Source organism: Mesorhizobium sp. M1D.F.Ca.ET.231.01.1.1 (assembly GCF_003999155.2).
Lineage (GTDB): Bacteria > Pseudomonadota > Alphaproteobacteria > Rhizobiales > Rhizobiaceae > Mesorhizobium.
Genome location: NZ_RZOZ02000001.1, coordinates 1 through 114007, shown reverse-complemented (window position 1 = coordinate 114007; position 114007 = coordinate 1). Strand labels below are relative to the sequence as shown.

The following is a 114007-nucleotide window of genomic DNA, read 5'->3' as shown; positions in this document are numbered from 1 at the left end:
CGCGCGGGCATCCCGGCCGAAGATGCGCGTCGTCACCAGATGTCCGGCCGCCCAGGTGACGGCGACCGCCGCGAAATAGGCGCCCCACAGCGACCACGGCGCCACGCCGTGGAAATCGGACTTCACCATGGTCTGGAAGAGCAGCAGCGGCATGGCCACGTTGACGGCGAATTCGGATATGCCTTCCCCGCTTGCCGGTTTCAGATAGCCGGTGAACCCGGCGAGATAGCCGAGCGCAACGAGGCTGAAGACGAAGAGGACGGTTGCAACAAGCGGGGACATCTTTCCCGTGATAGGCGAGCCCCGACCGTAGTGCAATCGACCAGCCGAGCCGCTCACCGACCATCCGACGGGTCCTCCGCTTGTTTTTCAGCCGGCTTTGCGGTCCCTATATGCCTCTTGGCCCCGGCCTCCCCGGCCGCCACAAGGACTTCTCATGCTGCGACTCGCCCTGGCGCTTTTCCTGCTTGCCATTCCGACCTTCGCCCACGCGACCGACGCGGGCTGGGCGCTGCTGCGCGACGGCGCCCATATCGTGCTGCTTCGCCACTCCTTCGTCACCGGAACCACCGACCCGGCGAATTTCGACATCGGCGATTGCGCCACCCAACTCAACCTGTCGGAGCGTGGCAAGCAGCAGGCGAGTCGCATCGGCGCACTGTTCGCGGCGCGCGCAGCGCCCATCGAGCGCGTCCTCTCCAGCCGTTACTGCCGCTGCCTCGATACCGCCCGCATCGCCTTCGAGGCCGAGCCGGAGCCCTTCGCGCCGCTCGACCTCCTGAAGGCCGATCCCGCCGGGAAGGCCGCCCAGCTCGCCGCGACGCTGAAGGAAATCCGCGGCTATTCCGGTTCCGACAATCTGGTGCTGGTCACCCATCTGGAGAACATCGTGGCGCTGACCGGCGTCGCACCGCGCGAAGGTGAAGCGGTGGTGGTCGAGCCGCAGGGCGACGGCCTCAAGGTGCTTGGCCGCGTCACTTTCTGACGGCTGCGAGTTTTGTGCAGGCGACGGTTGCAACTGTTGCCGAAATGCCACGGCTGCAAGAAGCCCCAAATCCGCCGCGACAATGCCGCTTGCGACAACCCGTCGCAGGGTCTATAGGCGCGCTCCCGGTCACGAAAACCGAAGCGAGCACAACGGTTGGAGCTTTCGTCTCCGCCCGCGCAGCCGGCTTTGCCGCGCTGTGTACGGCGCCGTTTCGGGGATTGGGATCGCGGATGTAGCTCAGCGGAAGAGCGCCGGATTTGGATCCGGAGGTCGCAGGTTCGACTCCTGCTGTCTGCACCACGGATAGCTCAGTTGGGTAGAGCATCAGACTCATAATCTGACGGTCGAAGGTTCGAATCCTTCTCCATTGGCCTTCCAAGCCAAGCCACCCTGTCACGGTGTTATCTGGAAAATCGGTCCGGGGACCGGAATGCGAAGGCTTCAAAGGACGGCACGGCTTCGGCCCCACCGGCCCGCGATGTCCTGCGCCATCGCCTCGCGGCCAGGCCCGCGGTGACGATCAAGGCGCGACAGTGCCGGCAACGGAGCCTTCGGGCTCCAGCGCCCGCTTTGCCGCCCCGCGATCCGCTCCCGAAGGCCCGCTGCGGATTGATGCCACCGGTCTCCGGATCATTCGTGCCCGGAACTGTGAACAGACGATGTGAAACGAGAAACGAAAGGACGATCGACGCATGACGTGACGCCTCGCATGGGGCCATGCCCGACGGGAGTAAAGACAATGAAGACCATTCTCGAAAAGCTTCTTGGACGCCAGCGCGTCCTCGTGAAGGAAAATGAGCGTGCCGTCGCCCTCTACAAGGGCGAGATCCAGGCTGTCCTGATGCCGGGCGAGCATTGGCTCGCCAACCGGCGCGGCAACCTGGAAGTCTCCAGGCACGACCTGAAGAACCCGGAATTCGTTTCGGCTTACGAGAAGGCGTTGTTCGACAAGCTCCCGGATGTGGCCGCGCGTCATTTCACCGTCGTTCGCACCGGGCGCACCGACATTGCAGTCATCGAGCGCGACGGCGCCCTCCATGCCGTTCTCACTCCGGACCGCAAGCTCGTGCTGTGGACGGATGCCGGCCCGTGGAAGGTGACGTCCGTCGACACGGCGGCCGATCTGGCCGTCGATCCGGCGTTGATACGCCGGATCGGGCAGGCCCGGAAGACGGAACACACGTTCCTGCATCCGGTCGTGGACGGCCAGGTCGGGCTGCTGTTCGTGGACGGCGTCTACACCCGCACGCTGGCCGCGGGCGTGCACGCCTTCTGGAGCGTCGGCCGCATGGTCCAGGTGAAGGTCGTCGACCTCAAGCGCCAGTCGCTCGATGTCGCCGGGCAGGAAATGCTGACCAGGGATCGCGTGACCATCCGGGTCAATATCGCCGCCGAATACCGGGTCGTCGATCCGGTGACGGCGGTGAGCACGGTGAAGGACTTCGCGGAAGCCCTCTACCGCGCCCTGCAGTACGCCTTCCGCAAGACGCTTGGCGCGCTCACGCTCGACCAGATCCTCGACAAGAAGGTCACGGTCGACGAGGAGGCGGCCGCCAAGGTGCGAGCCGATATGGCAGCGATCGGCCTCGAGGTCAGCGATATCGCGCTCAAGGATGTCATCCTGCCGGGCGAGATGCGCGAGATCCTCAACCAGGTGGTTTCGGCCGAGAAGCAGGCCGAGGCCAACGTCATCCGCCGCCGCGAGGAGACGAACGCCACGCGTTCGCTGCTCAACACGGCCAAGGTGATGGCCGAGAACCCGGTGATGCTGCGGCTGAAGGAGCTCGAGGCTCTCGAAGCCATCGCCGGCAAGGTCGAGCGACTCACCGTCCATAACGGGACGGGCGGGCTGCTGAACGACCTGGTCAAGCTCCGCGAGAGCTGAGCTGACTTAAGGTTAACGGGAAGGGCCGCCGGGCCGACCGGCGGCCCTTCTTGCGTTTCACGCGGCCCCTACCCATTTGCGCCCGGCGCAACAGGCCTTTTCCTGCCGGGAAAAACCGATTAGACAGCGCCCAAACAAGATGCGGACAGATTCCGCCCGCAACCCGAAGGAAGAGCCCTTGTCCACCACGTTCGAGAAAGTCGCCAAGATCATTGCCGACACCAGCGAGATCGATATCGACACCATCACACCCGAAAGCCACACCATCGACGATCTCGGCATCGACAGCCTCGATTTCCTCGACATCGTCTTTGCCATCGACAAGGAATTCGGCATCAAGGTGCCGCTGGAGAAGTGGACGCAGGAGGTCAATGACGGCAAGGCCTCGACCGACGACTACTTCGTCATGAAGAACCTGTGCGCCAAGATCGACGCGCTGGTCGCGGCCAAGGCCGCCTGACGAGCGCGATCGTGACCAGCCTCCAGCTCGACCCACAAAGCCGCTCATGAGCAGCCCGCGCGACGTCGTCATCACCGGCATCGGCCTCGTCTCCTCGCTGGGAGAAGGACCGGACGCGCATTGGCAGAAGCTGACCCGCCCGGGTGTTGAGCCGGTTCTCGATGCGACGCGCTTTGCGCCCTACACCATCCATCCGCTGCCCGAGATCGACTGGAACCTGCAGATCGCCAAGCGCGGCGACCAGCGCCAGATGGAAACCTGGCAGCGGCTCGGCACCTATGTTGCCGGCCTGGCGTTGGACGACGCCGGCATCAAGGGCAATGACGAGCTCTGCGCCACCATGGACATGGTGGTGGCGGCCGGCGGCGGCGAGCGCGACGAGGCTGTCGACAGCGCGATCCTTGCTGCCTCCGAGAGCCGTAACGACCGCGACGTCCTGCTCAACGAGAAGCTGACCACGGAACTGCGGCCGACGCTGTTCCTCGCCCAGCTTTCCAACCTGCTCGCCGGCAACATCTCCATCGTCCACAAGGTCACCGGGTCCTCCCGCACCTTCATGGGCGAGGAAGGCGCCGGCGTCTCCGCCGTCGAGACGGCGGCCGCGCGCATCCGTTCGGGCCAGTCGACCCATGTGCTGGTCGGCGGCGCGTTCCAGACCGAGCATTCCGATATGCTGCTGGGCTATGAGCTCGCCGGTTATCTGCATCGCGGCCCCTGGCGGCCGGTCTGGCAGCGGCAGGGCGCCGAAGGCGGCGGCGTGGTGACGGGCTCTGGCGGCGCCTTCCTGGTGCTGGAGCAGCGCGAGCACGCGGTGAGCCGCGGCCGCAAGATATATGCGGAGCTCGGTCCCGTGGTTTCCGGCCGGGCCAGGCGTCGGCGCGGCGAGTTGAACACCGAGATCGCCAAGCTGCTGAAGCAAGCGGCGCTGCCTGACGGGGAGTTGCTGACCATTTCCGGTGCGTCGGGCGCGCATGCCGCCACCGCGGCCGAGAAGGAAGTGCTCGACGCCAACCCGGCGCTTACCGTGCGCGCGTTCTCGACGCTCACCGGCCATATGAAGGAAGCGCAATTCCCCTTCGCGGTGGCGCTTGCGGCACTGGCCGTCGACCGCAAGGCCGGTTACCCTGTCTTCGATGCCACAGTGGAGCGGCCATTCGATGGCGCTCCCGCACCGGTCCTTGCAACGGCCATCGGCTATCACCAATTCGAAGGCCTTGGGCTGATCAAAGCCGCTTGAGGCGAAGGCAAATGAAAAGCATGGCCAATCTCCGCGATCACATGGGCAGGCCGGTCGTCGCCGTGACCGGCATCGGCGTGGTGACCTCGCTGGGCGTCGGCAAGGCAGACAACTGGGCGGCGCTGACCTCCGGCAAATCCGGCATCCATCCGATCACCCGCTTTCCGGTCGATCACCTCAACACCCGCATATCCGGAATGGTCGATTTCCTGCCGTCGAGCTCCAAGGGTGCCAGCCCGCTCACCTATGAACTGGCCGAGACGGCCGCCCAAGAGGCGGTCTCGGAAGCAGGCCTCGATTCCGGCGATTTCGGCGGGCCGCTGTTTCTTGCTTCGCCGCCGGTCGAGCTCGACTGGGCCGACCGTTTCTCGCTCTACAATTCCGACAAGAAGGACAACGGCGCCGAAAGGCTGCTGCGGGTGGCGCGCGGGCTGAAGGAGCTCGACATCTTCGAGACCACACAGTTCGGTTCGATCGCCGATCGCCTCGCCGACCGCTTCGGCACTCGCGGCCTGCCGATCACGTTGTCCACCGCCTGCGCCTCCGGCGCCACGGCCATCCAGCTCGGCGTCGAGGCGATCCGCCGCGGCGAATGCGACAAGGCTCTGTCGATCGGCGCGGACGGATCCGCGACGGCCGAAGCGCTGATCCGCTTTTCGCTGCTTTCGGCGCTCTCCACCCACAACGACATCCCGGAAAAGGCGTCAAAACCCTTTTCCAAGGATCGCGACGGCTTCGTCCTTGCCGAAGGTTCCGGCGCGCTGGTGCTGGAATCGCTGGAGGCGGCACTTGCCCGCGGCGCGACCATACTCGGCATCATGCGCGGCTGCGGCGAGCGCGCCGACGACTTCCACCGCACCCGCTCCAAGCCCGATGCCTCGCCGGCGATCGCCACGGTGCGCGCCGCCCTTGTCGATGCGGGCCTCGGCGAAGACGAGATCGACTACGTCAACGCGCACGGCACCTCGACGCCGGAAAACGACAAGATGGAGCACCTGTCGTTATCGACCGTGTTCGGCGAGCGGGTCGGCTCGATGCCGATCTCCTCCAACAAGTCGATGATCGGCCACACGCTGTCGGCCGCGGGCGCCGTCGAGGCCGCATTCTCGCTGATGACCATGCGCGAAAGCGTCATTCCGCCGACCATCAACTATGACAATCCCGATCCTGCGATCGTGCTCGACGTGGTGCCCAACAAGAAGCGCAATGCCGAGGTCGGCACGGTTCTGTCGAATTCCTTCGGCTTCGGCGGCCAGAACACCTGCCTTGTCATGGCGCGGGAACCGGTCTAAGCGGACGTTTTTCCGCTTCCACAGCACCGACAGGCCAAATGCGCGCATTGCAACTTATAGAGGACCGCCGCCTTGAAACGGTGGATCTGCCGCCTCCCCCACCGCCTTCGCTCGGCGAAGTGACGCTCCGCATCAAGGCGGTGGCGCTGAACCATATCGACGTCTGGGGCTGGCGCGGCATGGCCTTCGCCAAGCGCAAACTGCCGCTGGTCGTCGGCGCCGAAGCCTCCGGCGAGGTCGAGGCGGTCGGGCCTGGCGTCTCCAACCTCCTGCCGGGCCAGCTGGTGTCGATCTACGGCGCGCGCACCTGCGGGCTTTGCCGCGCCTGCCGCGAAGGCCGCGACAATCTCTGCGAGCATGTCTCCGGCGTCCACGGTTTTCATCTCGACGGCTTCGCGCAGGAGATGATCAACCTGCCGGCCCGCCTGCTGGTGCCCGCGCCACCCGGCGTCACGGAAATCGGCGCAGCCGTCGCGCCCGTCACCTTCGGCACGGTCGAGCATATGCTGTTCGACAACGCGAAGCTGGAACCCGGCGAGACCATCCTCGTCCATGCCGGCGGCTCCGGCATCGGCACTGCCGCGATCCAGCTGGCCAAGAAGATGGGTTGCACCGTCATCACCACGGTCGGCTCGAACGACAAGATCGACAAGGCGAAGGCTCTTGGCGCCGACCATGTCATCAACTACCGCGAGGACCGTTTCGAAGGCGTCGTGCGCAAGCTGACGAGGAAGAAGGGCGTCGACGTCGTCTTCGAGCATGTCGGCGCTGACACCTTTGCCGGCTCGATGCTCTCCTTGAAGCGCGGCGGCCGTCTTGTCACCTGCGGCTCGACCTCCGGCGTGTCGACGCAGGTGAATCTGATGCAGCTTTTCCAGCAGCAGTTGAAGCTGCTCGGTTCCTTCGGTTGCCGCATGGAAAACATGGCCAACGCCATGCAGAAGATGGCGGCCGGCCTTGTCGCCCCGGTCGTCGATACCGAGGTCGGCTTCGACGACATCGACGCGGCGCTGAAGCGCATGGAAGGCCGCGACGTCTTCGGCAAGATCATCCTGCGTGTTTCCTGAGGCATATGGTCGGCAAGGTGCTCAAGAAAGCCCGCCGGGACTTCATGTTCCGCTATGGCCGGCGGCTGCGCCAGATGGAGCATTGGCTGGTCGCGCGGCTTGCCATGGCGATGATCGGGCTGCTGCGCCTTTTGCCGCCGGACAGCGCGCTCAACTTCGCCGACCGCGTCGCCCGCCGCATCGGGCCGATGGTCGGGCGGCATAGGGTAGCCGTCAACAATCTGCGCCTCGCCTATCCGGAAAAGAGCGATGCCGAGATCGAGGCCATCGCGTCCGACATGTGGGGCAACATGGCCCGGCTTGCCGCCGAATACATTTTCCTTGATGCCCTCTTCGACGTCGACCCGAATGCCGCCGAGCCGGGCCGGGTCGAGGTCCGCGGCGTCGACCATTTCGTCGAGATCGCCGGCGAGAAGAGGCCGCATATCCTGTTCACTGGCCACCTCGGCAATTTCGAACTTTTGCCGGTCGCCGCCGCCACCTTCGGCATGAACATCACGGCGCTGTTCCGCCCGCCCAACAACCCCTACCTCGCCGACTATATTCACTCGACGCGCCGCTCGACGATGGGAGGCTTGCTGCCGTCTTCCACCGGCGCGTCATTCGCGCTCGCCGCCATCCTGGAAAACGGCGGCAATATCGGCGTTCTTGTCGACCAGAAATTCACCAACGGCGTCGAGACGACCTTCTTCGGCCGCCCCTGCCAGAGCAATCCGGTGCTGGGCATGCTCGCCCGCCACTATGACTGCGATGTCTATCCGGCGCGCTGCGTCAGGCTGCCGGGAAACCGCTTCCGCCTCGAAATCGAGAACAAGCTGATCTTGCCGCGCACCAAAGGCGGCAGCGTCGATGTCCACGCCACCACCCAGCTACTCGCCGACGTTGTCGAGCGTTGGGTGCGCGAGGATCCCGGACAGTGGATGTGGTTCCACAAGCGCTGGGAGATGAGCGGCCGCCGCCGCAATCGGCGTGGGCTGGCCAAAGAGGCCGGCTGAGCCTCCGGGCCGTATCTCAGAAATCGCTCAGCGCGGTTCTCCGGCTCGATCACTCAGCCCGAGCGCAAGTGCCTGCGCAAGGAAAAGCCGCGAAGATCGCTCTTCGCGGCTCTGATTTCAGGCGACCTGAACTGGCAGAGTAGTTCCTAGAGGAACGGTATCGTGAAGTTGGGTCGATACGTATCCATGGTGGCGCCATTGCGGTCTTCGGAGAGCAATGTATCCGAGCCGAAGCTCGCCCGTAGGCCAATTACATACTTGTGAACGTTCACGCTGCCCGAAGCTTCGGAAAAAGTCAGGTGATCCAGCTGGTAGCGCCCGAACACGGACCAAGGCGTGCCGGAAAACCGGTAGGTTGCCTGCAATGCCGCCGAGACCGTATCGAAGTGCGCACCAAAACCCGACAGCCGCGAGAAGCCGAGTTCACCGTCGAAGCGCAAATCGTCCTGCGCGAAATACCGCACGACGCCACGGCCGCCCCAATTGTCGAAATGTTCGGACTCGCCGCTGGCCCGCAGCTGGCCATAATAGATCTGCCCGTAAACCGTCACGTTGCCGAAATAGGCCTGCGCCTCTGGGCCCACGGTGAAAGTGTACAGATCCGCATCGCTAACAAACTCGTCGCCGCCATATCCGTTGATCGTGGCAAAGCCGCCGAGCGCATACGAGCTCGGATCGCGCCAGTAGCCATGGATCGCGCCGCCATAGCTGTAGATGTTCGTGCCTTCGATCCAGAGCGAATCGATCACCGCATCGGTCTGGATGTTCCAGCGGGCGTCGATCGGGAAATTGATTCGAGCGGCGCCACCGGCAGTCGTGCCGTCTGCATCGTCCCCGGGAGTTGCGAAATAGAGACCGCCGAGATAAACTTCGCCATAACCTGATATATGCGGCTGGGCCAGTTCCTGGTCTAGAACAACCGGCGCGTCCGCGGCGAAAGCCGAAGTTGCCGTCGCCGCGATCGCAGCGCTCAAAAGAAATCGATACATCATAGTCCCCAAGCGTGAGAATTAACGCCTCGCATTTACCACCGCTCTATGACACGGACCAGCTTTCGCAACTATTGGGGGCAGCGTAAGCCGTTGCTTTTCGAGACATGTGAGGCATTACTGCAACGCTCCGAAAAAGGGGGCAGGCAGCAATTGCTCCCGACGACTTCGGCACCCCGGTCCGTTTTCAGTCAGTGACGACGATCCGCGTGTTGCCGTAGCCGGCTTCCCTCACCATCGAATAGAAAGTCGCGGCATTGGCCGTATGCAAGCGCACGCAGCCATGCGAGGCCGGACGCCCAAGATACTTCACGGCGCCGGTGCCATGGATGGCGTAGCCGCCGCGGAAGAATACCGAATACGGCATCGGCGAATTGTCGTACTTGCGCGAGTACCACATCCGCGCGGTCCATTGCGGCCGGTAGCTGCCGCGCGGCGTGAAGTAGCCCCTGCGCGCCGTCGACACGTTCCAGCGGTAAAGCACCTGGCCGTATTTGCTGACGGTCATCGTCTGCGATGACACATCGATGTTGGCGACCAGCGCGGCCGCGCGACTTGCGATCGACGTGCCGAGCAACGCTGTTGTCAGCACGGCTGCCATGAGAACGAACTTTTTCATGCGATCAAACCCCTTCGATTGCCCCCTGCCATCACATGATTTTTTTCCATCATTTTGCCGGCAGGTGCGTTAAGTACCACACACTTGTTGACGAAACCGCCAATCCGATGCGGCGAATTTGAACGATTTTCCCGCCATAGTTGCTGGCCCGCCACGCACCCTCGACGGTTTAACCTGAGAGCCTGCCTCGATCATTGTCTGGCGACCGGCGAAAGGCTGCTTGCAAAAGCGCTGCGTTGCTTCTTCAATCCGCCGATGAACGAACAACTCCTTCGGGCCGTCGATGACCGCGTCGACGACCTGGTCGCGCTGACCGCCGACCTGATCCGCTTTCCCACCGTCAATCCGCCCGGCGAGGCCTACCGGTCATGCGCCGAATATCTCGGCGCGCGGCTGGAAAAGCTCGGCTTCGAGACCAAGTTCATCCGCGCCGAAGGCACGCCCGGCGACACCGACCGCTATCCGCGTGTCAACGTCGTGGCCCGATTCGACGGCCGCTCGCCCGGCGCCTGCGTGCATTTCAATTCGCATATCGACGTGGTCGAGGCCGGCGACGGCTGGACCGTCGACCCCTTCGCCGGCGAGGTAAAGGACGGCCGGGTATATGGCCGCGGCGCCTGCGACATGAAAGGCGGGCTGGCCGCCTCGGTCATCGCCGCGGAAGCTTTCATGGAGGTCTATCCCGACTTTCCCGGCGCCATCGAGATTTCAGGCACGGTCGACGAGGAATCCGGCGGCTTCGGCGGCGTCGCGCATCTGGCGCAGCTCGGCTATTTCTCCAGTCCGAAGGTCGACCACGTCATCATCCCAGAGCCGCTCAACAAGGACCGCATCTGTCTCGGCCATCGCGGCGTCTGGTGGGCAGAGATCGAGACCAAGGGCGAGATCGCGCATGGCTCGATGCCATTCCTCGGCGACAATGCGGTGCGCCACATGGGCGCCGTGCTGCAGGCCTTCGAGGACGATCTGTTTCCGGCGCTCGACCGCAAGGTGACGCGGATGCCGGTGGTGCCTGAGGGCGCCCGGCGCTCGACCATGAACATCAATTCCATCCATGGCGGCCAGACCGAGGACTTCCGTCCCGGACTGCCATCGCCCAACGTGCCGGATTCCTGCCGGCTGACCATCGATCGCCGCTTCCTGCTCGAGGAGGACCTCGCCACCGTCAAGGGCGAAGTCACCGGCATACTCGAACGGCTGAAGCGCGAACGGAAGAAGTTCGACTACGAGATCCGCGACCTGATGGAGGTCCTGCCGCTGATGACCGGGCGCGACGCGCCGGTCGTGAAAGCCGTCGCGAAGGGCATCATGGAGGTCTTCGACCGCGAACCGGACTATGTGATCTCGCCCGGCACCTACGACCAGAAACATGTCGCCCGCATCGGCCATATCTACGACTGCATCGCCTATGGCCCCGGCATCCTCGATCTCGCCCATCGGCCGGACGAGTGGGTGGGCATCGCCGACATGGTGGAATCGGCCAAGGTGATGGCGATCGGTCTTAACGTGCTGCTGCGCGGCACGACGGCCTGATCCGGAAAAACATTTCCCCTGGCGCTGCCCGGCAGCACGAAACGCAATTTACTCACAGGCCAAATCACGCTTCTATCCGCTGGCTTGAGCATGTTTTGAGCAAATGGGAGTTCAGCGATGAAATTGTGGAAGACCATTTTCGCCGCGGCCGTGCTGACATTCGCCGCCGCCGCCTCGGCGTTTGCGGCGCGTGCCGACCTCGTCATCGGCATTCCGCTCGAACCCCCTCATCTCGACCCGACCGCGGGCGCCGCCGCCGCGATCGACGAGGTGCTCTACGCCAACGTCTTCGAAGGTCTCACCCGCATCGGCCCGAACGGCGAGGTGCTGCCCGACCTTGCCGAAAGCTGGGCGATCTCGGATGACGGCAAGACTTACACCTTCAAGCTGCATGCCGGCGTGAAATTCCACGACGGCAGCGACTTCGGCGCCGACGACGTGAAATTCTCGCTCGACCGCGCCCGCGCCGACAATTCGGTCAACGCGCAAAAGGGCCTGTTCGCGCAGATCGACAAGGTCGACGTCGTCGATCCGGCGACCGTGAAGGTTACGCTGAAGAACCCGCAAGGCTCCTTCCTCTACAATATGGGCTGGGGCGACGCGGTGATGGTGTCGCCGAAATCGGCCGATACCAACAAGGAAAAACCGATCGGCACCGGTCCCTTCAAATTCCAGAGTTGGGCCAAGGGTTCGTCGATCAGCTTGGTGAAATCGGACAATTACTGGGGCGCGCCTGTCTTTCTCGACAAGGTCGAGTTCCGCATCGTGCCTGATGCCGCGGCCGCCGTGCCGGCACTGCTTTCCGGCGACATCCAGGCCTTCCCCTTCTTCGATCCCGACAGCGTCTCCCAGGTCAAGGACGATCCGCGCTTCCATGTGGTGATCGGCTCGACCGAGGGCGAGACCATCCTGGCGATCAACAACAAGAAGCCGCCCTTCGACAAGCTCCAGGTCAGGCAGGCGATCTCCTTCGCGCTCGACCGCAAGGCGATCATCGACGGCGCCTCGGCGGGCCTCGGCGTGCCGATCGGCTCGCATATGTCGCCCGCCCACAAGGATTATGTCGACCTCACCGGCCTCTATCCACACAATGTCGACAAGGCGAAGGAACTGCTGAAGGAGGCAGGTCTCGAGAAAGGCTTCAAGGCGACGCTGAAGCTGCCGCCGCCTTCCTACGCGCGGCTTGGCGGCGAGATCATCGCCTCCGAGCTTCGCGAGATCGGCATCGACCTGGAGATCGTGCCGGTGGAATGGGCCCAATGGCTGGATCAGGTCTTCACCAAGAAAGACTATGATCTCACCATCGTCTCCCATACCGAGCCCAACGACATCGATATCTATTCGCGCAAGGACTACTACTTCAATTACGACAACCCGGCCTTCGACGCCATCATCGCCAAGCTCAACCTGGCCTCGGACGAGGCGAAGCGGAAAGAGCTGCTGGGAGAGGCGCAGAAGATCCTCGCCGACGATGCCGTGGTCGGCTTCCTCTACGAACTGCCGAAGGTCGGGGTCTGGGACGCCAAGCTGCAGGGCCTGTGGGAGAACGCGCCGATCCAGGCCAACGACCTTACCAAGGTGAAGTGGACAGATTGACAGCCGCCGCGATCGCCTGATCGCCTCCCATGACCGCCTATCTCCTCAAGCGCTTCATCATTGCGGCCATCACGCTCGTGCTGGCCTCGATGGTGGTGTTTGCGGTGATGGAGATCCTGCCCGGCGACCCGGCGCGCCTGATGCTCGGCTTCAACGCCAGCGCCGACCAGGTCGAGCTCCTGCGCGACCAGATGGGGCTGAACGCGCCGCTTGCCCTGCGCTACCTGCATTGGGCTGGCGGGCTGCTCAGTCTCGATTTCGGCCGCTCCTACACTTACTCGGTTCCCGTCATCGATCTCGTGCGTGAGCGCGTCGTGGTTTCCCTGCCGCTGGCGCTTATCGCGCTGGCGCTGTCGACGGCAATCGCCATTCCGGTCGGCCTTTTCTCCGCCAGCCGGCAAGGCCGTGCCGGCGACGCGCTTGCCATGGGCGCCGCCCAGCTCGGCGTCGCCGTGCCGAACTTCTGGTTCGCGCTGATGCTGATCTACCTCTTCGCCGTCTGGCTGCGGCTGGTGCCGGCCGGCGGATTTCCCGGCTGGGGAGCCGGAGCCTGGCCGGCGGTGAAGTCGCTGCTGCTGCCGGCCGTCGCGCTGGCGCTGCCGCAAGCGGCAATCCTGGCGCGCGTCGCCCGCTCGGCGCTGATCGAGGTGCTCAACGAGGATTATATCCGCACCGCCCGCGCCAAGGGCCTGCCCTACCGCGCCGTGCTCTGGCGTCATGCATTGCGCAACGCCATGATCCCAGTGCTGACCATCCTCGGCCTGCAATTCGCCTTCCTGCTTGCCGGCACCATCATCATCGAGAATGTCTTCTACCTGCCCGGCCTCGGCCGGCTGGTGTTCCAGGCCATCACTCAGCGCGACCTGATCGTCGTCGAAAGCGTCGTGATGCTCCTGGTCGCCGCCGTGATCGCCGTCAATCTGCTTGTCGACTTCTCCTATGCGGTCGTCGATCCGCGACTGAGGGGCCGGCAATGACAATGCGCATCGACCTGCCCGAGGAAACGCTTGCCGGGGTTCTGGCCAAGGCCTTCGGCAACCGCTCGTTCCTGATCGGCTTCGCCATCACGCTGCTGGTGGCTGCGGTCGCGCTGCTCTCCTTTGTTTGGACGCCCTACGACGTCACCAAGCTGGTGATCGCCGACAAGACACAGGCGCCCTCGTGGACGCATTGGTTCGGCACCGACCATTTCGGCCGCGACATCCTGTCGATGATCATGGTCGGCGCGCGCAACTCGATCGCCGTGGCGCTGGTCGCGGTCGGCATCGGCATGGGCATCGGCGTGCCGCTCGGCGCCTTGGCTGCGGCGCGCGGCGGCATGGCCGACGAGGCGCTGATGCGCGTCAACGATCTCGTCTTCGCCTTTCCGGCGCTGCTTTCGGCGATCATGATCACCGCCATCTTCGGCCCGGGCGCCATCAACGCCATCATCGCCATCGGCATCTTCAACGTACCGGTCTTCGCGCGCGTTGCCCGCGCCGGCGCTTTAGCGATCTGGCCGCGCGAATTCATCCTTGCCGCGCGCGCCGCCGGCAAGGGCATGACCGAGATCACCATCGAGCACATCCTGCCTAACATCGCCACGCTGCTGCTCGTGCAGGGCACGATCCAGTTCGCGCTTGGCATCCTCGCCGAGGCCGGACTTTCCTATGTGGGCCTCGGCGCGCAGCCGCCTATGCCGAGCTGGGGCCGCATGCTGTTCGACGCCCAGACGCGCATGGTGACGGCGCCCTGGATGGCGATCTTTCCCGGCATGGCGATCGTCGTCACCGTGCTCGGGCTCAACCTGCTCGGCGACGGCATCGCCGACATCCTCGATCCGAAATCGCGGCGGCAGCGATGAGCCTGCTCGAGATCGAGAACCTGTCGCTCGCGATTGGCAACACGCCGATCCTCAAAGACGTCGACCTCGCGATCGCACCCGGCGAGGTGGTCGGCCTGGTCGGCGAATCCGGCTCCGGCAAGTCGATGACGGCGCTGACCGTGATGCGGCTGCTGCCGCATCTGGCGCGCGCCGATGGGCGCGTCGCCTTTGACGGCATCGACATCCTCGGCGCGAGCGAAGATCAGATGTGCGCGATGCGCGGCGACGACATCGGCATGGTTTTCCAGGAGCCGATGACGGCGCTCAATCCGGTCAAGACGATTGGCGAGCAGGTGGCCGAAGGCATTCGCTGGCACACCAAGGCTGGCCGCGCCGAGGCCGAGGAGCGCGCGCGAAAAATGCTCGACCGCGTCGGCCTGCCGGAAGCGAGATTCCCGCTGTCGCGCTACCCGCACGAACTGTCCGGCGGCCAGCGCCAACGGGTCGTCATCGCCATCGCTTGCGCGCTGAAGCCGAAGCTCCTGATCGCCGACGAGCCGACGACGGCGCTCGACGTGGTTCTGCAGGCGCAGATCCTCGACCTGCTGCGCGATCTCGTCAGCGAGAACCGCATGGGCCTGCTGCTCATCTCGCACGACCTCGCGGTGGTGACCGAAATGGCCGATCGCCTGACCATCCTGCGCCGTGGCGAGGTGATGGAGGCCGGCGACACCGCACGCACGCTGTCGGAGCAGTCGCATCCCTACACGCGTGAGCTGGCGCTGGCTTCCATGCATGTGCCAGCCCGGCCAAAGACGCACCTTGCCGGCTCGGCAAAACCCTTGCTCGAGGTCGAAAGCGTCAGCCGGGACTATCCCGGCCGGCGCAAATCCTTGTTCAGACCGGCAGACCCGATCCGCGCCGTCGACGACGTCTCGCTGACCATCGAGCCGGCCCAGTCGGTGGCCCTCGTCGGCCGTTCCGGCTGCGGCAAGTCCACCCTTGCCCGGATGATCCTGGCGCTGGACAAGCCGACAGCCGGCGCGATCCGGTTTCGCGGCGAGACCATCACCGGCAAGGCGGAGACTGAGCTCAAGCCGGCCCGGCGTGACATGCAGGTGGTATTCCAGGACCCCTACGGCTCCTTCGACCCGCGCCAGAGGGTCGAGAGCCTGGTGGCCGAGCCGCTGCATCTTCTGGAGAAGCGACCGGCCAGGATCGAGCGCCGCGAGATGGTCGCGCATGCGCTCGACGAAGTCGGGCTCGGCCCGCGCGACATGGACAAATACCCGCATGAATTCTCCGGCGGCCAGCGCCAGCGCCTGTCGATCGCCCGCGCCATCATCACCCGCCCGAAGCTGGTCGTGGCCGACGAGCCGGTCTCGGCGCTGGATGTCTCGATCCGCGCCCAGATCCTCGACCTCTTCGCCGAGCTCAATCAGAAACTCGGCATAGCCTACCTCTTCATCACGCACGACCTGACCGTTGCCCGCGCCATGTCCGACGAGGTGCTGGTCATGCATGAAGGCAAGATCGTCGAGCGAGGCAGGACGGCCGAGGTGCTCGATCATCCGCGCTCGGAGGCCGCAAAGGCGCTGGTCGCGGCTGCGCCCGACCTTCACCGCGCGATCGCGCGGCGCATGCAGGAACAGGGGTGAGCGGCGCGCCTTTCAACTCTCCGGCTTGACGACATCGACGGGGCTGATGTCGAGCAGGTCGAGCGTGCGGCGCAGCAGCTTCACTTCGCTCTCGGCCAGCTTTGAATCTGCCTTGGCAATCTCCGCCATATGGCGCGCAAGCAGCTTGCGCCGCTCGACATCGAGATCGCGAAACAGTGCGATCGCCTGCGAGCCGTTGGTCTCGTAGCCGTAGTCGTTGAGATATTCGATGACGCTGTCGATCGAAGCTTCGGGAATGCCGAAGGCTTCCTTGCAGATGCGCCGGAAGGCGACCATCTCGCTCTCCGAGACCGAGCCGTCGGCCAGGATCATGCGAAACAGCATCAAAAGCTCTGCCGACAGCACCGGATCGTCCGCCACCTTGCGGACGCCCGGGTCACCGTCGAAGATCGAGCGTATCTGGTCGAGCAGCGCCATCGCCAAAAGCCTCCCCTTGCGATTCCGGTCTGATTGTTAGAGCAATTCCAGGAAAAGTGCGAAACGGTTTTCCGTTCAAATTTGCATCAAAACGAAGGATAGAGCGGTTCTGAGTTTCCGTGAAACGGTGAACCGATCCAGCGCGGAATCGATCTTGCGCAAACTGGGCGGGCATGATGGAAGCAGCCGTCCCCCTCGCCTTGATCCACAGCCCGATGATCGACCTTACCCTGCAGACTGCCCTGATGCTCACTGCTGCCGCCTTCGCGGCCGGCTTCGTCGATTCGATCGCCGGCGGCGGCGGCCTGATCACCATCCCGGCGCTGCTCCTGGCGGGCTTCTCGCCGGTCGCAGCGCTCGGCACCAACAAGCTGCAGGGCATGTTCGGCTCCGGCTCGGCCACGATCCACTATGCCGCGAACGGCCAGGTCGACTTGCATCGACAGCTGCCTTCCGCGCTGCTGGCGCTCGTCGGCGGCGCCATCGGCGCGCTGCTGGCGACGGTCGTGCCCGGCGATTTCCTGCGCGCCCTCTTGCCGGTTCTCCTGATCGCGATCGCTCTCTATTTCGCGTTCAAGCCCAACATGAACGACGTCGACCGCGCAGAACGCCTGTCTCCGCTTGTGTTCGGGCTCACGGTCGTGCCTGCCGTCGGCCTGTACGATGGTCTGTTCGGCCCAGGCACGGGCTCATTCCTTATGCTCGCCTTCGTTGCGCTCGCCGGCTACGGCGTGCTGAAGGCGACGGCGCACACCAAGCTGCTCAACTTCGCCTCCAACATCGGCGGCTTCGTCGTCTTCGCCGCCGTCGGCGTCATCGACTGGAAGATCGGTCTGGTGATGGGCGTGGCGCAATTCCTCGGTGCCCGCATAGGCGCGAGCCTTGCCATCCGGGTTGGCGCCCGGCTCATCAAACCGCTGCTGGTCGTCGTGTGCGTGGCGCTGGCGGTCAAGCTCCTGGCCGATCCGGCCAATCCCCTGCGCCAGCTAATTGGTGTGTGACGCCCCTGCTGGTAGAATTCGGGTGTTGCGAATCATGTTGGAGGGACCAGACATGAATCTCAGTGCACCCACCCAGGTCGTGTTCATTATCTCGTTGGTCATCGCCATCATCGGCCTTCTTGCCGCTCTTGGCCTTCTTGCGTTCATTCCTCTTGCGTCGGTGTGGATCATGCTCATCGCCTATATCGTGCTTGCCGCCGGTTGCCTTATGCGCGGCGCATAAAGACTCGCAGATCTCTTGCAACTCGAAGCGCCCGGCCCTGCCGGGCGCTTTTGATTTGGGAGCATGGTCTGCTACATTTTGGCGATGTCCGACGAGACTGAGCGCCATCGACAGGACAATCGGTCTCCCGCCCTCCGTTTCGAGACGGTCCGGCGCCAGCCTGCGGCTGCGCTTGCGGGCATCGTCACCGATATCTGCGGCTATCGCGAGATTTGCCCCGGCCATTTCCGTGTCGTCGAATATGCCTCCCTGACCGTGCCGCTGGTGATTAGCTTCGCCGATGCCTTCGCCATCGGGCTTGGCCGCGACCCGGGCGACAACGACCGCTTCGCCAGCTTTGCAGCCGGCCTCTACGCCGGTCCTGTCGTGATCGAATCCTTCGGCGGCTCCTGCTGCGTTCAGGTCAATTTCACGCCGCTCGGCGCCAGACAATTCTTCGGCCTGCCGATGAGCGAGCTGCGGCATCGCATGGTTGGGCTCGACGATGCGCTGGGCTTCGAGGGCATTGCATTGCGAGAACGGCTTGGCGAAGCATCGGATTGGGAGACGCGCTTTGCCATTGCCGAGGGCTTCATCGCCAATCGGCTTGCCGAGGCGAATGCGCTTTCGCCCGAAATCGCCTGGGCCTACAGGACACTCGTCGCGTCGGGCGGCCGCACCCGCATTTCGGCGCTTGCCGGAGAGATAGGCTGGAGCCGCAAGCATCTCGCGGCAAAATTTTCCGACGCGATCGGCATCGGGCCGAAGACACTGTCCCGCATCGTGCGCTTCAACCGCGCGCTTTCGCTATCGAAGCAGCAAGAGGACGACTGGGCCGGCATCGCCGCCGACTGCGGCTATGCCGACCAGGCGCATCTGGTGCGCGAATTCCGCCAGCTCGCCGGCGAAACGCCGACCGCGCTCGCCGCGCTGATGTAGACCTCAGGCGAGGTAACATTTCTTCAAGACGCCGGACCGTTTTTGCCCGAGGCTGACTTCCATCAAATCACCAGGGAGTTTGTCATGCCCACGGCAACGGAAGCACCGCGTATTTATCCCGCATTGCGCTATAGGAACGCCGCCAGGATGATCGACTGGCTATGCGCTGCCTTCAGCTTCGAGGTGCGTGCCCGCTATGGCGAAGGCGATATCGTCCATCACGCCGAACTCACCTTCGGTTCCTCGATGATCATGCTGGGCACCGCACGCGATGACGACTACGGCAAGATGGTCGGCGAGCCGGGCGGTGGTGGCGGCAAGTCGATCTACATCGCCGTCGACGATGCCGACGCTGCCTATGCGCGTGCCAGGAAGGCGGGCGCTACAATCGTCCAGGAAATGGTCGACCGCGATTACGGTAGCCGCGAGTTCATCTGCCGCGACCCGGAAGGCAACGTCTGGTCCTTCGGCACCTACTGGCCGAAGGCGAGCGAGAAGGCGTAGTTTCTATCGGCGCCGGCATTTGCGGCTGGCGAAAACGCCTGAACTTCGTCATCCACGGGCGGAGCGGGAGCGAAGCGGACGCGAAGACCCGAGGATGACGATGCGACGGAAGCTTTCGCTAATGGCAAGCGTATGCGCATCGACGGGAGGACCTACCTCGCCAGCGCGAAAATCGCATCGCAGTCGAGATGCCTCTCCAGCTCGGCGGCGACCTCGTCCAGCGCCTTCTCGACGTCGGCGCGATAGTCGACGCCGCCGCCGCTGACGCCCAGGCTCTCAAGATACGCGGCGCGGAAGGCATCCGCCGAAAACAGCCCGTGCAGATAGGTGCCGATCACCTTGCCGTCGACCGACACCGCGCCATCCTCGACGCCGTTGATGATCGCCGACGGTCGCGCCGTATCCGGACCGGTGGTGCGGCCGAGATGTATCTCATAACCCTCGAGCGGCAGGCCGAACTGCACCGAACGGGCGCTTGAATTGCGCACCGTCTTTTCCGGCTCCATCACCGTTTCGATGTCGAGCAGGCCGAGGCCTTCCGCTTCGGTGACGCGACCTTCGATGCCGTCGGGGTCACGCACCATGCGACCCAGCATCTGATAGCCGCCGCAGATGCCGACGACATGGCCGCCGCGCTTGCGGTGGGCCACGAGGTCGCGATCCCAGCCGTTCTCGCGGAATTTCATCAGATCGCCGATGGTCGATTTTGAGCCCGGGATGATCACCAGCCCGGCATCCTCGGGCAGTTTCTTGCCCGGTGGCACGAACACCACCTCGACCTGGGGCTCGGCCTTGAGCGGGTCGAGGTCGTCGAAATTGGCGATGCGGGCCAGCATCGGCACCGCCACCTTCAGCGCCCGCTTCTCGCCGGAGGCGAGACGCTCGAGCACGACCGAATCCTCGGACGGCAACCGGGCGGCCGCCTTCAGCCACGGCACGACGCCGAAGCAGCGCCAGCCGGTGAATTTCTCGATCGCGCTTATGCCATCGTCGAACAGCGAGACATCGCCGCGGAACTTGTTGATGAGATAGCCGGCGATCATGCGCCGGTCTTCCTCCGGCAGGATCAGATGGGTGCCGGCGACCGAGGCGATGACGCCGCCGCGATCGATGTCGCCGACGAGCACCACCGGCACGTTAACGTGCGTCGCAAAGCCCATATTGGCGATGTCGCGGCTGCGGAGATTGATCTCGGCCGGCGAGCCGGCGCCTTCGACAATCACGAGGTCGGCGCCCTCCCCGACCTTCGCCCAGGAATCGAGCACCGCGTCCATCAACCTGGCCTTCATCGCCTGGTAGTCGCGCGCCCGCGCCTCGCCGAACACCTTGCCCTGCACCACCACCTGCGAGCCGATATCGCTCTGCGGCTTGAGCAGCACCGGGTTCATGTGCACGGTCGGCCTGACCCCGCAGGCCAGCGCCTGCAGCCATTGCCCGCGGCCGATCTCACCGCCGCCCGCTCTGTTGTCGCCGGGAATATCGGCGACGGCCGCGTTGTTCGACATGTTCTGCGGCTTGAACGGCCTGACCTTCAACCCGCGTTTTCTCGCCACCCGGCACAGCCCCGCCACCAGCACGGTCTTGCCGACGTCCGAGCCGGTTCCCTGCAGCATGATCGCCTTGGCCATCAGTTCCTGCCCTCCGAGCCGATGGTCGATTTCTGCGCCAGCGGTCCGCCGCGCCAGATATAGAGCGCCATCAACGGTTCCTTGCCCGTGCGCATGGCGTGACTGACGTTGGACGCGTGGTGGATAACCTCTCCGGCTTCGCGAACGTGAAAGCCGCCTTCGCCCATACGCCACTCCGTGCCGCCGGTCAGCGGAACATAGATCTCCTCGGCGATGTGATGATGGTCTGGGTAGACGATGTCAGGCCCCAGGATCAGCAGGCCGGCCGCGACATCGTCATTGACGAAATGCCCGCGCGTGCCGAACACCTCCAGCCAGCCGTAATTGTCGATAAAGGCCCGGTCAAAGTCGGACGCCGTATAGGTCTGCCCCCAGCGCAGCTCATCCCGGTAGTCGGCCACGAATCGCGCCAGCGGCCTGACGTCTTGCGGCGCAAGTTCGGCGATGCGGTCGAGATGGCGGAGACAATCAAGCCAACTCGGATCGAGCGAACGGACCGGCATATCCCAGTCGATGCGAGCGACCGCGTCCGAAACCAGGTCGCTGTCGACGCCTGCGAGACAGCCATGGAAGCGGTCCAGCAACTGATCGAAAACTGTCGACACGCAAGGCTCCGTTGATCAATCCATGCACAGCCGGTCCGCGGAGGCCCGGGTTGCGCGGCGGCATCATTGGTCTAGATTGATCATTGCGCAAAGCCAAAAACGACAGGCCACAAGGCCTGAAACGACAGGGAGCACGCCATGGACGCGGCAGTCGATGCGGGCACTGGCCAATTCGAACTCACCGAGGAACAGCGCGCCATACAGGAGATGGCGGAGGCTTTCGCGGCCGACCGTGTGGCGCCGAACGCGCTCGACTGGGACCGGGCCAAGCACTTCCCCGCCGATGTGATCCGCGAGACCGGGCCGCTCGGGCTCGGCGGTATCTATGTCAAGGACGATGTCGGCGGTTCGGCTCTCGGCCGCCTCGATGCGGTGCTGATCTTCGAGGCGCTCGCCCGCGCCGACCCGGCCTTCTCCTCCTTCATCTCGATTCACAACATGGCGGCCTCGATGATCGACCGCTTCGGCAGCGACGAGCAGCGCCAGCGCTTCCTGCCGAAGCTGACCTCGATGGATTGGCTGGCGAGCTATTGCCTGACCGAGCCAGGCTCAGGCTCGGATGCCGCGGCGCTGAAGACGCGGGCGGTGAAGACGGGCGACGACTATGTCTTGAACGGCGCGAAGCAGTTCATCTCCGGCGCCGGCGACAGCGATCTCTATGTCGTGATGGCGCGCACCGGTGGCGACGGACCGAAGGGCATCTCGACCCTCGTCGTGCCCAAGGATGCGCCCGGCCTTTCCTTCGGCGCCAACGAACACAAGATGGGCTGGCACATGCAGTCGACCCGCCAGGTGATCTTCGAGGATTGCAAGGTGCCGGCCGAGAACCTGCTTGCGACCGAAGGCGCAGGCTTCGGCATCGCCATGGCCGGGCTCGACGGCGGCCGGCTCAACATTGCCGCCTGCTCGCTGGGCGGCGCGCAGTCGGCGCTCGACAAGGCGCTCGCCTATACCGCCGAGCGCAAGGCCTTCGGCTCCAAGATCAACCAGTTCCAGGCGCTGCAGTTCAGGTTGGCCGACATGGAGACCGAGCTGCAGGCGGCCCGCATCTTCCTCTACGCCGCCGCCTCGAAGCTCGACCGCAACGCGGCGGATGCCAGCAAATGGTCGGCGATGGCCAAGCGCTTCGTTACCGATGTCGGCTTCGAGGTCGCCAACGAGGCGCTGCAGCTGCATGGCGGCTATGGCTATCTGCACGACTACGGCATCGAGAAGCTGGTGCGGGACCTTCGCGTCCACCAGATCCTCGAAGGCACCAACGAGATCATGCGCGTCATTATCGCCCGCACGCTGATTGGGCGAGGGGAAAAGTAGTGAGTACTGACTACTGACTACTGACTACTGACCATTCACCATTCACCACCAACCGCACGGAGCGCCGCTATGACCACTATCGCCTTCATCGGCCTCGGCAATATGGGCAACCCGATGGCCGCCAACCTGGTCAAAGCAGGCCATGCTGTGCTGGGATTCGATCTCGTTCCCGAGAACCTGACTATTGCGAAAGAACACGGCGTTACCGTAATGGCCAATGCCGTCGCCGCCGTAAAAGACGCCGATGTGGTGATCACCATGCTGCCTGCCGGCAAGCATGTGCTGTCGGTCTATGAGGACATCGCGCCCAAGGCGAAGAAAGGCGCGCTGCTCATCGACTCGTCGACCATCGATGTCGAATCGGCGCGCAAGGCGCACGCCATTGCCGCCAGGCACGGTCTGCCCTCGATCGACGCGCCGGTTTCCGGCGGCACGGGCGGCGCCGCGGCAGGCACGCTCACCTTCATGGCCGGCGGCTCGGACGCGGCCTTTGCTGCCGCCGAGACGATCCTGAAGCCGATGGCCGGCCGCATCGTCCACTGCGGCGGCGACGGCGCCGGCCAGGCCGCCAAGATCTGCAACAACATGATCCTCGGCATCTCGATGATCGGCGTCTCCGAAGCCTTCGTGCTGGCCGAAAAGCTCGGCCTGTCGCATCAGGCGCTGTTCGACGTCGCCTCCACCTCCTCCGGCCAGTGCTGGTCGCTCACCGCCTACTGCCCGGTGCCAGGCCCTGTTCCGGCATCGCCCGCCAACCGCGACTATAATCCGGGTTTTGCCGCGGCGCTGATGCTGAAGGACCTGAAGCTGTCGCAGGAAGCCGCGCAAAGTGCCGGCGCGGTCACGCCTCTGGGCGCGGAAGCGACGCAGCTCTACGCGCTGTTCAACGCGCAGGGGAACGCCGGCGTCGATTTTTCCGGCATCATTAATTTCTTGCGCGGCGATAAAAACTAAACGCCTGCTTTCAAAGGGTTATTAGCGGATTTTTTCGACGCAAAGCCGGCAAATTTAGATTTGCTTAAGCTCTCGATAACCCACCGGTAACGATGTGCCTTTAAAACGGACTGCGAGGCGGACATCGCAACCGCCCGGCGCTCCGGATCAGGTCTCGCGTACCGGAGCCCGTAAGTTTCGCAAGTCTCTCGTAGCGAAGCGCCATGCGTATCTGGCAAAGCCGCGTTCCCTTTTGGGGCGCGGTTTTTGCGTTTCGGAATGGCTTCGCTGCACTCCGAATACTTCGAATCGCCGGGCGCCCCTCCCGCGAAGGGCGCCCGAGCGCGTTTCCTACCGCTTCCGCAGATCCGCCTCGGCGAGGTCGAGCGCCTTGGCGATGCGTTGGCAGGCCATGTCGATGGTGTCGCGCGTCCAGATCAGCGGCGGCGACAGGATCATCGTGTCGCCGGTGGCGCGCAGCATCATGCCTTGCGAGATCGCGTGGTCACGCACGACGACGGCAGCGCTGCCTGACGGCAGGTAGCGTTCCTTGGTCGCCTTGTCCTTGACGATCTCGATCGCGCCCATCAGGCCGATCGAGCGCACCTCGCCGACGAGCCTGTGACCGGCGATGCGCTCCTGCAGCGCCTGCGCGAAATAGGGACCGGTGTCGGTCCTGACGCGATCGACCAGGCCCTCCCGTTCGATGATCTCGAGGTTCTTCAATGCCACCGCACAGGCCACCGGATGACCCGAATAAGTGTAGCCGTGATAGAACTCGCCGCCTTTCTCGACCAGCGTCCTGCTGATGCGGTCACCGACCAGCAGCGCCGACAGCGGCTGGTAGCCGGAAGTCAGCGCCTTGGCGGTGGTGATGGTGTCCGGCTCGACGTCGAAGGTCTGCGCCGCGAACCATTCTCCGGTGCGGCCATAGCCGGTGATCACCTCGTCCAGCATCAACAGCACATCGTATTTGCGGCAGATGCGCTGCACTTCCGGCCAGTAGCTCATTGGCGGGATCTTCACCCCGCCCGCGCCCATCACCGGCTCGCCGATGAAGGCGGCGACCTTGTCGGCGCCCGCTTCAAGGATGGCGTCCTCGACCGCCTTGGCCGCGCGGATGCCGAAATCATGGTCGCTTTCGCCGGGCAAAGCGAGCTCATAGGCATAGGGCATCATCACATGGACGATGTTGGGCACCGCGCCGCCAAGCTGTTTGTGCATCTGCTCCATGCCGCCGAGCGAGGTGCCCGCGATGGTCGAGCCGTGGTAGCCCATCTTGCGCGAGATGATGCGGTTCTTCTCCGGCTTGCCTTCGAGCGCCCAGTAGTGGCGCACGAGCCGCAGCGCCGTGTCGTTGGCCTCGGAGCCTGACGAGCCGTAGAAGACCTGGCTGACATGCTTGGGCGCCAGTTCCGCCAGCTTCTTCGACAACAGCACCGGCGTCGGCGTCGAGCATTTGAAGAAGGAGTTGTAGTAAGGCAGTTCCTTCATCTGCGCATAAGCGGCGTCCGCCAGCTCGTCGCGGCCATAGCCGACATTGACGCACCAGAGGCCCGCCATGCCGTCGAGGATTTCCGTGCCGTCGGCATCATAGATGAACGGGCCATTGGCATGGGTGATGATGCGCGAGCCTGCTTCGCGCAGTTCCTTGTGGTCGGTGAAGGGATGAAGGTGATGCGCGGCATCGATCTGCTGAAGCTGCTTCAGCGAATAGTTCTGATAGGTCATGGATTTGATCTTTCCTCTTGAATCAATCCGGCAACGGCCGGGGCGGATTCGTCAGAGGAAACGGGGCGGCGAATAGCCGATGCGGGCGCAAAGCCGCAAAAGCTCGGCGCGCAGCGTGCGCGGTGACGGCGTCACCGCGACCCCGAAGGCGCCTGATGTGCTGATGCGGACCATGGCGGCACCTTAAGCCGCCAACGGCCACGAATTCAAGCTTCACCGCGCTTTTCAGTCGAGCATCGGGTTGTCCGATAGCCGGCTTCCACTTTCCGGTCCGATGCTCAGCGCCTGCTGCAGAAAGACATAGCGCATTGCCGTCTGCGCCGCCTGCGGCCGACGGTCGCCGCGCCCGCCATGGCCGCCTTCGGTCTCCTCGAAGAACAGCGTCTTGCCGCGACCAGCGCCCTGCAGCCGCGCCGCCATCTTGCGCGCATGTCCCGGATGGACACGGTCGTCGGCGGTCGAGGTCATCAGCAGCACCGGCGGATAGGCAACCCCCGCCGCGACATGCTGATAGGGCGAATAGGCGCCAAGCCATGCCGCGTCCTCCGGCTTCGAGGGATCGCCATATTCCGCGATCCAGGACGCGCCCGGCGGCAGTTCGGTGTAGCGCAGCATGTCGAGCAGCGGCACGTCGATGATGACGGCGCCGAACAGCTCCGGCCGCTGCGTCAGCGACACGCCGGTAAGCAGGCCGCCGTTCGAGCCTCCCTGGATGCCGAGCTGGGCAGCCGTCGTGATGCCGCGCTTGACCACATCCTCCGCCACCGCCGCGAAATCGTCGAAGGCCTTCTGGCGCTTGCCCTTGAGAGCCGCCTGGTGCCAGGCCGGGCCGAATTCGCCGCCGCCGCGGATGTTGGCCTGCACATAGGCGTTGCCTTTGTCCAGCCAAAGCCTGCCGCGGATGCCGGCATAGCCTGGCAAGAGCGGCACTTCGAAGCCGCCATAGCCATAGAGCAGCGCCGGCGCCGCCCCTTTCTGATCCCGCCGGCGGACGACGAAATAAGGGATCATCGTGCCGTCCTTCGAGCGCGCCTCGAACTGCTCGGAAACATAGGGCGAGGCATCGAAGCGCGCCGGCTGCGATTTCACCGTCTGCAGCGTCTCGCCATCATCGTCCGACCAGATGATCGAGCTCGGCGTCAGGAAGTCGGTGAAGGAGAAGGAGACGCTGGAGCCGAAATGGTCGGCATGGCTGATGCCGACATTGCCGTTGTCGGGCAGGCCGACCGGCTTCAGCGACCAATGATTCTCGGTTCGATCGCAAACGACGACCTTGCCGCGCACATTGTCCATCAGGTTGATGAACAGCCGGTCCTGTGTCCTGGCGAGGCCGGCGATGGAGACGCGGTGCGCCGGCTCGAGCACGGTTTCGAAAGGTCCGAACGTGCCGGTGTCGATCCAGCGGTCGAAATCCACCGAGTAGAGCCCATCGGGCAGGCAGCTTGTGCCGTCAGGGGCCGTCCACGAGCTCCGCACGCCGAAGACGAGCTGGCCCTTGAAGATCGCCGTGTCGGTGGCGTCGTCGGGCAGCGGGACGCGCCTGGTCTCGCCCGAGGCCAGCCGCAGGAAGCTGTGCGAAGTGAAGAAGTCGATTGTTCTGCCAAGCAGCACATGCCGCTTGTCGCCGTCGAACTCCACGCCGCCGCCGACCGCGAGATGCTGCTTCTCGCCCTCGAAGATCGGCGTTGCGTCTTCCAGTTTCGTGCCGCGCCGCCAGAGCTTGATCACGCGCGGATAGCCGGACTGGGTCTTGTCTTCTTCCTCGAACGCCGCCGAGACGATCACCGTGTCCTTGTCCAGCCAGGAAAAGCCCGACTTCGAGGCAGGAGCGCGAAAACCGTCCGCGACGAACGACTTCGTCGCGATGTCGAACTCGCGCATCTCGCTGGCGTCGCCGCCGTCCGGCGACATGTAGAGCAGGCAGCGGTCGAAATCCGGATAGAGCCGGCTCGCCCCGCCGAACACCCATTTGACGCCCTCCTTGGCGGAGAGCTGGTCGAAATCGATGATCGTTTCCCAGTCCGGCTTGTCGGTCTTGTAGGACGCGACCGGCGCCCGGCGCCAGAGGCCCAGCGCATTGGTCTTGTCCTGCCAGAAATTGTAGACGTGGCCGGCAAGCGCCGCCCCGACCGCGATATTGTCCTCGGCCGTCATCAGGTCGAGCGCGGTCTCGAATGCCGCCCGGTAGGAGGGATCGCCCTGCAATTCGGCCACCGTCACCGCATTCTGGCGATGAACCCAGTCGAGCGCTTCCTTGCCGTTGCGATCTTCCAGCCACAGGAAGGGGTCCTCGGCCGCCAACTCGGGTTGGGGTTTGGTCATTGTGCTGGTCATGCGGTTCTCCGGGATGTCGTCTGGCTGGCCCTGCCTACATCGCGTTCGCGGCACGAACATTCAAGAGCGCCGCCGCCCGAACCTGGTTGGCAGACCAGGGCCAGCCTGCTGCCGTTTCGTCATGTCGCTTCCCTCGCCCTAGTGGTCGCCGCCTCCTTACCGGCGAGATTGCCGCCGGTCCATTATGCCGGCCACTTTCGCATTCGCACGAGGCTTCTCATGACTGCCGCCCTTCATCCCGCCGAACCGGCATTGGCAACAGATCGCGCTCGCCGCGGCGGCCGTGCTGGAAAGCGCGCCGGCGGATCGGCTGCCTTCGAGCAGCCGCCTTTCCGGCAGTTGAAGAATCCACTGACGCCGACCCGACTTGTTTCCGACGACGAGCTGGAATCGATCCATCTCGCCTCGCTGCGGGTGCTGAAGGAGATCGGCGTCGACGTGCTGCACGAGGAAGCCCGCCGCATCATGAAGGCGCATGGCGCCGACGTCAGCGAAGGCAGCGAGCGCGTGCGCTTCGACAGCGATCTGATCCTCGAACTGATTTCGCACTGCCCCTCGGAATTCACGCTCCATGCCCGCAACCCGGCGCACAATCTGCGCTTCGGCGGCAACAACGTCATCCTGTCGATGATGGCCTCGGCGCCCAATTGCTCCGACCTCGATCGCGGCCGGCGGCCCGGCAACCAGGCTGACTATCGCAACTTCCTGCGTCTGGCCCAGATGCACAACATCCTGCAGTGCACCGGCGGCTATCCGGTCGAGCCGATCGACATCCATCCCTCGGTCCGGCACCTCGAATGCATCCGCGACCTTGCCACGCTGACCGACAAGGTCTTCCACATCTATTCGCTCGGCAAGGAGCGCAATGTCGATGGCATCGAGATCGCCCGCATCGCCCGCGGCGTCAGCCGCGAGCAGCTGATGCAGGAGCCGTCGGTCTTCACCATCATCAACACCAATTCGCCGCTCAAGCTCGACGTGCCGATGATGGAAGGCATTATCCAGATGGCGAGCATGGGCCAGGTCGTGATCGTGACCCCATTCACGCTCTCAGGCGCCATGGCCCCCGTCACCATCGCCGGCGCGCTGGTGCAGCAGAATGCCGAGGCGCTGTCCGGCATCGCCTTCGCGCAGATGGTGAAGAAGGGCGCGCCGGTCGGCTATGGCGGCTTCACCTCCAACGTCGACATGAAATCCGGCGCGCCGGCCTTCGGCACGCCTGAATACATGAAGGCGCAGCTCGTCGGCGGCCAGCTCGCCCGCCGCTATAACATCCCCTATCGCACCTCCAACACCTGCGCCGCCAACACTGTCGACGCGCAGGCCGCCTACGAGAGCGTGTTCTCGCTCTGGGGCGCCATCCAGGGCGGCGGCAATCTGATGATGCACGGGGCCGGCTGGCTGGAAGGCGGCCTGCGCTGCTCCTACGAAAAGACCATTCTCGACATCGACCTCCTGCAGATGGTGGCCGAGTTCCTCACCCCGCTCGACCTCTCCGAGGATGCGCTCGGCTTCAACGCCATACAGTCGGTCGGCCCGGGCGGCCATTTCTTCGGCACCCAGCACACGCAGGAACGCTACAAGACCGCCTTCTACTCGCCGATCGTTTCCGACTGGCGCAATTTCGAGACCTGGGCCGAAGCCGGCTCGCCGACGGCGCTGGAACGGACCAACAAGATCTGGAAAGAACGTCTTGCCGCCTACGAGGAGCCCTATATGGATCCGGCCATCCGCGAGGAGCTCAACGATTTCGTCGACAAGCGCCGCGCCGAAGGCGGCGCGCCGACGGATTTTTAGTCGTCAATATTGGTTTGATGCGTAGTCGACCCCTTCTCCGTCGAGCTTCGCTCGACACCTCTCTGCCGATCAACGGGGGAGAGGAAAGGCGCGAATCGATCCCAGCCGACACCTTTCCTCTCCCTCTGCAGGGAAGACCTCGCTCACTCAACTCAGCCCCTACAAAAACGGACCTATCTGTATGAAATCTCATGTGAAAGCGGTGGTCATCGGTGGCGGCGTCGTCGGCTGCTCGGTGCTCTATCATCTGGCCAAAGCCGGCTGGACCGACATCATGCTGATCGAGCGTTCGGAATTGACCTCCGGCTCGTCCTGGCACGCGGCGGGCGGCTTCCATACGCTGAACGGCGATCCGAACGTTGCCAAGCTGCAGGCTTATACCGTCCAGCTCTACAAGGAGATCGAGGAGCTTTCCGGCCAGTCCTGCTCGCTGCATCTGACCGGCGGCGTGATGATGGCCGATACGCCGGAGCGCATGGACTTCCTGCGCCTTGCCCACGCCAAGGGCCGCTATCTCGGCATGGACACCGAACTGATCACGCCCTCGGAAGCGAAGGCAATGTTCCCGCTGATGGACGAAAAGAATTTCGTCGGCGCCATGTGGGACCCGGTCGAAGGCCATCTTGATCCCTCAGGCACGACCATTGCCTATTCCAAGGCAGCGAAAAAACTCGGCGCCGAGATCGTGTTGCGCAACCGCGTCGTCGACCTGACGCAGCAGCCCGACGGCACCTGGAACGTCGTCACCGAGCAGGGCACGGTCCACGCCGAGCATGTCGTCAACTGCGGCGGCCTGTGGGCGCGCGAGATCGGCCGCATGGTCGGCGTCGAATTGCCGGTGTTGGCGATGGAGCATATGTACCTGCTCACCGAGCCGATGCCTGAGGTCGAGGAATTCAACAAGTCGACCGGCCGCGAGATGATCGGCGTGCTCGACTTCAAGGGCGAGATCTACACCCGGCAGGAGCGCAACGGCATCCTGCTCGGCACTTATGAAAAGGCCTGCAAGCCGTGGTCGCCCGTCAACACGCCGTGGGATTTCGGCCATGAACTGCTGCAGCCCGACATCGACCGCATCGCGCCGTCGCTGGAGATCGGCTTCAAGCATTTCCCCGGCATCGAGAAGGCCGGCATCAAACAGATCATCAACGGCCCCTTCACTTTCGCGCTCGACGGCAATCCGCTGGTTGGTCCGGTGCAGGGCCTGACCAATTTCTGGTGCGCCTGCGCCGTCATGGCCGGCTTCAGCCAGGGCGGCGGCGTCGGCCTCGCCCTGTCCAACTGGATGGTCCACGGCGATCCCGGCTTCGACGTCTGGGGCATGGATGTCGCCCGCTTCGGCGAATGGGCCACGCTGCGCTACACCAACGCCAAGGTCCGCGAGAACTACTCGCGCCGCTTCTCGATCCGCTTCCCGAACGAGGAACTGCCTGCCGCCCGGCCGGCGCAGACGACGCCGCTCTACGACACCATGCTCGCCAACAACGCCGTCATGGGCGACTCATGGGGCCTCGAAACCCCGCTCTGGTTCGCGCCCAAGGGCACCGAGCCGAAGGACATCGTCTCCTTCCATCGTTCGAACGATTTCGGCCCGATCGGCGAGGAAGTGCGCGCCACCCGCGAGAAGGTCGGCGTCACCGAGATCGCCAACTTCGCCAAATACGAGGTCTCCGGACCTGCGGCCGAGGATTTCCTCAACCGGCTGATGACCAACCGCATGCCGAAGACCGGCCGCATCGTGCTGACCCCGATGGTCAACGAATTCGGCAAGCTGATAGGCGACTTCACCATCGCCAAGACTGGCGAGGACCGCTTCATGATCTGGGGCTCGTCGGCGGCGCAGAAATATCACATGCGCTGGTTCGAGAAGCACCTGCCGACGGATGGCTCGGTGCGCATCCACCGCTTCGACCAGACACTGGTCGGCCTGTCGATCGCCGGGCCCAAGTCGCGCGACCTGCTGCAGAAGCTGGTCGATGTCGACGTCTCGACCAAGGCCTTCCGCTTCATGGATTTCCGGGAGATGGCGGTGGGCGGCGCTCCCTGCATGGTCAACCGCATCACCTATACCGGCGACTTAGGCTACGAGATCTGGATGGCGCCCGCCTATCAGCGCCTTGTCTATCACGCGATCAAGGAAGCTGGCGAGGAATTCGGCCTCGTCGATTTCGGCATGCGCGCGCTCTTGTCGATGCGCCTCGAAAAGAACTTCCCGACCTGGTTCCGCGAGTTGCGCCCGATCTACGGTCCGTTCGAAGGTTCGATGGACCGCTTCATCAAGCTGGAGAAGAACGACTTCATCGGCCGCGAAGCGTCAGCCAAGGAGCAAGCGCAAGGGCCGACGCTGCGGCGCGTCTCCTTCATCGTCGATGCGGCGGATGCCGATGTGATGGGCGATGAGCCGATCTGGGCCAAGGTCAGCAAGGACTACGGCACGGTGGAAAGGCCGCATGGCTACGGCGCGCCGCGCTTCGATGAGACCGGCAAGGAAGTGCGCGGCTCCAAGGCAGCCGAAGGCGCCTCGGCCGTGCGCGGCATTGTCGACGGCGAATGGCGCGTCGTCGGCTGGGTGACCTCGGGCGGCTATGCGCACTACGTGCAGAAATCGATGGCGCAGGGCTATGTGCCGGCGGCCCTCGCGGAAGACGAGAGCGCCGGCCTGTTCGAGGTCGAGATCCTCGGCCACCGCCGCCCGGCCCGCATCAATGTCGAGCCGCCTTTCGACCCGAGTGGCGAGAAGATGCGCACATAAGAGCCAGTACCGCTTTTGGATCGTGCGGGTGGCCGGCTATATAGCAACGGTCACCAACGCATCAGATGAGAAGACGACACCTTTGCGGCACTTAGAGAAATGGACCGACTGGCTCTGCGATGAACGGGTCGGCCCTTTCAGCGCTGCGGTCGCATTTGTCCTTGTATATTGCCTTGTCCAGATCGTGGTGATGACGTTCTCGTCGCACGTCGCGGGCACCGGTGTTGGCGTCGACGACTCCGAGCAGCTGATGGCGATGCGCTTCCTCGCGGCCGGCTACGGCAGCTCGCAGCCGCCTCTATACACCTGGCTCGGCATCCTCACCGCATCGCTTGTCGGAACCGGCATCTTTGCGCTGAAGATCGTGAAATACACCCTGATGGCCGGCGCGCTGATCGCGTGCTTCGCCGCGGTGCGCCGCCTGGGGTACTCGAACCGGGCGGCGGCCGCCGCAATGTTCGGCCTGCTTCTCTTTCCGCAGATCGTGTGGGAGATGCAGCACGCCCTCACCCACTCAGTCGCCGTCTTTTGCTTTTCGTCGCTGCTGCTCCTGGCGCTGGTCGAGGTACAGAAACGGCGATCCACAGTCGCCTATGCGCTGCTGGGCTTGGTCACGGCGGCGGCGATGCTGTCGAAATACAACATCGTCATCTTCATTGCCGCGCTGTTCATTGCAGCTCTGTCCCTTCGCGAAACGCGCGAGGCGATCTTCGACCGTCGTTTCCTGATCAGCGTGATCGTGGTGATCCTTGCCTGCCTGCCGACATTCTACTGGAGCCTCACGCATCTGGGGGACCTGCTGGCGCATAGCGCCGGCTTAGGCGTTGCCGAGGGCGGCAGCGCGGCGAGGACGGCGTCTCGAGGCATTCTTGGCCTCGGCAATGCAATACTGAATTTCGCCGGGCTGCCGGTGGCGGTCTTTGCCGTTGCGTTTTTCCTGGCACGCAAGAAACCCACACTATCGTCCGGTCTCGGACCCTGGCCCGAAAAACTGCTCTGGCGCGCGATTGGCTTTGCCGTGGTGATCACGTTGGCGGTGGTGCTCGCCGGCGGTATCACGCAGTTTCGCGATCGCTGGATGCTTCCTGTATTTGTGCTGCTGCCGGCTGCCCTTGCCATCCGCCTGGACACGATAGGGGAAAGAGGCAGGAAGACGCAGGCCACGATCGTCTTTGTCGGCGCCGTGATCGCCATCCTGGTGCTGCCGGTGAGCTGGTACATGCATCTCCGTGGCGGCGACAATCGCGGTAGCATCGTGCGGATGGACTACGCTTCGCTCCATCGTCAGTTGGCGGCCGACGGGCCGGTCGGCACAGTGGTTTCGAGCTGGTTCTGGATCGGCAATCTCCGCCTGGTCGATCCCGATCTCGTCGTGCTCGACGACGAGATCCCCGATTTTGCCAGTTCGATCCGCGAGCCAGCGGTGCTTGTCCTGGCGGACGACGAAGAACCAGCTTCGGTCATTTTCGACAGGATCGCCACGGCCGGCTATGTGATGGACACTGTCCATCGCAGCATCGCGGTGCCTGAGCTGCTGGCGAACAAGCCCACGACCCGCCAGGTCACGATCACGAGACTTCACAAGATCGCGGCGCAGTAGCACCCGGGAGACCGCATGGAAAAACTTCGCTTCGGCCGCCATCGCAAGATCATGCCGTTCGAACCGGGCTCGGTCGAAGCCCTGCGCGCGGCTTCCCGCGAGAAGGCTGCCGCGCTCAACCAACATGTGCTGGGCTATGGCGTGCAGGCCGAAGCCGAATGGGCGACGGCAGGCATTGCCGCTCCCGACCTGCCTGCCATGCGCAAATACCGGCTCGAACGCATTCGCGCCGAGCTCGCGCGCCGCGACTATGCCGGCGCCCTGCTCTACGACCCGGTCAACATCCGCTACGCGACGGATTCGACCAACATGCAGCCCTGGGTCGCACACAATCCGACACGCCACTGTTTCGTGGCGACAGACGGTCCGGTGGTGCTGTTCGACTATTTCTCCTGCGAGCATCTATCGGACCACGCCGGCGTCGTCGACGAGGTGCGGCCGGCGGTGTCGTGGATATATCTCTACAGCGGCGAGCTGACCGATAAGAAAGTCCGCCGCTGGGCGGCCGGCATCGCCGAGCTCCTTGCCGAGCACGGCGGCGGCAATCGCCGCATCGCCGTCGATCACATCAATCCGGAAGGCGTAGACGAGCTCGCCCGCCGCGGCATCACCGTCGGCAATGGCGAGGCGGTGATGGAGAATGCGCGCCTCATCAAGTCGCCCGACGAGATCCTTGCCATGCGCCGCGCCATCGTCGCCTGCGAGGCGGCGATGGGCGAGATGGAGGCGGCGCTGAAGCCGGGCATCTCCGAAAACGAACTGTGGGCGGAACTCCATCGCGGCAACATCGCCCGCGGCGGCGAATGGATCGAGACCCGGCTTCTGTCATCGGGTCCGCGCACCAATCCCTGGTTCCAGGAATGCTCATCGCGCGTCATCGAGGACGGCGATCTCGTCGCCTTCGACACCGACCTCATCGGCCCCTACGGCTTCTGCGCCGATCTTTCGCGCACCTGGCTCTGCGGCGACGGCCGGCCGTCGAACGAGCAGCGCGACCTGTTCCGCATCGCCGCCGACCAGATCGCCCACAACACCAGCCTGATGCGGCCGGGTATCTCCTTCCTCGATCTTGTCGAGCGCTCGGCGGTGCCGCCCGGTGACTGTTTCCCGGCGCGCTACGGCGTGCTCTACCACGGCGTCGGACTGGCGGACGAGTATCCGACGCTGCCGCATGCCAGCGACTGGACGGACGACACACCCGACGGCGTGCTCGAACCCGGAATGGTGCTGTGCGTGGAAAGCTATATCGGCCGGTTGGGCGGACGCGAAGGCGTCAAGATCGAGGAGCAGATCCTGATCACCGATACCGGCAACGAAAAGCTGTCAGCCTACGCGCTGGACGAAAGGTTGCTGGGCAACTGAGCCGCCCGGCCCGAGCCCGGCGATCGCTTCGCGCATCGCGTCGATTGTGCTCGCCGGCGTCGTCCTGGCGGTGATGAACGGCAGCCCTTTCCGCCTTGCTGTCCAGCCGACCACCTTCACGTGCCGCGCCGCAGGCTCGAAACGCCGTGCCAATCCCCAGCTCTGGCAGTCGATGGCGGCGATGTCGGCCCTGCCCTCGGCGACGGCTACGATCGACGACCGGTGGCCGCCGCTCTCGCTGCGCGAGCCGAAGATGTCGAGGCTTTCGCCGATCGCCTGCAGGTCGCGCGTCAGCCCGAGCAGCCCGGACATCGAATCCGGATTGTTGAAGACGAAGCGCTTGCCGCGCATGAGATCGAGCGGGATGACCGCCTTGCCATCCGCGGGCGACGTGACCGATGGGCCGCCATCCGAAAACATCACTAGCGCGCTGGAATAGAGCTCGCCCTGCCCGCCCTCGAATCCGTCGTAGTCAGGCTGGGCAACCACCTGCACATGCCGCGCCAACCCGAGTTCCATCGGCCCCCAGCAGGTTTGCCCGAAAAGCAGCGCAGGGCTCAGCCAAAGCTGGCGAAAATCGAACTCGTCCGGCGGCAATGTCGCCGGGTCGGGGGCGATCAGCTTTCCGGCGCCGTCGCGGATGCCGTCGGGTACCGGCGGCAGGTCGCGATTACTGCGCACCATTTTCTCCGGCGCATCGATGCCCTTCTGCCGGAAAGCATCGCGAAGCCGCGCCCATTGCGCGTCGACCTCGCCACGCGCCTCGGGCCAGTCATACATCGGCAAGGCCGCAACCAATTTGCTCATGACGAACAGCTTTCAGAAACAGGCTACCGTCGGTGCCTGCGTCCCGCGGCGAAAAAGCAGTCGCGGAAAGTCGAATTATTCCTTGGGCGGCTCAGCCGGCACGGGAGCCGTTCCAAGGCCGTTCACATTACGCGCTCTGATGCGCGGCTTGAAGGCGCGGCCGGGTTCGGGCGCGCGGCGCAGCACCGGATGCACTACCGGTTCCTTGGCCTTGAAGGCAAAGGATTTGATCAGCGCGAAGTAGTTCGGATAGACATAGCCGTTGTTCATCCGCAGCCATTCTTCGCGGCGATCGCGAAACATCTTCGGCAGTCTGTACCAGGCAACCGTCGGGCTCTTGTGGTGCACGAAATGCAGGTTGTTGTTGAGGAACAGGTAGGAGAGCGGCGACCGCTCGACGATGATCGTGCGGCCTTCCGGATGCTCCGACCATTGGTGCTCGGCATAGGTGCGCACGGAGATCAGCGACTGGCCGAGCCACACCGGCACCAGAATGTAGAGCCAGAGCGGGATGCCGAAGCCGAAGGTCACGATCGGCACGACCACGGCGAGGCCGACGGCATGCAGCAGCCAGCCCTTGCGGATCGCCTTGTCATCCGCAGCCATCTGCCTGGCATCGTCGATGAAGAAGCCGATCGACGACAGCCACGGGCCGAGGATCAAGCGGCCGACCATGGTGTTGTTGATCTTGAGCAGGAACTTCATTGCCGGCGGCATTTCCGCATGCATCCAGAGCGCCTGATAATAGCTTTCCGGATCGTCCAGCGGATCGGTCAGCCGCTCGTCGGCATGATGGCGAAGATGGATCGCCTTGAAGCGGCGGAACGGCCAGACCAGGCCGATCGGCAGGAAGACGAAGGCTTCATTGATCCTGGCGTTGCGGGTCGGGTGCCCGTGCAGCACTTCGTGCATCAGCGAGGATTGCAGGGCCAGTATCAGGGCGAGGATGGCGAGCGCCAGCAGGGGATACGAAGGCCAGAGCAGGAAGCCGGTGGCGAGCCAGGCGCCGTAGCAGAAGAGTGTGAGGAATACCGTCGGCCATTCCACGGCCGGTGTGCTGCTGCGTCTCTTGCTTATGCCACTCATGCTATCGACCACTGCCCTCCAGTCGCCGGAACCAGTTTGATTCCTGACAACATTGTGTCAGGAGCCTGCCGTTGTCGCAACGCGACAAAGCGCACAAACTGTTGCGAATGCGCATTTTTGGCCGCAGATGTTATACTTTGTAAACAAACTTGGGGATTCATTTGCGCCTGAGCAGCCGTCAGAAAGGCCCCAGCGCAAATTTTTCCTCCTCAGCACAGGGAGTGGCGTGATGGATAAGCGAGATCTGTCGACGATCTTCCGGGAGCGTCTGAAATTGCTATTGACACGCTCCGACTTGAACCAGTCGGCCTTCGCGACCGCCGTCGGCATCGACCGATCGGCGCTGTCGCAGCTGCTGTCCGGCGCCTCGACCCGCCTGCCCCGCGCCGAGACGCTTCTCAACATCGCCGCCGAGTTCAAGGTGTCGCTCGACTGGCTGCTGGGCCTGAGCCAGGACGAAGGCGTCACCGGCGAGATCCGCGAGAGCCTGGAGATCGAGGAGGCGCCCGACGGCTTCGACCGCACGCTGCTCGCCAAATGGCACGCCGAGGCGGCCGGCACCAAGATCCGCTACGTGCCTGCGGGCATTCCGGACCTCCTGCGCACCGAGGCGCTGGTCGAGTACGAGGCCGGCATTGCCAACAAGAGCCGCGAGGCGCAGGCCGGCGAAACGCAATACCGTATCGACTACAACAGGCGGCCCGAGACCGATATGGAAGTCTGCATGCCGCGTCATACGCTGGAGATCTTCGCGCGCGGTCTCGGCGTCTGGGATCGTTTCCCGGAAGCCGAGCGCCGCAAGCAATTGCTGCACATGGCAACGCTGCTCGACGACCTTTACCCGACCTTCCGACTGTTCCTTTATGACGGCCGCATGCGCTATTCGATCCCCTACACGATCTTCGGTCCCTACCGCGCCGCGATCTATGTCGGCGACATGTATCTGGTGCTGAACGCCACCCAGCCGGTCCGCACCCTGACCAGCCATTTCGACAATCTGATCCGCGCCGCCGACATCAACGCGCATGAGGCGGCGAGCTTCACGCAAAGGTTGGCCGGCATGTCCTTCCCCTCAGTATCCGTCTGAACGTTTCATCATCGTCGTTGTGCCTTGCGGTCAGCATCCGACCAACGGCGGCCCCTGCATCGAGGTCAAGATCACTCTCAGGCCGGAAAGGCGGTTATCCGGTACACTGTCGCGATCGCAAATTCATTGACTGGACATAAAGACTTCTTTATATCGTTATCCGAATTCAGGATACGAAAGTCAAAGCCATGACCGCGACCAATCCGATCGACGCATTGCTTGCCGAAAAGGGCGTGCTTTTGGCTGACGGCGCCACCGGCACGAATTTGTTCGCCATGGGCCTCGAGGCCGGTGAAGCGCCCGAGCTGCTCAACGAGACGTCGCCCGCCACCATCGCCAGCCTGCATCAGAATTTCGTCGATGCCGGCGCCGACATCATCCTGACCAATTCCTTCGGCGGCACCCGGCACCGGCTGAAGCTGCATCATGCGCAGGACCGCGTTTACGAACTCAACAAGCGCGCCGCCGAAATCGCCCGCTCCGTCGCCGACAAGGCCGGCCGCAAGGTGATTGTCGCCGGCTCGGTCGGCCCGACCGGCGAGTTGCTGGTGCCGCTCGGCGCCATGACCTATGAGGACGCGGTCGATGCCTTTGCCGAGCAGATCGAAGGCTTGAGGGCCGGCGGCGCCGAAGTCGCCTGGATCGAGACCATGTCGGCGCCGGACGAGATCCGCGCCGCGGCCGAAGCGGCGATCCGCGTCGGCCTGCCCTACACCTACACCGGCTCCTTCGACACCGCCGGCCGCACCATGATGGGGCTGCTGCCGAAGGACATCCACGGCGTCGCCGACGGGCTGTCGCAGGCGCCGCTCGGCGTCGGTGCCAATTGCGGCGTCGGTGCCGCCGACATCCTGGCCTCGCTGCTCGACATGACCGACGCGAAGCCGGACGCCACCGTGATCGTCAAGGGCAATTGCGGCATTCCGGAATTCCGCGGCAGCGAGATCCACTATTCCGGCACGCCCGAGCTGATGGCCGACTATGTCCGGCTGGCGGTCGACGCCGGCGCGAAAATCGTCGGCGGCTGCTGCGGCACCTCGTTCGCCCACCTCGCCGCGATGCGCAAGGCGCTCGACGCGCATAAAAAGTCGGCGCGTCCGACCGTCGAGACGATCGTCGAGCGCATCGGTCCGATGCGCAACAAGATCGCCTCAGCCGGTTCGGCCGAGGCCGGTGAAGGTCGTCGCGAGCGCCGGCGCAGCCGCGCCTGAAATTGTTCTGCTTATTCGCTGTTCTCGGCGTAACGCGACAGCGCTGTATTGAGGTCGGTAGCGGCGCTGTTGTTGCTGTCAGCACTCAGCGTCATCAAGGCGTCCGACGCGCGCGGGTCGCTGATCTGTTCCAGCATTACGCGGAAGCGGTCGTTGTTCAGCGCCGAGAGCGCCGTGTTGCGGGCCGCGTCGACATCGTTCCTGATACGCGCGGATTCAGCCGATCGAGCGGACGGTGCTCGCGCCTCAAGGTTTCCCGCGGTCGAAGCCACGTTCCCGGTGATATGCAATTCCATCCCCTCAAAGCCCTCTATCAGCTTTGACTAACAGGAGGGCATTGCGATGAAGTTCCCGAAAAGCCACGCAATTTAACGATCGGAAAAAGACCGGCGGTTTTCCACGCCGGCCCTTTGCTCATAAGACGCCGCACGTCCTATTTGTTGGTTCCCAGCGACGAGGCAAGCCGCACCAGCGACAGGAATTCGGCCCTGTAGCCGAACGGATCGGCGCCGCGGGCGGCGTTGGCGATCTCCAGGATCCGGTCGTAGCCGAAATTGGCCGTCTGATCCTCGTCGCGCAGCTTCTGCCCGAAGGCCGCGACCGCGACCGAGAACCGCTGGTCGCTTCCTGCCTCGTCGAAGGACCGCACCTCGTTGGCGGCGGTCACCGGCGTGGTGATCAGCTTCGAGACATCCTCGTTCGGCAGCTTGTAGCGGATCTTGACGAAGGCATATTCGTCCGCATTGGCCACGCCGCCATTGTCGACCTTCGCCTGGCCGTAACGCAGCGGATCGACCTGCTCGGCGCCGCTGCCCTTGGGCGTGATCTCGTAGATCGCCGACACCGAATGGCCGGAGCCGATATCGCCGGCATCGACGCGGTCGTTGTTGAAATCCTCACGCTTCAAGGCGCGGGTCTCGTAGCCAACCAAGCGGTATTCCGAGACTTTCGCCGGGTTGAACTCGACCTGGATCTTGACGTCCTTGGCGATGGTGAACAGCGTCGAGGATGCGTCCTCGACCAGCACCTTCTCGGCCTCGGCAAGCGTGTCGATATAGGCCGCCGTGCCGTTGCCGTTCTGCGCGATGGTCTGCATCATCTGATCGTTGAGATTGCCGCGGCCGAAACCGAACACCGAGAGGAACACTCCGGTCTTGCGCTCCTTCTCGATGAGGTGCTTGAGGTCATCGTCATCGGTCTGGCCGACGTTGAAGTCGCCGTCCGTGGCCAGCATCACGCGATTGACGCCGTCCTTGACGAAGGACTGCTGCGCGAGCTTGTAGGCTTCCTTGATGCCCGCCTCGCCGGCCGTCGATCCACCAGGCTCCAGATTGTCGATGGCCGAAAGGATCTTCTGCTTTTCCGCAGCCTTCGTCGGCATCAGCACCGTGCCGGCATTGCCGGCATAGGTGACGATGGAGACGGTGTCGTCGGGCTTCAGCTTGCTGACCAGCAGCCGGAAGGCGGACTTCAAGAGCGGCAGCTTGTCCGGCTCGTCCATCGAGCCCGACACGTCGATCAGGAACACCAGGTTGGCCTTGGGCGCCGCGGCCGGCTTCACGTCGAAACCCTTGATCGCGACATGCATCAGCTTGGTGCGCTCGTTCCAGGGCGTAGGCATGACAGTGACGGTCGAGTTAAACGGCGTCGCGGCCGAATCCGGACCCTTCCAGTCATAGGGGAAGTAGTTGATCATCTCCTCGACGCGGACCGTGTCCGGGTCGGGCAGGGCGCCTTCCTTCAGCGAGCGCCGCACGAAGGAATAGGACGCCGTGTCGACATCGATCGAGAAAGTCGAGACCGGATCCTGGGCGGCTTGGTGCACCGGATTGGTCTTGAAGGTCTCGATGCGGTCGCGGTTTTCCTCCTGCGGCTGCATCTGGTCGGACGGCATCGGCGCGGGCTGCACCATCAGCTTGGAATCGGCGACGGCACCAGGCGCGCGTCTCAACTTCGCTGCATCACCCGGGGCCGAAAAGCCCATTCGAACCACCCCGTCGCTCGCCGCAGCTTTGTCGCCAGCTGTCCCAGCCGGCGCCGGCGAAGGCGCCGCCTCGGGCGTCGTTTCCTGTTTGCCAAGGTTGTCGATTTCGGTGGCCGGCTTCGGCGGCGCCGCCGGCGCGATCTCCGCCTCATCCTTGAGACGACCCTCACTTTCGGCGTCGGTCTTCTTCTCCTTGGCGGGTGCAGCCGCCAGCGGCTCGTTGTTCGCCAGCCTGTTGGCCGCGGGCTTCTGCGCCACCGGCTTGTCGGCCAGCGTCTCGGTGATCTTGTCGTTGCCGCCGATGGCAGGCGGCTGCTCCTTCAACATCTCGAAAGCGGCATATCCGGCGATAGGCAGCGCGACCAGCGCGGTGATGGCCGGCGTGGCAATGAGTTTCCGTTGCATGATCTCTCTCCAGAGCTTTCTTGCTCGCTCCGTGAGACGAAGGCCTGCCGCGGTTCCTTGGGAGGCGGTCGAAATTTTTTCTTGGGCCTCGAAGGCGCTCATCGCAGCAGCGAACGCGCGGGCTTTCGCCTCGCCGTCCGGCCCCGGCACCGCGATGTCGCGCAGCCTTTCGAGTTCGTTGTCGTCGACCATGGTCACACTTCCCCGGCTGAACGCATGAGCAGCTTCAGCCGTTTCTTCGCTTCATGGATGTGCCAGGAAACCGTCGTCTCCGAGATTGCCATCACCTCCGCCGCCGCGGCATGGCTCAGCCCTTCGCCATAGACCAGCAGCACCGCGTCGCGCTGCTTGTCCGGCAGCATCCGCACCGCCGCCCACAGCGCCTCGGCCGGGTCATGAGCTTCCGCCGAGCCCTCCCCCGCAATCAGCGTGTAGGTGCCAAAGGCTTCGGTCTTGGCGGTGTCGCGCGCCCGCTTGCGCATCATGTCGCGCGCCGCGTTAAGCGTCATGGCGTAGAGCCATGTCGTGAAGGCGCCGTGGCCCTGATAGTCGCGGATCGCCCGGCCGAGCCGCACGCAGACGTCCTGGGCTATGTCCTCCGCATCGGCCTTGCGGCCGCACCAGCGATAGGCGGCGCGATAGACGAAGATATAGTGCCTTTCGAGCAGTTTGCCGAAAGCCCCCCTGTCTCCGCCCCTCGCCCGCCCGATCAAGTCGGCATCGGAGGCTTCGCTGTCGTCCAGCATCATCGCCGTCATTTGCCCGTTGGACGAAGGCTAATGGCTAATCCTTGGGGCGATGGAAAGATTTTTTTGGGGCGCTGCTTTCCTCCCGTTCACGGGAATGGCCCACGCAGCGGGGCGAAAAGCCAAGTGCTTGACCTTTCGCATGACAAACGCCCGAAGGGAGCGCGGCCTGCGCTGGGCCGAAGCTTCGCCGCGCCGCGCGGGCGAAACCTATCCGAGGGTCTCACCGAAGAACGTGGTCAGCCGCTTCCCAGTGCCGCTCGGCGCCGGCTTTGTCGAAGACGCCATGGTCCGGCACGCACCAGCCATGCGCCATGCCGACATAGTTCTCGATCACGTGGTCGACCTCCGCCACGCGCAAGGCCTCGGCCAGCCGCGCCGACTGCTCCGGCGGAAAGCTGCCGTCGACGCCGGCGACGCCGACATAGACGGGCGCCTTGATCGACGGCGCTTTGAGGTGTGGACTGTCGGGCGCGTCGCTTGCCAGATTGCCGCCATGGAAGCTCGCTGCTGCTGCGATGCGGCCGGGATAAGCCGCCGCAGCGTTCAACGCCCGCGCGCCGCCCATGCAATAGCCGACGACGCCGACAGGTCTGGCAAAACCTTCCGCTGCCAGGGCATCGAGGACGGCCTCGCCGTCACTGATCGTCATGTCCTGCGTCGTCGCATTTCTCAACGCCGTCAGTTCAGCCTTCGTCCTTTCCCCGCCAAAAGCGGTCTTGGGGTCGAATGGCCCGTAGGGCGCTCTGCGGTAGAACAAGTCGGGCACCAGCACGGCATAGCCGTGGCCGGCGAGGCGCTCGGCCATCTGATCAAGCGCCGGGCGCGGGCCGAAAATATCCATGTAGAGGATAACTCCGGCCCTGGCGGGTGAGGCTGGACGAAACAGCCGCGCCTTCGCTGCGCCGTCCTGGGTTTTGATCTCGATCTCTTGCTTCGCCATGATGCTCTCCGTCGGCTGTCGCGCGATAGATATCGGCATCGTCTGCGCCGGCAAGACAATCCCGGAGCCCGCCGTTCAAGGTTTCGTGTGGACGGCCCCGATCCTACAGGCGCGCAAACGCCGCCATGTGAAAGGCCTGAACTTCCGGCGGATAGCGATAGTCCGTGCCATACGGACAGGCATTGCGGTCGAGGCAGCCGCCGGTGCGGCAAGGCCCGCCTCTGGCGCCACGCACATGGCCAAGACAGGCGTCATGGGCAAAACCCTGCTCGGAATAGGCATCGACCGGACAGGATTTCACGCAGGGTTTTTCGGCGCATGTGTCGCAGAGATGAATCGTTTCCTCAGGTTCGGGGAGGAAAATCTCCTGCTCGAACAACAAGGCCCCACGATAGGCATGCCAAAGCCCAAACGTTGGATGCATGAGGATGCCGAGCGGCGACCGCTTCAGACCTTCCGCCCGCATCGCCCATTGCTGGAACGGCAGATAGGGCCGGTCGGAGGGCGATACGGCGCGGGCGCCGAACTGTTGCGCGACCCTGCCGATCACTTCGCGCGACCACGTGTCGAGTGGATTGGCGATGCCCTTCGCCTGCTGCCCGAGCCAGCGCTGGAAATGCGGCCAGGGTGCAGCGCCCGCCTGCCCGACCAGGAGCGCGGACTTGGCTAGCGCACCCGAAAGCCCCGCAGGCACACCTTCATCGCGAGCGAAACGGAAGCCGCCGCGAAGGATCAGGCCATGGGCGGCAAGCGCGGCCGCGACCCCATCAGTCGTGCCGCGCGAAAGAATCATCCCCTCCGGTCCGGGTCGGAGAACGCGCTCCGCCAGACTTCCTTGTGGATGATGTTGGCGACTTTAGCCCGGCCTGACTCGGGCTCCTTTCAAGTGAAGGCGTCGGCCATCGAGGCTTTCTTCTTGGCGATGAAGTCCTTCAGCGCCTCGTCGATCGCCGGATCGAGATGCGGCGCCTCGTAGCTTTCCAGCCAGCGGCGGGCAAGCTCGTTGGCGCGCTGCGGCGCGGTCTTCTCACCCTCGGCCAGCCACTGCTCGTAGGAATTGTTGTCGGCGATGTTGGAGCGGTAGAAGGCCGTCTGGAAATTCGCCTGCGTGTGGTCGCAGCCGAGATAGTGGCTGCCCGGACCGACCTGGCGGATGGCATCCATCGCCTGGCCGTTCTCCGACAGATCGACGCCTTCCGAAAACTTCTGCTGCATGCCGAGCTGATCGATGTCCATCATGAACTTTTCGTAGCAGGATGCGAGGCCGCCCTCGAGCCAGCCGGCCGAATGCAGCACGAAATTGGCGCCGGCAAGGATCGTCGAGTTCAGCGTGTTGGCGCTCTCATAGGCCGCCTGCGCGTCCGGGATCTTCGAGGCGCAGAGCGAGCCGCCGGTGCGGAACGGCAAGCCGAGGCGACGGGCAAGCTGCGCCGCGCCATAGGAGACCAGTGACGGCTCCGGCGTGCCGAAGGTCGGCGCGCCCGACTGCATCGAAATCGACGAGGCGAAGGTGCCGAACAGCACCGGCGCGCCGGGGCGGATGAGCTGCGTGAACGAGGCGCCGGCCAGCACTTCGGCGAGCACCTGTGTCAGCGTGCCGGCGACCGTCACCGGGCTCATCGCGCCGGCCAGGATGAACGGCGTGACGATGCAGGCCTGGTTGTGGCGCGAATAGACTTTCAGCGCGCCGAGCATCGTTTCGTCGAACACCATCGGCGAGTTGGCGTTGATCAGGCTGGTCAGCACCGTGTTGTTCTCGACGAAATCGTCGCCGAACACGAGCTTGGCCATCGCCACCGTGTCTTCCGCGCGCTCCGGCGCGGTGACCGAGCCCATGAACGGTTTGTCCGAATAACGGATGTGCGAGTAGACCATGTCGAGATGGCGCTTGTTGACCGGCACGTCGACCGGCTCGCACACCGTGCCGCCCGAATGGTGGATCGACGGCGCCATATAGGCGAGCTTCACGAAATTCTGGAAATCCTCGATCGTGGCGTAGCGGCGATTGCCGTCGAGATCGCGCACGAAGGGCGGGCCGTAGACCGGGGCGAAGACAGTCGCATTGCCGCCGATCTGCACAGAGCGCTCCGGATTGCGCGCATGCTGGGTGTAGATCGAAGGCGCGGTCTTGAGCAGCGAGCGGCAGAGTCCTTTGGGGAAATGCACGCGCTCGCCCTTGACGTCGGCGCCGGCTTCCTTCCACAGCGCCAGCGCCTCGGCGTCGTCGCGAAAGATGATGCCGATCTCTTCCAGCACCGTGTCGGTGTTCTTCTCGATCAGCGCCAAGCCTTCCTCATTGAGGACCTCATAGACGTTGATCTTGCGCTTGATGTAGGTGAGCTGGGTGCCCGGCCCGCCGCCCGAGCGCGCCGCACGCCGCGCCGCCGCGCCGCTGCTTGCGCCGCGTCCGCGCCGTCCGCCTGTCGGCTCCTGCTCGACTGCCGCGTTCTCGCTCATGATCGTTCTTCCCTGAAACCGTGCTGAATGAATTCGCTCGCGGCCGCATACCGCTGCTTCTCGCCGGATCGTAGCCATGCACCCTATTCGAAACGGCCCGTGAGCGCCAACGGCTGTCGCAAAATCGACAAGAAAAGCGCCAACTTTTCAGTCGCTTTCCTTTTGCGGGAAGTCGCAAATCAGCTATGGCTACCTCGCCCTCGCGGGTTAGGTATTGGCGCATCGATTTTTAGGCTGCCGCAGTCATTCCGAGCAGCAAGGAGCCCGAGAAAAATGTCCGACGACGAGATCATCCTTTCCGAGCTTTCCGACGAGGAGCTTGTGCAGCAGATGCACGACGACCTCTATGACGGGCTTAAGGAAGAGATCGAGGAAGGCACCCATATCCTTCTCGAGCGCAATTGGGCGCCCTACAAGGTGCTGACCGAAGCCCTGGTCGAAGGCATGCGCATCGTCGGCGAGGATTTCCGCGACGGCATCCTGTTCGTGCCGGAAGTTCTGCTCTCGGCCAACGCCATGAAGGCCGGCATGGCCATCCTGCGCCCGCTGCTTGCCGCCACCGGCGCGCCGAAGCAGGGCAAGATGGTGATCGGCACCGTCAAGGGCGACATCCACGACATCGGCAAGAACCTCGTCGGCATGATGATGGAAGGCGCCGGCTTCGACGTCATTGACCTCGGCATCAACAACGCCGTCGAGAAATATCTCGAAGCGATCGAGCAGCACCAGCCCGACATCATCGGCATGTCGGCGCTGCTCACCACCACCATGCCCTACATGAAGGTCGTCATCGACACGATGAAGGAAAAGGGCATCCGCGACGACTATGTCGTGCTGGTCGGTGGCGCGCCGCTCAACGAGGAATTCGGCAAGGCCGTCGGTGCCGACGCCTATTGCCGCGACGCGGCGGTTGCCGTCGAGACCGCCAAGGATTTCATGAAGCGCAAGCACAACGTTCGCGCTACCGCCTGATCCAAGGCATCAGGATGGATCGAAAAAGCCGCGCCTTGCAGCGCGGCTTTTTTGTTCCCAGATGATGGACGAGCGTGAATCAGTTGGCGACAGTGTCTTTGACCGCCCTTGCCGTCGATTTGACGTCCTTGCCGACGCCCCGGATGGTGTTGGCGCAAGCCGTGAGTGCAAGCGCGCAGGCAAGGATGGCCATCGGCGCGATGCGTAGCAGTTTCATGGATGGTGTCTCCCTGGACAGAAATTAGCCCCGCAGCGAAAGCCGGCCCGACTTGGCAAAAACGCAAAAAATGGAACCGAATCAAACAGACAGGCTGCTCGTCATCGCCTGCGGGATGATTGCGCGCGAAGTTTTGGCCGTCAAGCAACAGCTAAAGCTCGACCATCTTGAGCTGACCTGCCTGCCGGCCGAGTTCCATTTCTATCCCGACCGCATCGCGCCGGCGATGGACAAGGCGATCAAGAAAGCGAAGGCGGAAGGCTACCAGCATATCTTCGTCGGCTATGCCGATTGCGGCACCGGCGGCCTGCTCGACCGCGTCATCGAGAAGCACGGCGTCGAGCGCATGGCCGGCCCGCACTGCTTTGCCTTCTACCAGGGCATGGACGTCTATGCGAAGGTCGCCGACGGCGACATGATGTCGTTCTACATGACCGACTTCCTCTGCCGCCAGTTCGACGCCTTCTTCATCAAGCCGCTCGGCTTGGACAGGCATCCGGAGCTGATCAAGGACTATTTCGGCAACTACGAGAAGCTGATCTATCTTGCCCAGACCGACGATCCGGAGCTCGACAAGGTCGCAGAAAAGGCCGCAGCCATGCTCGGCCTCGCCTATGAGCGCCGCTCGACCGGCTATGGCGACCTGACAGGCGAGCTGGCGCGGGCGGCGGCCAGCGCCTGACTACCTTCACGCCTCCGCTTCCAGCGCTGCAAGCACATCAGCAAAACTCGTCTTGCAGACGAAGGCCAGCTTCTCCCTCGCCCGCGACGGGTCGTAGACGCGGTCGATCGAGGAGAACATCGTCCAGCCCTTCCTCGCATAGAGCCTCGGGTAATCCGGGAAATAGCGCGCGACGACGGCTGGCGCGTCGGCGATCAGCTCGGCGCAGTCTTCCGGCCGGAACGGAGTCGGCACCGAGGCGATGAAGAGGTCAAAGCCGAGCTGCGGCGCCTTCTCCAGCGCCAGAACATGCGCCTGGGCCGCGTCCTCGACCGTCAGCCGGCGGAACAGCAATTCATTCGCTTTGGTGTTGGCGTCCGACTGCTCGATGGCGTGCGCCATGTCGTCGGCCTCGGGAAAGAAGCGCGCCGTGCGCAGCACCACCACCGGCAACCCATGCTCGATGTGGTAAAGACGGCAAAGATGCTCCGCCGAAAGCTTGGTCACGCCATAGATGTTGCGCGGCTCGGGCGACATGTCCTCGGTCAACCACGCAGCCTTGCGCGCGCCACCCTGGAAACCGGCGCGAATCGCCTGCGAGATCATCAGCGATGTCGTCGAGGTGAAAACGAAACGGTCGATGCCGCACGCCACCGCTGCGTCGAGCAGGTTCAGCGTCCCTTGCACATTGGTCGCGACGAAGTCCGCATTCTCGTAATGTTCGATGTTCGGTTTGTGCAGCGCGCCGCTGTGAATGACAGCTTCGATGCGGTGCTCGCGGACGGTTCCGAAGACGAGCTCGCGGTCGGCAATCGAGCCGACGACTTGCGTGCGCGCCGAGGCAACAGGATCGAGGCCGATCACCTCATGGCCGAGCGCGTCGAGCCGGGGGCCAAGCGCACTGCCCAGCCAGCCGGACGATCCCGTGAGCAAGATACGCATCGATCAAACCGCCATTTCCGCTCCCAACGCTGTTAAGCATGGATGACAGCAGCCCGCGAACCGGTAAGTTGTACGCCAGAAGACAAAACAACTGTTCCAGCCACCGATCCGGGAAAACGCATCCATGACCCCTCGCCTCCTGCTTGCCGCTCTTTGCCTGATCGGCTTCGCCCTGCCGGCCCATGCCGACGGCGAGGTACAGAAGCTGATCACCGCCGCGGACAAGGCACGGCTCGACAAATATGGCGAGACGCGCAAGGTCGCCCTCGAGGAAGCGAAGGCCGGCGATCCGGCCGAGGTGAAGCAGTTGGACGCGCTGCTCGCCAAGCCGCTGATCGCCTTCTCCGACAAGGATCTGACCGGCAACTGGAAATGCCGCACCATCAAAGCCGGCGGCTTGAGCCCGCTCGTCATCTATGGCTGGTTCAAATGCAAGGTGACCGACGACGGCTCCGGCTGGCGGCTGCAAAAGACCAGCGGCTCGCAGCGCACGATGGGCCGCTTCTTCGACGACGGCGAGAAGCGCGCCATCTATCTCGGCTCGTTCTCGGTCAATGACGACAAAGCCAAGCCTTATGGCAGCGGTCCCGAAAGCGACCAGGTCGGCTACGCCTTCCGCAACAGCACCACCGAATGGCGCATCGAATTCCCCGCGCCCTATTACGAATCGAAGCTCGACATCATGGAATTCAAGCGCTGAGGAGAGCGTCCTGACGGGCTCCTGGCACACCAAGGATTAACCCACCCCGCATAGCATCCGCCCGGTTTTCAGAGCGGGTGCTTGCCATGGCAGCGTTGGAATCCAGTCCTCGACCGATCGTGGTCGTCACCGAAGGCGGCCCCCATATCTGGGCCATCGTGAATGCGCTTGCCGATCGCGCCGGCCCCGTCAGCGTCATCCTCGAAACGCCTGAATCGAAAAAGCGTTTGCTGCTCGGCCGCGCCCGCCGCCAGGGCTGGATCTCGGCCATCGGTCAGCTCGGCACCATGGTGCTGACCAGGCTCGGCAAGCGCTTCCTTGGCGGTCACGCCGCGCGCCTGGTTGCCGAGGAGAAGCTCGAGACCGAGCCTCGCCCCGGCCAGGCGATCGTCCATGTGCCTTCGGCCGACCGACCGGAATGCCTTGAGGCGATCCGGAAGATAAGGCCGGGCGTCGTGCTGCTCGCCGGTTGCCGGCTGCTGTCAAAGGACACGCTGGCAAACATGCCTTGCCCGGTGCTCAACTACCACGCCGGCATCGCGCCCAAATATCGCGGCATGAATGGCGGCTACTGGGCTCTGGCCTCCGGCGACGCTCGGAATTTCGGCACGACCGTGCATCTGGTCGATGCCGGCGTCGACACCGGCGGCGTGCTGAAGCAGGCGCGCGGCGAGCCGAAGCGCGGCGACACCATCGCCAGCTACGCGCTGCGGCAGGCGGCGTTTTCACGCGACATCTGCGCCGAGGCGGTGAGCGACGCGGTGGCTGGAAAGCTTGCGACGATCGATCCCGGCCTGCCGTCGAAGCAATGGTACCACCCGACGATCTGGTTCTATCTCTGGACGGGTCTGACGAAGCGCGTCTGGTAATCAGCCGGCGTCGAATTTCAGCGTTCGCTTTACGTCCTCGGCTGCGTCGCTTTTGAAGGCGCGCGCGTCGTCCCATAACAAGCGGCCTCATGGCGCTTGCGGCAATGCTCGCAGCATCAAGGAGCAAGAGTTTCATGGCCGATCTGATCGTCGTCTATTGGCGCGACATCCCTGCGCAGGTCATCGTCAAGAAGGGCCGGCAGAACGCCAAGCGCGAGCTGCCGCTGCGCTTCACCGAGGCGATCGACATGTGCGCCATGCGCACCGGCGCCGGCGGCACCGACGACTACCTGGCCGAATGGCGCAAGGCCGAGCCGGTTCAGGTCGGCGACGACATCGAAGCCGAGGTCGAGAAGGCGTTCAACGAACTCGACGCGAAATATGACCGCGAGCGGCTGGTCGCTCTGGTCAAGGCTGGCGGGAAAGAAAATGTCTGAGAAGCAGCCGGCGGTTACCCAGGCTACATTGGTCAAGAAGGCAGCGCCGAAGTCCGACTACAAGCCTGCCGACGTGTCGCCGCAGCGGCGCGTCCAGCGCACTTTTGCCGTGCGATTGTGGTCGATCCGGCACTCGCGATTGCTCGAATGGTTCTACAGCAGGTTCGCCGACGTCTTCCTGCTCTTGCATCCCTTGTGGAAAGGCATCGGCTACGGCCGTGTCGAGGTCCCCGTCAAATTCGTCGAGAAACGCGTCAAGGGCTTCATGTTCGACTGCCGCATGTGCGGCCAGTGCATCCTCTCCTCGACCGGCATGTCGTGCCCGATGAACTGCCCGAAGCAATTGCGCAACGGCCCTTGCGGCGGCGTGCGCGCCAACGGCAATTGCGAGGTCGAGCCGGACATGCCCTGCGTCTGGGTCAAGGCCTGGGAAGGCTCCCGCAACATGGTGCATGGCGACAATATCCTCAACGTGCAGAAGCCGGTCGACCAGTCGCTGCGCGAAACCTCGGCCTGGCTCAGGGTAACCGCGCAGGCCGCTGCAGCACGTGAAACCGCCCAGAACCCCCAGAACACCGGAGCTTCGGCATGAGCGCCCGCCAGCGCGACGAGAACCCGGCCGGCATCCACCTGCCGCTCGATCCCCTGCCCGGCCACACCTCGCGCGGCCGGCTGGAGCGCGTGCTGCGCCGCGGCGAGTTCGCGGTGACGACCGAGCTCAACCCGCCCGACAGCGCCGACCCGGAAGACGTCTACAACCGCGCCAAGATCTTCGACGGCTGGGTCGATGCCATCAACGCGGTCGACGCCTCGGGCGCCAACTGCCACATGTCGTCGGTCGGCATCTGCGCCCTGCTCACCCGCATGGGCTATGCCCCGATCATGCAGATCGCCTGCCGCGACAAGAACCGCATCGCCATCCAGGGCGACGTGCTGGGCGGCGCGGCGATGGGCGTCGCCAACATGCTGTGCCTCACCGGCGACGGCGTGCAGGCCGGCGACCAGCCGGGCGCCAAGCCGGTGTTCGACCTCGATTCCATGTCGCTGCTCGAAACCATCCGCATCATGCGCGACAACGGCAAGTTCCTGTCCGGCCGCAAGCTGACCACGCCGCCGCAGGTCTTCCTCGGCGCCGCCGTCAACCCCTTCGCGCCGCCCTTCGATTTCCGCCCGATCCATCTCGGCAAGAAGATCGCCGCCGGCGCGCAGTTCGTGCAGACGCAGTATTGCTTCGACGTGCCGATGTTCAAAACCTTCATGCAGAAGGCGCGGGACTTGGGGCATACGGAAAAGGTCTTCATCCTGTGCGGCGTCGGGCCGCTCGCTTCCGCCAAGACGGCGAAATGGATCCGCTCCAACGTGCCGGGCATCCATATCCCCGAGGCGGTGATCAAGCGGCTCGAAGGCGCGCAGGACCAGAAGAAGGAAGGCAAGCAGCTCTGCATCGACATCATCAACGAGGTGAAGGAAATCCCGGGCGTCGCTGGCGTCCACGTGATGGCCTACCGCCAGGAAGAGTATGTCGCCGAGATCGTCGATGAATCCGGCGTGCTGAAAGGCCGCCGGCCCTGGAAGCGGGAGATCCGCCGCGACGACCAGATCGTCGCCGAGCGGCTCGACCACATCCTGCATGACGAAATTACCGAAACCCAGGTGGATATGGTGAAGACCGCGCATTGATGTATGTCGCCCCAAAAGCGGGAACCGGTTTTGGGACAACGACATAGATTAACTTAGTGTCTGAGGGCGCTGCCTGCACCCTTCCGCTTGAAAGAGATCAGATAACGATATAAAGAAGTCTTTATATCCCGACGGAGAGATCGCATGACCCGTACCATCGTCGCCTCGGCGACCCGAGAAATCGTCATCGGCTTCGACCAGCCCTTCTGCGTGATCGGCGAGCGCATCAACCCGACCGGCCGCAAGAAGCTTGCCGCCGAGATGGTGGCCGGCAATTTCGAGACCGTCATCAAGGATGCGCTGGAACAGGCCGCCTGCGGCGCCACCATGCTCGACGTCAATGCCGGCGTCACCGCCGTCGACCCCAATGCGACCGAGCCGGCGCTCTTGGTGCAGACGCTGGAGATCGTGCAGAACCTGGTCGACCTGCCGCTGTCGATCGACTCTTCGGTGACCGCCGCGATCGAGGCGGCGCTCAAGGTCGCCAAGGGCCGCCCGCTGGTCAACTCCGTCACCGGCGAGGAAGAAAAGCTCGAGGCGATCCTGCCCTTGGTCAAGAAATACAACGTTCCGGTCGTCGCCATCTCCAATGACGAGACCGGCATCTCGATGGATCCGGACGTCCGCTTCGCCGTCGCCAAGAAGATCGTCGAGCGCTGCGCCGATCACGGCATCCCCTCGCACGACGTCGTCGTCGACCCGCTGGTGATGCCGATCGGTGCGCTGGGCGATGCCGGCCGCCAGGTTTTCGCGCTGCTGCGCCGCCTGCGCGAGGAGCTCAAGGTGAACACCACCTGCGGCCTCTCCAACATCTCCTTCGGCCTGCCGCATCGCCACGGCATCAACGCCGCCTTCATCCCGATGGTGATCGGCGCCGGCATGACGAGCGCCATCATGAACCCGGTCCGCCCGCAGGAGATGGAGGCCGTGCGCGGCGCCAACGTGCTGAACGGCACCGACGAGAACTGCACCACCTGGATTCGCACCTACAAGGACTACAAGCCGGCTGAAGGCGGCCATGCGGTCGCGGCTCCGGTTGCGGTCACCGCCCCTGGCGATGGCGCCGCCGCTGCCGGTGGTCGCCGCCGCGGCGGCCGAGAGGCCCGCATGGCGAGGGCATAAGGTAAAGATTGTGACGTTTTCGACAGAGGGAGGTATTCGCATATGAACCCTCCCCCGAACATAACCGACCCGCTCGTGCTGTTCATGCCGTCAGGCAAGCGCGGGCGGTTCCCTATTGGGACGCCGGTGCTCGATGCGGCGCGCCAGCTCGGCGTCTATGTCGAGAGCGTGTGCGGCGGCCGCGCCACCTGCGGGCGCTGCCAGATCGAGGTGCAGGAAGGCAACTTCGCCAAGCACAAGATCGTCTCGTCCAACGATCACATCTCGTCCAAGGGCGCCAAGGAAGAGCGCTACGAGCGCGTCCGCGGCCTGCCCGACCGCCGCCGCCTGTCCTGCTCGGCGCAGATCCTCGGCGACCTCGTCATCGACGTGCCGCAGGACACGGTCATCAATGCCCAGACCATCCGCAAGGATGCTGACACCAGGGTCATCGCCCGCGATACGGCGGTGCGCATCTGCTATGTCGAGATCGAAGAGCCAGACATGCACAAGCCGCTCGGCGATCTCGACCGGCTGAAGATCGCGTTGATGAAGGACTGGGGCTTCAAGAACCTCGAATTCGATTTCTATCTGCTGCCGCAGGTGCAAGGCATCCTGCGCAAGGGCAACTGGACCGCCACCGCCGCCATTCACAAGGATGCCGACAGCGACATTGCGCGCGTCATCGCGCTGTGGCCCGGGCTGAAGAACGAGGCCTATGGCCTCGCTTGCGACATCGGTTCGACCACCATCGCCATGCATCTGGTGTCGCTGCTGTCGGGCCGCGTCGCCGCCTCCTCCGGCACGTCCAATCCGCAGATCCGCTTCGGCGAGGATCTGATGAGCCGCGTATCCTATGTGATGATGAACCCGGACGGCCGCGAAGGCATGACGGTCGCCGTTCGCGAGGCCGTCTCCGGCCTCGTCGACAAGGTCTGCGCGGAAGGCAATGTGCAGCGCAATGACATCCTCGACGCGGTGTTCGTCGGCAATCCGATCATGCATCATCTGTTCCTCGGCATCGATCCGACCGAGCTCGGCGGCGCGCCTTTCGCGCTGGCCGTTTCGGGCGCAGTGCGCATCAAAGCCTCCGACACCGGCCTGAAGCTGAACCAGGGCGCGCGCCTCTATATGCTGCCTTGCATCGCCGGCCATGTCGGCGCCGATGCCGCCGCGGTCACCCTCTCCGAAGGTCCGCATCGGCAGGACGAGATGATGCTGATCGTCGATGTCGGCACCAATGCCGAGATCGTGCTCGGCAACTCCACGCGGGTGGTGGCGGCCTCCTCCCCCACCGGTCCCGCCTTCGAGGGTGCGGAGATATCCGGCGGCCAGCGCGCCGCGCCCGGCGCCATCGAGCGCGTGCGCATCGACCCCGAGACGCTGGAGCCGCGCTACCGCGTCATCGGCTCGGAGCTCTGGTCCGACCAGCCTGGCTTCGCCGAAAGCGTGCAGGCGACCGGCGTCACCGGCATTTGCGGCTCCGGCATCATCGAAGTGATCGCCGAGATGTATCTCGCCGGCATCATCTCGGAAGATGGCGTCGTCGACGGTTCGCTTGGCGCGCGCTCGCCGCGCATCGTCGCCAACGGCCGCACCTTCTCCTACGTGCTGAAGGACGGCGAGCCCAAGATCACCATCACCCAGAACGACGTGCGCGCCATCCAGCTTGCCAAGGCGGCGCTCTATGCCGGCACCAAGCTTTTGATGGAAAAGCAGCAGGCCGACCATGTCGACAGCATCCATTTCGCCGGCGCCTTCGGCTCCTTCATCGATCCGAAATACGCCATGGTGCTGGGACTGATCCCCGACTGCGACTTGGACAAGGTCAAGGCCGTTGGCAACGCCGCCGGTGCCGGCGCGCGTATGGCGCTCCTCAATCGCGGCTACCGCCGTGAGATCGAGGAGACGGTGAGCAGGATCGAGAAGATCGAGACCGCGCTGGAACCAAAATTCCAGGAGCATTTCGTCTACGCCATGGCGCTGCCGAACAAGATCGATCCGTTCCCGAAGCTGGCCGCCGCGGTGAAGCTGCCGCCGCGCAAGGCAACGAGCGAGGATGGCGCGGCGCGCGATGCCACCCCGCGCCGGCGCTCGCGCGAGGAGCGTGCGGCGCGACGCGGCCGCGAATAGGCCGACCTCCCACCGGAACGCATTTCGATTTCATTTGCATGCAAATGTTTCCGGATCGGCCCGATCCGGAAACCGAAATGCTGTTTTGGTGAAATCCGCTGGAAACATGCCGGGCGCATTTAGCCCGCCATCGAAGGGCTGGCGTGAAATGTCTTCGGGCCAGCGCGACCTTCCGGAGGAACCACAATGTCGATGTTCGATAGTCTTGGCCGCTTCGGTGTTGCCATCCGGCACGCCCATGCCCGCAACAAGGCGATCCGCGCGCTCAACGACCTGCCCGCGCATGTCCAGAAGGATCTCGGCTGGCCGGCTTCGCCGCCGAGCGACCCGCAGGCAGCCCTTCACAAGCTGCTGCTGGGCACGCCGCGCTGATGACCTTCGCGGACAAATGCAAGCTGCTCGGCAGGCGCCGGGGCCGGCAAGCGGCCTCGGCGAGCGGCGACAACAAGCTGCGCGCCGCGATGCTGCCGGGGCGACGGTGAGGCGCCCGCCATCGAATCGGGCGTCGCATCACGCCGATGTGGCCGCGGCGCGCCTTGACATTTTTTACCGAGCTACAATCTTCGCATGATGGGGGAATTCTCTTAGTCGGCTCTGCCGAAGTCCGTGTATCCGCATGCCCAGTTTGAAAAGCCACGTCGTCTCGTTCATTCTTAGGCACAGCCGTAAGAAGGCCTTTTCCAGTCCCGAAAATCTGCAGCGCTGGATCGCCTACGCGCGCAAGACCGAGGACTACCATCCACCGGTATTGCTCAAGGCACGGCTGGATATCACCGAGACCAGCGTCGACGGCTTTCCTGTCTATGAGATCGCACCAAGGGCCGGCGAGCGCCGGCGCATCCTTTATATGCATGGCGGTGCGTTCGTCTTCCAGATCACGTCTTATCACTGGGTGCTGATCGCCGAGATGGTGGAGCGACTGGGTTTCGGCGTCACCGTGCCGATCTATCCGATCGCGCCGGAGCACAATTTCCATGACATGTTCGGCATGGTCGGCGACGTCTACCGGCGCATGCTGGAGGAGACCGATGCCGCAGATATCGTCTTCATGGGCGATTCCGCCGGCGGCAACATGGCCGTGGTGCTGACCATGATGGCCGCCGAGGAAGGCCTTCCCGCACCGTCGCGGCACGTGCTGATCTCGCCCGGCCTCGATATGTCGCTGTCCAATCCGGAGGTGTTCGAGGCGGAGCGCAACGATCCCTGGCTCGGCATTTCCGGCGGGCTCGAGGCGATCCGGCTCTACAGCGCCGGCATCGACCGCGCCGACTGGCGCATCAGCCCGCTCTACGGCGATCTCTCCGTGCTGCCGAAAACGCTGTTGCTCACCGGCTCGCGCGACCTGCTCAGCCCCGACAATCTGATCTTCGCCGAACGGGCGCGCGGCGCCGGCGTCGAGGTCGACGTAGTCTACGAAGAAGGCATGTTCCACGTCTGGCCGCTGATCGAGATGCCGGAAGCGCGCCGCGCACGTGACAGCATCGTCAACTTCCTCACCAGCGAGCCGAGATCACGGCGCGCCCGCGCACGGCGCAGGACAAAAGCCGCTATCGCGGCCAGCGCCGCACCGGCGGCCGAATAGCTCAGAACTTGCCGGTTTCGCGGAACAGTTCGAACGTCGCGCGGATGTGGTCGGCGACGGCCTTCACCGGCGCGCTGGCATCGGGCGCCACCACCATGGCGAGATTGTAGGTGCCGATGTCGGGCATGCCGTCCTTCGCGCCAAGCGACACCATCTCGTCGCCGAGGAACGACTTCGGCAGCGGCGCCACGGCAAGGTCGGCCATGATCGCGGCGCGCTGGCCGGCCGTGTGGGCGCTCATATACGCGATTCGGTAGTTGCGGCCCTCGCGCCCGAGCGCTTCCAGGGCGCCGGCCCGCCAGGCGCAGCCCTCTTCCCAAAGCGACACCGGCAGCGGTTCGCGCAGATGCGCGCAGCCGCCCTTGGCGCCGGCCCAGACGATCGGTTCGGTCAAAAGCACCTCGGCGCCGAGCGCGCTGGTCTTGTAGGAATTGGTGAGCAGCGTGATGTCGAGCGCGCGATCGTCCATGCGCCGGCGCAGATTGATGCTTTGGTCGATGGTGACGTCGACCGCGATCGACGGATGCGACTGCGCGAAGCGCTTCAGCACATGCGGCAGCACGCGCTCGCCATAATCGTCAGGAGAGCCGAGCCTGACCACGCCGACGATGTCGGGAATGATGAATTTCGACACCACCTCGCGGTTGATCGACAACAGCCGACGGGCGTAGCCAAGCAGCATCTCGCCATCGGTGGTCAGCGTCACGGAACGCGCGTCGCGCGCGAAAACGGAGCGGCCGAGAATGTCTTCCAGCTTCTTGATCTGCATGGAGACGGCCGAGGGCGTGCGGAACACCGCATTGGCGGCGGTGGTGAAGCTGCCAGTCTCGGCGATCGCCACGAAAGAGCGCAGCACGTCAAGGTCGAGCAGCGGCAGAGGATGGTTGAGCGGGGCGTTCATTGGAGCTTGCCTTCAATTTTTCTGATGCAAACAATCATTCCATTTCGTTTGATTGAACATCACATCGGGCGCATAGTCAACTCGATCGATGCAGGATGCTGCCAAAAGCAGCCATCGAACGACCACGACACAGACCTGCAATCGACATGAAATGAAGCTGAAACAGACCTGACGTAACGCATAGCCGGGCGCCTACCTGCTCGCATAGAGGAGAAAGAAAATGTCCATCCTGTCGTCCATCGGTCGGCTCGCGACCGAATTCAGCGCGGCCCGCGCCCGCTACCAGACCGAACGCGCCATCCATGCGCTGCCGATCGAACTGCAGAAGGATATCGGCTGGCCGGAAGCCGCCGACGCCAAGACCGGTATGCGCTACGGCGTCGGAACCTGGGCCGGAGCCAAGTAGCTAAGTGTGTCTAAAGTGCTGAAGGCCTGCCGTGGCGTCAGACCGGCAGGCCTTTTTGTTTGCACTCAAACGAGTTTTCGAGCCATGCGGCCGCTGCATGACGCATATGAAGCACTCGCATAGCGACACAGTTCCCTATTTAATTCATTGTAAATAATCGCAAATTTCGGGCATCCTGCCCAAAGATGTCGCAATTGATGTCGCTTTTCATATCAAGCGCTTCGCTTTTGCGATTTAGTTTTCGCCAAAGCAAGCCTATATCACTGCCAGCCAACGAGCTGCCCCACTCCATTAAGCGAAGGCGACCCGTCTGAGCAACCAAATGGAGATGATGATGAAGCTCTTTGCCCGCCTGTTCACCCGCCGCGAAATGAACCTGACGACCGCTCTCGAGCGTCAGCGTCTCGCCAAGACCATGCCCGGCCAGACCGGCGCCATGGCTGCCGCTCGCCTCGGCTTCGTCGCTTGAGACACCGGTTTTTCGAACGGCATCTGATTGCCGTCGCATAGAATGGAATTCGACGCCGCCCGGCCTTGCCGCGGCGGCGTTTTCATTTTCATCGGGCTTTCGTTGCATAGGTGGAGGGCCCAGCCTCGGACCAATTGCCCAATTGCGACCCGTGTCGCAAATTTAATCTTCACTTAGCCGCCTACTCGATTGACAAGAATGGTATTTCCTGATGACGCTATGCTGTTCGCGACATTCTGTTCGCGTCATGGCTGCGTGAGGTTTCCCCGTGAATGCAGTAAAGCATCCGATCAAGAGATCGTTTGTATTCTTCCTCATCCCCGATTTCACCATGATCGCCTTTGCGACGGCGCTCGACCCGTTGCGTTCGGCCAACCGGATGCTCGGCTACGAGGCCTATAGCTGGCGGCTGGCCAGCATCGACGGCAAGCCGGTGCGCGCCTCGAACGGTGTCGAATGCGCCGTCAACACCTCGCTCGAGGAAGAGCGCAGGAAGATGGCCGGGTCTGACAGGCCGAACATGGCGATCGTCTGCAGCGGCGTCAATGTCGAGCGCTACCACAACAAGTCCGCTTTCGCCTGGCTGCGCGAGGAATACAACCGCGGCGTCGCCGTGGGCGGCCTGTGCACCGGCGCCCACATCCTCGCCGCCGCAGGTCTGTTGTCCAACAAGCGCTGCGCCATCCATTGGGAGAACCTGCCCGGCTTTTCGGAGGCCTTCCCGAAGGCCAATGTCTTTGCCGACCTCTTTGAGATCGATCAGAACGTCTACACCTGCGCCGGCGGCACCGCGGCGCTCGACATGATGCTGAAGCTGATCGGCGACGATTTCGACGAGAGCCTCGTCAACCGCGTCTGCGAGCAGGTGCTGACCGACCGCGTGCGCAGCCCGACAGATCGCCAGCGCTTGCCGTTGCGCGCCCGCCTGGGCGTGCAGAATTCCAAGGTGCTGACCATCATCGAATTGATGGAGGCGAACCTTTCCGAACCGCTGTCGCTGATCGAGATCGCCGACCATGTCGATCTGTCGCGCCGGCAGATCGAGCGCCTGTTCCGCACCGAGATGGGCCGCTCCCCCGCCCGCTACTATCTGGAGATCCGGCTCGACCGCGCCAGGCACCTGCTCATCCAGTCGTCGATGCCGGTGGTCGAGGTGGCGGTGGCCTGCGGTTTCGTCTCGGCCTCGCACTTCTCCAAATGCTATCGCGAGCTCTATGCCCGCTCGCCGCAGCAGGAACGCGTCGACCGCAAGCAGTTGCTGGCGGCGTAAGCGGTTGGTCTATTGGACTCACTGGCTGGGAAACCGGAGCAGAACTTCTTTCCTTCGATTTTTGCGTCCAGCGCATCACAGAGCCCAAAAGGCTTGTCAATGAAACAGGACCGGTCATGGACGATGGTCTGATCCAGCGCGCGGGACGCCCCCTGGCGAGCCGCGCATGCTCGACCGGTTGCGACCGCTCGCCGGGTTTCGACCGGCTTCAATATCGGTCGCAATAGCATTCCGCGGACGAGATGCGATCGTTCCAGGCGGAGTCTCCGAAATTGCGGACCCTGCGGTTGAGTTCGATCGAGCGGCCGCGCCTTCCTGAATTTTCATAGGCAACGAGCGTACAGCCCGGGCGCACGAGCACTGAGGAAACGCGGTCGTTCCAGAACCCGCCGCGGAAATTGACGGAGTCGTCGGCGCCCATTTCAAGCGAGCGTCCGCGGAAGTTTGCATTCTCGAACAGCACACAGGCCGCCTCGCCGTAGAACTGGGCGCTGGCGCTGCCGGTAAATATTGTCGAGGCAAGAGCCGCCAGGATGACCAAACCCTTCATTGTGACTTCCTCCTTGGTCGCTTCGACCAGTTGCGCCGACCCCATGGCACATTGCCATCGTGCTGCGCACGGAAGCAACCCTGCGTCCGCCAACCCTCGGCGGCAGTTTCCAAACGGAAAGTACCGAGTATTTTTTCCTGGGATTGCTTTTACCGGCTGTCCAGCATCCAGCCGCGGTTGCGCCACATCTTCTCACCGGCCAGGCAATCGGCCGCCGGCTTGTCGTCGGCCAGCACGACCGGCGGATGGGCCGCCTCTTCCGCCGCCCATTGCGGCGAGGCCGGACTGGCAAGCTCGAGCACCAGCTTGCGACGGATCGCTTCCGGGAATTGCGTCCAGTCGTTGACCGGGATCATGAAGGCGCCGGGCCCGCCGATGACGCAGTCGCTGTAGTAGCGGTCGAGATTGTCGACATCGAAGGAGCCGCTGAACCCGCCGCGCGTCATCAGCGGCAGCCCGTTTATGGTGATGCCCTGCCTCACCACCTCGTCGCGCGTGATATCGACCGGCGCGCCTTGGTTGTTGGGTCCGTCGCCCGAAACATCGATGACGCGCTTGGTGCCCTGAAAGCCGCTTTCGGCGAAAAGGTCGCTGCCGAAGGCAAGCGCGCCGGAGATGGAGGTGCGTCGCGCGCTGTCCGGCGGACGCGCGTTCATCTGCGCGACGACCCGTTCGGCATCGGCGCGATTGGCGATCACCGTCCACGGCACGACGACCCGCTGCCATCTGGTCCCGGCCCACTCGACATAGGCAACCGCAATCTTGCCATGGACGCCGTCGGCGATGGCCTTCAGCACATTGTCATGCGTCAGTGCCGCCGCATAGCCATGGCGCTGGATCTCGAGTTCGGTCGGCGACATGGAGAGCGAAACATCGACCGCCAGCACCAACTCGACATCGACCGGCTCTATCGCAGTGGAACCCGCGGTCAGGCCGAGGAGCAGCGCCAGCGCAGCGGCGCCCGAAAGCCAATGCCGTGTTCGACCGGAAGCGAACATGACGCAACGGTATGCGATAATCCGGCATGAACAAAGCAAAAAGGCCCGGCGTCGACCGGGCCTTTGCCAATCCGGACAAACGCGCGCTTAAGGCGCGTCGCCCTGAAACGGATTCAGGCGACGCGCTTTAAGTCTTTGTGTTGATGCATGTCGTTGTCCCAAAACCGCTGCGCATTTTTTGGGCGACATGCATTAACTGCGCGGCTTGAGATTCTCCGGATCGTAGAGCGGCTTGTAGCCGACGCCGGCGACTTCGACCGGATAGGTCTCGCCAAAATACTCCACCTGCAGCTTGCGGCCCTCCTGCGCATAGGCCCAGGGCAGATAGGCAAGCGCGATGTTCTTGCCGATGGTCGGACCGTAGGCGACCGAAGTGGTGAAGGAGCGGCGGCCGAGCTCATCGACCAGCGTCTCGCCGGTCGCGGGATCCTGCACCGGCATGGTGCCGACCGGATAGCGCGCGACCCCCTTGGAATCAGTGTTCCCGGTCATCACCAGCGTGCAGAGCATCGCCGGCTGGCGCTCGCGGGCGCGATACTCCAGATGCTTGGCCTTGCCGCAAAAATCGTTCTCCTTGACCTTCGGGCGGGCAAGGTCGGCCTCGAGCAGGTTGTACTCGGTCGAGAGATCGGCGTTCTGCAGCCGAAGGCTCTTCTCCATCCGGCGCGTGTTGGCATAGGTCTCGACGCCGAACGGCATGACGCCGGTCGAGCGCAGCGCGTCCCAGACGGCGAGCCCGTCCTCGTAGCGCATATGCAGTTCCCATCCCTGCTCGCCGACATAGGAAATCCGGAAAGCCGTCACATCCTTGCCGCCGATCCGAATCGGCTTGATCGCCGCGAACGGAAAATTCTCCGGCGTCAAGCCCTCGGGGTTCTCGACAACCTTCTGCAGGGTCGCCCGCGCGTTCGGCCCCCAGATGCCGATGGTGACGTATTTCTCGGTCACGTCGGTGACGGTGACGTCGAAACCTTTGTCCTGCGCGGTACGCTGCATGTAGCGGAAGTCTCGCGGTCCGGCGTCGGCGCCGTCGATCACCCGGCAGCGATCGGCCATGCGGATCACCGTGAAGTCGGCGCGCACCATGCCTTCCTCGTCGAGGAAGTGGGTGTAGATGCCCTTGCCGATATTGTTGTCGCCGCCGATCTTGGCCGCGCACAGCCACTCCAGCAGCGCGACATGGTCCGGGCCTTCGACGTCATACATCGAGAAATGCGAGAGGTTGACGATGCCGCAATCCTCGCTCATCGCCAGATGCTCGGCATTGGAGACGCGCCAGAAATGGCGATTGTCCCACTCGTTCTCGCGCACCGGCACGCGGTTGCCGTATTTTTCCAGGAGATGCTCATTGGCGGCATAGCCGTGGGCGCGCTCCCAGCCGCCGAGTTCCATGAAATAGCCGCCGAGCTCCTTCTCGCGCTCCCAGAACGGCGAGCGCCGGATGTTGCGGCCCTTGGAGAAGGGCTCGCGCGGATGCACCGCCGGATTGTAGACCTTCATCGCCGTCTCGGTGCAGCGATCCCAGATGAACTGTTCCTTCGTCTGATGAGGATAGAAGCGCGAATAGTCGATGGCGTGGTGATCGATCGACGTGCGGCCGTCGGTCATCCAGTCGGCGATCAGCTTGCCCATGCCGGGACCGTCCTTGACCCAGATGGCGACGGCGTACCACAGCCCCCTTACCTTCTGGCTCTCTCCCATGGACGGGCCGCCGTCGGTGGTGACCTGCAGCAGGCCGTTGAAGGAGTGACCCTCGTTGTAGCCGAGCTCTCCGAGGATCGGCGTCAGTTCCATGGCGCGCTCGAGCGGCGCCATGATCTGCTCCATGTCGAGGTCGCGCTGCGACGGCGAAAGCCGCGCCTGGTCCTTTTCCAGCAGGTCGCGCGGGTGGCAGAGACGCGGATTGTTCTCCTCGTAGTAACCCCACTCGATCTGCCCGCCCTCGGCGGTCTTGGGATCGCCGGTGTCGCGCATATAGGCCGAGTTGCCTTGGTCGCGCAGCAGCGGCCAGCCGATCTCCTTGCCGGTGCCGGCGAACTCGTTGTAGGGGCCGAAGAAGGTCAGCGGATGGTCGATCGGCATGACCGGCAGGTCCTCGCCGACCAGTGCCGCGGTCAAACGGCCCCAGATGCCGGTGCAGACGACGACATAGTCGGCCTCGATCGTGCCGCGCTCGGTCACCACGCCCTTGATGCGGCCATTCTCGACGATCAATTCCTTGGCCGACGTGTTGGCGAAGGCCTGGAGCTTGCCCGAGGCAACGCCCTGGTCAACCAGCTTGCCGGCAACCGTCTGCGAGCGCGGGATGACGAGGCCGGCATCGGGATCCCACAGTCCGCCCTGCACCATATGCTCCTCGATCAGCGGGAACTTTTCCTTGATCTCGGCCGGCTCGATCAGGCGGGCACGGGTGCCGAAGGCTTTGGCCGAAGCGATCTTGCGCTTGATCTCGTCCATGCGGCCGTCATCGCCGACACGCGCGACTTCGAGGCCGCCGATGCGCGCGTAGTGGCCCATCTTCTCGTAGAAATCGATCGAATAGAGCGTCGTCCAGCAGGAGAGGAAATCGTGGCTGGTCGTGTAGCAGAAATCGGAAGCATGCGCCGTCGAGCCGATATCGGTCGGGATGCCCGACTTGTCGATGCCGACGATATCGTCCCAGCCGCGCTCGATCAGATGATGGGCGACCGACGCGCCGACGATACCGCCAAGACCGACGATGACGACCTTCGCCTTTTTCGGAAACTCTGCCATTGCCCGCGACTCCAAAGGGATAAAAGCGGGCGGGACTATAGGGCGGAGCGGTAGGGAGATTGAAGCCTGTTTGCGACATTGCGAAAGAGCCGAGCGACCCTGACGAACGAACGCGCCTTCCCAGGTGCCACCAATCAGGAATTCCTTTGTGCGCCGAAGTTAATCTAGGCGGAAGCCTGCATGAGCTTCTCGAAGACTCGCTGCTTGGCTCCGCGCACACTGTCCTCCAGCGGATTCGCCCGGGCGAGATGCGCGGCAATCGCGCTGGCCAGCATGCAGCCCGTCCCGCGCATCGATGCGGCAAGCCTGGGCATGTCGAAGCGGATGGGTTCCCGGCCGGAGCTCAACAGGATGTCCGTTGAGCTTGCCTCCGCCGCATGGCCGCCCTTGAGCAGCAGCGCCTGCGGCCCGGCCGCAAGCAATCGCCTTCCCTGCCGCAAGATGTCTTCCTCGTTCACGGCCAATTGCGAACCCGTCAGCACCGCCAGCTCAATGAGGTTCGGCGTAACCAGGCGGCAAAGCGGCATGAGATCACGTTTCATGACGTCGACGGCATCCGGTTCCAGCAGCGACCTGCCTGAAGAGGAAGCCAGCACCGGATCGAGGATTGCCGGCAACCGCGGATTTTCGCTCAGCACGACGGCAACGGCGGCGATGGTCGGCGCCGTTGCGAGCATGCCGATCTTGATGGCCGCCACCTCGTTGGCCTGCAACGCTGCCCGCATCTGATCGGCGACCAGGCCGGGTTGCAGATGAAGGATGTCCTTTACGGCGCCATGCGTCTGCACCGTCACGGCGGTAACGGCAAGACAGCTCCGCAGGCCGAGCGAGGAGATCGTCTCGATATCGCGGGCAATCCCGGCGCCGCCGCTGGAATCCGATCCGCCGACGACAAGCACGTGCGGGTCCCGGTTCAGCGCCATCGATCCGTCTTTTCGATCCATTCCCTGGTGCGCGCTTCGGGATCGGAATTCAGCGTGATGTCCGTAACCACCGCCGCGCTGTCGGCGCCGGCCCCGAAAACGCCGTCGAGCCGCTCGGGGTTGAGGCCGCCGATAGCAACCAGCGGGAGAGGCGCGACCTGTCCCTTCCACGCACGGATCCTCTCCAGTCCCTGCGGCGCCCATTTCATCTTCTTCAGGATCGTGGGGTAGACCGGGCCGAGCGCGACGTAGTGGGGCCTCGCCGCAAGGGCCGTTTCGAGCTCGGCATCATCATGCGTGCTTAGTCCGAGCCTGATGCCGGCCGCCCGTATCGCCGGAAGGTCGGCCGCCTGCAGGTCCTCCTGGCCGAGATGGATGAAATCGCAGCCCTCCTCGATTGCCAGCCGCCAATGATCGTTGACGATGATCTGGCAATGGTGTCGGGCGCACAAGACCTTCGCCTTGCGGATTTCGGCGCGCAGCCCCTCCTCCTCCATGTCCTTGATGCGGAGTTGCACCAATCTGACGCCGAGCGGCAGCAGCCGCTCCATCCATTGAGCGCTGTCGACGATCAGGTAGAAGGGATCGAGCTTCATGAAAAAACCGCCCTGCCGATTGTCGGGGTCGACGGCACGGCGACATCGCGCGGCTCGAGCAATCCCGAGCCGAGGGCCTCGCGGCCGGCATCGACCGCCTTGCTGAAGGCGCGCGCCATGCCGACCGGGTCGGCCGCCTTGGCGACCGCTGTGTTCAAGAGTACGGCGTCGAATCCGAGTTCCATGACGGTTGCCGCGTGCGACGGACGCCCGAGCCCTGCATCGACGATCAACGGCACGTCGGGGAAATGTCCACGCATCGAGCGCAGCGCCATGATGTTGACCGGTCCGAGCGCCGAGCCGATCGGCGCGCACCATGGCATCAGGACCTTGCAGCCTGCACCGAGCAGCCGCTCGGCGACGACGAGATCGTCGGTGGTATAGGGGAACACCGTGAACTCGTCCTCGCACAGGATGCGGGCGGCTTCGACCAGGCCGAACACGTCCGGCTGGAGCGTGTCATGGTTGCCGATCACCTCCAGCTTGATCCAGGACGTGCCGAAGACTTCGCGTGCCATCTTCGCGGTCGTGACGGCTTCCTTCACGGAGTGACAGCCGGCGGTGTTGGGCAGGATCCTCACGCCGAGCGAGTTGACCAGCGACCAGAATTTCTCGCCGCCCCTGCCGCCAGCCATTTCACGGCGCAGCGAAACCGTCACCACCGAGGCGCCCGACGCCTTGACCGCTTCGGCCAGGATGGCCGGCGAAGGATACTGGGCGGTGCCGAGCAGCAGGCGCGAAGGCAGCGCCGCTCCGAGAAGGTCGAACATGGCTAGCCTCCCTGCATGGGCGAAAGGATTTCGATCCGGTCGCCGTCGCTCAATCGAAATTCGACCCGATTGGCTTTGTGCACGACGTCGCTGTTGACGGCCGTCGCCAGCCAATCGCCTTCATAGTCAAGCTCGGCAAGCAGCGCCGCCAGCGTCGCCGCGGCACTGTCGAGCGCTTCTCCGTTGACGATCAGTTTCATGCGCAAGCTCCCACGCGTTTGTCGGGATTGAACAGGATGTCGGCCGCCTGCCGCGCCATGGCGGGGGCAAGCAGGAAGCCATGGCGATAAAGCCCGTTGATGGCGACGCCGTTGCCGAGCGTTTCGACGCATGGCAAATTGTCGGCAAAGGCTGGACGGACACCAGCGCTCATCTCGACAATCGCCGCCTCGCCGAAGGCCGGATGGACCGCAAAGGCGGCGCCCGCCAGTTCCATCATGGAACGGACGGTGACCGGGCCGGCCTCATCGCTTTCGACCATCGTCGCGCCGGCCATGAAATGATGATCGGCGCGCGGCACGATGTAGAGCGGAAAGCGCGGATGCAGCAGCCGGACGGGGCGAGACAGCGAGACATCCGGCATACGCAGGATCAGCATCTCGCCGCGAACGCCGCGCAGGGCCGCGTCACCCGCCGCGATCCCCCGGCAGTCGACCTGGTAGTTGAAGCCCGTAAGGCCTTGGCCGTCGGTTGCGAAACGGAAGTCGACGCCCATCGCGACCAGCTTGTCATGAAGCGCGGCCATGGCCCGGCGCGGGTCGAGATGCGCTTCGCCGGGGAAGAACAGCCCGCGCCTGAAACGACCGGCAAGGTCCGGCTCCAGCCCAGCGATGTCGTCCTCGCCAAGCCAGCGATGGCCCGAGGTGCGGTTGGCGAAGCGGTCGACCTCGCCTGCATCGCGCGGCGCAGCCACGACGAGCGTTCCCGCACGTGTCGCCTGGCCGGGCAAAACAGCATCCCACCAGTCGGCGGCGCCGCGTCCGAGATCCAGCACCGGCTGCTCCGCGCTCTCGCGCTCGCACCATGGCGCCAGCATGCCGCCTGCGGCCCACGACGCATTGCCGCCCAGGCGAGGCCGGACCTCGGCGACGGTGACCGCCGCGCCGCGGCGGGCGAGCTCATTGGCCGCGGTGAGGCCGGCGACGCCGGCCCCTTTGACCAGCACCTTCATGACGGCTCGGCCGAGTTGGCGTCGACCGGCATGTAGAGATCGCCGCCGGCGCGGTATTTCTCCGCCATCGCCGCCATCCCCTCCTTCTGCGCTTCGGCGCGGATGTCGTGGGAGATGCGCATGGAGCAGAATTTCGGCCCGCACATGGAGCAGAAATGCGCCACTTTGTGGGCTTCCTTGGGCAAGGTTTCGTCGTGGAACGAGCGCGCCGTTTCGGGATCGAGCGACAGGTTGAACTGGTCTTCCCAGCGGAACTCGAAGCGCGCCCGCGACAGCGCGTCGTCGCGGACCTTCGCCGCCGGATGCCCCTTGGCAAGGTCTGCCGCATGCGCGGCTATTCTGTAGGTGATGACGCCGGTCTTAACGTCGTTGCGGTCCGGCAGGCCGAGATGTTCCTTCGGCGTCACGTAACAGAGCATGGCCGTGCCGAACCAGCCGATCATGGCGGCGCCGATGCCGGATGTGATGTGGTCGTAGCCGGGCGCGATGTCCGTCGTCAGCGGTCCGAGGGTGTAGAACGGCGCCTCGCCGCAGACGGCAAGCTGCTTGTCCATGTTCTGCTTGATCTTGTGCATGGGAACATGGCCGGGCCCCTCGATCATCACCTGGCAGTCCCTTGCCCAGGCGATCTTGGTCAGCTCGCCAAGCGTCTCCAGTTCGGCGAATTGCGCTTTGTCGTTCGCGTCGGCGATCGAGCCGGGGCGAAGGCCGTCGCCGAGCGAAAAGGAGACGTCATAGGCTCTGGCGATGTCGCAGATTTCTTCGAAGTGCTCGTAAAGGAAGCTTTCGCGATGATGGTGCAGGCACCATTTGGCCATGATCGACCCGCCGCGCGAGACGATGCCCGTGACCCGGTCGACGGTCAGCGGGATGTAGTGCAGCCGCACGCCGGCGTGGATGGTGAAATAGTCGACGCCCTGCTCCGCCTGCTCGATCAGCGTGTCGCGATAGACCTCCCAGTTCAGATCCTCGGCAATGCCGCCGACCTTTTCCAGCGCCTGGTAGAGCGGCACCGTGCCGATCGGCACCGGCGCGTTGCGCACGATCCATTCGCGGATGTTGTGGATGTTGCGGCCGGTCGACAGGTCCATCACCGTGTCGGCGCCCCAGCGGATCGCCCAGACCATTTTTTCGACCTCCTCGGCCATCGAGGAGGTGACGGCGGAGTTGCCGATATTGGCGTTGATCTTCACCAGGAAGTTGCGGCCGATGATCATCGGCTCGCTCTCGGGATGGTTGATGTTGGCGGGGATGATGGCGCGGCCGCGCGCCACCTCGTCGCGCACGAATTCCGGGGTGACGAAATCCGGTATCGACGCGCCGAACGCTTCCCCATCCTGTTGCAGCCAGCCCCGCAGCATCTCGCGGCCAAGGTTCTCGCGTATGGCCACGAACTCCATCTCGGGCGTGATGATGCCTGCGCGTGCATAGGCAAGCTGCGTCACCGCCTTGCCGGCCTTCCCCCGCAGCGGACGATTGCGGACGGGAAATTCCGGCGTCAGCCGTTCGCCCGTCGCAAATCCGTTGTCCTCCGGCCGGACGTGGCGGCCGTCATAGGCTTCGACATCGCCGCGCGCCGCGATCCAGTCCTGGCGAAGCCGGGCAAGTCCTTTTTCGATGTCCGTTTCGATCGCCGGGTCGGTATAGGGGCCCGACGGATCGTAGACCGTCACCGGCGGCTCGCCGGCGGTGGGGTGGACGGCGATCTCGCGCATCGGAACCCTGACCTGCGGATGGAGGATGCCGCTCTTGTGGATCTTCCGCGACGCAGGCAGCGGTCCCGTCGAAACGGTGGGGGTCAAGGCATTCATTTGAGGCTCCTTTGCTCATCTGCATTGGAGACCCAGTTCTGTGCCGGAAGGATGAAAAGCCGCCTTGGTCCACCTGCGCGAAAACAGGTCTTTGGGCATGGAGCCCCGCAAAGCGCTTGCACCGTCCCTACGCCAGTATGAACTGGATCAGGTTCAACGGGTCACTGCGCCGCGAAAGCCAGCAGTATCTCAGCCCCTTGCCGGGACTCCCCTGGTGAATGGCTCAAGTTGAACGGGCCGGCGCCGTCTTGTCAAGCGCGTCAAGGCCGGCCGGGCCGACAATGGCCGTGGAGCGTAAGCCGACGGCGAAAGTCAGGCGAAGGCCCAGATGTCCTCGGCCTGGAAGCCGACCTGATAGCCGGCGGTCTTCAGCTTGACCACGAGCTGGCCGATCTCGGCGGCCGGCAACGCGCCGACCTCGATCTTGATCATGCCGGGCCGGTAGCGCTGGAGCTCGAGCTGGTCGAACACCATCCAGTCGGCGCCCTCGCAATCGACCAGGAAAGCGTCGATATAGCCGATGCCGTTGCGGTCGAGCAGCGTCTGCAGCGTCTCCGACGGCACCTCGATGTCCTTCAGATGCGGCGCGAACTTGTTGAAGTTGGCGTCGGCCTCGCCCCAGGCGTTCTTGCCTGACATCAGATTGGTGTCGGTGACCGACGAACAGCCGATGAACTCGATCGGCAGCGTGCCGGCCTCGAGCGCGGCGGCATCAAAGGTGTGGACCGTTATCGTGCCCTTTGTCCTGGTCACCGCCACCGGCTCGATGACGAAGCGGCTTTTGTCCGGATAATTGGCGCGCAGCCGCTTCTGGTTGTAGGGGATCGGCTCGACCAGCATCGCCCGAGCACCCCTGATGCGGTGCAGCCAGGGCGTCACGTCGTCGAACAGCGCGCCGTCGCAGGCGCCGACATTGACCATCTGGAACGGCCGTCCACCGCCGAAGCGCGCCTTGAGCGCCGCCCTGGCCAGGAACTTGGTGCCGCGCAGCGCGGGCCCGCGATCGAGCAGGCTGGCAGGCAAGCCGAGCGACAACAGAACGCGTGCGAGGCCGGAAACCCAATTCATCACTTATCTCCGGGAATGGCCGGTGGCGCGGCGCGCTGCCCACCCTGGCTCGCCGATGCCCACAGCGCCATCAGCGGCGCGGCCAGCAGCAGGAAGGGCGGCAGAAGGTTAGGGAAATAGATGCGGGCGTCGTGGATCGGGAAGACGGTGAACTTGGCAAGCACGCCGAGCACGAGCGCCCCAAGCAGGATGCCGGCGCGGCGGTCGAGCCGGAAACCGGCGCGGTCGAGCCCGTACCATCCGGCTAAAGCCAGCACGGAAATGCCGACCCAGCTGTTGGCGTCGATGGCGCGCACCACCGAGGCGGCGAAAGCCTTGAGATAGGCCGCCACCGAGAACGGCGGCTCGAAACCGTCCATATTGTAGTGCTGCTCGATGCTGGAGAACCACAGATGCGGCCACCAGCCGGGATGCTGCGCCCAATGCGAGATGGCGAAATAGGCGACGAACGAGGCGGCAAAGCCCGCCAGCGCCCCCCACGCCTTCTGGCGGAACGCGACGAGCAGCACGGCGAAAATGGCGAGGAAGACGATGTTGTCCGGCCGCGCCATGAAGGCGAGGAAAAGCAGGATCGCCGTCGCCGCTTCGCGTTTGCGCACATAGGCAAATAGCCCGCCAAGAAACAGCGCCGAGCACAAGAGGTCGGGCGTCGAGGCCCGCGCCGCGTCGCCGAAAGCGGCCATGATCAGCACCGCGCCGACGACCGGCGCCAGCGCCAGCGCGCCTGCCGAGCGCAGCCAGGCGAGCGTGATCGCGCCGAACAACAACGCAGAGAACACCTGCACCAGCCGCATCGCTTCGACCGGCGAGACGACATGGCTGACACTCGACAGGATCCCGGCGTAGAGGAACTTGATCCGGTACATGCCGAGCAGCGAATGGAAGTCGGCAGCATTTTCCGCCATGTGGCTGCGGAAGCCGCCGCCATCATCGGTCAACGTCTTGTAGTCGCCCGCCGACACGCCGGCTTTCACTGTGCTGTAGGCATAGTCATGCAGCGCCTTCGGATCTGGATAGGTGCCTTCTTCGGCAATCGCGACGTAAGCCAGCATGTCCCAATTGGCATCTGGCATGAACCAGGCCGTCACAGCGGTGAGCAGGATGTAGAGCGAGAAGGCAGCCGCGCCGATCGGCGCGGCGAACCGTGCGTAGGTTCCCTCGCCCCAGGCAAGACCGGCGCCGGTCAGGCGGTCGAGCGCATTGGTCGGGGCAATGGGCGGCCTGGTCAGCATCGCCTGCCTCAGCGGACCTGGCTCTTCACGAAATCCTTCACGATCGCCACGATGCCGCGCGACAGCAGGCTGTCGAAGGCATCGACGAAACGATCGACATGCTCGCGCTGGCAGATCAGCGGCGGCTCCAGCCGGATGACGTTGCGGTTGTATTCGGTGAAGGCGACGAGCACGTCGTAGTCGCGCAGGAGCAGCGAGCCGACGAAGCCGGAGAGCGAGCCCTTCAGCTTGTCGTCGAGCACGCTCACCACCGGACGCAGCACCATCGGCAAGGTCTGCGAGAAATCGTGGAACTCGAGCCCGATCATGAAGCCCTTGCCGCGCACATCCTTGATAATCTTCGGATATTTCGCCTTGAGCGCCTGCAGCCGCTGCAGAAGGTAGTCGCCGGTCGAAGCCGCATTGTCGATCAGGCCCTCGTCATAGAGGACGTTCAGCGCCTCGATCGCGGTGACGCAGGCCTCGCCCATGCCGCCGAACGTCGCCATGGCATGGATCATCGCCGTCTTCGGCGTGCCATAGGCCTTCATGTAGACGTCGCGCCTGGCGATCATGGCGCCGACCGCCGCCTTGCCGCCGCCGAGCGATTTCGCCAGCGCCGTCACGTCCGGCACCACGCCATAGTGCTCGAAGGCGTAGAAACGGCCGGAGCGGCCGTAGCCGCACTGCACTTCGTCTGCGACCCACAGCACGCCATGCCGGTCGCAGAGCGCGCGCAGCTTCTGCCAGTATTGCGCCTCTGCCTGGATGATGCCGCCGCCGCCCTGGATGGTTTCGAGCACGATCACGCCGATCTCGGGATCGCTCTTGAACAGGCGCTCGACGGCGTCGATGTCGGCAAAGGGAACGCGCACGACATTGTCGGCCACCTTGAAGTCGGCGCGGTAGAGCTGGCCGTCGGTGATCGCCAGCACGCCCTTGGTCTTGCCGTGGAAGGAGTTCTCCGCATAGACGATCTTCGGCCGCTTCGGGCCGGCGGCGCGTTCGGCGAGCTTCACCGCCGCTTCCATGGCTTCCGAACCCGACGAGCCGAGGAACACCATGTCGAGATCGCCGGGCGAGCACTTGGCGATGTTGTGCGCGAGCGCCGCCGCATATTGCGACATGAAGGCGATGGCGATCTCCTGGCGCTTCTCCTCCTGGAATTTCTTGCGCGCTTCCAGGATGCGCGGATGGTTGTGGCCGAAGGCCAGCGAACCGAAGCCGCCGAAGAAGTCGAGGATCTCGCGGCCATTCTGGTCGATGTAGAACATGCCTTCGGCGCGCTCGACCTTGACCTTGTGGAAGCCGAGCAGCTTCATGAAATGCAACTGGCCCGGATTGAGATGCGCCTTGAACAGGTCGGTGATGCCGGCGACATCCATCGCCTTGGCCTGCTCGACGTTGATCAGGTCGGGCTTGGCTATGGTGGCGGGCGACAGCGCCGGCGCCTCGACCAGCGCGCGCGTGCCCTTGTGTTCCGGCTTGGCCATGACGGTCATCGCGAAAATCTCCCTCGTCGCCTTATTCGGCAGGAACCTGTTCGGTGGCGACGGCGTGGCCGTCCTTCTTGGCGCGGTATTCGCTGTAGGCGGCGATCAGCATGTCCTCGTCGCGATATTGCGGCACCCAGCCGAGCTGGCGCTCGGCCTTGGACACGTTGAGCACGCAGTCCTCATCGGCGATCAGGTATTGCTCCGGATCCATGATCGGCATGTTCAACTGGTCGAGCAGGTCCAGCGTGCGCTTGACCGCCCAGCCCGGCGTCGGCAGCAGGATCGATCTCGAGCCGGCATGGCGGATCAGGTCGCCGAGCAGCTTTCTCACCGGCGGCGGATTGAGCGAGCCCAGATTATAGGCCTCGTTCGGCACGCCGGCCTTCCAGGCCGCGCGCGCCGCCTCGGCGCAGTCGAACACCGAGATGAACTGGTAGGGGTTCCGGCCGGAGCCGATCATCGGCACCGGCAGGTTCCAATCGATCAGCCTGAAGAGTTTTTCCAGGATGCCGAGGCGCCCCGGGCCGATGATCAGGCGCGGCCTGAACAGCGAGATCGACATGCCGCGCTTGCGCCATTCGGCGGCGAGTTCCTCGGTCCTGAGCTTCGACAGGCCATATTCGCCGAGCGGCGCCACCGGGTGCTCTTCGGTCATCGGCAGCACCACCGTATGGCCGTAGATCATGTCGGTCGTGTAGTGCACCAGCTTCGAGGCGCCGGCCGTGTCCATCGCCTGGATGATGTGCTCGGTGCCGTGGAAATTCACCGGGAAGAAGAAGTCGTGCCGCCTGGCGCGCACCTGGATCGGCGACAGCATCTTGGCCGACAGATTGTAGACCATGTCGTCGGCCCTAAGGCCCACTGCAGCGACCGAAGCCGGATCGGTCACGTCGCAAGTGATAAAGCGCACCGAACGATAGTGCGGCAGGTCGCTCTTGACGATGTCGGCGACGACGACATTCTCGCCGTCGGCGGCAAGCTTGGGGGCAAGGTGACGGCCGACGAAACCGTCGCCTCCGAAAATCACATGTCTCATCGAACGATCTCGCTTGTGCCGATCTTGTCGGAAGTGATGGAAGCGGTTTGGTCCTCCTGCCCGCGGCCGCCCAGATCGCGACCACCCAGATCGCGGCCGCTTTGCGCGATCAGCACGGTGCCGACGCAGATGCAGGCGATGCCGGCGATGCGCCAGCCATTGAGGTCCTCGCGGAAGACGAAATAGGCAAAGACCGCGACTGCGACATAGGCGAGGCTGAGGAATGGATAGGCGAAGCTGAGCTCGACCTTCGACAGCACATAGAGATGCGAGGCCATCGAGATGACGAAGGTGCACAGCCCGAGGAATACCCATGGGCTGAACACGATCTGCAGCAGCCTCAAGAGCGGATTGGCGCCCTCGAACGAGATCGGTCCCATCGACATCATGCCCTGCTTCAGCATGAGCTGCGCAGCGGCATTGGTCATGACCGTGAAGAGAATGAAGACGATGTATTTCATTATTGCCACCCCGCCCCAGAGCGGTCCTACTACGAATCCGCAAATATTTCGTGAAATCACATGTCTATTTTGAGTAAACCCTGAAGTTAACGCTTCACTTACCAAGATCTACTCAAATTCGACCTATTCCGCCGCCTCGGCCGCACCTCGTCCAACATCCAGTTTTTTCGCTGTCCGCGCCCAGAAACTCGATAGGAAGGCGGGATCGCGAAGCGCCTCCAGCCGCTGCCATTCCGGGAAGGACGCCGCGAAGGTTTCGGGGCCCATGCGGGCATCCTTGTAGGGGTTGACGGCGCCACCTGCCTCGACCGCGATGCGGTCGAGCTCGGCGAGGAGCCTCAGCGTCATTTCGCCTTTGTTGGGGAAATCGAGCGTCAACGTGTAGCCGGGCTGCGGGAACGACAGCAACGCGGGCGAACGGACGTCGCCAAACCGCTTCAGCACCGTGAGAAACGAGCCTTGGCCTGCCCGCCGCGCCGCTTCGAGCAGGGCCGGCACGGCGCGCCGCGCGGCGGTCTCAGGCACTACGCTCTGGTGTTGGAAAAGCCCGCGCGGCCCATAGAGCCGGTTCCAGTCGCGAATGCCGTCGAGTGGAAAGAAGAAGCCCTGGTAGCCCGTCCGGCGCGCATCTGGCGAGCGGCCCTTCTTCCACCGATAGGCAGCGTTGAAGACGGTCAGGAACGGGCGGTTGAGCACGTTGAAGGGAGGCCGCACGGGCACCGAGAGCCGGCTGCCTGCCCGTGTGGCGGCATGCGAGCCGTGCTCGACATGGTTGCCGGTGAACAAAAGGCCCCGCCCGCGCTCGTGGCCGCCGGCAAGCTGATCGATCCAGGCGACGGCATATTCATTGGCCTGGTCGGCGGCATCCGCAAGGTCGAAGAATTCGCCGAGGTCACGAAACCGGGTCGCCTTCTCGACGATGTCGAGCGAGGGCACAGGCATCAGCCGGATCGACGCCGACAGGATCAATCCGGTTAGCCCCATGCCGCCGATCGCCGCCCTGAACAGATGGGCGTTGTCGGTGTCGGAGCAGCGATAGATCCGGCCGTCGGACCGCAGCAGGGTCAAGAATTCGACATGACACCCGAAAGTGCCGCGCCGATGGTGGTTCTTGCCGTGGACATCGTTGGCGATGGCGCCACCGAGCGTGACGAACTGCGTTCCCGGAACCACAGCTGGAAAAAAGCCGTAAGGCGCGACATGGGCGATGATGTCGCAAAGCAGCACCCCGGCATCGGCCTCGATCGCGCCCGTCTCGGCGTTGAAAGCGCGGATGCGGTTGAGCGTCCGCATGTCGACGACCGTGCCGGCATCGTTCTGGCAGCTGTCGCCATAGGAGCGGCCATTGCCGTAGCCGATGAGTGAACCAGGCTTGGCCGCGCCGCTCTTCAACAGCGCGATGGCATCGTCGGCGGGGATGGAATGGCGCGCCGGAGGCGTCGCCAGCCCGAAGCTGCCGAAGCGTTCGCCGCCCGCCCTCACCAGCCCCAGCCTCCCGCGACCAGAAGCACCGCGCCGATGGCGACCACGATCTGGCTGCGCCAGTCGCGGATGATGAAGACGACCGGATCGTCATGCATCTCGTCGCGCCGGGCGAGGATCCAGACGCGCATGGTGAGATAAAGCACGATCGGCGCCAGCGGCCACATCAGCCACGGATGCGGATAAAGCTCGCGCACCGCCACGCTGTCCATGTAGAGCGCCAGCACCAGCGCCGAGGAGAAGGCCGAGGCCATGCCCGCCTGGCCGACGATCTCCTGGTCCTCGGTGCGGTAGCCGCGGCCGGCGATGCGCTCGCCGGCCGCGATGGCGGTCGTGCGCAGTTCGACGAAACGCTTCACCAGCGCAAGCGACAGGAAGAAGAAGATCGAGAAGGCGAGCAGCCAGAACGAGACGTCGACGCCGGTGGCCGCCGCGCCCGCCAGCACGCGGATCGTGTAAAGGCCGGCCAGGGTCAGCACGTCGATCAGCAGCATGCGCTTGAAGGACAACGAATAGGCAGTGGTCACGACCATGTAGCCGCCGAGCGCGCCGAGGAATTGGATCGGCAGCAGGCAGCCGATGGCGATGCCGATGGCAAGCAGCACTGCGACGGCACCGAGGCCGAACGGGATCGACAGCACACCGCTGGCGAAGGGCCGGTTGCGCTTTGTCGGATGCTTACGGTCCAGCGCAAGGTCGAAGAAGTCGTTGACGATGTAGATGGCGGAGGCGACGGCGCTGAAGGATACGAAGGCCAGAACGCACTGCCAGATCATGCCGACGTTGAAATACTCATGCGACAGCACCATCGGCACAGCGATCAGCGAATTCTTCAGCCACTGATGGACCCTCAGCATCTTGACGTAGGTCCTCAGCGTCCGCTTCGGCGCCGGCATCGTCTCGGCGCCATGCGCCGCCTGCCAGCGCCGGGCGCTGCGGTCCGGCGCGACGACGATGGCGTTGCGCGCGACGTCGAAGACTTTGAGATCGTGCCGGCTGTTGCCGGCATAGTCAAAGCCGCCATCGCCGTAGGCGGCGACCAGCGAGGCGCGCTTCCTGGCCGCAGTCAGATTATGCGGTCCGTCCGTCGCCAGCACGCAGTCGAAGATGCCGAGATGGGCCGCGATCGCCGCGGCGAATTTGCGCGGCGTGCCCGTAGCCAGCACGATCCTGCGGCCTTCCTCGTGCTCGGCGCGGAGGCGCCCGAGCAATTCGGCCTGATAAGGCAGCGAGGCCGGATCGATGTCGACGCGCGCGGCGATTTCCCGCTTGAGCCGCGCCGGACCGCCGGTCAGCCAAAGCGGCAGGAAAAAGAGATAAAGCGGGTTCTTCTTGAGCAGGATGAACAAGCCTTCCCATAGAAGGTCTGTTGCAACCAATGTGCCGTCGAGGTCGACCGCAAGCGGAATTGCGTTCCTGTCCGACCGCGCGTCCATTGTTGCCTTGCCCTGCTCGCCCCGCGCCGTGTTTCGGCGCCCTCGCGACGGATATAACGGGAGATGGCGGAGCGAACGTTAAAACGTCCGGTTGCAACGCGCTGTACAGACGTATTTCCGGCGGCATCGTTAAGCCGCGGCTACCGGAAACGATAAAAGGCCGGACATCCGCCCGGCCTTTGCCGATCGTGCTTGCAGGCGCTCTTACTTGATACGGGCGATGCCGCCCGAGATCTCGACCGTTTCCGAACCGGTCAGCGCTTCGAGGTCACCGTTGGGCAAGGTGACGAAGCAGCCATTCGGGCAGAATTCCACCGTCTCGCCGGCGGCCAGCGCCAGCTCGGTCTTGCCGCCGCCCTCGGTCACGATCAACGTCCGCGTCTGGGCGTCCTTGTTGACCGCGCTGGCGGCAAAAGCCGAACCGCCGAGAGCCAGGAAAGCGATGGCGGTAACGACAGACTTCCACATTGCAATTCCGGTGTTTCCACACCGCCTCTGTTCATTTTCGCAAGGCATTCTCGCCCTTTGCGTGAGAGCTTATATGAGATGTAACCTGAACCGCAACTGAATGCCGCATTCATGCCACAATCGGCTTCGGGCAAATTTGGCCGGCCGGCGAACCGCGAGCAATTCCAGGAAAGTGTGCAACGGTTTTCGTCCGGCGTTGCGTCAGGGCGGTTCGCGGTTTCTGCGAAACGGTGAACAGCTCTAGTCGGGGTCGGGCTTGCGGCCTTTTCTCTTGGTTTTGGCCAAACGCGCCTGCTCGGCCGCGGCTTCCGCCTCGAGCCGTTCGCGTTCGGCGAACTCGGCTTCGATTTTGTCGTCGTCGATCGGCCACGCCTCATGTTTCTTGGTCTCGACCACGGCGCGCGGCGTCGAGGGGATTTCGATATGCTCGTCCTCGAAGATATCGGAGATCGCGAAGCGGATGTCGTTCTGGACGATGCTGCCGTTCAAGACGTCGGCCACGAAGACGCGGATTTCGAATTCGAGCGCGGCCGCCCCGAAATTGGCGAAGAGCACGAAGGGCTCGGGGTTCTTGAGCACCATCGGATGGGCGCGGGCAATGTTCAGCAGGATCGCATGGACGCGCTTGACGTCGCTGCCATAGGCGACGCCCACCTTGATGTCGACGCGGCCAAGCTTGTTACGGTGCGTCCAGTTGCCGACCGCATTGTTGATGAGGTTCGAGTTCGGCAGGATCACCGACTGCCGCTGGAACGTCTCGATCTCGGTGGCGCGCACGCTGATCTTTCTGACCGTGCCGCTGATGTCGCCGGCGACGATCCAGTCGCCGACCTTGAACGGCCGCTCGGCAAGCAGGATCAGGCCCGAAACGAAGTTCGAGACCACATTCTGCAAGCCGAAGCCGATACCCAGCGAAAGCGCGCCGGCTACCAGCGCCAGATTGGAAAGATCGATGCCCGCCGCCGATATGCCGACGAGCGCCGCGAGCGCGACGCCGGCATAGCCCACGGCCAGCCGGATCGAGTTGCGCACGCCGGTGTCGACCTTGCCGCGCGCCATGACCGAGCCGTCGAGCCAGCCCTGGAACCAGCGCGTCAGGAAATAGCCGATGACGAAGACGACGATGCCGGTGAGGATGCCGAGGACGGAAATCGTCACCGAACCAATCGTGACGCCCGTCGCCAGCTTGAAGGCCCAGGTTTCGATATCGCCGGGCTGGAAGCCCCACATCAGGAGAATCAGCGGCAGGAACACCAGCACGATCATCAGGTTGATGGCGATGCTGACCACCAGGCCGAGCTGGTCGAGCGCGGTGTCCTCATAGCTGGAATTGGCAGACAGCCAGCGCCCGACCGAGGTGTCGGCCAAGCCGCCCTCCTCGCCGATCGCCCGCGCCGACAGGAAGCCGATATAGGCGGTGACAAGCGTGGTGCCGGTGACGACGACCTGGATCGAGACGAAAAGCGCCAGACCGATATAGCCGAGCAGTGCCGCCGCAATGGTGAGCAGGCCAAGCCCGATGGCAATGAAGCGAAGCCAGGCCGGCCAGGGACGCCAGGACCCATCATGGGCTTTGAACGGCTTCAGCAGACCCATCAGGATCAGGATGACGCCCACGATGATGGTGGCGACGAAGCTCCTGGCAATCGTCAGCGACAGCGGCGCACCCATCTTCTCGTTGACGACAGACAGGAAGTAGTTGAAGCCGAGAACCACGGCCATGGCGGTGGCCAGCCGCACCAGCCAACGCGCCGGTCCGGTTGCGACTGGAATAAGCCGCCAGTTCGGCACCCGCGGCTCGAGCGCCGCATTGGTCAGCCGGTTGACGCAGAACACCACCGCGACGACGGCGAGCAGCGCGTTGAGGAATTCGCCGATGTCGCCGCGCAGCACGTTGTAATAGTTGAAGAAGAACACGGTCGAGGCGAGGAACGCGCCGAGCGCCACGGTCGGCAGCAGCGTCGACCAGAACGCCACGGAAAGGCGGCTGAGGTAGGACGGCTCTTCGACAGAAGGATCGGCCTCGAAGATGCGGCCGAACAGGCGCTTGCCGCCGATCAGAAGCACCGCCGCCAGCGCCAGCGCCATCAGCGTCGCCGCGAGCATGGCCTGGAACTTGAACTTCAATGCGAAGGTGAGCCAGGATGTCACCGCCTTGTAGAGGCCGGTGAACTGGCCGTGCGCGTCGGAAAAGGCCTGCGGGCTCAGCGCATCGGTCAATTCGTAGCGTTTCGTCAGAACGCTGCGGAAAAGCTCGCTGCGCTGGACAGCGATCTTGTCGACCAGCCCGCTGATGCGGATCGACAGGTTCTGCGCGCTGGCGACGACGGCATTGATCTCGGCCTTCTCGGCCGTGAGCGCCGCGCGCTCATTGGCGACGACCGCAGGCTCCGGCGGCTGCCCCTGCGCCGGCGGCGGTCCCAGTACCGCGATGCGGGCGTTGATGTCGTTGAGGCGCGAACGGAACGCGAGCGCGCTGTTCAGCGCCGCGCGCGAAATATCCTCGAGCTGCAGACGGATATCGACAAGGCCAGCATCGTCCTGGTCGGGCGCGCTTAGCTTCTTCTCCAGACCGTCGGCCTTCGCCGTCTGGTCCTGGATGGCCTTGGTCTGGTCGGCGATAAGCTGCGTGGAGCCATGGCCGATCGCCTGCGCCATCGCGTCGGACGACGGCTGCGCCGCGACGGCGACAATGACGACCAGGATCAGGCGTAGCAGTCGGAAAATCATGACGTGACGGGGCGACTCGCGGCCGAAAGATCTTCGAAAATTCCGTCCTTGATAAAGACCGGCATATCAGGCGGCAAGCCGTCTCCATCCGTGGCCGGCGGCGCGGATCGAAGTCGGCCTGTCGAAAAGCGATGGCGCAATCTTGGCTTTGCGCTTCTCGCCTGCTCTATAGTCTGCCGCCTCGCATCAACAGGATGACAGGAAGAATGGCGGAATACTCAGCCTTTTCGCTGCTCAGGAACGCACTGACCGGCAACCAGGACTGGAAGCCGGCCTGGCGCAAGCCGGATCCCAAGGCGTCCTATGATGTGATCGTCATCGGCGGCGGCGGCCATGGGCTCTCGACCGCCTATTACCTCGCCAAGGAACATGGCATCACCAACGTCGCGGTGCTCGAAAAAGGCTGGCTGGGCTCGGGCAATGTCGGCCGCAACACAACGGCCGTGCGCTCCAACTACCTTTTGCCGCAGAACACCCGCTTCTACGAGCATTCGATGAAGATGTGGGAGAACCTCTCGCACGACCTTAACTACAACGTCATGTTCTCGCAGCGCGGCTGCCTCAACCTCGCGCACACGCCGGCCCAGCTCGACGATTATGCAAGGCGCGGCAATGCCATGCGCCATCTCGGCGTCGACGCCGAGCTGATGAGCGTCGATCAGATCAAGGGCCTTGTGCCCGCGCTGGACGTTTCGGGTTCGGCGCGTTTCCCCGTCCTTGGCGGGCTGATGCAGCCGCGCGCCGGCACCGCCCGTCACGACGCCGTCGCCTGGGGCTATGCGCGCGGCGCCGACCGGCGCGGCGTCGATATCATCGAGAATTGCGAGGTCACCGGCTTTCTGCGCGACGGCGACAAGGTCGTTGGCGTGACGACGACGCGCGGCGAGATCCGCGCCAAGAAAGTGGCGCTTGCCGTTGCCGGCAGCACCGGCCAGGTGATGCAGCTTGCCGGCATCTCGCATATGCCGATCGAAAGCCACGTTCTGCAGGCCTTCGTCACGGAGTCGCTGAAGCCAATCATCGACACCGTTCTCACCTTCGGCATGGGCCACTTCTACATCTCGCAATCCGACAAGGGCGGCCTCGTCTATGGCGGCGACCTCGACGGCTACAACAGCTACGCCCAGCGCGGCAGCCTGCCGATCGTCGATGAGGTGATGAGCGAGATGCTGGCGCTGTTCCCGGGGCTGGCGCGGGTGCGCATGCTGCGTTCCTGGGGCGGCCTTTGCGACATGACGATGGACGGCTCGCCCATCATCACCACCGGCCCGCTGCCCGGCATGTATCTCAATTGCGGCTGGTGCTATGGCGGCTTCAAGGCCACCCCGGCCTCGGGCTGGTGCTTCGCCTGGACGATCGCCAGGGACGAGCCGCACGAATTCAACGCGCCCTTCACGCTCGACCGCTTCCATCGCGGCCTGATCATCGACGACAAAGGCCAGGGCGCGACCCCGCGGCTGCACTAGGGTTTGGAAGGAATATGCTGATCACTTGTCCCTATTGCGGCCCGCGCGACGTCATCGAATTCACCTACCAGGGCGACGGCAACCGCGAGCGGCCGCAGCCTGCCTCGCAGGATTTCGACGCCTGGAACGCCTATGTCTACGACCGGCTGAACCCGGCTGGCGACCACAATGAGATCTGGCAGCATTCCGGCGGTTGCCGCGCCCATCTCAGGGTCGTGCGCAATACCGTGACCCATGAAATCCTGAGCACGGCCTTCGCCCGGGGCGGACACAAATCCCCAGGGCACCGGACGGAGGGCAAGCCGTGAGCTCCCGCCGTACCGAGACCGGCGGCAGCATCGACCGGCTGCGCACCATCCGCTTCACCTTCGACGGCGCACCCTATACAGGCCATGCCGGCGACACGCTTGCTTCGGCGCTGCTCGCCAGCGGCGTCACGCTGTTCGGCCGCTCGTTCAAATACCACCGCCCGCGCGGCCTGCTCGCCGCCGGCGTCGAGGAGCCTAACGCCCTGGTGACGGTGTTGCGCGGCGAGGTACGCGAGCCCAACATCCCGGCCACCATGGTCGAGATCTATGACGGGCTCGTCGCCGTCAGCCAGAATCGCTCGCCTTCGCTCGCCTGGGACATCAGCGCGCTCAACCAGCTCGGCGGCAAGATCCTGTCGGCCGGCTTCTACTACAAGACCTTCATGGGGCCGGTGGTCGGCCCGCTGAAGGGCACGCGCTTCTGGATGTTCTGCGAGCATTTCATCCGTCGCGCCGCCGGCCTCGGTAGGGCCGGCACGGCGCCCGATACCTCGCGCTACGAACGCATGAACGCCTTCTGCGACGTGCTGGTCGTGGGGTCCGGCCCTGCCGGCCTGATGGCGGCGAAGGCGGCGGCCGACCAGGGCGCCCGCGTGATCCTGGCCGACCTCGAAGCGCGCTTCGGCGGCTCGGCAAACTGGTCGGGCGAGACGATCGACGGCGCGCCGGCTGCCGACTGGGCAGCGCGCCTCGTCGGCCAGCTCGAAGGCAATGACAATGTCCGCCTGCTGCCGCGCACGACGGTCTGGGGTTACTACGACGGCAACACGCTCGCCGCCCTCGAACGGGTGACCGACCACAAAGCGGTTTCGGCCAAAGGCGAGCCGCGCCAGCGCTATTGGGCGATCCGCGCTGCGACGGTGGTGCTCGCCACCGGCTCCTTCGAGCGCCCGCTGGTGTTTCCGGGCAACGACCGCCCCGGCATCATGCTGGCGCACGCGGCCGAGCGCTACGCCAATGAATATGGCGTGCTGCCCGGCGAGCGGATCGCGGTGTTCACCAACAATGACAGCGCCTATCGCTCGGCCGTTGCGCTGAAGAAGGCCGGCGCCGCTGTCGTCGCCATCATCGATGTCCGCAGCGACGTGTCGAACGAGATGAGCAGGCTGGCGAGCGAGGCAGAGGCCGAGTTGCTCGCCGGCCATGCCGTGGTCGCGACCGAAGGCGGCAAGGCGCTCACCGGTCTCAAGGTGCAGCGTTTCGACCTGACGAGCAGGGTACTCAGCGGTGACGAGCGCAGCATTCATGCCGACTGCCTGGCTATGTCGGGCGGCTGGTCGCCGACCATCCATCTCGCCAGCCAGGCAGGCGCGAGAGCTGTGTGGGATCCGGCGAGGCAGGCCTTCCTGCCGCCGCAGCCGACGCAGCGCTGGATCGGCGCCGGCGCCTTCACCGGCAGTTTTTCCACCGCCGAAGCCATTGCCGAGGGTCGCGCCGCCGGCCTTCAGGCCGCAGGCGGAAGCGCATCCTCAGCCCCTCTGCCCGCTGTCGAGGCGGCCCCTGGCGACCCTGATCCGGCGCCGGTCTTCGAGATCAAGGCCAAGGGCAAGAGCTTCGTCGACTTCCAGCACGACGTGACCGCCGAGGACGTGCGCCTCGCGCATCGCGAAGGCTTCGTGTCGGTCGAGCATCTGAAGCGCTACACCACGCTCGGCATGGCGACCGACCAGGGCAAGAACTCGAACGTGCCTGGCCTCGCCATCATGGCCGAGGCGCTCGGCAAGCCTATCCCCGAAGTCGGCACGACGCGCTTCCGCCCGCCCTACACGGCTGTGTCGATCGGCTCGCTCGCGGCCGAGCGCTACGGCGATCTCAAGCCCGAAAGGCTGACGCCGATGCATGACTGGCACCTCGCCAACGGCGCGAGGATGTATTCGGCCGGCCTCTGGTACCGCCCGATGATCTATGGCCTTGCCGGCGAGACGGTCGAGCAGGCCTATGTCCGCGAGGCCAAGGCGACGCGCGAGCGCGCCGGCATCGTCGATGTCTCGACGCTCGGCAAGATCGCCGTCCAGGGGCCGGATGCGGCGGAGTTCCTCGACCGCGTCTACACCAACATGTTCTCGACGCTCGCGGTCGGCAAGGCGCGCTACGGCCTGATGCTGCGCGAGGACGGGCTTGCCTTCGACGACGGCACCACCTGGCGGCTCGGCGAGCAGGACTTCCTGATGACCACCACCACCGCCAATGCCGGCAAGGTGATGCAGCATCTGGAGTATTTCCTCGACGTCATCTGGCACGAGTTGAAGGTCACCGTCACTTCCGTCACCGACGAATGGGCGGGTGCGGCGATCGGCGGCCCGAAGGCGCGTGCAATCCTTGCCGCCAGCGTCACCGGCGCAGCCGTCGACAACGCCGCGCTTCCCTTCATGGGCATCGTCCACGGCGAGATCGCCGGCGTGCCGGTGATGATCTGCCGCCTGTCCTTCTCCGGCGAGATGGCTTTCGAGGTCTATTCCGGCGCCGGCCACGGCACCAGGGTGTGGGAAGCGCTCATCGAGGCCGGCAAGCCGTTCGGCCTGGTCACCTACGGCCTCGAGGCGCTGGGCACCATGCGCATCGAGAAGGGCCATGTCACCGGCGCCGAGATCGACGGCCGCACGACCGCGCGCGACCTGCATCTCGACTGGATGCTGTCGAAGAAGAAGCCCTTCATCGGTTCCGCCATGATGGATCGCGAAGGTCTGATCGCTCCGGACCGGCTGGAATTGGTCGGCGTGATCGCTCTCGACAATCGCGCGCTCAACGGTGGCGGACACATCGTCGAGGAGTTGGACGAAGCCAATCCGCACGATTCGATCGGCCATGTCACCGCTTGCTGCTATTCGCCGGCGCTCGGCAAATACATAGCGCTTGCCCTGGTCAAGGGCGGCAAGGCGCGCCATGGCACACGCGCCTTCGTCTCCGACCCGCTGCGCAACCGGTTCGGGCCGGTCGAGATCGTCTCCAACCATTTCTACGATCCGGACGGGAGCCGCATGCATGGTTGAGCGTCAATCTCCGCTTGAGCCGGTTTATCACCCAGGCTCGCACGGCAATTTCGAACATGGCATCGACGTCATCCTGTCCGAGACGCGGCCGGGCTCGATCCTGCAACTCGCGGCTTGGCCGGGTGAAGAGAAGCGGCTGATGTCCGGCATATACAAGGTGACGGGCCTTGCCCTGCCGGATGGCGCCGGCGGCGGCGTCAGCAACGGCGCGAAGGCGGCATTCGGCTTCGCGCCGGGAAAATTCACCGTGGTCGACGAGGCCGAGGGGCTTGCGGCCGGATTCGCCGGCGTCGTCACGCCGGACATCGGCACGCTCACCGATCTTTCGCACGGCCGCACCGCGATCCGCATTGCCGGGCCGAAGGCGGAATGGGTGATGGCGAAATTCTTCGCCATCGACTTTGCCCTGCCGGCCTTCCCGCTGGGCGCGGGTCGCTCGACCAACCATCACGATGTCTTTGCCCAGATCCAGCGCAGCGGCGCCGACCAGTTCGACATCTATGTGTTTCGCTCCTTCGCGCGTTCGTTCTGGAAGGCCTTGTGCCACGCCAGCGAGGAAGTCGGCTACGAGGTGCACTAGATCAGGATGACGTTTCGTCGAATCGTCTTCCTGAACCAACTCTTTTGTTGGAGCATGATCTTCTCCGAAAACCGCTTCCCATTTTTTGCTTTCGCTGACCTTCGGTTCGGGATCATGCTTTAGGACCAGTCGCCTGGCACTATCGACGGCCACAACTGCTGCTTGAGGCCCGGGCCAGCGAAGACGATAGATGGGAATCATGGGCTCTTGCCGGGGCCCGTTCAGGCAACCAGTTCGACCACACCCTCCCATGACCGCAGAGACTACGGCGACAGCCACGACCCGCTTTGCTCCGGCGGGTGAGCCGTCGCTGCTGCTGCCGGCGACCGTCGCCTGCGGCGTGTTCATGACCAGCCTCGACCAGAACGTCATCGTGACCGCGCTCCCCGGCATCGGCGAAAGCCTCGCTCGGCCGCCCAGCCAGCTCGGCCTTTTGATCACCGTCTATGTCGCGAGCCTCATCGTCACCATGCCGGTCGGCGGCTGGCTGGCCGATCGCTTCGGCCTGCGCAACGTCTATTGCTTTGCGCTGCTGGTCTTCGCCGGCGCTTCGGCGCTCTGCGGCCTTTCGGAAAACATCTGGATGCTGGTCGGCTCGCGCGCCCTGCAGGGATTCGGCGGCGCGCTGATGGGCACGCTCGGCCAGGTGGTGATCCTGTCGAGCTTTCCGCGCGACCGCACGCTCAAGATCAATATGTACATCTCGCTCGCCGGCCAGTCCGGGCCGCTGGTCGGGCCGCTAGTCGGCGGCGCGCTGACCACTTACGTCTCCTGGCGCTGGATCTTCTATATCAACATCCCGATCGCGCTGACCGCCGCGCTGCTCGCGGTCTCGCTGTTCCCCACGACCACCAAGCCGGTGCGCACGCCGTTCAACTTTCCAGGCTTCCTGCTCGTCGGCAGCGGCATGGCGCTGCTCGTCTTCGGCATGGATTCGCTTGGCGCGAAGGACGCCGCCGCCGGCATTGTCGGCGCCGAGCTCGGCCTGGCAATCGCCATCCTCACTGTCGCCGCCTTCTATTGCTTGCGCGCTCGCAATCCGCTGCTCGACCTCAATCTCTTACGCATCCGCACATTCCGCATCAGCTTTCTCACCGGCGGCGGGCTCGACACGATCGGGCTGAGCTCGGTTGTCTTCCTGCTGCCGCTGATGTTCCAGCTCGGCTTCGGCATGAGCGCCGTGCAGGCCGGATCGCTGACCTTCGTCGCGGCGATCGGATCGCTGCTGATGCGCTTCTTCATGCCGCGCATCTTGAACCGCTTCGGCTTCAAGCGCGTTCTGGTCACGAATACGCCGATAGCCGCCTTGCTGGTCGCCGGTTTTGCCTTGATGCAGGAAAGCATGCCTACCTGGATCGTGCTTGCCTACATCTTCGTCTTCGGCCTCTTCCGTTCGGTGCAGTGGGCCTCGACCGGCAATCTTGCCTACTCGGACATCGCGCCGGAGCAGCTCTCGCGCTTCAGCGCGCTCTACTACATCCTCTGGCAATTGGCGGTGGCGATCAGCGTCGGTCTGGCGGCGGCTATGCTGTCGCTGCTCGCCGGCGGCGGCCAGGCCAGCGTCAACGACTACCGCATCCTGTTCATCGTCGAAGGCTTGATCACGCTTTGCGCGCTGCTCGCCTATCTCAGGCTGACTCCGCAGGACGGCGCCCATGTTAGCGGCCACGGCGCGCCTATGGGCACGGATTAGCAAATCCGGCCGCGGCCACGCCGGCGCTATTTCGCGAACGTCACCCAGTCTTCGAGCGGCGCGCGGTCGGTGCGGAATTCATTCTCGGGCTTGGAGTTGTCCTCATAGCCCAGCGCCATGCCGCAGACGACGACCTCTTCATCGGGAATGCCGAGCACCGGGCGGATCTGCCGGTGGTAGGGCGCGAAGGCCGCCTGCGGACAGGTATGCAGCCCCCTGCCGCGCGCCGCGACCATGATGTTCTGCAGGAACATGCCGTAGTCGATCCACGACCCCTTGTTCAGCCGCCGATCGACCGTGAAGATCATGCCGACCGGCGCGTCGAAGAAGATGAAGTTGCGGTCGTGCTGCGCGCGCATCTTGTCGACCTCGCGCCGGCCGATGCCGATGGCGCCGTACAGACCGAAACCGTTGGCGCGGCGCCGGCTGAGATAAGGCTCGAAGAACTGGTCGGGGTAGTACCGGTACTCGTCCCATTCCGCCTTCTCGGCGCGAATGCCCGAATTGAGGATGGCGTCGCTGATGCGCTGCTTCACCTCCCCCTTGGTCACATAGACCCGCCATGGCTGCATGTTGGTGCCGGACGGCGCCCGCGCCGCCACCGTCAGGATGGCGCGGATCGTCTCGTCGTCGACCATGTCGGGCAAAAATGCGCGCACGGACCGGCGCGAAATGATCGCCTCGTCGACTGTCGCAGCATCGAGCGCGATCCGGCTATTCTTATCCAGCATAGGCCGTCCCTTCAGGCATGGCCGGAACCCGATTTCCGCAACGACCATCCGCAGACACAAAACTAGATTGGTCCCGATCGGACGCCCCACCCTCCGTTCGTAGGGGAGCCTTTGCATCAAGCGTCAAAATCGCGCAAGCAAATCTTGCAAGGCATGAAAACCCGCTTGATTTTTTCATGAGTTTGCCCTCTCATGAAATTTGTTCGTATTTTTTCATGAGGCCCGATTGACCTCGACCGCTGTCAGACCGGAGCAGGACAATGGCGAGCGGCTGCTGGCCGGCGACATCCGTGCGCTGCGCAAGGCGCGCGGGCTGACGCTCAGCGAGATCGCGCTCAAGCTCGGCCGCTCCGTCGGCTGGGTCAGCCAGGTCGAGCGCGGACTTTCGGTCCCTTCGCTCGGCGATCTCAGAGCCTTCGCCGAACTGTTCGGCGTGCCGCTCAGCCTGTTCTTCAGCCATGACGTGCCTGTCGAACAGGAGCGCGGCGTGGTCGTGCGGGCGGGCAGCCGCCGCACGCTTGGCACAAGCGAATCGGGCCTCGTGGAGGAGCTTCTGTCGCCCGACCTCGGCGGTAGCTTCGAGATGCTGCGCTCGGTTTTCGCGCCGGGCGCCGAGTTGAAGACCGAAGCGCGCCGCCCGACGGAGGAAGCCGGTTATATCGCGTCCGGCACTTTCGAGATCGAGATCGGCGGCGTCTGGCATCGGCTTGGCGAAGGCGACTCGTTCCGTTTCGAAGGCAAGCCGTTTCGCTGGCGCAATCCAGGCGCCGAGCCGGCGGTCGTCATCTGGGTGGTTTCGCCGCCGGTGTACTAAATAAACGTTGGAGGGAGAATATGGCCGGTTTGCCGACCACGGCGCGCGTGGTGATCATCGGAGGCGGTGTCGTCGGCGCCTCCTCGCTCTACCACCTCTGCAAGGCTGGCTGGACCGACTGCGTGCTTCTGGAGAAGAACGAGCTGACCTCCGGCTCGACCTGGCACGCCGCCGGCAACGTGCCGACCTTCTCCTCGTCATGGTCGCTGATGAACATGCAGCGCTACTCGACCGAGCTCTACCGCGGTCTCGCCGACGCGGTCGACTATCCGATGAACTACCACGTCACCGGCTCGCTCAGGCTCGCCCACAGCAAGGAGCGCATGCAGGAGTTCCAGCGCGCCAAGGGCATGGGCCGCTACCAGGGCATGGACATCGACGTCGTCGGCCTCGACGAGATCAAGCGCCGCTATCCCTTCATCGAGACGCATGACCTTAAGGGCGCCCTCTACGACCCGAGCGACGGCGACATCGACCCCGCGCAATTGACACAGGCGCTCGCCAAGGGCGCTCGCGACATGGGCGCCAGGATCATCCGCTTCTGCCCGGTTACCGGCGCCCGCCGCGAGAACGGCGAATGGGTGATCGCGACGCCGCAGGGCGAAATCCGCTGCGAGATCGTCATCAACGCCGCCGGCTACCGTGCCGCCGAGGTTGGAAAAATGTTCGGCCGCGAAGTCCCGATGATGGTGATGAGCCATCAATACATCCTGTTCGAGGAGATCCCTGAACTCGCCGCCTGGACGAAGGAGCAGGGCAAGAAGCTGCCGCTGCTGCGCGACGTCGACACCTCCTATTACCTGCGCCAGGAAAAGACCGGGATGAATCTCGGCCCCTATGAGCGCAATTGCCGCGCGCATTGGGCGACCCACAACGATCCGATGCCGGAGGATTTCTCCTTCCAGCTTTTCCCCGACGATCTCGACCGACTGGAGCATTATCTCGCCGACGCCGTTGCCCGCGTGCCGATCCTCGGCACCGCCGGCCTCTCCAAGGTGATCAACGGTCCGATCCCCTATGCGCCGGATGGCAACCCGCTGATCGGGCCGATGCCCGGCGTGCTGAACGCCTTCGAGGCCTGCGTCTTCACCTTCGGCATCGCGCAAGGCGGCGGCGCCGGCAAGGTGCTGGCCGAATGGGTGACCGAGGGCCAGACCGAATGGGACATGTGGTCCTGCGACCCGCGCCGCTTCACTTCCTTTGCTTCAGCACCCGACTATTGCGTCGCCAAGGGCATGGAAATCTACGGCAACGAATACGCCATCCAGTTCCCGCGCCACGCCTGGCCGGCAGGGCGCGACCGCAAGCTGTCGCCGCTGCACGATCGCATCAAGGCGCTGGGCGGTCAATTCGACGCCTATAACGGCTGGGAACGCGCCACCTGGTATGCCGGGCCCGGCGACAACATTTCGGAGGAACCGACGCTCACCTTCCGCCGCGACGGGCCGTGGCAGCAGCGCGTGCGCCAGGAATGCCTGGCCGTGCGCGACGCCGCCGGCATCCTCGACCTGCCCGGCTTCTCTCGCTTCAACCTCGAAGGCCCGGGCGCTGCCGAGTGGCTGGCGCTGCAGGTCACCGGTCTGGTGCCGAAGCCCGGCCGTATCGGCCTCGTCTACTTCGCCGACGACAAGGGCCGCATCGTCACCGAAATGTCGGTCGTGCGCCACCGCGAAGACCTGATGACGCTGATCACCGCGGCGGTAGCCCAGTGGCATGATCTCGAATGGCTGAAGTCGCGCATGCCGGCGAATGCCGCCTTCACGCTGACCGACCGGACCGAGGAATATTCAACACAAATCCTTGCCGGCCCGAACTCGCGAAAAATCCTCGCCGAGGTCTGCGACGCCGATCTTTCGCTGCCCTGGCTGACGCATCAGGAAACGGTGATCGCCGGGCGCTGGGCGAAGCTGGTGCGCGTCTCCTTCGCCGGCGAGCTCGGCTGGGAGATCCACACCAAGGTCGGCGACACCTTGACGGTCTTCGACGCTGTCTGGGCCACCGGCCAGAAGCACGGGCTGAAGCCCTTCGGCATGTACGCGCTCGATTCCCTGCGTCTGGAAAAGGGCTACCGCGCCTGGAAGGGCGACCTTTCGACCGACTATACGATCCTGCAGGGCGGGCTGGAGCGTTTCGTCAAATGGGACAAGCCCGACTTCCGCGGCAAGGCGGCACTGCTCAACGAGAAGCAGCAGGGCGTGAAGAAGCGCTTCGTCACCCTGGTCGTCGAGAACCCCGGCGACTGCGATGCGCCTTATATGTCGACGCTCTGGCATGACGGAAAAATCGTCGGCGAGACGACGTCCGGCGGCTGGGGCCACCGGATCGGCAAGTCGATAGCGCTCGGCATGCTGCGCGCGGATCTCGCCGAACCGGGCATGGCTGTCGAAGTCGAGATCTTCGGCGACCGCTTCAAGGCGGTGGTGCAGAAAGACGAGCCGCTGTGGGATCCGAAGAATGAGAGGTTGCAGGCATGAGGTCCGTCATTCTCACCGATGGCGGCATGGGCCAGGAACTGATCCGCCGCAGCAAATCGGAACCGACGCCCTTGTGGTCGGCCAGGGTGCTGATCGACGAACCGGACCTGGTGCGCGACCTGCACGGCGAGTTCATCAAGGCGGGCGCCCGCGTCATCACCATCAACACCTATTCGGCAACGCCCGAGCGGCTGGCTCGCGAGGGCGCGGAAGAGCTGTTCAAATCGCTTCAGGCGCGCGGCATTGAACTTGCCAGGCAAGCTTGCGAGCAAGCCGGTGACGCGGCCATCGCCGGCTGTCTCTCGCCTTTGTTCGGCAGCTATGCGCCAAAGCTCACCATCTCCTTCGAGGAGACGCTCGACACCTATCGCCGCATTGTTGCCGAGCAGGCCGATGGCGTCGATCTGTTCCTATGCGAAACCATGGCTTCCGCCGATGAGGCACGCGCCGCCGTCACCGCTGCATCGGAAAGCGGCAAGCCTGTATGGGTATCTTGGACACTGGCCGATCACGGCACGCCACGCCTGCGCAGCGGCGAAAGCATTGCAGCCGCAGCTGGCGTGCTCGGCGATCTGCCTGTCGCTGCCCGGCTGCTCAACTGCTGCCGGCCCGAAGCGATCGGCGCAGCGCTGCCCGAGTTGATCGCCCTCGGTGGACCGGTCGGCGCCTATGCCAACGGCTTCACCTCGGTCGAGGCGATCAAGCATGGCGGCACTGTCGAGGTGCTGCACGCACGCCACGATCTCGATCCGCCGGCCTATGCCGATCAGGCCGTCGGCTGGGTCGAGGCCGGTGCAGCCATCGTCGGCGGCTGCTGCGAGGTCGGACCGGCCCATATTGCCGCCCTGCGCGATCGGCTCGTGCGAGGCGGACACGAAATTTCCGGAGTTCCACATGCCTAGACCATCATCGCGCATCACCGGCATCGTACCCTCGGGCAAGGATGGCTGGGAGGTCCACTCCGCAGCCTGGGCCCGCAAGCAGGCGGGCGAGGATATCATCATGCTGTCGGTCGGCGACCACGATTTCGACACGCCTTCGGAAACGATCGAGGCCTGCGTCAACGCCGTTCGCGGCAGCAACCATCACTACACGCCCCTGCCCGGCCTGCCGCGCCTGCGCAAGGCGATGGCGGCGACCTCCACCGCTTGCACCGGCATGCAGACCGAACCCGACGAAATCATCGCCGCAGCTGGTGGCCAAGGCGCGCTCTACGCGGCCGTGCAAGGCGTGCTCGACCCAGGCGACCACGCCATCGTCGTCGCACCCTACTACGCCACCTACCCCAATACGTTCAGCGCCGCCGGCGCCAGCTTCACCGTTGTCGAGACGCCGGCCGAGGACGGCTTCCAGCCGCATGCCGATATGATCCGCGCGGCGCTCAGGTCCAACACGCGCGCGATCCTGATCAACACGCCGAACAACCCGACGGGTGCCGTCTATTCGCGCGAACGGCTCGAGCAACTGGCCGAAATCTGCAACGAGCACGATCTTTGGCTGCTGTCCGATGAGGTCTACTGGACGCTCGGCGGCGGCGAGCACATCTCGCCGCGCTCGCTCCCCGGCATGGCCGAGCGCACGCTGGTCATCAATTCCATGTCGAAGAGCCACGGCATGACCGGCTGGCGCATGGGCTGGCTGACCGGTCCGAAAGAGATGATCAGGCTGCTCACCGACCTCAACCTGGTGACGACCTACGGCCTGCCGGCCTTCATCTCGATTGCCTGCGCCGAGGCGCTCGAGAACCATTACGGCGTGAAGGCAATCGCCGAGCGCTACGCCGCGCGCCGGACGCTGATGCTGGAGGCCGTACGCGGCATGAACGACGTCACCGTGCACGGCTCGGAGGGCGGCATGTATGTCATGCTCGACATCTCGGCGATCGAGCCTGACGACGAAAAATTCGCCTGGGGCCTGCTCGACAAGGAAAAAGTCGGCGTCATGCCGGGATCGAGCTTTGGCAGGGCCGCCGCCGGCCACATCCGGGTCAGCCTCTGCCAGCCTGAACCCGTTCTTAAGGAGGCAGCGCTTCGGCTGCGCCGCTTCGCCTCCAACTACCGCCGCGAGGCCGCATGACCAAGACCATTCCCGCCAAAGCCCGCGCCGTCATCATCGGCGGCGGCGTTTCCGGCTGCTCGGTCGCCTATCACCTGGCAAAGCTCGGCTGGACCGACATCGTTCTGCTCGAGCGCAAGCAGCTTACCTGCGGCACCACATGGCACGCGGCCGGCCTGATCGGCCAGCTGCGCGCCTCGCAGAACATGACGCGGCTGGCGAAATATTCGGCCGACCTCTACGTCAGGCTCGAGGCCGAGACCGGCGTCGGCACCGGCATGCGCCAGGTCGGCTCGATCACGGTGGCGCTCACCGAAGAGCGCAAGCACGAAATTTATAGGCAGGCCTCGCTGGCCCGCGCCTTCGATGTCGACGTGCGCGAGATTTCGCCGAGCGAAGTCAAGGAGATGTATCCGCATCTCAATGTGTCGGACGTGGTCGGCGCGGTGCACCTGCCGCTCGACGGCCAGTGCGATCCGGCCAACATCGCCATGGCGCTGGCCAAGGGTGCGCGCCAGCGCGGCGCGGCCGTCATCGAGAACGTGAAGGTCACCAAGGTCCATACAAGGAAAGGCCGCGTCTCCGGCGTCTCCTGGGCGCAGGGCGAAGACCAGGGCACGATCGAGACCGATATCGTGGTCAACTGCGCAGGCATGTGGGCGCGCGAGCTCGGCCGCCAGAACGGCGTCACCATCCCGCTGCATGCCTGCGAGCATTTCTATCTCGTCACCGAGCCTGTCCCCGGCCTCTCCCGCCTGCCGGTGCTGCGCGTGCCGGACGAGTGCGCCTACTACAAGGAGGACGCCGGCAAGATGATGCTCGGCGCCTTCGAACCTGTGGCGAAACCCTGGGGCATGGACGGCATCCGCGAGGATTTCTGCTTCGATCAGCTGCCCGAGGACATGGACCATTTCGAGCCGATCCTGGAAATGGGCGTCAACCGCATGCCGATGCTGGGCACCGCCGGCATCCACACCTTCTTCAATGGTCCCGAGAGTTTCACGCCGGACGACCGCTACTATCTCGGCGAGGCGCCGGAACTTGCCGGCTACTGGATGGCGACCGGCTACAATTCGATCGGCATCGTCTCTTCCGGCGGAGCCGGCATGGCGCTGGCGCAGTGGATCAATGACGGCGAAGCGCCCTTCGATCTCTGGGAGGTCGATATCCGCCGCGCCCAGCCGTTCCAGAAGAACCGCCGCTACCTTAAGGAGCGCGTCTCCGAAACGCTCGGCCTGCTCTACGCCGACCATTTCCCCTACCGCCAGATGGCGACCTCGCGCGGCGTGCGCCGCTCGCCGCTGCACGAGCACCTGAAAGCGCGCGGCGCCGTCTTCGGCGAAGTCGCCGGGTGGGAGCGCGCCAACTGGTTTGCCCGCGAGAGCCAGGAGCGCGAATACCGCTATTCCTGGAAGCGGCAGAACTGGTTCGACAACCAGCGCGAAGAGCATCTGGCGGTCAGGAACGGCGTCGGCCTGTTCGACATGACCTCCTTCGGCAAGATCCGCGTCGAGGGCCGCGACGCCTGTGCCTTCCTGCAGCGGCTCTGCGCCAACGACATGGACGTCGCGCCGGGAAAAATCGTCTACACGCAGATGCTCAACGCCAAGGGCGGCATCGAGAGCGACCTCACCGTGACGCGGCTTTCGGAGACGGCCTATTTCCTTGTCGTGCCGGGCGCCACTTTGCAGCGCGACCTTGCCTGGCTGAGACGGCATGTCGCCGACGAGTTCGTCGTCATCATCGACGTCACCGCGGCCGAAGCGGTCATCTGCTTGATGGGTCCGGAGTCACGAAACCTGATCCAGAAAGTCAGCCCGAACGACTTCTCCAATGAGGCCAATCCGTTTGGCACTTTTCAGGAAATCGAGATCGGCATGGGCCTCGCCCGCGCCCACCGTGTCACCTATGTCGGCGAGCTCGGCTGGGAGCTCTACGTCTCGAGCGAGCAGGCGGCGCACGTCTTCGAGGCGATCGCCGATGCCGGCGCCGATGTCGACCTGAAGCTCTGCGGCCTGCACACGCTGGATTCCTGCCGTATCGAAAAGGCTTTTCGGCATTTCGGCCACGACATCACCGACGAGGACAATGTGCTGGAGGCTGGCCTCGGCTTCGCGGTGAAGACGAGCAAGGCCGGCTTCATCGGCCGCGATGCCGTGTTGCGAAAGAAGGAGGCCGGCCTGTCCCGCCGGCTGGTCCAGTTCCGCCTGAAAGACCCGCAGCCGCTGCTCTTCCACAACGAGGCGATCCTGCGCGACGGCAAGATCGTCGGCCCGATCACCTCGGGCAACTATGGCCACCATCTCGGCGGCGCCATCGGTCTCGGCTATGTGCCGTGCCAAGGTGAAAGCGAGGCGGATATGCTGGCCTCGTCCTACGAAGTCGAGATCGCTGGGGAGCGGTTTGCGGCCGAAGCCTCGCTAAAGCCGATGTACGATCCGAAGGCGGAGCGGGTGCGGATGTAGCGCAGCGTCCCCTTCTCCCCTTCTTGTGGGGGAGTTCCGCGCTTCAAAACCGCTCCAGCCTCGCCCGCACCTTCGCCAGAAACGCCGCCCTGCTTTTCGGCGTCGAGGCGTCCATCAGGTAATGTGCCAGAAAGAACGTCTTGCAGCGTGTCGCGCACAGCGCCCGCATGCCGCGCAGGATGGTCTTGCGGCCAGGCTGGCCGACGACCACGCTCCACCAGGTCGGCGCGCCGCAAGTGGTGATGACGCCGACCTTGGTCACATGCCTCATCAGCGACGTGATCCGCCCCTTGCCGGCCGGAAGCTTGAAGGCGATGTCGGCCGCCCACACGCGATCGAACCAGCCCTTCAGCATCGCCGGCAGGCCGTACCACCAGGTCGGATAAATGAAGAGGATCGCCTCCGCCCACATCAGATGATCGAAATGTGGTTCGAGCGCCGGATCCTGGGGCGCGCGCTCATTGTACAAGCGCCGCTCCTCGCAGCTCATCACTGGATTGAAGTTCTCGGCATAAAGGTCGAGCAGCCGCACGTCCCAGCCTCTCCGCTCCAGCACCTCGACGGCGCTGTCGCGGATTGCCGCGCAATAGCTCTCGGGAACCGGATGGCAATAGACCACCAGCACGCGCATCAGAATTGATCCATGCTGGCGGCCACCTTCGCCGTGAATGCCGCTCGCGACGCGTCGGTCGAGAGGTTCATCGAATAGTGCGCGAGATAGGAGACCGGAGCGCCAGGCTTGATGGTGGCGCGCAGCATGCGCTTCACCACCTTGCGCGGCGGATCGCCCATCAGCATGGCGCGAAACCGGCTGCCGCCATAGGTGGTGATGGCCGCCAACTTGCGTATGTTGTGCAGCGTCGGCTGAACCTTGCCGTCGACCAGCTTGAACGACACGCCTGGCAGGAACACGCGATCGAAGAAACCTTTCAGGATCGCCGGATAGCCGTAATTCCACACCGGAAACGACAGCACCAGCGCTTCGGCTTTGCGCAGCCTCTCGACATAGCCGGCGACCGCGTCGTTCGGCCCGCGCTGGTCGTGATAGCCGAGCCGTTCGGCCCGCGTCAGCCTGGGATCGAAATTCTCGGCGTAAAGATCGCAGTCGTCGATCGCGTGACCTGCCGCCGTCAAGCGCTCTACGATCACTCGGTGCAGGCCGGCATTGAAGCTGGTCTCCACCGGATGAGCGAAGAGGACGAGGATTTTCATCAGCCCGCCTTTTGCAGCCCCTTGAACAGGAACGACTTGCCGGAGCGGTAGTCATAGTTTGGGTTTTCCCAAGCGATCATCTTGCCCGGGTTGAGCAGGCCTTGCGGGTCGGTCTCGCGCTTGAAGGCAAGCTGCACCTCGTCGGTCTGCTTCATGCCGCCCTCTTCCAGCGTGTAGCGGTGCGGGTTGAAGATCCAGCAGCCATTGTCCTCGTGGATGCGGATGATCTCGTCCAGCCGCTCTTCCGTTGTGAAGCGCACCAGCGGCAGGCCGGCGGCGCCGATCGCGCCGTCGAAGCGGATGAATTCGAGATGCGCCGGCACCTCGTCGCCGAGGCGGTCGACCATCGCCTTGACGTGAGCGAGGTGGTCCGGCGACGGATAGCGTGCCTGCAGATAGGTGATGGTCGGATCGACCCGGATGGCGCGCAGCGTCGTGTGGTTCCAGGTCAGCTCGTAGGCCGGCGGCAGCCCCTTGAGATCAGTTTCCCGGTCGGCGCGGAAGACGATTTCGCCCTTGGTGCTGCGGACGAAAGCGACGAAGGCGTCCATCGCATTCGGCGCGATCATGCAAACCACGATGCTCTGCTCGCGCCGGAAGAATTTTTGGTGGCGCTTGAAATAGTCGTAAGGGATGGGCGCCGCGATCGGCGTGATCAGCTTCGCCAATATGCCGTCCTGGACGGCGAGGTCGTTGCCGAAGCCGGCCGCATCCATGAAATCGTCGAAGCCGACGATGACGTCGATCCAATCGTATGAGGCCGTCAGCGGCATCTCGACCTCGGTGATGATGCCGTTGGTGCCGTAGGCGTGCATGACCTTGAGCACGTCCTCGCCCGTGAGCTCCATGACGCGCGGCTCGGCCTCCATCGTCACGGTCCTCAGCCGGATGACGTTGCCGAGGTCGCGCAATCCGCCCCAGCGGATCGAGCCGACGCCGCCCGAGCCACCGGCGACGAAGCCGCCGATCGATGCGGTATTGTAGGTCGACGGGGACATGCGCAATTCCTGTGCGGAATGGGCGCGCGTCGCTCTGTCGATATCGGCCAGCACCGCACCCGCCCCGGTCACCACGCGTCCCGGCGCGACCGCCTTTACTTCGTTCATCTCGGCGAGATTGAGCACCACGCCGCCCGACAGCGGCATCGCCTGTCCGTAATTGCCGGTGCCGCTGCCGCGCGGCGTGACCGGAACGCTGTGCCTGTGGCAGGCGGCAAGCACACGGATCACCTCGTCCTCGTTCTTCGGCGTGACGATGAGGTCGCCGGTGATATGGTCGAGCTGCTGCTTCAGAACCGGGCTATACCAGTAGAAGTCACGGCTCTTCTGCTGGACGATCGCCGGATGGTCGTCGATCTTCAGCCCTTCGAGATCGCGCTTCAGCGCTGCGATATCCATCATTCCACCATCAGTTCATCGAGTTCGGCATAGTCGGGCAGCTTGCGTTCGATCGCCCGGCCGTCGCGCACGACGATGCGATCCGATTCCGGCCGCGACAGCAATTCGGTCCAATTGCGCCCCTTGAAGACGATGAAGTCCGCGTTGCCGCCGACGGCAAGCGTGCCGACGCCTTCCAGGCGCATCACCTCGGCTGGCGTCGCCGCTACAGCCTTCGGCCAGTCGCCGATCGGATGGTCGAAATGCAGGATGCGCGTCGCCATGCGGTAGACTTCCAGCATGTCGAGATCGCCATAGGCGTAGAACGGATCGCGCGTGTTGTCGGAGGCGACCGCCACCTTGATGCCGCGCGCCTTCATCTCGTGCAGCAGCGTCACGCCGCGCCAGCGCGGGGTGGTCTGATTGTTGCGCCTGTCCTGCAGATAAAGGTTGCACATCGGCAGCGACACCACGGCGAGATCCGCCTTCGCCACCTTGTCCAGCGTGTCGAGCACCTCGAGATCCGGCTGGCGCGAGAGCGAGCAGCAATGGCCGACCAGGATATTGCCGTCAAAACCATTCCACAACGAAGCTTCGGCGATCTTCTTCAGCGAGATGGCCGCGACGTCGTCTGTCTCGTCGGCATGGAAATCGAGGTCGAGCCCGTGCTTGATCGCCTGCGCGAAAACCTGGTCGAGCAACTCCTCGAGGTCGGGCACCATATAGGTGACGACGCCGAGCACGCCCTTGGCCGCAGCGACGCGCTTCGCCAACCGCTCGAACCAGGCCTTGTCGCGCACCCCTTCGATGCCGAGCAGGCAGGCGGCCTGCAGGTCGATGCGTCCGCGCCAAGTCTCGCGCATCGTTTCGAACACCGGCCAGGAGATTTCTTCCTGCGGCGCAACGCTGTCGAGATGCGTGCGCAGGGCCTTGGTGCCGTGCGCGTAGGCCGAGCGCAGCGAAAAATCCATGCGCCGCGCGACGTCCTCAGCGTTCCAGCGCGCGGCGCGGTCGGCGCCAGTGGCATTGAGCGCGCTCATGAAGGTGCCGTCGGGATTGGGTTTTCGCGGCCAGATATGGCCCTTGTCGATATGGGTATGGCAGTCGACGAAACACGGCAGCACGATGCGGCCGCCGAGATCGACGGCCTCGGCCAGGGCCTTCGATTTGCCGTGCGCGACAATGCTGGAGATCTTGCCGTTGGCCACGGTCATGTCGGCAAGCGCGAAACCATCGGCGTCGAAGGTCGCGGCAAAACCCGGCGTCAGCGAGCGATGAACACGGACGTTGGCGAGATGGTATGAAGTCGAAACCGGAATCAACCGCTGCTCTCCTGGGTGACGGGACGAACCACCCTACCGTTCCTGCTTCAGCGCGCTCTCGTGCCAGCGGCGCAGGATGAGATGCGACACCAGCGACAGCACCAGGAAGATCAGGATGCCGGTAAGCGAGATCAGGATCAGCGCCGCGAACAGCCGCGGCGCGTTGAGCCGGTAGCCGGCCTCGATGATGCGCGAGGCAAGCCCCGACGACTGCCCCTGCGTGCCGGCGACGAATTCCGCCACCACGGCGCCGATCAGCGACAGGCCGCCGGCGATCTTCAATCCACCGAGGAAATAAGGCATCGCCGCCGGCAGGCGCAGGTAGCGCAGTTGCTGCCAGCGGGTCGCGCCGTTGAGCTTGAACAGGTCGCGCAGGTTGCGGTCGACCGAGTTCAGCCCAAGCGTGGTGTTGGAGAGGATCGGGAAAAAGGCGACGATCCAGGCGCAGAGCAGAAGCTTGGTCGTCTGGTTGTTGATGTAGATGTTGATCAGCGGAAAGATCGCGACGATCGGCGTCACCTGCAGCACGATGGCGAAGGGGAAGAACGACATCTCCACCCATTTCGACTGCGCGAACAGCACCGCCAGCCCGACGCCGCCGATGACGGCGAGAAGCAGGCTGAGGAAGGTGATCCTGAGTGTCACCAGCAGCGACGAGGACAACAGGCCGGCATCGTCATGCAGTGTCTTCAGCACCACGCCGGGGCGCGGCAGGATGTATTGCGGGATCTCGTTCCAGACGCAGATGCGGTCCCACAGCCAGATCGCCAGCACCATGATCGCCAGCGGCAGCACCCATTTGCCGATCCGCTCCAGCCGCTCCTGGCGGACGCGGCGCGCCTCTTCCGGGTCGAGCTTCAGGGCTGTGTCTTCAATGGCCGTCATGATGGGATCCAGCGGTTGAGTTGATGGCATTGACCAGCACATCCGACGCCTGCCGGCACAGCGCCGCATAGTCGGGCGAGGTGCGGAACGCCTCGTCGCGCGGATAGGGCGCATCGATTGCAAGCTCGCCGAAGACGCGGCCCGGCCGCGCCGCCATGACGACGACCCGGCTGGACAGGAACACGCTCTCGAAGACGCTGTGGGTGACGAAGACGACGGTGAAGCGCTCGTCCTGCCAAAGCTCCAGAAGGTCGTTGTTGAGCTTGAAGCGGGTGATCTCGTCGAGTGCCGCGAAGGGTTCGTCCATCAGAAGGATGCGCGGCTTGGTCACCATGGCCCGCGCGATCGAGACGCGCATCTTCATGCCGCCGGAAAGCTCGCGCGGCACTGCGGTCTCGAAGCCGTTGAGGTGGACGCGCGACAGCATCTCCATCACCGCCGGCTCGGCATTTGCACGCGACACGCCCTTTAGCCGGAGCGGCAGCCAGACATTGTCGAAGACGCTGGCCCAGGGCAGCAGCGTCGGCTCCTGGAAGACGAAGCCGATATTCGAGCGATCGATCGAGCCGCGCCAGTCGAGCTGGCCGGAGGTCGGCGTCGACAGGCCGGCGATCAGCCGGAGCGCCGTCGACTTGCCGCAGCCCGACGGACCGAGCAGGCTGAGGAAATCGCCTTCCCGGATCGCCAGGTCGACCCTGCTCAGCGCCGTCACGCCGTTGGAGAAGACCTTGCCGACATTACGCAGCGAAAGCAGCATCGGGCTCGCGCTCGATGCCGGCTTCCGCGCCACTTTCTCCTGGATCATCTCAGGCAGGCCGCCTTACTTCTTCAGCTCCATTCCGACACTCTTGTTGATGAAGGCGAGCGTATAGGCCTTCTTGATGTCGATGCCCGGCTGCGCGACCTTGGCCTTGACCATCTTGTCGTAGAAGCTCTGGATGCGCGCATCGGTCATGGCGCCGATGCCGAGCTTTTCCGTATCGCCGGAATCGACAATGCCGAACTTCTTCAGCTGCTCGATCGAGAAGGCGATCTGCTCATCCGTCATGTCCGGATTGTCCTTCTTGATCATATCGTTGGCGGCCTTGTTGTCGCCGTAGAGATAATTGTACCACCCCTTGGCCGAGCCATCGACGAAGCACTGCACCACCTCCGGCCGCTTGTCGATCGTGTCCTGCATCACCTCGATCGTCGTGGCATAGGTATCCCAGCCATTGTCGGCGAGCAGGAACTGGTTCGGCACGAAACCGCCCTGCTTCTGCACGGCGAAGGGTTCGGACGTCACATAGCCCTGTTGGATCGACTTTTTGTTGGCGATGAACGGCGCCGGATTGAAGGTGTAGGGCACGCGCTTTGCGGCGTCGAAGCCGAGATCGGTGACCATCCACTGAAAGAAGGTCTGCGCGCCTTCGTCGCCGAGGATGTACTGATCCGCGTTCTTCAGGTCTTCCCACTTGTCGAGCCCCTGCCCCGGCTGGGACATGATGACCTGCGGATCCTTCTGGAAGTCGGCGGCGACGACGCGCATCGGAATGCCCTGCTGCACCGCATCGAAGGCCGAGAGCAGGTTGCCGCCCATATAGAAATCGATCTTGCCGGCAAGCAGCATCGGCCGGCCGCTGACCTGCGGGCCGCCTTGCATGATGGTGACGTCGAGGCCGCAGGCGGCGTAGGTGCCGTCGGCGATCGCCTGGTAGTAGCCGCCATGTTCCGGCTCGGCCAGCCAGTTGGTGCCGAAGGTGACCTTCTCATTGGCCGCGGCGCCCATCGTGCCGGTCGCCAGCAGCGCGATCGCGCCTGCCAGGATCTTCTCTTTTCCGTGCATAAACATCACCCTCTCTTGGCTCCGGCGCGCTGCGCGCTGGGCTCGACACCATTTGTTCAAGAAGCAAGACACATGCCACCGCCTGGGCCGCCTGCTTGCGCGGCAGTCATTGCCGAGACCGGACGGGTCATGCTGTACGAGGGGCATCGTGCCTATTTTTTGGACGCCTGTCCATAATCGCCCGGGCGGCATGAACCGCATCTTGAAGGTTTCGTGAATCCGGCCTTAGTCTGCCGGCGGACAGGAGAATGCCATGCTCAAATACCTCGCCCCCCAATCGATCAAGCCGCCCTTTGCCCGCTATAGTCACGGTGTCGAAATTCCGGCGGGAAAGCGTATCGTGCTGTGCTCGGGGCAGCTGGGCATAGCGCCGGATGATGCCGTCCCTGAGGATGCCGGCGCGCAGACCGAGCTCTGCTTCAAGAACATTGCCGCGATACTCAGCGAAGCCGGGCTGACGCTGAACGACGTCGTGCGCATCAACGCCTTCGTGACCGATCGGGCGCATCTGCAAGCCTATATGGATGTCCGCAACCGCCTCTTTTCCGATCCGGCGCCGGCTTCGACACTTATGATCGTTTCGGGCTTCGCGCGCTCGGAATTCAAGGTCGAGGTCGAGGTGATTGCTGCCGGCTGATGGTTGCCCGGAACGGCCAGGCGCTTTAGATCATCCCCAGTGTGACAGCAGGGCCAATCGGGAGACGAAAGTGACGACAAGACGTGTGTGGTGGGGCGATTACCGGACGACCGAATACGCCTCGATCGACGCGGAGGCAACGATCGCCGTGCTGCCGGTGGCGGCGATCGAGCAGCATGGTCCGCACCTTCCGGTCTCGACCGACACCTCGATTATGATGGGCATGCTGGAGACGGTGATCGCTCGCCTGCCCGACGACCTCGATATCCGCATCCTGCCGGTCCAGGCGGTGGGCAAGTCGAACGAGCATCTGCATGCGCCTGGCACACTCACTCTGCCGGCCACCACGCTGGCGGATGCATGGACCGAGCTCGGCCTGTCGATCGCGCGCGCTGGCGTGAGAAAACTGATCGTCGTCAACTCGCATGGCGGCAACGAGGAGATCATGGGCATTGTCACGCGCGAATTGCGTGTGCGCACGAAGATGCTGGCGGTGAAGACCAGCTGGCAGCGCTTCGGCCGTCCAGCCGGCATGTTTACCGAGCTGGAGGACCATCACGGCATCCATGGCGGCGACGTCGAGACCTCGCTGATGCTGCACTTCCGGCCAGACCTCGTCGACATGACCAAGGCCGATAATTTCGTCTCCAATGTCGGCCGCGCCGAAAAGGAATTCGCCCTGCTGCGCCACACCGGAACGCACGCCTTCGCCTGGATCGCCAGCGACCTCAATCCGAACGGCGTGGTCGGCGACGCCAGCATCGCCACCGCCGAAAAAGGCCGGCTCACCGCCGAGCATCAGGCCGATGGCTTCATCAACCTGGTGAGGGATGTTCGTAAGGCCAAGCTTGCGGACTGGCTGTCTTAAGCCTGGATATCGAGCTCGAAGGGAGTCCCTTCAAAGGCATCGGCGCCGCGCCCAATCGCCTCGATCGCAGCGATCATGCGGCCGTCGCGTTCAAGCAAGGTGTCGGCGACTGCGATCAACCGCGGATTGGGCGTCGCCGACGGTGAGAGGAAACGCAGCGTCTTGGCCAGTTCCACCTCGTCGCGTTTGGGCGCCAGCGCCGCCGCAATGATATAGGCGGACGCCGTCGAGCGGCTGATGCCGGCATAACAGTGCACGACCATCGGCTTGGTCCGGTCCCAGCGATAGGCGAAGTCGAGAAGCGCGCGCACATGCTCTTCGCCCGGCATGGTCATGCCGACCTGCGCGACGGCGATGTCATGCATGACCAGATGCAGATGGTTTTCCGCGAGGATCGAGGCCGGGCGGACAACGTCGGTTCCGGCCGCAAGCAGCGAAAGCAGACGCGCGGCGCCGGTCCTCGCCACAGTCTCCTCGATCTTCGACAGCGGACAGACATGGATCATCGTCCGGACTCCTTGCCCATATCCCCGGACTCCTTGCCCATATCCTTGCGCCGCGCGGCCCAGGCGGCAAGCGCGCTTTCGAGGCGCTGCCATTCGGCCTCGCTGCCCGGCAAGCCGACTCGCAAGACTTGTGGCCGCCCGGCAAAATGGCGCAGCAGAATGCCACGTTCGCCTAGCGCCGAAAACAGGGTTGGGGCATCCGTGAAAGACAGATAGCGGAACAGTGTCGTTCCGCTGGCAACCGGCACTTCGGCCTTGCCGAACAATGCGTCGAGCCGCCCGGCGTCTTCAGCGAGGCGTCTGCGCATGGCGGCTTGCCATTCGGTGTCGGACAGCCCGCGAATGCCATATTCCAGCGCCGGTCCGGCAACGGCCCACGGCCCAAGCTGCGCCTCCAGCCGCTCGGCAGTCAGCGTGTCGGTAAGCGCGAAACCGAGCCTGACGCCGGCGAGGCCGAAGAACTTGCCGAAAGAGCGCAGCACCACGATGCCGCCCTCGCCGACATCATCGGCCAAACTGTGTTCGGTCGGGCCGACATCCATGAAGGCTTCGTCGACGACCAGCAGCCCGCCCTTCCTGCGCAGCCGCGCGGCAAGGCCGAGCAGGCGATCCCTTTCGATCACCCGCCCATCCGGATTGTTCGGGTTGACCAGCACGGCAAGGTGCGCGTCCGCCAACGCCTCGAAGTCGTTCACCTCCGCAGCCGCATGGCCAGCGATCGCGGCGGCCCGGGCGTGCTCTGCATAGGTCGGACCGAGCACCAGCGCCTTGCCGGGTCTCACCAGCGAAGCGACGCGCGGCAGGAGGATCTGCGTGCCCGGTGCTGCCGCGACATGCGCCGCCGACGGCGCGCCATAGGTTCTGGCCGCAATTTCGGCCAATTCGCACAGCCGTTCGGATTCCGGCAATCGCGACAGGGCGGTGGCGGGCAGATCGAAAAGCGGGTAGGAGTGCGGATTGATACCTGTCGAAAGATCGACGAAAGGCCGTGGCGCGTGGGGGAAGAGCGCGCTCGCCCGGCCGAGGGATCCGCCGTGATCCACCGCAGCAATCGCTCCATCCAGAAGCTTCATGTCGATCCTGATCGCTTTCCTGTCACTCGCCGTTGAACGTATCCTTGGCTATCCGGACTGGCTGTTCAACGCCATCGGGCATCCGGTCACCTGGATCGGCAGGCTGATATCCTTTCTCGATCGCAGGCTCAACCGCGCGACCGATTCCGACGAATTGCGTCGCCGTCGCGGCGTTCAGGCGCTTCTCGTCATCCTGCTGGTGCCCGCCGCCATCGGCCTGACGCTGCATGTGCTGCTCTGGCTGATCTTCCCCTCCGGCCTGGTTATCGCGGCCATACTCGGCTCTTCGCTGCTGTCGCAGAAGAGCTTGGCGGAGCATGTCGAGGATGTTGCCGACGCGCTGGAGACCGGTGGCCTGACGCTCGGCCGCATCGCCGTCTCACGTATCGTCGGCCGCGATCCGGAAAAGCTCGACAAGGCAGGCATCGCCCGTGCCGCGATCGAAAGCCTGGCCGAGAATTTCTCCGACGGTATCGTCGCGCCCGCCTTCTGGACCGGCATCGGCGGGCTGGCCGGGGGGGCTGCCTACAAGGCCGCCAACACCGCCGATTCGATGATCGGTCATCGTACGCCCAAACACGAGGCCTTCGGTCGCGCCGCCGCGCGATTCGACGATCTGATCAACCTGCCGGCCTCGCGGCTCACCGGCCTGCTGATCGTGCTCGCGGCCTTCCTGGTCAAGGGCGCCGATCCTCGCAATGCCTGGCAGGTGATGCGGCGCGACGCGAAGAAACACCGTTCGCCCAATGCCGGCTGGCCGGAAGCCGCCATGGCCGGCGCGCTGGGATTGTCCCTGGCCGGGCCGCGCAGCTATGGCGGCGAGATGGTCGAGGACGCTTTCATGGGCGAAGGCGGCCGGCGCGAGGCCGAAAGCACCGACATCAGGCAGGCGCTGAAACTCTACCGGATCGCCGACGGGCTGTTGATCGCTCTGTTCGGGGTTCTGTCGACGGTCGTGATCTACCTGAGCATTTTGATCAGCGGCTAGAACTCGATCCCCTGCTGCGCCTTCACGCCCGCCGAGAAATGGTGCTTGGTCAGCCCCATCTCGGTGACGAGATCGGCCGCCTCGACGAGCGGTGGCTTGGCGTTGCGGCCGGTGACGACGACATGCAAATCGTCGCGGCGTGCCTTCAGCGCCGCAACCACCTTCTCGAGATCGAGATAGTCGTAGCGCAGCGCGATGCTGAGCTCGTCGAGCACGACGAGGCTGATCGAAGGATCGGCCATCAGCTCCAGTGCCTTCGCCCACGCGGCCTCGGCGGCGGCGATGTCGCGCTTCAGGTCCTGGGTCTCCCAGGTGAAGCCCTCGCCCATCGCATGCCACACCACGCGATCGCCGAAAGCGGCGAAGGCGTTCTTCTCGCCGGTGTGCCATTTGCCCTTGATGAACTGGACGACGCCGACGCGCTTGCCGTAGCCGAGCATCCTGAGCGCCAGGCCAAAGGCGGCGGTGGTCTTGCCCTTGCCCGGCCCGGTGTTGACGATTAGCAGTCCCTTCTCGATCGTCTTGCCGGCCACCTCGGCATCCTGCACCGCCTTGCGCTTGGCCATCTTGGCGCGATGGCGCTCGGCATCCTTATCGTCGATTTCGGCCATGTCACTTCACCTTGAGCGGCAGCCCCGCCACCATCATCAGCACGCTGTCGGCGACAGCCGCGACCTGCTGGTTGAGCCGGCCGCCGGCGTCGCGAAACCGGCGCGCCAGCGCATTGTCCGGCACGATGCCGAGCCCGACCTCGTTCGACACCACGAACCAGGGCCCGCGCGGCCGCGACAGCAAATCCGAGAGCCGCCGGCACTCGGCCTCGATATCATGGTCCGCCAGCATATGATTGGTCAGCCACAATGTCAGGCAATCGGCCAGGGCCGGCTGGTGGTTGGGCAAGGCCTCGATCGCGCCAACCAGGTCCAGCGGCGCATCGACGGTCACCCAGCCTTCGCCGCGCCGCGCGCGATGCAGGGCGATGCGCTCGCGCATCTCGTCGTCATAGGCTTGCGCGGTGGCGATATAGGCCCAGGGCGACGGGCTTGCCGTGACCAGGGTTTCGGCATGCGCGCTCTTGCCGGAGCGCGCGCCGCCGATGACGAAGGTCAGACGACCCTTGGCGCGATCAGGCAAAGCTGCCGCGCAGGCTGGTCGCCGTGCCGGTGAAGCGGCCGCGCACCACGCCGACGACAGCACCCAGCACCAGCCAGAACACCAGATCGGTAAGCGTCACGGCAACCACGAACTGATGGTGCAGCCCTTCGGGGATAGCCGTCTCGAAGCTGTCGGGCTGCGGCGCGCCGACGATATGCGGCGCCACGATCAGCACGACCGCCAGGACGGCCAGCGGCAGCGACTTGCGGAAGGCGATCAGGCCAAGCCCGGCGGCGGTCGCAGCCACAGTCGAAATCCACCAAATCTGGCGCGGAAAGAGTTCAGCCGCCGGCATCGCCGGCAGTTCGGGCGGCAGGCCGAGGCCGGGCGCCAAAGTGAACACGGCAAAACCGGCAAGGCCCCAGAGCACGCCCTGACGCCAATTGCCGGTGCCACCGGCAAACTCCGAGACCGCGACCAGGATCAGCGCGAAACCGATGCCGGTGACGATGTTGGCGACGACGTTGAAGGCGAAGCGCTCGAAGCCGTCGGCCGGCGCCCAGCCTTCGTCCTCGGCCGGAGCTGCCGCGTCGGCAGGCGCTGGAGCCGCGCTGCTCATCGCCGCCGGCGCGGCCGAACTCATCGCATTGTTGTCGGTGGTTGTGGCGGCGTGATCGTGGTGATGGCCGCCGCCTGCCTTTTCATAAACTTCCGCCTTCAGGATCAGCGGCACGGTCGCATAGGCCTGCATGCAGGCGAGCGCGATGCCCGCCACGAGCCCCGCGATCGCCGCGACGAACACGACGTTGCGAAACAGATTCATGATGTCAGGCCTTTGTCAGTGGCAGGGAAAAGCCATCGAGTGGCGATAGTCGTGAGCAGCGTTGTGGACCGCATCGATATGCGAGAAGCCGACAAAGCCGACGACGAAGATGCCGAGCAGCGCGGCCAGAGCCAGCTGCATGATACGCGACTGCGAGGAGACGGAGGCGCCGAGGGAAACGGAAGCGGTATTCATGTCTTGTCCTTTCGCCCTCCACCCGAGGGCATCGAAGTCAACTTTGCCGTCGCCGGCAGGTCTCCTGGCTCGCGGATCCGCGCCCTTCCCCACCTTCCCGAGGAAAATCCTCAGTGGTCTATGGGGAGGACTACCGCACACAGTTGCGGGGGCAGCCACGGCTTTGGGCAGGAAGTCCACCCTCACCGCATTCCCTCTTGGCTCCAAAAACGGAACCGACGACGGCGAGGACTATAGGCAGAATCGCCGCAGGCGGCAAACCAATTTCCGTCATCGCCAAACGCGATTGCGCCATGGATTCGCATGCTAGGAGGCGGCGATCCTTTCCGCGACAAGCTGTTGCAGCCGCCACAGATGGGCGTCGTGAATGCCGCGCGCTTCGAGATTCTTGACGGTGTTGTAGAGGTAGTCGGCGCCCGAACCCCAGTGCCCGCACGATGTCGCCAGCCTTTCCACCACCTCGCTTTCACCGAGCGGGCCGGCATAGGTCGTGCCCCTGCGATTGATGACGAAAGCGAGCGCTTTCAACGGCCCATTGTCGGTTGCGAGCTGCAGCAGGCGCGGGTGGTAGCTGGTCGGCTTCAGCGTCATCTCACGCCGGAAAAGCTTGTCCAGAGCCCGCCGGCGGTCGCCACCGTTCAGGCGGAATGCTACGCCCTTGCATTGGCCGCCACGATCCAGCGCCATCATCAGGCCCGGACTCTGTTTGGTACCGCGCCAGCGGGTCATCTTCATGCAGAAAGAGCGATGCCAGCCGCGCGCCACGGCGACCCGCTCCTCGACATGTTCGATCTCGGGTTTCCAGATCAGCGAGCCATAGCCGAACAGCCAGAGCGGCTCGTCTGCGGGAAGCTCGGTCTCGAATGCATCGAGCATGGTTTCGTAGTCGCTGTCGGAGAGATGCTGCGTATCAGGATCAGGCCCGCTGTCTTCGACGACGCGAAAGCAGCGAGCCACCAGTTCCTCGGTAAGCGACATCATCCTTGCAGGCATGCTTTGCGACCCTCGCCAGCCGGCAGGCGCCGGCATCGGCAAGGGACCTTAAGGGCGGTCCCCGGACACCACAATGGCCCCGCAATTCACAACGGCCTTGTCCGGGGTGCCGGCTGTCGGGAGCGAGGGAACAGCCGATGCAGCCGGATCCAAGCGGGCGGGCAGGCGCGATGCGGCGTACCAGCCCGCTCGCTGATCAAAACGACTTCGGCAGATAGCGCCAGGTGAAGAAGCCGCAGAAGGCGGCCAGTATGCCGAGCGTGACGAAGACCGAGCCGAGGCCGAAGAAGGTGAGCACCACCGAATAGACCAGCGGCGGTGTCAGCTCGGAGAAGTCGAGATAGGTGCGGTAGACCGCCGCCATCTGCGCCCGTTCATAGGAACGGACCGAGCGCATGAAGGCGGTCGAGCCCAGCGCATCGAGCGCAATCGTAAAGAGCGCGCCGCAGAGCAGGAACGCGGCCGTGAGCAGCGGCGCGGCTTGGCCGACGCCGCCCGCGGCAAAAAGCATTGCCGCCATGGCGAAATAGGCGAAGGTCATGGTGCGTCTGCCACCGAAGCGCTTGCCCGCCCTGCCCCAGAAGATCGCCATGAACAGCAGCGCATTGCCTGCCGACACCAGCAGCCCGCCGGCAAGCTTGCCCTCGCCGGTGATCACCATGAAAAGCGGGCTATAGACGAAGAAGGTCGTCCAGAAGCAGGAGCGGCCGAAGGCGATCAGCCAGGCGAGCCTGAGCCGCGGCTGCGCGATGAAGCGGCCGATATTGGCAAGCGGATTGGCCGGACGGCTCTTGCCGGGGCGGATCGACCGGTTATCGCCCAGCCGGTAGGTCCAGAACAGCGCAAGCAGCGCCAGCGCAAACGCCACGACCGCGCCATGCGCGGCATAGATGCCGAAGCGGGTATAGAGGAAGATGCCCAGCGTCGGCCCGCCGGTCCAGGCGAACATCGACCACGCCATGCGCAGCGATTCCGCCTGCATGAAGTCGGCCTTGCGGATGTGGTCCATGATGTAGAGGTTGAGCGTGATCGACAGCGCGCTCGCCCCCATGACACGGCAGAGCATGCCGGCGAGCTGCCCCGGCAGCGTGTGGGTGACGAAGAACACCGAGCCGATCGCCAGCATCAGGCAGCCGGCCGTATAGACCCAGCGCCGCGCGAAGCGGCGGATCAGCATCGGCATGAACAATGTCACCGAAAGCCCGAGCAGCGACACGACGGCGTAGAGGATCGAGACGATCTGCTCGCTGTGGAGGATTTCGTAAGCCTGGATCGGGATGACGCTTGAGATCGTGGCGCGGGCAAACGATTCGACCGCGTAGAGCGAGGCGAAGGTGCGCGCATCGGCGGGCCTCAGGGCCGGAAGCCAGATCGGATGGCGCACATGGGTGGACATCGGCCCTCCGAAAGTGAATCGCCCGCCAATCTGGCCGGACCAGTGGCGGACCGGTAGCAGGAAATCGACTCCGAGAAGCCGAAAAGCGAAGCCGGTCAAAGGCTTTCCGCCGCTGGCCTAAAGCGGCTTGCCATGCCGCCGGAATGGCAGCCGCCGATCCGCCCTCTGTTGTTGGCCCGAACCGTGATAGTCGTTTGGCACGACTGAATCGGAATGCGAGATGATGAGCCTTCAAACGACGAGCGAAGCCGCTCAGTACGCGCCGAAACACAGCCGCATCGTCGCCTTCGATATCCTGCGCGGCATCGCGCTGATCGCGATGGCGAGCTACCACTTCACCTGGGATCTCGAGAATTTCGGCTACACCACGCCGGGGCTGACCGCTTTCGGCTGGTGGAAGCTCTACGCGCGCTGCATCGCCTCGACCTTCCTGTTCCTGGTCGGCGTCAGCCTCTTCCTGGCGCATGGCCGCCAGATCCGCTGGCCGAGCTTCTGGAAGCGTTTTGCCATGGTCGCCGTGGCGGCGATCGCCATCTCGGCCATCACCTACATCGCGACGCCGGACGGCTTCATCTTCTTCGGCATCCTGCACGAGATCGCGCTGGCGAGCCTGCTCGGCCTCGCCTTCCTCAGGCTGCCGGCGCTGCTGACGGCGATCGTCGCGGCAGCCGTGATTGCAGCACCCTACTATCTGCGATCGGAAGTCTTCGACCATCCGGCGCTGTGGTGGGTCGGATTGTCGGCGACCAACCCGCGCTCCAACGACTATGTGCCGCTGTTTCCATGGTTCGGCGCGGTGCTCGCAGGCATCGCGGTCGTCAAGCTCGCTTCAGCATCCGGTCTTCTCGCCCGGCTGGGAACCTGGATGCCCGGCCGCTGGTCGAATCCGCTGACCTTCATCGGCCGGCACAGCCTCGCCTTCTACCTCATCCATCAGCCGCTGCTGTTCGGCTCGATCTGGCTGCTTTCGCAAGCCATGCCCGCCACGCCGCAGGACAGGGACGCCGGCTTCCTGCCGGCTTGCCAGGCGCAGTGTGAACAGCAGCAGGAGACGAAGTTCTGTTCCAGCTATTGTGGCTGCATGCTCGACACGCTGAAGGGCGAAGGGTCTCTCGACAAGCTCTACAGCAACGACCAGTCCAGCATCTGGAAATCGCATCTTGCCGATCTCGCCAGCACCTGCACCGCAGCGACCGAAAGCAAGATGGAGGGAGGGCAATAATGACCGGCACCCAGCCGAAGCATGGGTTCATCCCCTGGCCGCCTGTTATCTATGTCGCGGCGATCGCGCTCAGCGTCGTGCTTGGCATGTTCTACCCGCTGCCCTGGATCGGCGACATCTTCGGCGACATCCTGGTCGGCGCCGGCTGGGTGGCGCTCTTCGGCGTCACGGCGCTCTGGGTCACGGCGATCCGCGCCATGGTGCGCGCCAGGACGACGCTCAATCCCAATGCCGAGCCCGATCATCTGGTGACGTCAGGCCCCTTCGGCGTCACCCGCAACCCGATGTATCTCGCCAACACGCTGCTGTTGATCGGCGTCTCCTTCATCACCGGCATCGCCTGGTTCCTGCTCTTTGCCTTCCTCGCCGCCTTCGCGACGCAGAAGCTGGCGATCGAGAAGGAGGAAAAGATCCTGACGGCGAAGTTCGGCAAGAAATACCGCGATTACGCCAAACGCGTGCGGCGCTGGATTTGAGGCTGCGTCCGCAATGAAGGGTGCTGGGTGCAAGCAGGTTGCGCACCTTTGCGATTAGCAGGAGCGTCCGCAACGTCGTCATCCTAGGCCGAACCAAGGAGCGAAGCGACGCGCGCAGACCTAGGATCCTGTGTGTTGATTCCCGTGTATGGTTTGAAGTGGGAAGGAGACCGAGTGGATCCTGGTCGTCCTTGCAGACAGGCCGTGGCATGGCCCGGTCCCTTCCCACCGGTGAACCATCAACCTGAA

Annotated in this window: 105 protein-coding genes, 2 tRNA genes, 2 pseudogenes and 2 riboswitches (1 of these 111 cut by a window edge); of the genes and pseudogenes, 54 read left to right on the top strand and 55 right to left on the bottom strand. The window is 64.3% G+C overall.

Going from position 1 to position 114007, the window contains the following annotated elements; all coding sequences use genetic code 11:
* A protein-coding gene (locus EN874_RS00550) for an AEC family transporter (RefSeq protein ID WP_127428328.1) crosses the window boundary here: on the bottom strand, positions 1-282 show its beginning. Its footprint begins 669 nt before the window's first position; 282 of the gene's 951 nt are visible here — the first part of the coding sequence; its start codon is at positions 280-282; its stop codon lies off the left edge, out of view.
* Between the two features lie 154 nt (positions 283-436).
* Between EN874_RS00550 and EN874_RS00545 the strand changes: the two genes are divergently transcribed.
* The 9 genes from EN874_RS00545 to EN874_RS00505 all read left to right on the top strand — a co-directional run bounded on the left by EN874_RS00545 (position 437) and on the right by EN874_RS00505 (position 7924).
* On the top strand, positions 437-985 hold the full coding sequence (locus tag EN874_RS00545) for a histidine phosphatase family protein (RefSeq protein WP_127428327.1): 549 nt from the start codon (positions 437-439) through the stop codon (positions 983-985).
* Between the two features lie 229 nt (positions 986-1214).
* Positions 1215-1288: transfer RNA gene (locus EN874_RS00540), tRNA-OTHER, on the top strand.
* Position 1289: 1 nt separating this feature from the next.
* Positions 1290-1366, top strand: a tRNA-Ile gene (locus tag EN874_RS00535).
* A 361-nt stretch (positions 1367-1727) separates the two neighbouring features.
* Positions 1728-2873 carry a slipin family protein gene (locus tag EN874_RS00530; protein WP_127428326.1) on the top strand — a complete coding sequence of 382 codons (1146 nt, stop codon included), beginning with the start codon at positions 1728-1730 and terminating at the stop codon, positions 2871-2873.
* A gap of 178 nt (positions 2874-3051) precedes the next feature.
* Positions 3052-3333 carry an acyl carrier protein gene (locus EN874_RS00525; protein ID WP_027167184.1) on the top strand — a complete coding sequence of 94 codons (282 nt, stop codon included), beginning with the start codon at positions 3052-3054 and terminating at the stop codon, positions 3331-3333.
* Positions 3334-3379: 46 nt separating this feature from the next.
* Positions 3380-4570, top strand: a complete 1191-nt coding sequence (locus EN874_RS00520) for a beta-ketoacyl-ACP synthase (RefSeq protein ID WP_127428325.1) — start codon at positions 3380-3382, stop codon at positions 4568-4570.
* 20 nt (positions 4571-4590) lie between these two features.
* Complete coding sequence (locus tag EN874_RS00515; RefSeq protein WP_127428367.1) at positions 4591-5862, top strand: beta-ketoacyl-ACP synthase; 1272 nt, start codon at positions 4591-4593, stop codon at positions 5860-5862.
* A gap of 38 nt (positions 5863-5900) precedes the next feature.
* On the top strand, positions 5901-6929 hold the full coding sequence (locus EN874_RS00510) for a zinc-binding dehydrogenase (RefSeq protein WP_127428324.1): 1029 nt from the start codon (positions 5901-5903) through the stop codon (positions 6927-6929).
* 5 nt (positions 6930-6934) lie between these two features.
* On the top strand, positions 6935-7924 hold the full coding sequence (locus EN874_RS00505; RefSeq protein WP_127428323.1) for a lipid A biosynthesis lauroyl acyltransferase: 990 nt from the start codon (positions 6935-6937) through the stop codon (positions 7922-7924).
* 146 nt (positions 7925-8070) lie between these two features.
* Here the strand turns inward: EN874_RS00505 and EN874_RS00500 are convergent, their stop codons facing one another.
* Together EN874_RS00500 and EN874_RS00495 are read right to left on the bottom strand one after the other, a co-directional pair.
* The gene (locus EN874_RS00500) at positions 8071-8913 is read right to left on the bottom strand and encodes a hypothetical protein (protein ID WP_127428322.1); all 843 of its coding nucleotides are present in this window, start codon (positions 8911-8913) and stop codon (positions 8071-8073) included.
* A gap of 187 nt (positions 8914-9100) precedes the next feature.
* Positions 9101-9532, bottom strand: coding sequence for a L,D-transpeptidase (locus EN874_RS00495; RefSeq protein ID WP_127428321.1), 432 nt, complete (start codon positions 9530-9532; stop codon positions 9101-9103).
* A 255-nt stretch (positions 9533-9787) separates the two neighbouring features.
* Between EN874_RS00495 and EN874_RS00490 the strand changes: the two genes are divergently transcribed.
* The 5 genes from EN874_RS00490 to EN874_RS00470 all read left to right on the top strand — a co-directional run bounded on the left by EN874_RS00490 (position 9788) and on the right by EN874_RS00470 (position 16123).
* Positions 9788-11065 carry an acetylornithine deacetylase/succinyl-diaminopimelate desuccinylase family protein gene (locus tag EN874_RS00490; RefSeq protein ID WP_127428320.1) on the top strand — a complete coding sequence of 426 codons (1278 nt, stop codon included), beginning with the start codon at positions 9788-9790 and terminating at the stop codon, positions 11063-11065.
* A gap of 117 nt (positions 11066-11182) precedes the next feature.
* Positions 11183-12661 (top strand): ABC transporter substrate-binding protein, encoded by a 1479-nt coding sequence (locus EN874_RS00485; protein WP_127428319.1) that lies wholly within the window; start codon positions 11183-11185, stop codon positions 12659-12661.
* A gap of 29 nt (positions 12662-12690) precedes the next feature.
* Positions 12691-13638: an ABC transporter permease gene (locus EN874_RS00480; protein WP_127428318.1), complete on the top strand. Its 948-nt coding sequence runs from the start codon at positions 12691-12693 to the stop codon at positions 13636-13638.
* Positions 13635-14504, top strand: a complete 870-nt coding sequence (locus EN874_RS00475) for an ABC transporter permease (protein WP_127428317.1) — start codon at positions 13635-13637, stop codon at positions 14502-14504. The genes EN874_RS00480 and EN874_RS00475 overlap by 4 nt, the downstream gene beginning before the upstream one ends.
* Entirely contained in the window at positions 14501-16123 is a 1623-nt protein-coding gene (locus EN874_RS00470) for a dipeptide ABC transporter ATP-binding protein (RefSeq protein WP_127428316.1), read from the top strand. Before EN874_RS00475 ends, EN874_RS00470 begins: the two co-directional genes overlap by 4 nt.
* 12 nt (positions 16124-16135) lie before the next feature.
* On the opposite strand, the gene EN874_RS00465 is transcribed toward EN874_RS00470, so the two are convergent.
* The gene (locus EN874_RS00465; protein ID WP_126088709.1) at positions 16136-16567 is read right to left on the bottom strand and encodes a TerB family tellurite resistance protein; all 432 of its coding nucleotides are present in this window, start codon (positions 16565-16567) and stop codon (positions 16136-16138) included.
* 209 nt (positions 16568-16776) lie between these two features.
* Here EN874_RS00465 and EN874_RS00460 point away from each other — a divergent pair, with 209 nt between their 5' ends.
* The 4 genes from EN874_RS00460 (at position 16777) to EN874_RS00445 (ending at position 19207) form a co-directional block, all read left to right on the top strand.
* Positions 16777-17562, top strand: coding sequence for a TSUP family transporter (locus tag EN874_RS00460; RefSeq protein ID WP_127428366.1), 786 nt, complete (start codon positions 16777-16779; stop codon positions 17560-17562).
* 52 nt (positions 17563-17614) lie between these two features.
* The gene (locus EN874_RS00455) at positions 17615-17785 is read left to right on the top strand and encodes a hypothetical protein (protein WP_126088708.1); all 171 of its coding nucleotides are present in this window, start codon (positions 17615-17617) and stop codon (positions 17783-17785) included.
* An 84-nt stretch (positions 17786-17869) separates the two neighbouring features.
* On the top strand, positions 17870-18703 hold the full coding sequence (locus EN874_RS00450; protein WP_127428365.1) for a helix-turn-helix transcriptional regulator: 834 nt from the start codon (positions 17870-17872) through the stop codon (positions 18701-18703).
* A gap of 84 nt (positions 18704-18787) precedes the next feature.
* Entirely contained in the window at positions 18788-19207 is a 420-nt protein-coding gene (locus EN874_RS00445) for a VOC family protein (protein ID WP_127428315.1), read from the top strand.
* Between the two features lie 152 nt (positions 19208-19359).
* On the opposite strand, the gene EN874_RS00440 is transcribed toward EN874_RS00445, so the two are convergent.
* Together EN874_RS00440 and EN874_RS00435 are read right to left on the bottom strand one after the other, a co-directional pair.
* Complete coding sequence (locus EN874_RS00440) at positions 19360-20835, bottom strand: cobyric acid synthase (RefSeq protein ID WP_127428314.1); 1476 nt, start codon at positions 20833-20835, stop codon at positions 19360-19362.
* Positions 20835-21440 carry a dimethylsulfonioproprionate lyase family protein gene (locus EN874_RS00435; protein ID WP_127428313.1) on the bottom strand — a complete coding sequence of 202 codons (606 nt, stop codon included), beginning with the start codon at positions 21438-21440 and terminating at the stop codon, positions 20835-20837. Before EN874_RS00435 ends, EN874_RS00440 begins: the two co-directional genes overlap by 1 nt.
* 138 nt (positions 21441-21578) lie before the next feature.
* On the opposite strand from EN874_RS00435, the gene EN874_RS00430 reads away from it, so the two are divergent.
* Together EN874_RS00430 and mmsB are read left to right on the top strand one after the other, a co-directional pair.
* On the top strand, positions 21579-22754 hold the full coding sequence (locus EN874_RS00430; protein WP_127428312.1) for an isobutyryl-CoA dehydrogenase: 1176 nt from the start codon (positions 21579-21581) through the stop codon (positions 22752-22754).
* Between the two features lie 69 nt (positions 22755-22823).
* The gene (gene mmsB / locus EN874_RS00425; protein ID WP_127428311.1) at positions 22824-23708 is read left to right on the top strand and encodes a 3-hydroxyisobutyrate dehydrogenase; all 885 of its coding nucleotides are present in this window, start codon (positions 22824-22826) and stop codon (positions 23706-23708) included.
* Positions 23709-24038: 330 nt separating this feature from the next.
* Here the strand turns inward: mmsB and EN874_RS00415 are convergent, their stop codons facing one another.
* Genes EN874_RS00415 through EN874_RS00405 form a run of 3 tightly spaced genes read right to left on the bottom strand, consistent with a single transcriptional unit; the run spans position 24039 to position 27752 of the window.
* The gene (locus tag EN874_RS00415; protein WP_127428309.1) at positions 24039-25418 is read right to left on the bottom strand and encodes an aspartate aminotransferase family protein; all 1380 of its coding nucleotides are present in this window, start codon (positions 25416-25418) and stop codon (positions 24039-24041) included.
* Between the two features lie 51 nt (positions 25419-25469).
* Positions 25470-25592 (bottom strand): capsid protein, encoded by a 123-nt coding sequence (locus EN874_RS00410; protein WP_066999731.1) that lies wholly within the window; start codon positions 25590-25592, stop codon positions 25470-25472.
* A 51-nt stretch (positions 25593-25643) separates the two neighbouring features.
* Positions 25644-27752 (bottom strand): prolyl oligopeptidase family protein, encoded by a 2109-nt coding sequence (locus EN874_RS00405; RefSeq protein WP_127428308.1) that lies wholly within the window; start codon positions 27750-27752, stop codon positions 25644-25646.
* A gap of 219 nt (positions 27753-27971) precedes the next feature.
* Between EN874_RS00405 and EN874_RS00400 the strand changes: the two genes are divergently transcribed.
* From EN874_RS00400 to EN874_RS00385, 4 genes are all read left to right on the top strand, one after another.
* A complete protein-coding gene (locus tag EN874_RS00400; RefSeq protein WP_127428307.1) occupies positions 27972-29549 on the top strand; it encodes a trimethylamine methyltransferase family protein in 1578 nt (525 codons plus the stop codon).
* Positions 29550-29730: 181 nt separating this feature from the next.
* Positions 29731-32301 (top strand): FAD-dependent oxidoreductase, encoded by a 2571-nt coding sequence (locus tag EN874_RS00395; RefSeq protein ID WP_127428306.1) that lies wholly within the window; start codon positions 29731-29733, stop codon positions 32299-32301.
* 22 nt (positions 32302-32323) lie between these two features.
* The gene (locus EN874_RS00390; protein WP_245513382.1) at positions 32324-33901 is read left to right on the top strand and encodes a glycosyltransferase family 39 protein; all 1578 of its coding nucleotides are present in this window, start codon (positions 32324-32326) and stop codon (positions 33899-33901) included.
* A 15-nt stretch (positions 33902-33916) separates the two neighbouring features.
* Positions 33917-35263 (top strand): Xaa-Pro peptidase family protein, encoded by a 1347-nt coding sequence (locus EN874_RS00385; RefSeq protein ID WP_127428304.1) that lies wholly within the window; start codon positions 33917-33919, stop codon positions 35261-35263.
* Here EN874_RS00385 and EN874_RS00380 read toward each other — a convergent pair.
* Entirely contained in the window at positions 35225-36070 is an 846-nt protein-coding gene (locus EN874_RS00380) for a PhnD/SsuA/transferrin family substrate-binding protein (RefSeq protein ID WP_127428303.1), read from the bottom strand. The two genes, EN874_RS00385 and EN874_RS00380, sit on opposite strands and share 39 nt — an antisense overlap.
* Before the next feature lie 75 nt (positions 36071-36145).
* Positions 36146-37156 (bottom strand): fatty acid desaturase, encoded by a 1011-nt coding sequence (locus tag EN874_RS00375; RefSeq protein WP_127428302.1) that lies wholly within the window; start codon positions 37154-37156, stop codon positions 36146-36148.
* Positions 37157-37385: 229 nt separating this feature from the next.
* On the opposite strand from EN874_RS00375, the gene EN874_RS00370 reads away from it, so the two are divergent.
* Both EN874_RS00370 and bmt read left to right on the top strand, forming a co-directional pair.
* Positions 37386-38243: a helix-turn-helix transcriptional regulator gene (locus EN874_RS00370; protein ID WP_126088693.1), complete on the top strand. Its 858-nt coding sequence runs from the start codon at positions 37386-37388 to the stop codon at positions 38241-38243.
* A 188-nt stretch (positions 38244-38431) separates the two neighbouring features.
* Positions 38432-39454: a betaine--homocysteine S-methyltransferase gene (bmt, locus tag EN874_RS00365; RefSeq protein WP_127428301.1), complete on the top strand. Its 1023-nt coding sequence runs from the start codon at positions 38432-38434 to the stop codon at positions 39452-39454.
* 11 nt (positions 39455-39465) lie between these two features.
* Here the strand turns inward: bmt and EN874_RS00360 are convergent, their stop codons facing one another.
* The 6 genes and pseudogenes from EN874_RS00360 to EN874_RS00335 all read right to left on the bottom strand — a co-directional run bounded on the left by EN874_RS00360 (position 39466) and on the right by EN874_RS00335 (position 45989).
* A complete protein-coding gene (locus EN874_RS00360; RefSeq protein WP_245516006.1) occupies positions 39466-39750 on the bottom strand; it encodes a hypothetical protein in 285 nt (94 codons plus the stop codon).
* 137 nt (positions 39751-39887) lie between these two features.
* The gene (locus EN874_RS00355) at positions 39888-42035 is read right to left on the bottom strand and encodes a VWA domain-containing protein (protein WP_127428300.1); all 2148 of its coding nucleotides are present in this window, start codon (positions 42033-42035) and stop codon (positions 39888-39890) included.
* Between the two features lie 2 nt (positions 42036-42037).
* Positions 42038-42601 (bottom strand): RNA polymerase sigma factor, encoded by a 564-nt coding sequence (locus EN874_RS00350; protein ID WP_127428299.1) that lies wholly within the window; start codon positions 42599-42601, stop codon positions 42038-42040.
* 198 nt (positions 42602-42799) lie between these two features.
* A pseudogene (locus EN874_RS00345) lies at positions 42800-43532 on the bottom strand (dienelactone hydrolase family protein).
* A 103-nt stretch (positions 43533-43635) separates the two neighbouring features.
* Positions 43636-44325 carry a 4Fe-4S dicluster domain-containing protein gene (locus EN874_RS00340; protein ID WP_127428298.1) on the bottom strand — a complete coding sequence of 230 codons (690 nt, stop codon included), beginning with the start codon at positions 44323-44325 and terminating at the stop codon, positions 43636-43638.
* Between the two features lie 89 nt (positions 44326-44414).
* Complete coding sequence (locus EN874_RS00335; RefSeq protein WP_127428297.1) at positions 44415-45989, bottom strand: trimethylamine methyltransferase family protein; 1575 nt, start codon at positions 45987-45989, stop codon at positions 44415-44417.
* A gap of 273 nt (positions 45990-46262) precedes the next feature.
* Here EN874_RS00335 and EN874_RS00330 point away from each other — a divergent pair, with 273 nt between their 5' ends.
* Positions 46263-46961 carry a B12-binding domain-containing protein gene (locus EN874_RS00330; protein WP_126088687.1) on the top strand — a complete coding sequence of 233 codons (699 nt, stop codon included), beginning with the start codon at positions 46263-46265 and terminating at the stop codon, positions 46959-46961.
* A gap of 79 nt (positions 46962-47040) precedes the next feature.
* Here EN874_RS00330 and EN874_RS00325 read toward each other — a convergent pair whose 3' ends face one another.
* Positions 47041-47178, bottom strand: coding sequence for an entericidin A/B family lipoprotein (locus EN874_RS00325; protein ID WP_081296086.1), 138 nt, complete (start codon positions 47176-47178; stop codon positions 47041-47043).
* A 52-nt stretch (positions 47179-47230) separates the two neighbouring features.
* On the opposite strand from EN874_RS00325, the gene EN874_RS00320 reads away from it, so the two are divergent.
* Complete coding sequence (locus EN874_RS00320; protein ID WP_127428296.1) at positions 47231-47860, top strand: DUF1638 domain-containing protein; 630 nt, start codon at positions 47231-47233, stop codon at positions 47858-47860.
* 6 nt (positions 47861-47866) lie between these two features.
* On the opposite strand, the gene EN874_RS00315 is transcribed toward EN874_RS00320, so the two are convergent.
* Positions 47867-48781 carry an NAD(P)-dependent oxidoreductase gene (locus EN874_RS00315; RefSeq protein WP_127428295.1) on the bottom strand — a complete coding sequence of 305 codons (915 nt, stop codon included), beginning with the start codon at positions 48779-48781 and terminating at the stop codon, positions 47867-47869.
* Positions 48782-48905: 124 nt separating this feature from the next.
* On the opposite strand from EN874_RS00315, the gene EN874_RS00310 reads away from it, so the two are divergent.
* The 9 genes and pseudogenes from EN874_RS00310 to EN874_RS00270 all read left to right on the top strand — a co-directional run bounded on the left by EN874_RS00310 (position 48906) and on the right by EN874_RS00270 (position 57283).
* Positions 48906-49481, top strand: coding sequence for a DUF4893 domain-containing protein (locus EN874_RS00310; protein WP_127428294.1), 576 nt, complete (start codon positions 48906-48908; stop codon positions 49479-49481).
* Between the two features lie 86 nt (positions 49482-49567).
* Positions 49568-50350: a formyl transferase gene (locus tag EN874_RS00305; RefSeq protein ID WP_127428293.1), complete on the top strand. Its 783-nt coding sequence runs from the start codon at positions 49568-49570 to the stop codon at positions 50348-50350.
* A gap of 134 nt (positions 50351-50484) precedes the next feature.
* A complete protein-coding gene (locus EN874_RS00300) occupies positions 50485-50787 on the top strand; it encodes a virulence factor (RefSeq protein WP_127428292.1) in 303 nt (100 codons plus the stop codon).
* On the top strand, positions 50780-51379 hold the full coding sequence (locus tag EN874_RS00295) for a methylenetetrahydrofolate reductase C-terminal domain-containing protein (RefSeq protein ID WP_126088681.1): 600 nt from the start codon (positions 50780-50782) through the stop codon (positions 51377-51379). The genes EN874_RS00300 and EN874_RS00295 overlap by 8 nt, the downstream gene beginning before the upstream one ends.
* Positions 51376-52467, top strand: a complete 1092-nt coding sequence (locus EN874_RS00290; RefSeq protein ID WP_127428291.1) for a methylenetetrahydrofolate reductase — start codon at positions 51376-51378, stop codon at positions 52465-52467. Before EN874_RS00295 ends, EN874_RS00290 begins: the two co-directional genes overlap by 4 nt.
* Before the next feature lie 144 nt (positions 52468-52611).
* Entirely contained in the window at positions 52612-53589 is a 978-nt protein-coding gene (locus EN874_RS00285; RefSeq protein ID WP_127428290.1) for a methyltetrahydrofolate cobalamin methyltransferase, read from the top strand.
* Positions 53525-55701 (top strand): annotated as a pseudogene (locus EN874_RS00280) (ASKHA domain-containing protein). Before EN874_RS00285 ends, EN874_RS00280 begins: the two are co-directional and overlap by 65 nt.
* 186 nt (positions 55702-55887) lie before the next feature.
* Positions 55888-56073, top strand: coding sequence for a hypothetical protein (locus EN874_RS00275; protein ID WP_127428288.1), 186 nt, complete (start codon positions 55888-55890; stop codon positions 56071-56073).
* A gap of 244 nt (positions 56074-56317) precedes the next feature.
* Positions 56318-57283 (top strand): alpha/beta hydrolase, encoded by a 966-nt coding sequence (locus EN874_RS00270; protein ID WP_127428287.1) that lies wholly within the window; start codon positions 56318-56320, stop codon positions 57281-57283.
* Position 57284: 1 nt separating this feature from the next.
* Here the strand turns inward: EN874_RS00270 and EN874_RS00265 are convergent, their stop codons facing one another.
* Positions 57285-58184 carry a LysR substrate-binding domain-containing protein gene (locus EN874_RS00265; RefSeq protein ID WP_127428286.1) on the bottom strand — a complete coding sequence of 300 codons (900 nt, stop codon included), beginning with the start codon at positions 58182-58184 and terminating at the stop codon, positions 57285-57287.
* 220 nt (positions 58185-58404) lie between these two features.
* On the opposite strand from EN874_RS00265, the gene EN874_RS00260 reads away from it, so the two are divergent.
* Positions 58405-58590 (top strand): hypothetical protein, encoded by a 186-nt coding sequence (locus EN874_RS00260; protein WP_126088674.1) that lies wholly within the window; start codon positions 58405-58407, stop codon positions 58588-58590.
* A 139-nt stretch (positions 58591-58729) separates the two neighbouring features.
* Here EN874_RS00260 and EN874_RS33535 read toward each other — a convergent pair whose 3' ends face one another.
* Entirely contained in the window at positions 58730-59167 is a 438-nt protein-coding gene (locus EN874_RS33535; protein WP_168247326.1) for a hypothetical protein, read from the bottom strand.
* A gap of 223 nt (positions 59168-59390) precedes the next feature.
* Between EN874_RS33535 and EN874_RS00250 the strand changes: the two genes are divergently transcribed.
* Entirely contained in the window at positions 59391-60329 is a 939-nt protein-coding gene (locus tag EN874_RS00250; RefSeq protein ID WP_348631716.1) for a GlxA family transcriptional regulator, read from the top strand.
* A 208-nt stretch (positions 60330-60537) separates the two neighbouring features.
* On the opposite strand, the gene EN874_RS00245 is transcribed toward EN874_RS00250, so the two are convergent.
* The 18 genes from EN874_RS00245 to EN874_RS00160 all read right to left on the bottom strand — a co-directional run bounded on the left by EN874_RS00245 (position 60538) and on the right by EN874_RS00160 (position 81290).
* Positions 60538-60879: a peptidase inhibitor family I36 protein gene (locus EN874_RS00245; protein ID WP_127428284.1), complete on the bottom strand. Its 342-nt coding sequence runs from the start codon at positions 60877-60879 to the stop codon at positions 60538-60540.
* 149 nt (positions 60880-61028) lie between these two features.
* Positions 61029-61877, bottom strand: coding sequence for a DUF1194 domain-containing protein (locus EN874_RS00240; protein ID WP_127428283.1), 849 nt, complete (start codon positions 61875-61877; stop codon positions 61029-61031).
* A 192-nt stretch (positions 61878-62069) separates the two neighbouring features.
* Positions 62070-64631 carry an FAD-dependent oxidoreductase gene (locus EN874_RS00235; RefSeq protein WP_127428282.1) on the bottom strand — a complete coding sequence of 854 codons (2562 nt, stop codon included), beginning with the start codon at positions 64629-64631 and terminating at the stop codon, positions 62070-62072.
* A 164-nt stretch (positions 64632-64795) separates the two neighbouring features.
* On the bottom strand, positions 64796-65554 hold the full coding sequence (locus tag EN874_RS00230; RefSeq protein WP_127428281.1) for a hydroxymethylpyrimidine/phosphomethylpyrimidine kinase: 759 nt from the start codon (positions 65552-65554) through the stop codon (positions 64796-64798).
* On the bottom strand, positions 65545-66150 hold the full coding sequence (locus EN874_RS00225; RefSeq protein ID WP_127428280.1) for a thiamine phosphate synthase: 606 nt from the start codon (positions 66148-66150) through the stop codon (positions 65545-65547). Before EN874_RS00225 ends, EN874_RS00230 begins: the two co-directional genes overlap by 10 nt.
* Positions 66147-66920 (bottom strand): thiazole synthase, encoded by a 774-nt coding sequence (locus EN874_RS00220; protein WP_127428279.1) that lies wholly within the window; start codon positions 66918-66920, stop codon positions 66147-66149. The genes EN874_RS00225 and EN874_RS00220 overlap by 4 nt, the downstream gene beginning before the upstream one ends.
* A 2-nt stretch (positions 66921-66922) precedes the next feature.
* The gene (gene thiS / locus EN874_RS00215) at positions 66923-67120 is read right to left on the bottom strand and encodes a sulfur carrier protein ThiS (RefSeq protein ID WP_127428278.1); all 198 of its coding nucleotides are present in this window, start codon (positions 67118-67120) and stop codon (positions 66923-66925) included.
* A complete protein-coding gene (gene thiO, locus EN874_RS00210; protein ID WP_127428277.1) occupies positions 67117-68091 on the bottom strand; it encodes a glycine oxidase ThiO in 975 nt (324 codons plus the stop codon). The genes thiS and thiO overlap by 4 nt, the downstream gene beginning before the upstream one ends.
* Positions 68088-69902, bottom strand: a complete 1815-nt coding sequence (gene thiC / locus EN874_RS00205; RefSeq protein ID WP_127428276.1) for a phosphomethylpyrimidine synthase ThiC — start codon at positions 69900-69902, stop codon at positions 68088-68090. The genes thiO and thiC overlap by 4 nt, the downstream gene beginning before the upstream one ends.
* Before the next feature lie 106 nt (positions 69903-70008).
* A riboswitch (TPP riboswitch) is annotated at positions 70009-70125 on the bottom strand.
* An 89-nt stretch (positions 70126-70214) separates the two neighbouring features.
* The gene (locus tag EN874_RS00200; protein ID WP_127428275.1) at positions 70215-70970 is read right to left on the bottom strand and encodes an FkbM family methyltransferase; all 756 of its coding nucleotides are present in this window, start codon (positions 70968-70970) and stop codon (positions 70215-70217) included.
* On the bottom strand, positions 70970-72202 hold the full coding sequence (locus EN874_RS00195) for a hypothetical protein (protein WP_127428274.1): 1233 nt from the start codon (positions 72200-72202) through the stop codon (positions 70970-70972). The genes EN874_RS00200 and EN874_RS00195 overlap by 1 nt, the downstream gene beginning before the upstream one ends.
* An 8-nt stretch (positions 72203-72210) precedes the next feature.
* The gene (locus EN874_RS00190; RefSeq protein ID WP_127428273.1) at positions 72211-73683 is read right to left on the bottom strand and encodes an aspartate aminotransferase family protein; all 1473 of its coding nucleotides are present in this window, start codon (positions 73681-73683) and stop codon (positions 72211-72213) included.
* A 22-nt stretch (positions 73684-73705) separates the two neighbouring features.
* A complete protein-coding gene (locus EN874_RS00185) occupies positions 73706-74713 on the bottom strand; it encodes an NAD(P)-dependent oxidoreductase (RefSeq protein ID WP_127428272.1) in 1008 nt (335 codons plus the stop codon).
* On the bottom strand, positions 74710-75174 hold the full coding sequence (locus tag EN874_RS00180; protein WP_127428271.1) for an EamA family transporter: 465 nt from the start codon (positions 75172-75174) through the stop codon (positions 74710-74712). Before EN874_RS00180 ends, EN874_RS00185 begins: the two co-directional genes overlap by 4 nt.
* A 123-nt stretch (positions 75175-75297) precedes the next feature.
* Positions 75298-76656, bottom strand: coding sequence for an FAD-binding oxidoreductase (locus EN874_RS00175; protein ID WP_127428270.1), 1359 nt, complete (start codon positions 76654-76656; stop codon positions 75298-75300).
* The gene (locus EN874_RS00170) at positions 76653-78092 is read right to left on the bottom strand and encodes a UbiA family prenyltransferase (protein WP_127428269.1); all 1440 of its coding nucleotides are present in this window, start codon (positions 78090-78092) and stop codon (positions 76653-76655) included. The genes EN874_RS00175 and EN874_RS00170 overlap by 4 nt, the downstream gene beginning before the upstream one ends.
* A gap of 204 nt (positions 78093-78296) precedes the next feature.
* Complete coding sequence (locus EN874_RS00165) at positions 78297-78560, bottom strand: hypothetical protein (RefSeq protein ID WP_127428268.1); 264 nt, start codon at positions 78558-78560, stop codon at positions 78297-78299.
* A gap of 240 nt (positions 78561-78800) precedes the next feature.
* Positions 78801-81290, bottom strand: coding sequence for a mechanosensitive ion channel family protein (locus EN874_RS00160; protein ID WP_127428267.1), 2490 nt, complete (start codon positions 81288-81290; stop codon positions 78801-78803).
* Between the two features lie 206 nt (positions 81291-81496).
* Between EN874_RS00160 and EN874_RS00155 the strand changes: the two genes are divergently transcribed.
* The 5 genes from EN874_RS00155 (at position 81497) to EN874_RS00135 (ending at position 88327) form a co-directional block, all read left to right on the top strand.
* Positions 81497-82756, top strand: a complete 1260-nt coding sequence (locus EN874_RS00155) for a sarcosine oxidase subunit beta (RefSeq protein WP_127428266.1) — start codon at positions 81497-81499, stop codon at positions 82754-82756.
* A 14-nt stretch (positions 82757-82770) separates the two neighbouring features.
* Complete coding sequence (locus tag EN874_RS00150; protein WP_126088653.1) at positions 82771-83064, top strand: sarcosine oxidase subunit delta; 294 nt, start codon at positions 82771-82773, stop codon at positions 83062-83064.
* Entirely contained in the window at positions 83061-86054 is a 2994-nt protein-coding gene (locus EN874_RS00145) for a sarcosine oxidase subunit alpha (protein ID WP_127428265.1), read from the top strand. Before EN874_RS00150 ends, EN874_RS00145 begins: the two co-directional genes overlap by 4 nt.
* A complete protein-coding gene (locus tag EN874_RS00140) occupies positions 86047-86634 on the top strand; it encodes a sarcosine oxidase subunit gamma (RefSeq protein ID WP_127428264.1) in 588 nt (195 codons plus the stop codon). The genes EN874_RS00145 and EN874_RS00140 overlap by 8 nt, the downstream gene beginning before the upstream one ends.
* 250 nt (positions 86635-86884) lie before the next feature.
* The gene (locus EN874_RS00135; RefSeq protein ID WP_127428263.1) at positions 86885-88327 is read left to right on the top strand and encodes an MFS transporter; all 1443 of its coding nucleotides are present in this window, start codon (positions 86885-86887) and stop codon (positions 88325-88327) included.
* A gap of 26 nt (positions 88328-88353) precedes the next feature.
* Here EN874_RS00135 and EN874_RS00130 read toward each other — a convergent pair whose 3' ends face one another.
* Positions 88354-89058 carry a nitroreductase gene (locus EN874_RS00130; RefSeq protein WP_127428262.1) on the bottom strand — a complete coding sequence of 235 codons (705 nt, stop codon included), beginning with the start codon at positions 89056-89058 and terminating at the stop codon, positions 88354-88356.
* A gap of 226 nt (positions 89059-89284) precedes the next feature.
* Here EN874_RS00130 and EN874_RS00125 point away from each other — a divergent pair, with 226 nt between their 5' ends.
* From EN874_RS00125 to EN874_RS00105, 5 genes are read left to right on the top strand one after another with little or no spacing between them, the layout of a single operon-like run.
* Positions 89285-89872: an XRE family transcriptional regulator gene (locus tag EN874_RS00125; protein WP_127428261.1), complete on the top strand. Its 588-nt coding sequence runs from the start codon at positions 89285-89287 to the stop codon at positions 89870-89872.
* Between the two features lie 20 nt (positions 89873-89892).
* Positions 89893-92346: an FAD-dependent oxidoreductase gene (locus EN874_RS00120; protein ID WP_127428260.1), complete on the top strand. Its 2454-nt coding sequence runs from the start codon at positions 89893-89895 to the stop codon at positions 92344-92346.
* Entirely contained in the window at positions 92343-93248 is a 906-nt protein-coding gene (locus tag EN874_RS00115; RefSeq protein WP_127428259.1) for a homocysteine S-methyltransferase family protein, read from the top strand. The genes EN874_RS00120 and EN874_RS00115 overlap by 4 nt, the downstream gene beginning before the upstream one ends.
* Positions 93241-94422, top strand: a complete 1182-nt coding sequence (locus tag EN874_RS00110) for a pyridoxal phosphate-dependent aminotransferase (protein WP_127428258.1) — start codon at positions 93241-93243, stop codon at positions 94420-94422. Before EN874_RS00115 ends, EN874_RS00110 begins: the two co-directional genes overlap by 8 nt.
* Complete coding sequence (locus tag EN874_RS00105; protein ID WP_127428257.1) at positions 94419-96866, top strand: FAD-dependent oxidoreductase; 2448 nt, start codon at positions 94419-94421, stop codon at positions 96864-96866. The genes EN874_RS00110 and EN874_RS00105 overlap by 4 nt, the downstream gene beginning before the upstream one ends.
* A 43-nt stretch (positions 96867-96909) precedes the next feature.
* Here EN874_RS00105 and EN874_RS00100 read toward each other — a convergent pair whose 3' ends face one another.
* Genes EN874_RS00100 through EN874_RS00070 form a run of 7 tightly spaced genes read right to left on the bottom strand, consistent with a single transcriptional unit; the run spans position 96910 to position 103486 of the window.
* On the bottom strand, positions 96910-97497 hold the full coding sequence (locus EN874_RS00100; RefSeq protein WP_127428256.1) for an NAD(P)H-dependent oxidoreductase: 588 nt from the start codon (positions 97495-97497) through the stop codon (positions 96910-96912).
* Positions 97497-98078: an NAD(P)H-dependent oxidoreductase gene (locus tag EN874_RS00095; RefSeq protein ID WP_168247328.1), complete on the bottom strand. Its 582-nt coding sequence runs from the start codon at positions 98076-98078 to the stop codon at positions 97497-97499. Before EN874_RS00095 ends, EN874_RS00100 begins: the two co-directional genes overlap by 1 nt.
* On the bottom strand, positions 98078-99475 hold the full coding sequence (locus tag EN874_RS00090; protein ID WP_127428363.1) for an FAD-binding oxidoreductase: 1398 nt from the start codon (positions 99473-99475) through the stop codon (positions 98078-98080). Before EN874_RS00090 ends, EN874_RS00095 begins: the two co-directional genes overlap by 1 nt.
* Positions 99475-100776, bottom strand: a complete 1302-nt coding sequence (locus EN874_RS00085; protein WP_127428254.1) for a cytosine deaminase — start codon at positions 100774-100776, stop codon at positions 99475-99477. The genes EN874_RS00090 and EN874_RS00085 overlap by 1 nt, the downstream gene beginning before the upstream one ends.
* A gap of 33 nt (positions 100777-100809) precedes the next feature.
* Positions 100810-101661 (bottom strand): ABC transporter permease, encoded by an 852-nt coding sequence (locus EN874_RS00080; RefSeq protein WP_127428253.1) that lies wholly within the window; start codon positions 101659-101661, stop codon positions 100810-100812.
* Positions 101648-102466, bottom strand: a complete 819-nt coding sequence (locus EN874_RS00075; protein WP_127428252.1) for an ABC transporter ATP-binding protein — start codon at positions 102464-102466, stop codon at positions 101648-101650. Before EN874_RS00075 ends, EN874_RS00080 begins: the two co-directional genes overlap by 14 nt.
* Positions 102467-102481: 15 nt before the next feature.
* Positions 102482-103486: an ABC transporter substrate-binding protein gene (locus EN874_RS00070; protein WP_127428362.1), complete on the bottom strand. Its 1005-nt coding sequence runs from the start codon at positions 103484-103486 to the stop codon at positions 102482-102484.
* A 253-nt stretch (positions 103487-103739) separates the two neighbouring features.
* Here EN874_RS00070 and EN874_RS00065 point away from each other — a divergent pair, with 253 nt between their 5' ends.
* Positions 103740-104123, top strand: coding sequence for a RidA family protein (locus tag EN874_RS00065; RefSeq protein WP_127428251.1), 384 nt, complete (start codon positions 103740-103742; stop codon positions 104121-104123).
* 70 nt (positions 104124-104193) lie between these two features.
* Positions 104194-104991 (top strand): creatininase family protein, encoded by a 798-nt coding sequence (locus EN874_RS00060; protein ID WP_127428250.1) that lies wholly within the window; start codon positions 104194-104196, stop codon positions 104989-104991.
* On the opposite strand, the gene EN874_RS00055 is transcribed toward EN874_RS00060, so the two are convergent.
* Positions 104988-105497: a tyrosine phosphatase family protein gene (locus EN874_RS00055; protein ID WP_127428249.1), complete on the bottom strand. Its 510-nt coding sequence runs from the start codon at positions 105495-105497 to the stop codon at positions 104988-104990. The genes EN874_RS00060 and EN874_RS00055 overlap by 4 nt on opposite strands.
* Positions 105494-106570, bottom strand: coding sequence for a threonine-phosphate decarboxylase CobD (cobD, locus tag EN874_RS00050; protein ID WP_127428248.1), 1077 nt, complete (start codon positions 106568-106570; stop codon positions 105494-105496). Before cobD ends, EN874_RS00055 begins: the two co-directional genes overlap by 4 nt.
* Here cobD and cbiB point away from each other — a divergent pair.
* Positions 106569-107558 carry an adenosylcobinamide-phosphate synthase CbiB gene (gene cbiB, locus EN874_RS00045; protein WP_127428247.1) on the top strand — a complete coding sequence of 330 codons (990 nt, stop codon included), beginning with the start codon at positions 106569-106571 and terminating at the stop codon, positions 107556-107558. The genes cobD and cbiB overlap by 2 nt on opposite strands.
* Here cbiB and cobO read toward each other — a convergent pair.
* The 6 genes from cobO to EN874_RS00015 form a co-directional block, all read right to left on the bottom strand.
* The gene (cobO, locus tag EN874_RS00040) at positions 107555-108169 is read right to left on the bottom strand and encodes a cob(I)yrinic acid a,c-diamide adenosyltransferase (RefSeq protein WP_127428246.1); all 615 of its coding nucleotides are present in this window, start codon (positions 108167-108169) and stop codon (positions 107555-107557) included. The two genes, cbiB and cobO, sit on opposite strands and share 4 nt — an antisense overlap.
* 1 nt (position 108170) lies before the next feature.
* Positions 108171-108692 (bottom strand): bifunctional adenosylcobinamide kinase/adenosylcobinamide-phosphate guanylyltransferase, encoded by a 522-nt coding sequence (gene cobU / locus EN874_RS00035; protein ID WP_127428245.1) that lies wholly within the window; start codon positions 108690-108692, stop codon positions 108171-108173.
* Positions 108685-109476 carry a CbtA family protein gene (locus tag EN874_RS00030; RefSeq protein WP_127428244.1) on the bottom strand — a complete coding sequence of 264 codons (792 nt, stop codon included), beginning with the start codon at positions 109474-109476 and terminating at the stop codon, positions 108685-108687. The genes cobU and EN874_RS00030 overlap by 8 nt, the downstream gene beginning before the upstream one ends.
* 15 nt (positions 109477-109491) lie before the next feature.
* Positions 109492-109671, bottom strand: a complete 180-nt coding sequence (locus EN874_RS00025) for a CbtB domain-containing protein (RefSeq protein WP_095780832.1) — start codon at positions 109669-109671, stop codon at positions 109492-109494.
* A 36-nt stretch (positions 109672-109707) separates the two neighbouring features.
* A riboswitch (cobalamin riboswitch) is annotated at positions 109708-109906 on the bottom strand.
* Between the two features lie 71 nt (positions 109907-109977).
* Positions 109978-110664, bottom strand: a complete 687-nt coding sequence (locus tag EN874_RS00020; RefSeq protein ID WP_127428243.1) for a gamma-glutamylcyclotransferase — start codon at positions 110662-110664, stop codon at positions 109978-109980.
* A 196-nt stretch (positions 110665-110860) separates the two neighbouring features.
* Complete coding sequence (locus tag EN874_RS00015; protein ID WP_127428242.1) at positions 110861-112060, bottom strand: MFS transporter; 1200 nt, start codon at positions 112058-112060, stop codon at positions 110861-110863.
* A 223-nt stretch (positions 112061-112283) separates the two neighbouring features.
* On the opposite strand from EN874_RS00015, the gene EN874_RS00010 reads away from it, so the two are divergent.
* Positions 112284-113282 carry a DUF1624 domain-containing protein gene (locus tag EN874_RS00010; protein WP_127428361.1) on the top strand — a complete coding sequence of 333 codons (999 nt, stop codon included), beginning with the start codon at positions 112284-112286 and terminating at the stop codon, positions 113280-113282.
* On the top strand, positions 113282-113758 hold the full coding sequence (locus tag EN874_RS00005; RefSeq protein ID WP_127428241.1) for an isoprenylcysteine carboxylmethyltransferase family protein: 477 nt from the start codon (positions 113282-113284) through the stop codon (positions 113756-113758). The genes EN874_RS00010 and EN874_RS00005 overlap by 1 nt, the downstream gene beginning before the upstream one ends.
* Positions 113759-114007 lie beyond the last annotated feature (249 nt).

Bases quoted from the DNA above. Each gene is read 5' to 3' on its own strand.
- EN874_RS00545 (WP_127428327.1), top strand. From the start codon at position 437: ATGCTGCGACTCGCCCTGGCGCTTTTCCTGCTTGCCATTCCGACCTTC.
- EN874_RS00530 (WP_127428326.1), top strand. From the start codon at position 1,728: ATGAAGACCATTCTCGAAAAGCTTCTTGGACGCCAGCGCGTCCTCGTG.
- EN874_RS00520 (WP_127428325.1), top strand. From the start codon at position 3,380: ATGAGCAGCCCGCGCGACGTCGTCATCACCGGCATCGGCCTCGTCTCC.
- EN874_RS00515 (WP_127428367.1), top strand. From the start codon at position 4,591: ATGGCCAATCTCCGCGATCACATGGGCAGGCCGGTCGTCGCCGTGACC.
- EN874_RS00510 (WP_127428324.1), top strand. From the start codon at position 5,901: ATGCGCGCATTGCAACTTATAGAGGACCGCCGCCTTGAAACGGTGGAT.
- EN874_RS00505 (WP_127428323.1), top strand. From the start codon at position 6,935: ATGGTCGGCAAGGTGCTCAAGAAAGCCCGCCGGGACTTCATGTTCCGC.
- EN874_RS00500 (WP_127428322.1), bottom strand. From the start codon at position 8,913: ATGTATCGATTTCTTTTGAGCGCTGCGATCGCGGCGACGGCAACTTCG.
- EN874_RS00495 (WP_127428321.1), bottom strand. From the start codon at position 9,532: ATGAAAAAGTTCGTTCTCATGGCAGCCGTGCTGACAACAGCGTTGCTC.
- EN874_RS00490 (WP_127428320.1), top strand. From the start codon at position 9,788: ATGAACGAACAACTCCTTCGGGCCGTCGATGACCGCGTCGACGACCTG.
- EN874_RS00485 (WP_127428319.1), top strand. From the start codon at position 11,183: ATGAAATTGTGGAAGACCATTTTCGCCGCGGCCGTGCTGACATTCGCC.
- EN874_RS00480 (WP_127428318.1), top strand. From the start codon at position 12,691: ATGACCGCCTATCTCCTCAAGCGCTTCATCATTGCGGCCATCACGCTC.
- EN874_RS00475 (WP_127428317.1), top strand. From the start codon at position 13,635: ATGACAATGCGCATCGACCTGCCCGAGGAAACGCTTGCCGGGGTTCTG.
- EN874_RS00470 (WP_127428316.1), top strand. From the start codon at position 14,501: ATGAGCCTGCTCGAGATCGAGAACCTGTCGCTCGCGATTGGCAACACG.
- EN874_RS00460 (WP_127428366.1), top strand. From the start codon at position 16,777: ATGATCGACCTTACCCTGCAGACTGCCCTGATGCTCACTGCTGCCGCC.
- EN874_RS00455 (WP_126088708.1), top strand. From the start codon at position 17,615: ATGAATCTCAGTGCACCCACCCAGGTCGTGTTCATTATCTCGTTGGTC.
- EN874_RS00450 (WP_127428365.1), top strand. From the start codon at position 17,870: ATGTCCGACGAGACTGAGCGCCATCGACAGGACAATCGGTCTCCCGCC.
- EN874_RS00445 (WP_127428315.1), top strand. From the start codon at position 18,788: ATGCCCACGGCAACGGAAGCACCGCGTATTTATCCCGCATTGCGCTAT.
- EN874_RS00440 (WP_127428314.1), bottom strand. From the start codon at position 20,835: ATGGCCAAGGCGATCATGCTGCAGGGAACCGGCTCGGACGTCGGCAAG.
- EN874_RS00430 (WP_127428312.1), top strand. From the start codon at position 21,579: ATGGACGCGGCAGTCGATGCGGGCACTGGCCAATTCGAACTCACCGAG.
- mmsB (WP_127428311.1), top strand. From the start codon at position 22,824: ATGACCACTATCGCCTTCATCGGCCTCGGCAATATGGGCAACCCGATG.
- EN874_RS00415 (WP_127428309.1), bottom strand. From the start codon at position 25,418: ATGACCTATCAGAACTATTCGCTGAAGCAGCTTCAGCAGATCGATGCC.
- EN874_RS00410 (WP_066999731.1), bottom strand. From the start codon at position 25,592: ATGGTCCGCATCAGCACATCAGGCGCCTTCGGGGTCGCGGTGACGCCG.
- EN874_RS00405 (WP_127428308.1), bottom strand. From the start codon at position 27,752: ATGACCAGCACAATGACCAAACCCCAACCCGAGTTGGCGGCCGAGGAC.
- EN874_RS00400 (WP_127428307.1), top strand. From the start codon at position 27,972: ATGACTGCCGCCCTTCATCCCGCCGAACCGGCATTGGCAACAGATCGC.
- EN874_RS00395 (WP_127428306.1), top strand. From the start codon at position 29,731: ATGAAATCTCATGTGAAAGCGGTGGTCATCGGTGGCGGCGTCGTCGGC.
- EN874_RS00385 (WP_127428304.1), top strand. From the start codon at position 33,917: ATGGAAAAACTTCGCTTCGGCCGCCATCGCAAGATCATGCCGTTCGAA.
- EN874_RS00380 (WP_127428303.1), bottom strand. From the start codon at position 36,070: ATGAGCAAATTGGTTGCGGCCTTGCCGATGTATGACTGGCCCGAGGCG.
- EN874_RS00375 (WP_127428302.1), bottom strand. From the start codon at position 37,156: ATGAGTGGCATAAGCAAGAGACGCAGCAGCACACCGGCCGTGGAATGG.
- EN874_RS00370 (WP_126088693.1), top strand. From the start codon at position 37,386: ATGGATAAGCGAGATCTGTCGACGATCTTCCGGGAGCGTCTGAAATTG.
- bmt (WP_127428301.1), top strand. From the start codon at position 38,432: ATGACCGCGACCAATCCGATCGACGCATTGCTTGCCGAAAAGGGCGTG.
- EN874_RS00360 (WP_245516006.1), bottom strand. From the start codon at position 39,750: ATGGAATTGCATATCACCGGGAACGTGGCTTCGACCGCGGGAAACCTT.
- EN874_RS00355 (WP_127428300.1), bottom strand. From the start codon at position 42,035: ATGGTCGACGACAACGAACTCGAAAGGCTGCGCGACATCGCGGTGCCG.
- EN874_RS00350 (WP_127428299.1), bottom strand. From the start codon at position 42,601: ATGACGGCGATGATGCTGGACGACAGCGAAGCCTCCGATGCCGACTTG.
- EN874_RS00340 (WP_127428298.1), bottom strand. From the start codon at position 44,325: ATGATTCTTTCGCGCGGCACGACTGATGGGGTCGCGGCCGCGCTTGCC.
- EN874_RS00335 (WP_127428297.1), bottom strand. From the start codon at position 45,989: ATGAGCGAGAACGCGGCAGTCGAGCAGGAGCCGACAGGCGGACGGCGC.
- EN874_RS00330 (WP_126088687.1), top strand. From the start codon at position 46,263: ATGTCCGACGACGAGATCATCCTTTCCGAGCTTTCCGACGAGGAGCTT.
- EN874_RS00325 (WP_081296086.1), bottom strand. From the start codon at position 47,178: ATGAAACTGCTACGCATCGCGCCGATGGCCATCCTTGCCTGCGCGCTT.
- EN874_RS00315 (WP_127428295.1), bottom strand. From the start codon at position 48,781: ATGCGTATCTTGCTCACGGGATCGTCCGGCTGGCTGGGCAGTGCGCTT.
- EN874_RS00310 (WP_127428294.1), top strand. From the start codon at position 48,906: ATGACCCCTCGCCTCCTGCTTGCCGCTCTTTGCCTGATCGGCTTCGCC.
- EN874_RS00305 (WP_127428293.1), top strand. From the start codon at position 49,568: ATGGCAGCGTTGGAATCCAGTCCTCGACCGATCGTGGTCGTCACCGAA.
- EN874_RS00300 (WP_127428292.1), top strand. From the start codon at position 50,485: ATGGCCGATCTGATCGTCGTCTATTGGCGCGACATCCCTGCGCAGGTC.
- EN874_RS00295 (WP_126088681.1), top strand. From the start codon at position 50,780: ATGTCTGAGAAGCAGCCGGCGGTTACCCAGGCTACATTGGTCAAGAAG.
- EN874_RS00290 (WP_127428291.1), top strand. From the start codon at position 51,376: ATGAGCGCCCGCCAGCGCGACGAGAACCCGGCCGGCATCCACCTGCCG.
- EN874_RS00285 (WP_127428290.1), top strand. From the start codon at position 52,612: ATGACCCGTACCATCGTCGCCTCGGCGACCCGAGAAATCGTCATCGGC.
- EN874_RS00275 (WP_127428288.1), top strand. From the start codon at position 55,888: ATGTCGATGTTCGATAGTCTTGGCCGCTTCGGTGTTGCCATCCGGCAC.
- EN874_RS00270 (WP_127428287.1), top strand. From the start codon at position 56,318: ATGCCCAGTTTGAAAAGCCACGTCGTCTCGTTCATTCTTAGGCACAGC.
- EN874_RS00265 (WP_127428286.1), bottom strand. From the start codon at position 58,184: ATGAACGCCCCGCTCAACCATCCTCTGCCGCTGCTCGACCTTGACGTG.
- EN874_RS00260 (WP_126088674.1), top strand. From the start codon at position 58,405: ATGTCCATCCTGTCGTCCATCGGTCGGCTCGCGACCGAATTCAGCGCG.
- EN874_RS33535 (WP_168247326.1), bottom strand. From the start codon at position 59,167: ATGCAACGAAAGCCCGATGAAAATGAAAACGCCGCCGCGGCAAGGCCG.
- EN874_RS00250 (WP_348631716.1), top strand. From the start codon at position 59,391: ATGATCGCCTTTGCGACGGCGCTCGACCCGTTGCGTTCGGCCAACCGG.
- EN874_RS00245 (WP_127428284.1), bottom strand. From the start codon at position 60,879: ATGAAGGGTTTGGTCATCCTGGCGGCTCTTGCCTCGACAATATTTACC.
- EN874_RS00240 (WP_127428283.1), bottom strand. From the start codon at position 61,877: ATGTTCGCTTCCGGTCGAACACGGCATTGGCTTTCGGGCGCCGCTGCG.
- EN874_RS00235 (WP_127428282.1), bottom strand. From the start codon at position 64,631: ATGGCAGAGTTTCCGAAAAAGGCGAAGGTCGTCATCGTCGGTCTTGGC.
- EN874_RS00230 (WP_127428281.1), bottom strand. From the start codon at position 65,554: ATGGCGCTGAACCGGGACCCGCACGTGCTTGTCGTCGGCGGATCGGAT.
- EN874_RS00225 (WP_127428280.1), bottom strand. From the start codon at position 66,150: ATGAAGCTCGATCCCTTCTACCTGATCGTCGACAGCGCTCAATGGATG.
- EN874_RS00220 (WP_127428279.1), bottom strand. From the start codon at position 66,920: ATGTTCGACCTTCTCGGAGCGGCGCTGCCTTCGCGCCTGCTGCTCGGC.
- thiS (WP_127428278.1), bottom strand. From the start codon at position 67,120: ATGAAACTGATCGTCAACGGAGAAGCGCTCGACAGTGCCGCGGCGACG.
- thiO (WP_127428277.1), bottom strand. From the start codon at position 68,091: ATGAAGGTGCTGGTCAAAGGGGCCGGCGTCGCCGGCCTCACCGCGGCC.
- thiC (WP_127428276.1), bottom strand. From the start codon at position 69,902: ATGAATGCCTTGACCCCCACCGTTTCGACGGGACCGCTGCCTGCGTCG.
- EN874_RS00200 (WP_127428275.1), bottom strand. From the start codon at position 70,970: ATGAATTGGGTTTCCGGCCTCGCACGCGTTCTGTTGTCGCTCGGCTTG.
- EN874_RS00195 (WP_127428274.1), bottom strand. From the start codon at position 72,202: ATGCTGACCAGGCCGCCCATTGCCCCGACCAATGCGCTCGACCGCCTG.
- EN874_RS00190 (WP_127428273.1), bottom strand. From the start codon at position 73,683: ATGACCGTCATGGCCAAGCCGGAACACAAGGGCACGCGCGCGCTGGTC.
- EN874_RS00185 (WP_127428272.1), bottom strand. From the start codon at position 74,713: ATGAGACATGTGATTTTCGGAGGCGACGGTTTCGTCGGCCGTCACCTT.
- EN874_RS00180 (WP_127428271.1), bottom strand. From the start codon at position 75,174: ATGAAATACATCGTCTTCATTCTCTTCACGGTCATGACCAATGCCGCT.
- EN874_RS00170 (WP_127428269.1), bottom strand. From the start codon at position 78,092: ATGGACGCGCGGTCGGACAGGAACGCAATTCCGCTTGCGGTCGACCTC.
- EN874_RS00165 (WP_127428268.1), bottom strand. From the start codon at position 78,560: ATGTGGAAGTCTGTCGTTACCGCCATCGCTTTCCTGGCTCTCGGCGGT.
- EN874_RS00160 (WP_127428267.1), bottom strand. From the start codon at position 81,290: ATGATTTTCCGACTGCTACGCCTGATCCTGGTCGTCATTGTCGCCGTC.
- EN874_RS00155 (WP_127428266.1), top strand. From the start codon at position 81,497: ATGGCGGAATACTCAGCCTTTTCGCTGCTCAGGAACGCACTGACCGGC.
- EN874_RS00150 (WP_126088653.1), top strand. From the start codon at position 82,771: ATGCTGATCACTTGTCCCTATTGCGGCCCGCGCGACGTCATCGAATTC.
- EN874_RS00140 (WP_127428264.1), top strand. From the start codon at position 86,047: ATGGTTGAGCGTCAATCTCCGCTTGAGCCGGTTTATCACCCAGGCTCG.
- EN874_RS00135 (WP_127428263.1), top strand. From the start codon at position 86,885: ATGACCGCAGAGACTACGGCGACAGCCACGACCCGCTTTGCTCCGGCG.
- EN874_RS00130 (WP_127428262.1), bottom strand. From the start codon at position 89,058: ATGCTGGATAAGAATAGCCGGATCGCGCTCGATGCTGCGACAGTCGAC.
- EN874_RS00120 (WP_127428260.1), top strand. From the start codon at position 89,893: ATGGCCGGTTTGCCGACCACGGCGCGCGTGGTGATCATCGGAGGCGGT.
- EN874_RS00115 (WP_127428259.1), top strand. From the start codon at position 92,343: ATGAGGTCCGTCATTCTCACCGATGGCGGCATGGGCCAGGAACTGATC.
- EN874_RS00110 (WP_127428258.1), top strand. From the start codon at position 93,241: ATGCCTAGACCATCATCGCGCATCACCGGCATCGTACCCTCGGGCAAG.
- EN874_RS00105 (WP_127428257.1), top strand. From the start codon at position 94,419: ATGACCAAGACCATTCCCGCCAAAGCCCGCGCCGTCATCATCGGCGGC.
- EN874_RS00100 (WP_127428256.1), bottom strand. From the start codon at position 97,497: ATGCGCGTGCTGGTGGTCTATTGCCATCCGGTTCCCGAGAGCTATTGC.
- EN874_RS00095 (WP_168247328.1), bottom strand. From the start codon at position 98,078: ATGAAAATCCTCGTCCTCTTCGCTCATCCGGTGGAGACCAGCTTCAAT.
- EN874_RS00090 (WP_127428363.1), bottom strand. From the start codon at position 99,475: ATGGATATCGCAGCGCTGAAGCGCGATCTCGAAGGGCTGAAGATCGAC.
- EN874_RS00080 (WP_127428253.1), bottom strand. From the start codon at position 101,661: ATGACGGCCATTGAAGACACAGCCCTGAAGCTCGACCCGGAAGAGGCG.
- EN874_RS00075 (WP_127428252.1), bottom strand. From the start codon at position 102,466: ATGATCCAGGAGAAAGTGGCGCGGAAGCCGGCATCGAGCGCGAGCCCG.
- EN874_RS00070 (WP_127428362.1), bottom strand. From the start codon at position 103,486: ATGCACGGAAAAGAGAAGATCCTGGCAGGCGCGATCGCGCTGCTGGCG.
- EN874_RS00065 (WP_127428251.1), top strand. From the start codon at position 103,740: ATGCTCAAATACCTCGCCCCCCAATCGATCAAGCCGCCCTTTGCCCGC.
- EN874_RS00055 (WP_127428249.1), bottom strand. From the start codon at position 105,497: ATGATCCATGTCTGTCCGCTGTCGAAGATCGAGGAGACTGTGGCGAGG.
- cbiB (WP_127428247.1), top strand. From the start codon at position 106,569: ATGTCGATCCTGATCGCTTTCCTGTCACTCGCCGTTGAACGTATCCTT.
- cobD (WP_127428248.1), bottom strand. From the start codon at position 106,570: ATGAAGCTTCTGGATGGAGCGATTGCTGCGGTGGATCACGGCGGATCC.
- cobO (WP_127428246.1), bottom strand. From the start codon at position 108,169: ATGGCCGAAATCGACGATAAGGATGCCGAGCGCCATCGCGCCAAGATG.
- EN874_RS00030 (WP_127428244.1), bottom strand. From the start codon at position 109,476: ATGAATCTGTTTCGCAACGTCGTGTTCGTCGCGGCGATCGCGGGGCTC.
- EN874_RS00025 (WP_095780832.1), bottom strand. From the start codon at position 109,671: ATGAATACCGCTTCCGTTTCCCTCGGCGCCTCCGTCTCCTCGCAGTCG.
- EN874_RS00020 (WP_127428243.1), bottom strand. From the start codon at position 110,664: ATGCCTGCAAGGATGATGTCGCTTACCGAGGAACTGGTGGCTCGCTGC.
- EN874_RS00015 (WP_127428242.1), bottom strand. From the start codon at position 112,060: ATGTCCACCCATGTGCGCCATCCGATCTGGCTTCCGGCCCTGAGGCCC.
- EN874_RS00010 (WP_127428361.1), top strand. From the start codon at position 112,284: ATGAGCCTTCAAACGACGAGCGAAGCCGCTCAGTACGCGCCGAAACAC.
- EN874_RS00005 (WP_127428241.1), top strand. From the start codon at position 113,282: ATGACCGGCACCCAGCCGAAGCATGGGTTCATCCCCTGGCCGCCTGTT.